98 protein-coding genes and 3 pseudogenes (1 of these 101 only partly in view) are annotated in these 113,736 nt (G+C 61.3%); 34 read left to right on the top strand and 67 right to left on the bottom strand.

The window, feature by feature from the left end:
* The 7 genes and pseudogenes from ACESMZ_RS08020 to ACESMZ_RS07990 form a co-directional block, all read right to left on the bottom strand.
* Window positions 1-18, bottom strand: a pseudogene (locus ACESMZ_RS08020) (3-hydroxyacyl-CoA dehydrogenase NAD-binding domain-containing protein) (its annotated part extends 1,290 nt beyond the left edge of the window); the annotation flags it as partial.
* Window positions 19-259: 241 nt separating this feature from the next.
* The gene (locus ACESMZ_RS08015; RefSeq protein ID WP_372972463.1) at window positions 260-2,059 is read right to left on the bottom strand and encodes an acyl-CoA dehydrogenase; all 1,800 of its coding nucleotides are present in this window, start codon (window positions 2,057-2,059) and stop codon (window positions 260-262) included.
* A 54-nt stretch (window positions 2,060-2,113) separates the two neighbouring features.
* Complete coding sequence (locus ACESMZ_RS08010) at window positions 2,114-2,812, bottom strand: ABC transporter ATP-binding protein (RefSeq protein ID WP_372957699.1); 699 nt, start codon at window positions 2,810-2,812, stop codon at window positions 2,114-2,116.
* Window positions 2,812-3,567 carry an ABC transporter ATP-binding protein gene (locus ACESMZ_RS08005; RefSeq protein ID WP_372957700.1) on the bottom strand — a complete coding sequence of 252 codons (756 nt, stop codon included), beginning with the start codon at window positions 3,565-3,567 and terminating at the stop codon, window positions 2,812-2,814. Before ACESMZ_RS08005 ends, ACESMZ_RS08010 begins: the two co-directional genes overlap by 1 nt.
* Window positions 3,564-4,835 (bottom strand): branched-chain amino acid ABC transporter permease, encoded by a 1,272-nt coding sequence (locus tag ACESMZ_RS08000; protein WP_372957701.1) that lies wholly within the window; start codon window positions 4,833-4,835, stop codon window positions 3,564-3,566. Before ACESMZ_RS08000 ends, ACESMZ_RS08005 begins: the two co-directional genes overlap by 4 nt.
* Window positions 4,836-4,870: 35 nt before the next feature.
* Entirely contained in the window at window positions 4,871-5,815 is a 945-nt protein-coding gene (locus ACESMZ_RS07995; protein WP_372972462.1) for a branched-chain amino acid ABC transporter permease, read from the bottom strand.
* 71 nt (window positions 5,816-5,886) lie between these two features.
* On the bottom strand, window positions 5,887-7,143 hold the full coding sequence (locus ACESMZ_RS07990) for a branched-chain amino acid ABC transporter substrate-binding protein (RefSeq protein WP_372957703.1): 1,257 nt from the start codon (window positions 7,141-7,143) through the stop codon (window positions 5,887-5,889).
* Between the two features lie 329 nt (window positions 7,144-7,472).
* Between ACESMZ_RS07990 and ACESMZ_RS07985 the strand changes: the two genes are divergently transcribed.
* Entirely contained in the window at window positions 7,473-9,455 is a 1,983-nt protein-coding gene (locus ACESMZ_RS07985; RefSeq protein WP_372957704.1) for an acetoacetate--CoA ligase, read from the top strand.
* 15 nt (window positions 9,456-9,470) lie between these two features.
* Here ACESMZ_RS07985 and ACESMZ_RS07980 read toward each other — a convergent pair whose 3' ends face one another.
* From ACESMZ_RS07980 to ACESMZ_RS07965, 4 genes are all read right to left on the bottom strand, one after another.
* Window positions 9,471-10,718, bottom strand: a complete 1,248-nt coding sequence (locus tag ACESMZ_RS07980; RefSeq protein ID WP_372957705.1) for an acyl-CoA dehydrogenase family protein — start codon at window positions 10,716-10,718, stop codon at window positions 9,471-9,473.
* A gap of 100 nt (window positions 10,719-10,818) precedes the next feature.
* Window positions 10,819-11,229: a YkvA family protein gene (locus ACESMZ_RS07975; RefSeq protein ID WP_372957732.1), complete on the bottom strand. Its 411-nt coding sequence runs from the start codon at window positions 11,227-11,229 to the stop codon at window positions 10,819-10,821.
* Between the two features lie 161 nt (window positions 11,230-11,390).
* The gene (locus tag ACESMZ_RS07970; protein WP_372957706.1) at window positions 11,391-11,726 is read right to left on the bottom strand and encodes a DUF5368 family protein; all 336 of its coding nucleotides are present in this window, start codon (window positions 11,724-11,726) and stop codon (window positions 11,391-11,393) included.
* A gap of 11 nt (window positions 11,727-11,737) precedes the next feature.
* Window positions 11,738-13,066, bottom strand: a complete 1,329-nt coding sequence (locus tag ACESMZ_RS07965) for an FAD-dependent oxidoreductase (protein ID WP_372957707.1) — start codon at window positions 13,064-13,066, stop codon at window positions 11,738-11,740.
* Between the two features lie 243 nt (window positions 13,067-13,309).
* Between ACESMZ_RS07965 and ACESMZ_RS07960 the strand changes: the two genes are divergently transcribed.
* Entirely contained in the window at window positions 13,310-13,765 is a 456-nt protein-coding gene (locus ACESMZ_RS07960; protein WP_372957708.1) for an META domain-containing protein, read from the top strand.
* Window positions 13,766-13,777: 12 nt separating this feature from the next.
* Here ACESMZ_RS07960 and ACESMZ_RS07955 read toward each other — a convergent pair whose 3' ends face one another.
* Entirely contained in the window at window positions 13,778-14,251 is a 474-nt protein-coding gene (locus tag ACESMZ_RS07955) for a DUF6231 family protein (RefSeq protein ID WP_372972461.1), read from the bottom strand.
* Between the two features lie 159 nt (window positions 14,252-14,410).
* Here ACESMZ_RS07955 and ACESMZ_RS07950 point away from each other — a divergent pair, with 159 nt between their 5' ends.
* The 5 genes from ACESMZ_RS07950 (at window position 14,411) to ACESMZ_RS07930 (ending at window position 19,902) form a co-directional block, all read left to right on the top strand.
* Window positions 14,411-15,061, top strand: a complete 651-nt coding sequence (locus tag ACESMZ_RS07950; RefSeq protein WP_372972460.1) for an ABC transporter ATP-binding protein — start codon at window positions 14,411-14,413, stop codon at window positions 15,059-15,061.
* 3 nt (window positions 15,062-15,064) lie between these two features.
* Window positions 15,065-17,293, top strand: coding sequence for an FtsX-like permease family protein (locus ACESMZ_RS07945; RefSeq protein WP_372957711.1), 2,229 nt, complete (start codon window positions 15,065-15,067; stop codon window positions 17,291-17,293).
* On the top strand, window positions 17,290-18,390 hold the full coding sequence (locus ACESMZ_RS07940; RefSeq protein WP_372957712.1) for a lipocalin-like domain-containing protein: 1,101 nt from the start codon (window positions 17,290-17,292) through the stop codon (window positions 18,388-18,390). Before ACESMZ_RS07945 ends, ACESMZ_RS07940 begins: the two co-directional genes overlap by 4 nt.
* A gap of 112 nt (window positions 18,391-18,502) precedes the next feature.
* Window positions 18,503-18,961, top strand: coding sequence for an ATPase (locus ACESMZ_RS07935; RefSeq protein WP_372957713.1), 459 nt, complete (start codon window positions 18,503-18,505; stop codon window positions 18,959-18,961).
* A 44-nt stretch (window positions 18,962-19,005) separates the two neighbouring features.
* Window positions 19,006-19,902, top strand: a complete 897-nt coding sequence (locus ACESMZ_RS07930) for an acyltransferase (protein WP_372972469.1) — start codon at window positions 19,006-19,008, stop codon at window positions 19,900-19,902.
* A gap of 10 nt (window positions 19,903-19,912) precedes the next feature.
* Here the strand turns inward: ACESMZ_RS07930 and ACESMZ_RS07925 are convergent, their stop codons facing one another.
* A complete protein-coding gene (locus ACESMZ_RS07925) occupies window positions 19,913-20,650 on the bottom strand; it encodes a sulfite exporter TauE/SafE family protein (protein WP_372972459.1) in 738 nt (245 codons plus the stop codon).
* Window positions 20,651-20,782: 132 nt separating this feature from the next.
* Here ACESMZ_RS07925 and ACESMZ_RS07920 point away from each other — a divergent pair, with 132 nt between their 5' ends.
* Both ACESMZ_RS07920 and ACESMZ_RS07915 read left to right on the top strand, forming a co-directional pair.
* The gene (locus ACESMZ_RS07920) at window positions 20,783-21,247 is read left to right on the top strand and encodes a YchJ family protein (protein WP_372972458.1); all 465 of its coding nucleotides are present in this window, start codon (window positions 20,783-20,785) and stop codon (window positions 21,245-21,247) included.
* A 24-nt stretch (window positions 21,248-21,271) separates the two neighbouring features.
* A complete protein-coding gene (locus tag ACESMZ_RS07915) occupies window positions 21,272-21,529 on the top strand; it encodes a DUF3565 domain-containing protein (RefSeq protein ID WP_372972457.1) in 258 nt (85 codons plus the stop codon).
* Here ACESMZ_RS07915 and ACESMZ_RS07910 read toward each other — a convergent pair whose 3' ends face one another.
* On the bottom strand, window positions 21,530-22,210 hold the full coding sequence (locus ACESMZ_RS07910) for a type 1 glutamine amidotransferase domain-containing protein (RefSeq protein WP_372972456.1): 681 nt from the start codon (window positions 22,208-22,210) through the stop codon (window positions 21,530-21,532).
* 104 nt (window positions 22,211-22,314) lie between these two features.
* Window positions 22,315-22,707 carry a thiol-disulfide oxidoreductase DCC family protein gene (locus ACESMZ_RS07905; protein WP_372972455.1) on the bottom strand — a complete coding sequence of 131 codons (393 nt, stop codon included), beginning with the start codon at window positions 22,705-22,707 and terminating at the stop codon, window positions 22,315-22,317.
* Between the two features lie 169 nt (window positions 22,708-22,876).
* On the opposite strand from ACESMZ_RS07905, the gene ACESMZ_RS07900 reads away from it, so the two are divergent.
* Window positions 22,877-23,074 carry a hypothetical protein gene (locus tag ACESMZ_RS07900; protein ID WP_372972454.1) on the top strand — a complete coding sequence of 66 codons (198 nt, stop codon included), beginning with the start codon at window positions 22,877-22,879 and terminating at the stop codon, window positions 23,072-23,074.
* A 16-nt stretch (window positions 23,075-23,090) separates the two neighbouring features.
* On the opposite strand, the gene ACESMZ_RS07895 is transcribed toward ACESMZ_RS07900, so the two are convergent.
* On the bottom strand, window positions 23,091-24,467 hold the full coding sequence (locus ACESMZ_RS07895) for a CHAD domain-containing protein (protein ID WP_372972453.1): 1,377 nt from the start codon (window positions 24,465-24,467) through the stop codon (window positions 23,091-23,093).
* Between the two features lie 132 nt (window positions 24,468-24,599).
* Here ACESMZ_RS07895 and ACESMZ_RS07890 point away from each other — a divergent pair, with 132 nt between their 5' ends.
* On the top strand, window positions 24,600-25,673 hold the full coding sequence (locus ACESMZ_RS07890; RefSeq protein ID WP_372957720.1) for a TRAP transporter substrate-binding protein: 1,074 nt from the start codon (window positions 24,600-24,602) through the stop codon (window positions 25,671-25,673).
* Between the two features lie 100 nt (window positions 25,674-25,773).
* On the opposite strand, the gene ACESMZ_RS07885 is transcribed toward ACESMZ_RS07890, so the two are convergent.
* Window positions 25,774-26,421, bottom strand: coding sequence for a PEP-CTERM sorting domain-containing protein (locus ACESMZ_RS07885; protein WP_372957721.1), 648 nt, complete (start codon window positions 26,419-26,421; stop codon window positions 25,774-25,776).
* Window positions 26,422-26,825: 404 nt separating this feature from the next.
* On the opposite strand from ACESMZ_RS07885, the gene ACESMZ_RS07880 reads away from it, so the two are divergent.
* Entirely contained in the window at window positions 26,826-27,629 is an 804-nt protein-coding gene (locus ACESMZ_RS07880) for an SDR family NAD(P)-dependent oxidoreductase (protein ID WP_372957722.1), read from the top strand.
* An 89-nt stretch (window positions 27,630-27,718) separates the two neighbouring features.
* Here ACESMZ_RS07880 and ACESMZ_RS07875 read toward each other — a convergent pair whose 3' ends face one another.
* The 10 genes from ACESMZ_RS07875 to ACESMZ_RS07830 all read right to left on the bottom strand — a co-directional run bounded on the left by ACESMZ_RS07875 (window position 27,719) and on the right by ACESMZ_RS07830 (window position 38,394).
* Window positions 27,719-28,183 carry a gamma-glutamylcyclotransferase family protein gene (locus ACESMZ_RS07875; RefSeq protein ID WP_372957723.1) on the bottom strand — a complete coding sequence of 155 codons (465 nt, stop codon included), beginning with the start codon at window positions 28,181-28,183 and terminating at the stop codon, window positions 27,719-27,721.
* 11 nt (window positions 28,184-28,194) lie between these two features.
* Window positions 28,195-29,130: a ketopantoate reductase family protein gene (locus ACESMZ_RS07870; protein WP_372957724.1), complete on the bottom strand. Its 936-nt coding sequence runs from the start codon at window positions 29,128-29,130 to the stop codon at window positions 28,195-28,197.
* 20 nt (window positions 29,131-29,150) lie between these two features.
* Complete coding sequence (locus ACESMZ_RS07865) at window positions 29,151-29,933, bottom strand: SDR family NAD(P)-dependent oxidoreductase (RefSeq protein WP_372972452.1); 783 nt, start codon at window positions 29,931-29,933, stop codon at window positions 29,151-29,153.
* Window positions 29,934-30,129: 196 nt separating this feature from the next.
* A complete protein-coding gene (locus ACESMZ_RS07860; RefSeq protein ID WP_372957726.1) occupies window positions 30,130-31,431 on the bottom strand; it encodes a TRAP transporter large permease subunit in 1,302 nt (433 codons plus the stop codon).
* Complete coding sequence (locus tag ACESMZ_RS07855; protein WP_372957727.1) at window positions 31,428-31,976, bottom strand: TRAP transporter small permease subunit; 549 nt, start codon at window positions 31,974-31,976, stop codon at window positions 31,428-31,430. The genes ACESMZ_RS07860 and ACESMZ_RS07855 overlap by 4 nt, the downstream gene beginning before the upstream one ends.
* Before the next feature lie 194 nt (window positions 31,977-32,170).
* The gene (locus ACESMZ_RS07850; RefSeq protein WP_372957728.1) at window positions 32,171-33,253 is read right to left on the bottom strand and encodes a TRAP transporter substrate-binding protein; all 1,083 of its coding nucleotides are present in this window, start codon (window positions 33,251-33,253) and stop codon (window positions 32,171-32,173) included.
* A 179-nt stretch (window positions 33,254-33,432) separates the two neighbouring features.
* A complete protein-coding gene (locus tag ACESMZ_RS07845; RefSeq protein WP_372972451.1) occupies window positions 33,433-34,410 on the bottom strand; it encodes an MBL fold metallo-hydrolase in 978 nt (325 codons plus the stop codon).
* Window positions 34,411-34,493: 83 nt separating this feature from the next.
* Window positions 34,494-36,047, bottom strand: coding sequence for a class I adenylate-forming enzyme family protein (locus ACESMZ_RS07840; RefSeq protein WP_372972450.1), 1,554 nt, complete (start codon window positions 36,045-36,047; stop codon window positions 34,494-34,496).
* Window positions 36,048-36,157: 110 nt separating this feature from the next.
* Window positions 36,158-37,597: a DHA2 family efflux MFS transporter permease subunit gene (locus ACESMZ_RS07835; RefSeq protein WP_372958451.1), complete on the bottom strand. Its 1,440-nt coding sequence runs from the start codon at window positions 37,595-37,597 to the stop codon at window positions 36,158-36,160.
* 8 nt (window positions 37,598-37,605) lie between these two features.
* Window positions 37,606-38,394, bottom strand: a complete 789-nt coding sequence (locus ACESMZ_RS07830; RefSeq protein WP_372958450.1) for an enoyl-CoA hydratase — start codon at window positions 38,392-38,394, stop codon at window positions 37,606-37,608.
* 265 nt (window positions 38,395-38,659) lie between these two features.
* Here ACESMZ_RS07830 and ACESMZ_RS07825 point away from each other — a divergent pair, with 265 nt between their 5' ends.
* Window positions 38,660-39,064, top strand: coding sequence for a PilZ domain-containing protein (locus tag ACESMZ_RS07825; protein WP_372958449.1), 405 nt, complete (start codon window positions 38,660-38,662; stop codon window positions 39,062-39,064).
* A gap of 36 nt (window positions 39,065-39,100) precedes the next feature.
* Here ACESMZ_RS07825 and ACESMZ_RS07820 read toward each other — a convergent pair whose 3' ends face one another.
* From ACESMZ_RS07820 to ACESMZ_RS07780, 9 genes are all read right to left on the bottom strand, one after another.
* Entirely contained in the window at window positions 39,101-40,513 is a 1,413-nt protein-coding gene (locus tag ACESMZ_RS07820) for an alanine/glycine:cation symporter family protein (RefSeq protein ID WP_372958448.1), read from the bottom strand.
* 141 nt (window positions 40,514-40,654) lie between these two features.
* The gene (locus ACESMZ_RS07815) at window positions 40,655-40,981 is read right to left on the bottom strand and encodes a high-potential iron-sulfur protein (RefSeq protein ID WP_372958447.1); all 327 of its coding nucleotides are present in this window, start codon (window positions 40,979-40,981) and stop codon (window positions 40,655-40,657) included.
* Between the two features lie 221 nt (window positions 40,982-41,202).
* Complete coding sequence (locus tag ACESMZ_RS07810; protein WP_372958446.1) at window positions 41,203-42,840, bottom strand: methyl-accepting chemotaxis protein; 1,638 nt, start codon at window positions 42,838-42,840, stop codon at window positions 41,203-41,205.
* Between the two features lie 112 nt (window positions 42,841-42,952).
* Window positions 42,953-43,258 (bottom strand): SelT/SelW/SelH family protein, encoded by a 306-nt coding sequence (locus ACESMZ_RS07805; RefSeq protein ID WP_372958445.1) that lies wholly within the window; start codon window positions 43,256-43,258, stop codon window positions 42,953-42,955.
* 4 nt (window positions 43,259-43,262) lie between these two features.
* Complete coding sequence (locus tag ACESMZ_RS07800) at window positions 43,263-43,904, bottom strand: MBL fold metallo-hydrolase (RefSeq protein ID WP_372958444.1); 642 nt, start codon at window positions 43,902-43,904, stop codon at window positions 43,263-43,265.
* 83 nt (window positions 43,905-43,987) lie between these two features.
* Window positions 43,988-44,926, bottom strand: a complete 939-nt coding sequence (locus ACESMZ_RS07795; RefSeq protein ID WP_372972449.1) for a GGDEF domain-containing protein — start codon at window positions 44,924-44,926, stop codon at window positions 43,988-43,990.
* A 118-nt stretch (window positions 44,927-45,044) separates the two neighbouring features.
* Complete coding sequence (locus ACESMZ_RS07790) at window positions 45,045-46,040, bottom strand: glycosyl transferase family 90 (protein ID WP_372958442.1); 996 nt, start codon at window positions 46,038-46,040, stop codon at window positions 45,045-45,047.
* Between the two features lie 100 nt (window positions 46,041-46,140).
* Window positions 46,141-47,046, bottom strand: a complete 906-nt coding sequence (locus tag ACESMZ_RS07785) for a chemotaxis protein (protein ID WP_372958441.1) — start codon at window positions 47,044-47,046, stop codon at window positions 46,141-46,143.
* Window positions 47,047-47,169: 123 nt separating this feature from the next.
* On the bottom strand, window positions 47,170-50,391 hold the full coding sequence (locus ACESMZ_RS07780; protein WP_372958440.1) for a bifunctional cytochrome P450/NADPH--P450 reductase: 3,222 nt from the start codon (window positions 50,389-50,391) through the stop codon (window positions 47,170-47,172).
* A 120-nt stretch (window positions 50,392-50,511) separates the two neighbouring features.
* On the opposite strand from ACESMZ_RS07780, the gene ACESMZ_RS07775 reads away from it, so the two are divergent.
* Window positions 50,512-51,129: a TetR/AcrR family transcriptional regulator gene (locus tag ACESMZ_RS07775; protein WP_372958439.1), complete on the top strand. Its 618-nt coding sequence runs from the start codon at window positions 50,512-50,514 to the stop codon at window positions 51,127-51,129.
* A 30-nt stretch (window positions 51,130-51,159) separates the two neighbouring features.
* On the opposite strand, the gene ACESMZ_RS07770 is transcribed toward ACESMZ_RS07775, so the two are convergent.
* From ACESMZ_RS07770 to recC, 6 genes are all read right to left on the bottom strand, one after another.
* The gene (locus ACESMZ_RS07770) at window positions 51,160-52,047 is read right to left on the bottom strand and encodes an SDR family NAD(P)-dependent oxidoreductase (RefSeq protein WP_372958438.1); all 888 of its coding nucleotides are present in this window, start codon (window positions 52,045-52,047) and stop codon (window positions 51,160-51,162) included.
* 137 nt (window positions 52,048-52,184) lie between these two features.
* A complete protein-coding gene (locus tag ACESMZ_RS07765) occupies window positions 52,185-53,486 on the bottom strand; it encodes a type II toxin-antitoxin system HipA family toxin (protein ID WP_372958437.1) in 1,302 nt (433 codons plus the stop codon).
* 3 nt (window positions 53,487-53,489) lie between these two features.
* Window positions 53,490-53,738 carry a helix-turn-helix domain-containing protein gene (locus ACESMZ_RS07760; RefSeq protein ID WP_372958436.1) on the bottom strand — a complete coding sequence of 83 codons (249 nt, stop codon included), beginning with the start codon at window positions 53,736-53,738 and terminating at the stop codon, window positions 53,490-53,492.
* A gap of 117 nt (window positions 53,739-53,855) precedes the next feature.
* Window positions 53,856-56,096, bottom strand: a complete 2,241-nt coding sequence (gene recD, locus ACESMZ_RS07755) for an exodeoxyribonuclease V subunit alpha (protein ID WP_372972448.1) — start codon at window positions 56,094-56,096, stop codon at window positions 53,856-53,858.
* On the bottom strand, window positions 56,093-59,791 hold the full coding sequence (gene recB / locus ACESMZ_RS07750) for an exodeoxyribonuclease V subunit beta (protein WP_372958434.1): 3,699 nt from the start codon (window positions 59,789-59,791) through the stop codon (window positions 56,093-56,095). Before recB ends, recD begins: the two co-directional genes overlap by 4 nt.
* Complete coding sequence (gene recC, locus ACESMZ_RS07745) at window positions 59,788-63,378, bottom strand: exodeoxyribonuclease V subunit gamma (RefSeq protein ID WP_372958433.1); 3,591 nt, start codon at window positions 63,376-63,378, stop codon at window positions 59,788-59,790. The genes recB and recC overlap by 4 nt, the downstream gene beginning before the upstream one ends.
* Before the next feature lie 214 nt (window positions 63,379-63,592).
* Between recC and ACESMZ_RS07740 the strand changes: the two genes are divergently transcribed.
* The 4 genes from ACESMZ_RS07740 to ACESMZ_RS07725 all read left to right on the top strand — a co-directional run bounded on the left by ACESMZ_RS07740 (window position 63,593) and on the right by ACESMZ_RS07725 (window position 68,928).
* The gene (locus tag ACESMZ_RS07740) at window positions 63,593-64,027 is read left to right on the top strand and encodes a DUF4864 domain-containing protein (protein WP_372958432.1); all 435 of its coding nucleotides are present in this window, start codon (window positions 63,593-63,595) and stop codon (window positions 64,025-64,027) included.
* Between the two features lie 94 nt (window positions 64,028-64,121).
* Window positions 64,122-65,840 (top strand): VRR-NUC domain-containing protein, encoded by a 1,719-nt coding sequence (locus ACESMZ_RS07735; protein ID WP_372972447.1) that lies wholly within the window; start codon window positions 64,122-64,124, stop codon window positions 65,838-65,840.
* The gene (locus ACESMZ_RS07730; protein WP_372972446.1) at window positions 65,837-68,089 is read left to right on the top strand and encodes a helicase C-terminal domain-containing protein; all 2,253 of its coding nucleotides are present in this window, start codon (window positions 65,837-65,839) and stop codon (window positions 68,087-68,089) included. The genes ACESMZ_RS07735 and ACESMZ_RS07730 overlap by 4 nt, the downstream gene beginning before the upstream one ends.
* A gap of 113 nt (window positions 68,090-68,202) precedes the next feature.
* On the top strand, window positions 68,203-68,928 hold the full coding sequence (locus ACESMZ_RS07725; protein WP_372972445.1) for an HNH endonuclease family protein: 726 nt from the start codon (window positions 68,203-68,205) through the stop codon (window positions 68,926-68,928).
* Window positions 68,929-68,947: 19 nt separating this feature from the next.
* Here the strand turns inward: ACESMZ_RS07725 and ACESMZ_RS07720 are convergent, their stop codons facing one another.
* Complete coding sequence (locus tag ACESMZ_RS07720) at window positions 68,948-69,913, bottom strand: SLAC1 anion channel family protein (protein WP_372972444.1); 966 nt, start codon at window positions 69,911-69,913, stop codon at window positions 68,948-68,950.
* Window positions 69,914-70,149: 236 nt separating this feature from the next.
* On the opposite strand from ACESMZ_RS07720, the gene ACESMZ_RS07715 reads away from it, so the two are divergent.
* Window positions 70,150-71,784, top strand: a complete 1,635-nt coding sequence (locus tag ACESMZ_RS07715) for a long-chain-fatty-acid--CoA ligase (protein ID WP_372972443.1) — start codon at window positions 70,150-70,152, stop codon at window positions 71,782-71,784.
* 99 nt (window positions 71,785-71,883) lie between these two features.
* Here ACESMZ_RS07715 and nfsA read toward each other — a convergent pair whose 3' ends face one another.
* The 6 genes from nfsA to ACESMZ_RS07685 all read right to left on the bottom strand — a co-directional run bounded on the left by nfsA (window position 71,884) and on the right by ACESMZ_RS07685 (window position 78,177).
* Entirely contained in the window at window positions 71,884-72,615 is a 732-nt protein-coding gene (gene nfsA / locus ACESMZ_RS07710; RefSeq protein ID WP_372972442.1) for an oxygen-insensitive NADPH nitroreductase, read from the bottom strand.
* 81 nt (window positions 72,616-72,696) lie between these two features.
* Window positions 72,697-74,277: a hypothetical protein gene (locus ACESMZ_RS07705; RefSeq protein ID WP_372972441.1), complete on the bottom strand. Its 1,581-nt coding sequence runs from the start codon at window positions 74,275-74,277 to the stop codon at window positions 72,697-72,699.
* A gap of 100 nt (window positions 74,278-74,377) precedes the next feature.
* Complete coding sequence (locus tag ACESMZ_RS07700) at window positions 74,378-75,202, bottom strand: ABC transporter ATP-binding protein (protein ID WP_372972440.1); 825 nt, start codon at window positions 75,200-75,202, stop codon at window positions 74,378-74,380.
* Window positions 75,199-76,200: a FecCD family ABC transporter permease gene (locus ACESMZ_RS07695; RefSeq protein WP_372972439.1), complete on the bottom strand. Its 1,002-nt coding sequence runs from the start codon at window positions 76,198-76,200 to the stop codon at window positions 75,199-75,201. The genes ACESMZ_RS07700 and ACESMZ_RS07695 overlap by 4 nt, the downstream gene beginning before the upstream one ends.
* A gap of 7 nt (window positions 76,201-76,207) precedes the next feature.
* A complete protein-coding gene (locus ACESMZ_RS07690; protein WP_372972438.1) occupies window positions 76,208-77,230 on the bottom strand; it encodes a FecCD family ABC transporter permease in 1,023 nt (340 codons plus the stop codon).
* On the bottom strand, window positions 77,230-78,177 hold the full coding sequence (locus tag ACESMZ_RS07685; protein WP_372972437.1) for an ABC transporter substrate-binding protein: 948 nt from the start codon (window positions 78,175-78,177) through the stop codon (window positions 77,230-77,232). Before ACESMZ_RS07685 ends, ACESMZ_RS07690 begins: the two co-directional genes overlap by 1 nt.
* Window positions 78,178-78,323: 146 nt before the next feature.
* On the opposite strand from ACESMZ_RS07685, the gene ACESMZ_RS07680 reads away from it, so the two are divergent.
* From ACESMZ_RS07680 to ACESMZ_RS07670, 3 genes are all read left to right on the top strand, one after another.
* Window positions 78,324-79,274, top strand: coding sequence for a LysR family transcriptional regulator (locus ACESMZ_RS07680; RefSeq protein WP_372958698.1), 951 nt, complete (start codon window positions 78,324-78,326; stop codon window positions 79,272-79,274).
* A gap of 95 nt (window positions 79,275-79,369) precedes the next feature.
* Window positions 79,370-81,415 carry a TonB-dependent receptor domain-containing protein gene (locus tag ACESMZ_RS07675; protein ID WP_372972436.1) on the top strand — a complete coding sequence of 682 codons (2,046 nt, stop codon included), beginning with the start codon at window positions 79,370-79,372 and terminating at the stop codon, window positions 81,413-81,415.
* 29 nt (window positions 81,416-81,444) lie between these two features.
* On the top strand, window positions 81,445-82,311 hold the full coding sequence (locus ACESMZ_RS07670) for an ABC transporter substrate-binding protein (protein WP_372958700.1): 867 nt from the start codon (window positions 81,445-81,447) through the stop codon (window positions 82,309-82,311).
* Between the two features lie 55 nt (window positions 82,312-82,366).
* On the opposite strand, the gene ACESMZ_RS07665 is transcribed toward ACESMZ_RS07670, so the two are convergent.
* On the bottom strand, window positions 82,367-83,113 hold the full coding sequence (locus ACESMZ_RS07665) for an SDR family oxidoreductase (RefSeq protein ID WP_372958701.1): 747 nt from the start codon (window positions 83,111-83,113) through the stop codon (window positions 82,367-82,369).
* A gap of 317 nt (window positions 83,114-83,430) precedes the next feature.
* Between ACESMZ_RS07665 and ACESMZ_RS07660 the strand changes: the two are divergent.
* Together ACESMZ_RS07660 and ACESMZ_RS07655 are read left to right on the top strand one after the other, a co-directional pair.
* Window positions 83,431-84,930, top strand: a pseudogene (locus ACESMZ_RS07660) (putative bifunctional diguanylate cyclase/phosphodiesterase); the annotation flags it as partial.
* 108 nt (window positions 84,931-85,038) lie between these two features.
* A complete protein-coding gene (locus ACESMZ_RS07655; protein ID WP_372958702.1) occupies window positions 85,039-86,046 on the top strand; it encodes an Ldh family oxidoreductase in 1,008 nt (335 codons plus the stop codon).
* Between the two features lie 18 nt (window positions 86,047-86,064).
* On the opposite strand, the gene ACESMZ_RS07650 is transcribed toward ACESMZ_RS07655, so the two are convergent.
* The 9 genes from ACESMZ_RS07650 to ACESMZ_RS07610 all read right to left on the bottom strand — a co-directional run bounded on the left by ACESMZ_RS07650 (window position 86,065) and on the right by ACESMZ_RS07610 (window position 93,801).
* A complete protein-coding gene (locus ACESMZ_RS07650) occupies window positions 86,065-87,009 on the bottom strand; it encodes a branched-chain amino acid ABC transporter permease (RefSeq protein WP_372958703.1) in 945 nt (314 codons plus the stop codon).
* 4 nt (window positions 87,010-87,013) lie between these two features.
* The gene (locus tag ACESMZ_RS07645) at window positions 87,014-87,904 is read right to left on the bottom strand and encodes a branched-chain amino acid ABC transporter permease (RefSeq protein WP_372958713.1); all 891 of its coding nucleotides are present in this window, start codon (window positions 87,902-87,904) and stop codon (window positions 87,014-87,016) included.
* Between the two features lie 50 nt (window positions 87,905-87,954).
* Window positions 87,955-89,175 (bottom strand): ABC transporter substrate-binding protein, encoded by a 1,221-nt coding sequence (locus ACESMZ_RS07640; RefSeq protein ID WP_372972435.1) that lies wholly within the window; start codon window positions 89,173-89,175, stop codon window positions 87,955-87,957.
* A gap of 68 nt (window positions 89,176-89,243) precedes the next feature.
* Entirely contained in the window at window positions 89,244-89,963 is a 720-nt protein-coding gene (locus tag ACESMZ_RS07635) for an ABC transporter ATP-binding protein (RefSeq protein WP_372958705.1), read from the bottom strand.
* Window positions 89,953-90,726, bottom strand: a complete 774-nt coding sequence (locus ACESMZ_RS07630; RefSeq protein ID WP_372958706.1) for an ABC transporter ATP-binding protein — start codon at window positions 90,724-90,726, stop codon at window positions 89,953-89,955. The genes ACESMZ_RS07635 and ACESMZ_RS07630 overlap by 11 nt, the downstream gene beginning before the upstream one ends.
* A 258-nt stretch (window positions 90,727-90,984) precedes the next feature.
* On the bottom strand, window positions 90,985-91,746 hold the full coding sequence (locus ACESMZ_RS07625) for an SDR family oxidoreductase (protein WP_372958707.1): 762 nt from the start codon (window positions 91,744-91,746) through the stop codon (window positions 90,985-90,987).
* Between the two features lie 189 nt (window positions 91,747-91,935).
* Window positions 91,936-92,610, bottom strand: coding sequence for a substrate-binding periplasmic protein (locus ACESMZ_RS07620; protein ID WP_372958708.1), 675 nt, complete (start codon window positions 92,608-92,610; stop codon window positions 91,936-91,938).
* Window positions 92,611-92,759: 149 nt separating this feature from the next.
* Window positions 92,760-93,152: a globin gene (locus tag ACESMZ_RS07615; RefSeq protein WP_372958709.1), complete on the bottom strand. Its 393-nt coding sequence runs from the start codon at window positions 93,150-93,152 to the stop codon at window positions 92,760-92,762.
* 205 nt (window positions 93,153-93,357) lie between these two features.
* The gene (locus tag ACESMZ_RS07610) at window positions 93,358-93,801 is read right to left on the bottom strand and encodes a hypothetical protein (RefSeq protein ID WP_372958710.1); all 444 of its coding nucleotides are present in this window, start codon (window positions 93,799-93,801) and stop codon (window positions 93,358-93,360) included.
* A gap of 113 nt (window positions 93,802-93,914) precedes the next feature.
* Between ACESMZ_RS07610 and ACESMZ_RS07605 the strand changes: the two genes are divergently transcribed.
* Window positions 93,915-94,256 carry a thioredoxin family protein gene (locus ACESMZ_RS07605; protein WP_372958711.1) on the top strand — a complete coding sequence of 114 codons (342 nt, stop codon included), beginning with the start codon at window positions 93,915-93,917 and terminating at the stop codon, window positions 94,254-94,256.
* Between the two features lie 103 nt (window positions 94,257-94,359).
* On the opposite strand, the gene mqo is transcribed toward ACESMZ_RS07605, so the two are convergent.
* Window positions 94,360-95,877, bottom strand: a complete 1,518-nt coding sequence (gene mqo / locus ACESMZ_RS07600) for a malate dehydrogenase (quinone) (protein WP_372972434.1) — start codon at window positions 95,875-95,877, stop codon at window positions 94,360-94,362.
* Between the two features lie 348 nt (window positions 95,878-96,225).
* Between mqo and ACESMZ_RS07595 the strand changes: the two genes are divergently transcribed.
* Both ACESMZ_RS07595 and ACESMZ_RS07590 read left to right on the top strand, forming a co-directional pair.
* Window positions 96,226-97,173: a substrate-binding domain-containing protein gene (locus tag ACESMZ_RS07595; protein WP_372957735.1), complete on the top strand. Its 948-nt coding sequence runs from the start codon at window positions 96,226-96,228 to the stop codon at window positions 97,171-97,173.
* The gene (locus ACESMZ_RS07590; RefSeq protein WP_372957736.1) at window positions 97,170-99,278 is read left to right on the top strand and encodes a diguanylate cyclase domain-containing protein; all 2,109 of its coding nucleotides are present in this window, start codon (window positions 97,170-97,172) and stop codon (window positions 99,276-99,278) included. The genes ACESMZ_RS07595 and ACESMZ_RS07590 overlap by 4 nt, the downstream gene beginning before the upstream one ends.
* Window positions 99,279-99,306: 28 nt before the next feature.
* Here ACESMZ_RS07590 and ACESMZ_RS07585 read toward each other — a convergent pair whose 3' ends face one another.
* The 3 genes from ACESMZ_RS07585 to ACESMZ_RS07575 all read right to left on the bottom strand — a co-directional run bounded on the left by ACESMZ_RS07585 (window position 99,307) and on the right by ACESMZ_RS07575 (window position 101,617).
* A complete protein-coding gene (locus ACESMZ_RS07585) occupies window positions 99,307-100,290 on the bottom strand; it encodes an L-threonylcarbamoyladenylate synthase (RefSeq protein ID WP_372957737.1) in 984 nt (327 codons plus the stop codon).
* Window positions 100,291-100,423: 133 nt separating this feature from the next.
* Window positions 100,424-101,113, bottom strand: a complete 690-nt coding sequence (locus tag ACESMZ_RS07580; protein WP_372957738.1) for a nitroreductase — start codon at window positions 101,111-101,113, stop codon at window positions 100,424-100,426.
* Window positions 101,114-101,230: 117 nt separating this feature from the next.
* A complete protein-coding gene (locus ACESMZ_RS07575; protein ID WP_372957739.1) occupies window positions 101,231-101,617 on the bottom strand; it encodes a PilZ domain-containing protein in 387 nt (128 codons plus the stop codon).
* 218 nt (window positions 101,618-101,835) lie between these two features.
* Between ACESMZ_RS07575 and ACESMZ_RS07570 the strand changes: the two genes are divergently transcribed.
* Both ACESMZ_RS07570 and ACESMZ_RS07565 read left to right on the top strand, forming a co-directional pair.
* Window positions 101,836-103,104 (top strand): MFS transporter, encoded by a 1,269-nt coding sequence (locus ACESMZ_RS07570; protein WP_372972433.1) that lies wholly within the window; start codon window positions 101,836-101,838, stop codon window positions 103,102-103,104.
* A 236-nt stretch (window positions 103,105-103,340) separates the two neighbouring features.
* Window positions 103,341-104,408 (top strand): BMP family ABC transporter substrate-binding protein, encoded by a 1,068-nt coding sequence (locus ACESMZ_RS07565; protein ID WP_372957741.1) that lies wholly within the window; start codon window positions 103,341-103,343, stop codon window positions 104,406-104,408.
* 55 nt (window positions 104,409-104,463) lie between these two features.
* Here ACESMZ_RS07565 and ACESMZ_RS07560 read toward each other — a convergent pair whose 3' ends face one another.
* Complete coding sequence (locus tag ACESMZ_RS07560; protein WP_372957742.1) at window positions 104,464-105,825, bottom strand: amidohydrolase family protein; 1,362 nt, start codon at window positions 105,823-105,825, stop codon at window positions 104,464-104,466.
* 529 nt (window positions 105,826-106,354) lie between these two features.
* Between ACESMZ_RS07560 and ACESMZ_RS07555 the strand changes: the two genes are divergently transcribed.
* Complete coding sequence (locus ACESMZ_RS07555) at window positions 106,355-107,386, top strand: isopenicillin N synthase family dioxygenase (RefSeq protein ID WP_372957743.1); 1,032 nt, start codon at window positions 106,355-106,357, stop codon at window positions 107,384-107,386.
* A gap of 59 nt (window positions 107,387-107,445) precedes the next feature.
* Here the strand turns inward: ACESMZ_RS07555 and ACESMZ_RS07550 are convergent, their stop codons facing one another.
* The 3 genes from ACESMZ_RS07550 to ACESMZ_RS07540 are packed head-to-tail and all read right to left on the bottom strand — an operon-like array spanning window position 107,446 to window position 110,106.
* Window positions 107,446-108,228 (bottom strand): ABC transporter permease, encoded by a 783-nt coding sequence (locus ACESMZ_RS07550; protein WP_372957744.1) that lies wholly within the window; start codon window positions 108,226-108,228, stop codon window positions 107,446-107,448.
* The gene (locus ACESMZ_RS07545; RefSeq protein ID WP_372957745.1) at window positions 108,225-109,010 is read right to left on the bottom strand and encodes an ABC transporter ATP-binding protein; all 786 of its coding nucleotides are present in this window, start codon (window positions 109,008-109,010) and stop codon (window positions 108,225-108,227) included. Before ACESMZ_RS07545 ends, ACESMZ_RS07550 begins: the two co-directional genes overlap by 4 nt.
* 52 nt (window positions 109,011-109,062) lie before the next feature.
* On the bottom strand, window positions 109,063-110,106 hold the full coding sequence (locus tag ACESMZ_RS07540) for an ABC transporter substrate-binding protein (RefSeq protein WP_372957746.1): 1,044 nt from the start codon (window positions 110,104-110,106) through the stop codon (window positions 109,063-109,065).
* Between the two features lie 345 nt (window positions 110,107-110,451).
* Here ACESMZ_RS07540 and ACESMZ_RS07535 point away from each other — a divergent pair, with 345 nt between their 5' ends.
* The 4 genes and pseudogenes from ACESMZ_RS07535 to ACESMZ_RS07520 form a co-directional block, all read left to right on the top strand.
* A complete protein-coding gene (locus ACESMZ_RS07535) occupies window positions 110,452-111,459 on the top strand; it encodes an Acg family FMN-binding oxidoreductase (RefSeq protein WP_372957747.1) in 1,008 nt (335 codons plus the stop codon).
* Complete coding sequence (locus ACESMZ_RS07530; protein WP_372957748.1) at window positions 111,456-112,292, top strand: DUF6544 family protein; 837 nt, start codon at window positions 111,456-111,458, stop codon at window positions 112,290-112,292. Before ACESMZ_RS07535 ends, ACESMZ_RS07530 begins: the two co-directional genes overlap by 4 nt.
* Window positions 112,293-112,467: 175 nt before the next feature.
* A complete protein-coding gene (locus tag ACESMZ_RS07525; RefSeq protein ID WP_372972432.1) occupies window positions 112,468-113,112 on the top strand; it encodes a type II CAAX prenyl endopeptidase Rce1 family protein in 645 nt (214 codons plus the stop codon).
* A gap of 15 nt (window positions 113,113-113,127) precedes the next feature.
* A pseudogene (locus ACESMZ_RS07520) lies at window positions 113,128-113,736 on the top strand (hypothetical protein); the annotation flags it as partial.

The raw sequence follows: 113,736 nt of genomic DNA, 5'->3' as shown, positions 1-113,736 counted from the left end.
GTCCAGGGCTTTTTGCTGTTCCGGGGTGTAGTGGTCTTGGGGGCTTGTCATGATGTTTTCCTTTGAATATCCGAGTAGGAGGCCTTACCGAAGATGAGGCTTGCAACAGGTCGAGAGGCAGGGGGGCCGGGCACTTTTTCCGGGACCGTCGAAAAGAGGGACCTTTTCGACGAGCCTACATGGACGTATTTACGGTGTGTCCCGGAAAAAGTGCCCGGCCCCCCTGACTCCGGAAGGCGAACTCAAAACCTGGCCAACGTCAGAACCAGTCGTTCTGCATAGCCAGGTTGTCGCGGTTGCCGTTGCTCAGCAGCCGGGCATAGCCTTCCAGCGGCGCCAGTTCCCAGTTCATGAAGTACCGGGCGGCGTGGACCTTGCCCTGGTAGAACTGCTCTTCCGAACCGGAAGCGCCGGCAGCCAGGGCCTTCTCGGCAGCCATGGCCTGCTTGAGCCAGATCCAACCCACCAATACCTTGCCGAACATGTCCAGGTACATGGTGGCGTTGGACAGACCGTGGTCCGGGTCCGTCGCCAGTTGCTTCTGAAGGTCAGAGGTTACCGACTTCAGGGTATCCAGGGCTTGCGTCAGCTGGCTGGCCAGCGGTCCGCAGGTTGCCATGCTGGCGGCCTTATCCAGTGTGACCTGGATACGGCGCTGGAATTCGGCGTAGCCATCACCGCCCTTGGGGCCGAGTTTGCGGCCCAGCAGGTCGATGCCCTGGATGCCTTCAGTACCTTCGTGAATCGGATTCAGGCGATTGTCCCGGTAAAGCTGTTCAAGGGGGTACTCCCGGGTGTAGCCGGCACCGCCGAGAACCTGGATGCCGAGATCCGAGGCGATGACGCCGTATTTGGACGGCCAGGTCTTCACCATGGGGGTGATCAGGTCGAGCAGTTCGGCGGCGGCCTTGCGTTCGCTGTCGTCCGCGGCGGTGTGGGCGTCTTCCACCAGGGTGCTGGCATAGAGGCACAGGGCCAGGCTGCCTTCGGCGTAGGCTTTCTGCATCAGCAGCATGCGGCGCACGTCGGCGTGCTCCACAATCTTTACCTGGGGCGCGTCCGGGTTCTTGTTGCCGGGCAGGCGACCCTGGGGGCGGTCGCGGGCGTAGTCCCGGGCTTCCAGATAGCTCTGGTATCCCATGGCGGCAGCGCCCAGGCCGACACCAATACGGGCCTCGTTCATCATCTGGAACATGTAGCCCAGGCCCTTGTGGGGCTCGCCCACCAGGTAGCCCACCGCACCGTCTTTTTCGCCAAAGTTCAATACGGTGGAGGTGGTGTTGCGGTATCCCATCTTGTGGAGCAGACCCGCCAGGGCGACGTCGTTGCGGTCACCCCGGCTGCCGTCGTCGTTGACGTGAAACTTGGGTACCAGGAACAGGGAAATGCCCCGTACACCGGCCGGGGCGCCCTCGATGCGGGCGAGTACCATGTGGACGATGTTGTCGGTCAGCTCGTGGTCGCCGCCAGAGATGTACATTTTGTTGCCGAACAGGCGATAGCTGCCATCGTCGGCCGGCTTCGCCATGGTGCGCAGGTCGCCAAGGGCAGAGCCCTGGCCCGGTTCGGTCAGCGCCATGGTGCCGCTGTACCGGCCATCGAGCATGGCGGGCAGGTATTTCTGTTTCAGCTCGTCGCTGCCAAAGCTCTTGAGCAGATTGGCGGCGCCGATGGTGAGAAACGAGTAGGCGGTGCTGGAGACGTTGGCGGCGTTGAAATAGGCCATGCTGGCCCGCAGCACCACTTCCGGCAACTGGGAGCCGCCGTCGTCGAAGTCGTGGTGGGATGCCAGGAAACCGGCTTTGGCGAAGGCATTCCAGGCCGGTTGGGTTTCCGGGATCAGGGTGACCTTTTCGCCATCGAACGTGGGCTCGTTGGCGTCGCCCTTCTGGTTATGGGGGGCGAAGTATTCGGCAGCGATATCCCGTGCGGTGTTGAGCGTGGCGTCGAAGATGGCACGGTCATGCTCCGCATAGCGGGGCCGTTGCAGCAGGGATTCGGTATCGAGGACTTCGTAGAGTTGGAATTCGAGATCGCGATCGTTAAGCAGTTTTGCCATTGACAGTTTCCGGGGCAGCCCACCCGGAGCGATGGGCTCCGGGTGGGCTGTGTCCTAGACCTCCAGCCATTCTTTGCGGATTTCGGGGTTGTTTTTCAGGTCATCCGGGGTGCCTTCGAAGACGATTTCCCCGTCGCCCATGATGTAGATGCGGTCGGCGATATCCAGGGCAATGGAGAGCTTCTGCTCCACCAGCAGCACCGCCAGGCCATCCTCCGCCATCTGCTTGAGGATGGCAGCCACGTCAGCCACGACCTTGGGGGCAAGGCCCTCCGTGGGCTCGTCCACCAGAATGCACTGGGGGTCGCCCATCAGGGCACGGAACATGCTGAGCATCTGCTGCTCACCGCCTGACAGCACTTCTGCCGGGGTATGCTCACGTTCCTTGAGGCGTGGGAACCACTCGTAGACCTTCTCGATGGTCCATTTTTCTCCGGTCTGGCCCTTTTTCTTCATGCCCAGTTCCAGGTTCTGCAGCACGGACAGTCCCGGGAAAATGGCCCGGTCCTCCGGAACATAACCGATACCGGCATGGGCTATCTCGTGGGGCTGCAGGCCGCTGAGGGTCTTGCCGTCGAACTCGACGTGTCCGACCGGCGCAACCAGCCCCATGGCAGCCTTACACAGGGTGGAGCGGCCCGAGCCGTTTCGGCCGAGCAGGCTGACGATTTCGCCACGATCAACCTGCATGTTTACGCCGCGCAGTACGTGGCTCTTGCCATAATAGGCGTGTAAATCCTGAATCTTGAGCATCAGTGGACCTCCGTACCGAGATAGGCTTCCTGAACGGCCGCGTTGTTGCGGATTTCTTCCGGGGTGCCGGTGGCGATGATCTCGCCATACACCAGTACGGAAATGCGGTCTGCCAGTTCGAAGACCACGCTCAGGTCGTGCTCAACTACCACCAGGGTGTTCTCGCCAGTCATACGACGGATCAACTCGATAACGTCGTTGGCTTCGGTACGGCTCATGCCAGCCGTGGGTTCATCCAGCAGGATAACCTGGGCGCCGGAAGCGACTGTACAGCCGATTTCCAGTGAACGCTGCTGGGCATAGGTGAGCAAAGAGGCCGGGATTCCTGCCTGCTCGGTCAGGTTCAGCCGTTCAGCCAGCTCGTAAGCCCGGTCGGTCACCGCCTGCTGCCCCATGACGCTCTTCCAGAACGCGTACTTGTGACCCTCGGACCAGAGCAGCGAGCAACGCAGATTCTGCATTACGGTCATGTTCTGGAACAGGTTGGTCACCTGGAAACTGCGGCTCAGGCCCATGCGATTGACCCTGTGGGCCGGCAGGTTGTGGATATCGTTACCGAACAGCTTGATGGAGCCGTCGGATACTTTCATGCGTCCACTGATCAGGTTGAACATCGTGGACTTGCCGGCCCCGTTGGGACCGATAATGACGTGGCGTTCGTGCTCATGAACCTCGAGGTTCAGGCCACGGATGATTTCGGCACGCCCGAAATTTTTCTTTACGCCTTTGAGTTCCAGTGCGTTGCGGGTAGTCATGCCTTACCTCCGTCAGACTTGTCGCCGAGTTTACGCTTGAGCATCGGGTTGCCGTGGAACAGCATCAGCCCGAAACCGACAATGGCGATCCCGAAAGAGACAAACCATGGCAGGAAGCTGGTGGCATCCACTGTGAAGCCCATCAGGACAAAGGGAGCACTCGGGTCCCAGCTACGGAAGTAGTGGTAGGACAGCTCGATCACGCAGACCAGACCGAACATACCCAACAGTCCGGCCAGCAGGATATAGATCCTGATACCGGTATTACCCTTCCAGGCGCCGGCCTTCCAGTTGAGGTACTGGGTGTGCACGATGCCCACCAGCCCCATCGGGGCGAACATCACGATGGCGATGAACAGCAGACCGAAATACAGTACCCAGGCTTCGGTGTACGAAGACAGCGAGCTTTCAAGTATGGTCACGAGCGACGCGCCCACCACGGGGCCGATAAAGTAACCAATGCCGCCGATATAGGTACCCAGGAGCACAATACCGGACTGGATCTGACCGACGGATTCATCGTTGACAATCTCGTCCGTGATGACGAACAGGCCGCCCGCCAGGCCAGCAAAGGCAGCAGACAGTGCAAACTGGATAAAGCGCACGATCGTGGGGTTGTAACCGACAAACTGGGCTCGCTCGGGGTTATCCCGTACCGCGTTGGCCATCCACCCCAGGGGTGTCTTCTTGAGCAGATAAATCAGAACGGCCGCAATCATTGTCCAGGCCACCACCAGGAAGTACACGTTCCGTCCGGGGCCGTAGTCGATTCCGAACAGAGACGGCGCCTCGTCGCGATAGCCAAACAGGCCGGCTTCACCGCCAAAGAAATCACTGAACATCAGTGAGCTGGAGTGGACCAGCGCGCCGACGCCCAGGGTGATCATGGCAAATACCACACCAGCCCGGCGGACAGAGAACGAACCGAAAATGATGCCGAAACCCAGCCCGGCTGCCGCACCAACCAGGGGCAGCAGTTCGATGGGAAGTCCTTCACCACCGGCATCATTGATGGTGCGTAGCAGGTGCATGGCGACGTAAGCGCCCAGCCCGTAGTAGACCGCGTGTCCAAAGGACAGCAAGCCGGTATTGCCCAGCAGCATGTTGTATGACAGGGCGAAGATGATCGCAACGCCCATATGGCTGAGCAGGTTAACGGCATGGCCGGACTGGAAAATGAATGGCAGCAAGACTGCCACCACGGGGACGACCACCCAGGGCCATAACTTCAGCAGGTTGGAGCCGCCTGCTGCGGTATTGGTAGCCATAGACTTGGTTTCCTGTTGCGTTGTTGTAGTGGTTGTCATGCTTCACGCTTCCCGAAAAGGCCGCGGGGTCTGAAGATCAGAGTCAGTACCAGCAGAAGGAACGGAATTACCGGGGCAATACGAGTGGCTTCCATATGCCAGAGCACGCCGAAGAATCCGGAGTCTTCGATACCGAGCGTTCCGATGGAATCCGCCAGCGAAAAGTCGATCGACAGGAAGAACGTCTGCAGGATACCGATGATCAGCGAAGCCACCAGAGCGCCGGGCACGGATCCCAGGCCGCCAAGTACCACCACCACAAACACGATCGGGCCCATCATGAACGCCATGCCCGGATCGGTAACGAAATGAATGCCGCCAACTACACCGCCCAGGGCGGCCAGGGTGCAACCAAAGGCGAACACCAGCATGAAAACACGGGGAACGTTGTGGCCCAGTGCGCCCACCATGTCAGGGCGAGACAAGGCACCCTGGATAACCAGTCCGGCGCGGGTTTTCTTCAGTAGCAGCCACAAACCCACGAACATGGCTACGGCCACCAGCAATACGAACACCTTGAACATGGAGTAGTTCAGGCCGAACAGGTTGAACGCGGTGAAATTTAGCGACTCCGGTTCCTTGTAGGGTACGGGCACGGTGCCCCAGAACAATGCCACGAGTTCCTCGACCACGTAGGCCAGACCAAAGGTAAACAGCAGTTCGGGAACGTGCCCGTACTGGTGCACGCGACGCAGGCCATACCGCTCCACTGCGGCGCCGACCGCGCCAACGAGTATCGGGGCCAGAAACAGGGCTACCCAGAAGCCGGTTCCGAGGCCAATGGTGTAGGCGAAATAGGCGCCGAGCATGTAGAAGCTGGCGTGTGCAAAATTCAAGACGCCCATCATCCCGAAGATCAGGGTCAGGCCGCTGGACATCATGAACAACAGCGTACCGTAGAGCACGCCATTCAGAATGGAATAAGCGATGGTTTCGAGCATGGTGAGACGAATCCTGGTTTATTTTTCTGGAAAGCTCCGGTGGCATTGCGCCACCGGAGTATGGCTGGGGCTTACGGACGTCTCATGTCGCAGGTGGTATCAACCGTAGCCTGTTCAACCGGGATGTTGGCAACGGTGCGGAAGCCTACGCCGGAGTTGTCAGCATCGTACTTGGCATCCGTGTCCATGACGGACATGTACATGGGCTGCAGGATCTGGTGATCATCAGCGCGCATGGTGACGGTGCCGGTCTGTGACTCAAACTCCATGCCTTCCAGGGCGTAGGCGATGGCGTCGATGTCCTCGGCGTTGCCCACTTCCTCGATGGCGGCTTTGAGCATGTGCATCTGGTTGTAGATACGATGATAGTACCAGTCGATTTCCGGGTAGCGCTCCTTGAACTCCTGGAACCACTTCTCGTACTCCGTATGGCCCTCGTCAACGTTAACGTCGGCATGCCATTCAGTGATCTGGTACAGGATGTCTTCACCGCGAGGACCAACGGAGGCAGGTGTGCCCAGGCCGCCGCCATAGTAGGTGTAGATATTCACGTCCAGGCCGGCACTGTCAATGGCCCGGACCAGCAGGGACAGGTCGTTGCCCCAGTTGCCGGAAATAACGGTGTCAGCACCTGAGTTCTTGATGCGGGACACGTAGGGGGAGAAGTCACGAACCTGGGCGATGGGGTGCAGAACGTCACCGACGATTTCCACATCCATACCTTTCTCTTCAACCAGCTCCTTCATGCGCTTGGAGATGAACTGCCCGTGGGAGTAGTCCTGGTTGATCATGAAGATCTTTTCGATATTGTCCTGATCTTTCATGTAGTTGGATAACGCTTCCAGCTTGATGTCGGAGGCGGCATCAAAGCGGAAGTGGTAGAAGCTGCAACGCTCATTGGTGAGCGCCGGGTCTACTGCGGCGTAGTTCAGGTACAGGACCTTGTTGTCTTCGTTGCGCCGATTGTTGCGGTCTACCGCTTCGACCATGGCACCGGCTACGTTGGAGCCGTTGCCCTGGGTAACAAACTTGATGCCTTCGTCGATCGAGCGCTGTACCAGCTGCACGGACTCTGAAGGGCTCTGCTTGTTGTCCATGGCGACGATTTCGATATCGCGACCAAGGATGCCGCCTTCTTCATTCATCTTTTCGGCGGCAAAGCGGAAGTGCTTCAGACCAGCGTCGCCAACGTTGGCGAAGGGGCCGGAAAGCGGCTCGATGTAGGAGATCCGGATAGGACCGTCCTGGGCGTAGGTGATGGATGAAATGGCCATGGAAAGACCAATCATGGTGCCGGTGAACAGTCCGGTCTTCTTGTTTCGTAGCATGATTTTCTCCTGATGTTCGCTGCCAACAGGGCAGCTGTCTTCTTGTATTTGTTCAACAGTGGTTCAGACTGTATAGCGAGCGCTTGTTCTATTCAATCTGGACTTTCATTGTTTTTTACTATGAAAATACCTCCTGGAATTGGTGGAAGATTCAGGCAGTTGCGTTTTGCCCCTCGAATCAAAGGTATAGTTGAATTACTCAACCAGTTCAACCGGTAAATTCACGTTTACCGGATTTTTACTGTAGCCGGCGGCGCCAGAAATGCACAACGGGATCACAACAACGGGCGCCCCCGGACGACGATAACCAACAACAAACGGAGATATCCATGACAGACCAGACCCCCGAATGCCTCTGGCAACCAGACCAGGCCCGTATCGAACGCAGCCGCATGCATGACTTCATGCAGTGGCTGGCGAACAACAAGGGCCTGACCTTCGATAACTATAATTCGCTCTGGCAGTGGTCAGTGGATCACCTGGAAGACTTCTGGGCCGCCTTCTGGGAGTATTTTGATATTCGTCACTCCACCCCCTACACCCAGGTGCTCGACGACTACCGGATGCCCGGGGCGACCTGGTTCGATGGCGCGCGTCTGAACATGATCGAGCAGGCGTTCCGTTTCCACGAGGATGAGCCAGAACGCCCTGCGATCATTTCCCGCTCGGAACTCCGGGAGCTGGAAGAGCTTTCCTGGGGTGACCTGAAGAATCAGGTGGCCTCCTTCGCCCATGCCCTGCGCCAGATGGGGGTGAAATCCGGCGATCGTGTTGTGGCTTACCTGCCCAATATCCCCGAAACCGTAGTTGCTTTCTACGCCTGTGCAAGCATCGGCGCCATCTGGTCCAGCTGTTCGCCGGATATGGGCACCCGCAGCGTGATTGACCGGTTCCGCCAGATTGATCCCAAGGTCATGATTGCCGTAGATGGCTATCGTTACGGCGGCAAGGACTTCAGCCGCATGGATGTGGTGAATCAGCTACGGGACGAGTTGCCTACCCTGGAACAGGTGGTGTTGCTGCCCTACCTGGACGCTGGCGCGGCCATGGAGAACAGCGTGCCCTGGTCGGACATGCTGGCCCATGAAGAGCCCATGAGCTTTGAGCAACTGCCCTTCGACCATCCCCTGTGGGTGGTCTACTCCTCCGGCACCACCGGCATGCCCAAGCCTATCGTGCACAGCCATGGCGGGGCCCTGCTGGAGGGACTGCAGGGCCAGGGCCTGCACATGGACCTGCAGCCGGACGACCGTTACCTGTGGTTTACCACCACCGGCTGGATCATGTGGAACGCCCAGATTGGCGGCTTGCTGCTGGGATCCACCATCTGTATCTATGACGGCAACCCGGGCTATCCGGACCTGGGCACCCTGTGGCGGTTCGCCGGAGAAGCCGGGGTCACCTTCTTCGGTGCCGGCGCTGCCTACTTCCTCAACTGCAAGAAGGCGGAGATTCACCCGCGGGACTACGCCGATCTCAGTGGTATTCACTCTGTCGGCTCCACCGGTTCACCGCTGCCGGACGAAGGCTACAAGTGGATCATGAACGAGATCGGCGACAACGTACTGGTGGCGCCCATCAGTGGCGGTACCGACGTTGCGGCATTCTACGTGGGCTGCAACCCCATCATGCCGGTGTACGCCGGCGAGATGCAGTGCCGTACCCTGGGCACGGCTGTCTATGCCTTCGATGAGGATGGCAACGCCCTGGAAGACGAGGTTGGCGAACTGGTAGTCACCAAACCCATGCCGTCTATGCCCTTGTATTTCTGGGGCGATGAAGGCGGCCACCGTTACCATGACAGCTACTTCGATACCTATCCGGGCATCTGGCGCCATGGTGACTGGATTCGCATTACACCCCGTGGCGGCGCCATCATCTATGGCCGTTCGGATACCACCATCAACCGGCAGGGTGTTCGTATGGGCACCGGTGAAATCTACCGGGTGGTGGAAGAGATTCCCGAGGTGATGGATTCGCTGATAGTGGACCTGGAATACCTGGGGAGGGAATCCTATATGCCGCTGTTTGTGGTGCTACGGGAAGGTGTGACCCTGGATGATGACCTGAAAGGAAAGATTCGTGCCGCTATCCGGGACAATCTGTCGGCCCGTCACGTGCCCAACGACATCATCCCGACGGCGGAGATTCCCTACACGCTGACCGGCAAGAAGATGGAGTTGCCCATCCGCAAGCTGCTGCTGGGCAAGCCCCTGTCCCAGGTGGCCAGCCCGGACGCCATGGCCAATCCGGGTAGCCTGGACTTCTACATCCGCTTTGCCGAAGAAAGGGGTACGGCGCCGGCTGAGTGAAACCATGCCGGCGGCTCAGCGGAGGTTGTAATAAGCCGCCGTTGAGCCCCGGTGCTCCTTCGCTTTCTCAATCTCTGCCCGGGCCACGGTGCGCAGGTGTACCTCGTCGGGGCCGTCCAGGAAGCGCAGGGCACGGCCCCAGGTCCACAGATAGGCCAGGGGAGTGTCCGGTGTCAGGCCCATGGCGCCGAATACCTGCATGGCCCGGTCCACCACACGGGTCTGCAACCGGGCCGCCACCAGTTTGATGGCGGACACGTCTACCCTGGCTGCCTGGTTGCCATACTGATCCATCTTCCAGGCCGCCTGTAACACCAGCAGGCGGGCCTGGTCGATTTCCAGCCGGGACTCGGCGATCCAGTCCCTCACGTTCTCGAACTCACTGAGAAACTTGCCGAAAGTGCGCCGTTCCAGGGAGCGCTCGGTCATCATCTCCAGGGCCAGTTCGCACTGGCCGATGGTGCGCATGCAGTGGTGCACCCGGCCCGGACCAAGGCGCGCCTGGGCCATGGCAAAGCCTTCGCCGGGCTTGCCAAGCAGGTTTGCTGCCGGCACCCGTACATTGCGGAAGGCGATCTCGCAATGCCCTTCCGGGGAATGGTGCTGCATGATGGGGATGTTGCGAACCACCTCCAGCCCGGGAGCGTCCATGGGCACAATCACCATGGAGTGCTCGTGGTGGCGGCTGTCACCGGGGCCGTCGTTGCAACGCCCCAGTACAATGGCAAACCGGCAGTTGGGGTGATTGGCGCCGGTTATAAACCATTTGCGGCCGTCCACAACATACTCGTCACCTTCGCGGCGAATGGTCGTGCTGATGTTGGTGGCGTCGGAGGAGGCAGTATCCGGTTCGCTCATGGCAAAGCAGGAGCGAATGGTGCCGTCCAGCTGGGGTTTCAGCCAGGTTTCGTACTGCTCATCGGTGGCGAACCGGTGCAGCAGTTCCATATTGCCGGTGTCCGGTGCGCTGCAGTTGAACAGCTCGGCGGCCCAGGGCAACCGGCCCATGATCTCCGCCAGTGGTGCGTAGTCCAGGTTGGACATGGGGGTGCCCGGTTCATGTTCCTGCAGCTCCGGCAGGAACAGGTTCCAGAGGCCGTCTTCCCGGGCCTGGGCCTTGATGGGTTCGATAATCTCCAGCGGATAGACGCCTTCCTCTGCGCTGCGCAACCAGTCGCTGTTGCGGGGCAGAACGTGCTTTTTCATGAACCGCCGCATCAGGTCCTGGACCTGGCGGGCGTCTTCCGAATAGTCGAAATCCATGGCGAACCCTGGTAGTTGTTGGACAGACTCCGGTAAACCGGCCTGCGGACACACTACGTTATCACTCCGCAGGGCACGTTGATGCACGTCAAGCCAGCTTTCAGGCGCTGGCAGCGTCCTCGGCGTCCAGTTCCTTCCATGCCGCGTAGCGGTGCAGGTCAGACTCCACCAGTTTCAGGCAGACTGCTACCACGCCTGCATCATCCAGCAGGCCAAAGCCGATCAGCATGTCCGGAATCAGGTCCAGCGGGTTGAGTACATAAAGCAGGGCGCCGGCAATGGCGGCGACACTTTTCCAGGGGATCTGCCGGTACCGGCCATTCCAGTAATCCCGCAGCAGCGAAAACATCAGGCGGATATCCGTGGAGAAACGCTCAAGCCGGCCCCCGGCCTGTACCTTGGCCTCGATTTTTTTCTGCCGTTCGAGCAGGGTCTCGATGTGCTCCTGCTGTACCTTGCTGCTTTCCCGGTCAAGTTCCTCCCGGGCACGCTTCTGGCTGATGGCTGCCATGGCATCCTCGTGTTCGCTGGGGTCCGGTAGCCTCAGGTCCGGCATGGTGCCAGACCAGTGGGCTGCTGACAGGCCCATGTTGAAATCCAGCGGGCCTCCCAGGCAATTCTAGCCCCGGAGGAATCCGGCAGCCACCCCAGGGGAGATCGGCGTGGTACCCGTCAGTGACGGGCACGCAGCAGATAGCTGAGGGGGTGGAACACCAGCAGGGCAAAAATGGCGAGACCGATGATGGCGGCGATCATCACCACCCAGTCAAAGGCGGTGGCAACGTAGGCCAGTTGCGAGTGGGTGAACGCCGGTATCCAGGCCAGTCCTGTCAGGCCGGCAACAAGGGCCAGCCCGTTGGCAACGACACTCTTGTGGCGAAGATAGCGATAGCCGCCCAGGCGGGCGATCAACTGGGCGCCCAGCAGGACAACCACGGCGACAACAATCAGCCACAGGTAGGGGGCAAGGGCGTACTGAAGAATGGTGAGAACGCTGGCAATGGTCATGGAGTCACTCCTCAGGCCTGGCCTTCCAGAACGGCGTAGTAAGCCGGCTGCAGCATTTTGTCCTTGAAGGTCCAGGTCACCCAGGACTCGTCCTTCGGATCAATGAAGGGAAACGACGGCAGGAATTCCAGGTCGTAGCCGAATTCCACCAGCATGGCCTTGCCGATACTGGTGATCAGCGGACAGGAGGTGTAGCCGTTGTGCTTGCGGGGCAGGGGTTTGTCCTGCATGGCCGCCAGCAGGTTTTCGGTCACGATGGGTGCCTGGGCCTTCACACTGGCGGCCGTCTTGTTGAGTGGGGCGCCGATAACATCGCCGATGCCGAACACCTCCGGATAACGATTGTGTTGCATCGTGTAGATGTCCACGTCGAGCCAGTTGCCGGTGAAGCTGCCCTCCTGGGCGATCAGGTTACTGTTGCGCACCGCGTCCGGTGCGCTCATGGGAGGCACCACATGGATGAAGTCGTAGTCCCGGGTGATGGTGCTGCCATCCTGCTGAGTGAAGGTGGCCTGCTGGTCCTGCGGGCTGATAGCGGTCAGGGTATGGAAGTGATGCCGCTGAACGCCCTGCTCATCAAAGCGCTGTTTGACGAAATCGTTGACCCACGGCTGGCTGAACAGGCCGCCACCGGGGGCAAAGAAGTCTACATCGAAGCTGTCCCGCTTACCGGAGGCTTCCAGTCGTGACAGGGTGGTGAAGGTCATTTTCAGCGGAGCACCGGCGCACTTCACCGGGGTCGGGGCGTGGGTGAAAATGCCTTGTCCCCCGCCGGTGTCGATCCACTGGTCGATCACATCGCGGGTGCGGGTGGCCCCCTCCAGGCTGGCATAGACACTGCCGATACCGTGTTGCCCCACCAGGTCGGCTGACATGCCCTCGATCTGTTCGTAGTTAAGCTGGATGCCGGTGGCCACCACGAGATAGTCGTAGCTTAGCCGGTCACCGTTGGCCAGGTCGACGGTCCGGTTATCCGGGTCGAAGGCGGCTGCGCTGGAACGTATCCAGTCAACGTTGGGTGGCATGAACTGGCTGTTGGGGCGGGTGGTCTTCTCCGGTTCCCATACCCCGGATGCCACCAGGGTCCAGCCGGGCTGGTAGTGGTGGATCTCGCGGGCTTCCACGACGGTAATCTTGCCACCACGCAAACGATCGGACAGCCGGTTGGCGACGGCCATGCCACCGGCACCGGCACCGATAATCACCACATGGGCGCGGGTATTGACGGTCTGGGCCTGAAGTCCTGTGGACGTCAGCAGGGCAGCAGTACCGGCACCGGCACTGAGTTGCAGGAAGCGTCGCCGGTTGAGGTCGAGGGATGAAGACTGGTTTTGGGACATGGCAAGTCCTCCGTCGGGGGTTCTCTTGTAATTTTTAGTTATATGCTTATAAGAACCATTTTAAGAGTGTGCCCCTATTGAGTACAGACTTATCGTGCCCTGTGCGACACTCTGCCGCAGACCGGACACGGTATCCGGTTTTCGGGATTGTCATGTGGGCCACGGACGGTTTCCTGCCGGCACTGGTATGATGGCGTTTTCCAATGGGCGGCCCGGGCCGCAGATTCAGGAGGGATACCAACCATGAAAGGAATGACCGTACTTGGCCGGACGATGGTGTTGGCTTGCCTGACGTTGCTGGCTGCCTGCGCTTCCGGCCCCGGATCGCAACAGGGCGGGCCGGTGCCTACCGCACCCCTGACCAATACCTACTGGAAGCTGACCGTATTGCAGGGTGAAGAGGTGGACGTCCCGCAGGGTGAGCAGGGGGAACCTCATATGATCTTCCGGGACGACGGCAAGGTTAACGGTTTCAGCGGCTGTAACCGGTTTGTGGGAGAGTACACGGTAACCGGTGCCAACCTGCTGTTTGACGCCATGGCAAGCACCCGCATGGCCTGTCCGGACGACAGCTATGAGTCTGTGCTCTACGACGTATTTGCCGATACAGCCGGCGTGTTCCTGGAAGGCAAGGTACTCAAGCTGCTGGACGAGCAGGGCCGTGAGCTGGCCCGATTCACGGCCGTGGCGCTGCCCTGAGATCTGTGCCCGTTACCAGCGGGCCTTGTCCCACATTTCCGGGTTGGCCCAGTATTTCGGGTTGTTCCAGTCCCGCTTGTGGTTGTAGGTGTCGATGTTATAGGTATACAGGCTGTGGCCGCCCTGCCCGTCGCCGCCGACCTGGCGGGTGAAGCCGAGGGCGACAAGGTCGGTCAGGGACCATTGGCTGGTGTCGTCCACCAGCACAGCGATTCGTCGGTTGCCCAGGTTGCGCAGCTGGCCCAGCAGCAGGGTCCCCGTGGTCCGGTCCATGGCCTCCAGCGTATCCGATACCAGGGCGAGGTCGTGGGGCTCTGCACTGTGCCCGGCCAGTTCTCCCCCGGCGTGTTCCAGGACATCTACCCGTATGTCAGCCGTTGATGATAGCTGCTCTGCGGCCGCCGCTTCGGCCGTACTGCCACCCACCAGTATGGATGACGGCCGGGCGTCCCGGATCACGGACTCGAAGATGGCTTGTGTGTTCATGGCACGGTCCTCCCCGATGGCTTGATTCTGTCATCATACGCTTCCGGGCCGGATTCGGCCTCCTGTGATCAGGCGTGGTGCCGGTCCCGGTCGTCAGCAACCTTAAGGCCAGGCGAGCTAAATCGTCGAAGGGCCGGCACCCGCGTGAAGGAGTCAGCTGTGACCGCCATCGAGGTAACCGATCTCCACAAGTCCTATCGCGCCGCTTCGGGCCGGGTACCGGTTTTTCAGGGGCTGTCTTTCGCGGTAGGTCAGGGGCATTCACTGGCCCTGACGGGGCCGTCCGGTTCAGGCAAGAGCACGCTGCTGAATATCCTGTGCGGGCTTGAGCCGGCTGACACCGGCGTGGTGAAGTTGCTGGGTGAGGATGCCTGCCTTCGCAGCCCGGATGACTGGGCTGACCTTCGCCGGGGCCGGATCGGGGTGGTGTTCCAGGACAGCAACCTGATGCCCGCCCTGACCCTGGAAGAGAATGTACGCCTGCGGGCGGACCTGGCCGGCCAACCCTTTGGCCCTGTCCTGGACTGGCTGGAGCGACTGGGGCTGGCAGGGCTGGAGCAGCGCTATCCGGACCAGGTATCTGGCGGCCAACGGCAGCGCGCGGCGCTGGCAATGGTGTTTGCCATGGCCCCGGACCTGATCCTCGCAGATGAGCCTACCGGTAGTCTCGACCGGCATACCGCGAGCGCGGTGGCGGACGAGCTGTTTCGCTGGCAGCGGCACCGTGGTTGTACGCTGGTGCTGGCCACCCATGACCTGTCTCTGGCTGACCGCTGCGACCAGCGCCTGGACCTGGCAACCGGGAGCTGAACCATGCTGCTGCGGGCCATTCTCAGCCATTACCGTCGTCACCCCCTGCAGTTACTGGCTCTGTGGGCAATTCTCACCCTCGCGACGGCGTTATGGTCCGGTGTGTGGACGCTGACCACCCAGGCCCGGGACAGCATGACGGTGGGGGACCGCCAGCTGGCCGGGCAGCAGTTGCTGGTGCGTCAGGATGGGGCCGCCGTCACGGTTGAAGACTTTTCCGAACTGCGTCGACAGGGGCTCTGTGTGGTGCCGTGGCTGGAGGTCAGTACCGGCGAGGGAGGCGCCCGGGTTATCGGTGTGGATCCCCTGGCGATGGGTTGTGCCGACAGCACCCGTTCCGGCCCCGTGCCGGTACTGGACGGTGAACCCTTTGTGGATATGGCCGAAGCGGCCCGGCTGGCCCGGCAGCAACCTTCCGTGCTGCGGCTCTACCTGGCACAGGATACCGACGGTCTGCCCGGGGGTTGGCAACGGCAGCCTGACCCGTCCGCACTGGATACCGGCGAACTGGCCGACAGTTTCCTGCTTAACCTGAACGCACTGGCGGTACTGGTCGTACTGGTGTCGGCGCTGCTGATCCGCAGCGTGTACACCCTGGGGCTGGCCCAGCGTCGCCATGGACTGAAACTGCTGGAGCGCTACGGTGTTCAGAGGCGCCGGCTGCGTCGTTACCTGCTGCTGGAGCTGGGCGCCCTGGCCCTGCTGGGGGCGGTGCCCGGTTTCGGCCTCGGGCTCGTGCTGGCCGAGGTTTTGGGTTCCGGCTTCGGGGTGGCCCTGGAGAGCCTGTTTGACGCCAGCCTGCTGGCAACCCCCCGCACGGGCACCGGTTTTCTGGTCACACTGGGCGTGATGATGCTGGTGGTGCTCTGGTGCGGTCTCGATCTCTTGAGGAACCAGGAAAATCGGGACGGGCACCGGTGGCAGGTGCCCGTGGCAGCTGGCTGCCTGATTGGGGGCGTCGCATTGGTGCTGGGGGCGGATTCGCTGCTTGCCGCGTTTGTGGCAACCGCATTGCTGCTGGCCGGCGCAGGGCTCGTCACCCCCTGGCTCCTGCAGCGCCTGGTGGCGCCCCACCGCGATGCGCCACCCCTGCGCCTGTGGCGCCGCCGGGAGCTGGGTGTGCTGGTGCGCCGGCTGGCCCTGCCGCTGGTTGCCCTGCAGTTGGCGGCGGGAACGGTGATTGCCGTCCATGCGCTGGTGCATACCTTCGAAGGCACCTTCAATCAGTGGCTCGACCAGCGTCTGGCTGGCGACCTTTTTATAGAGGTTCCCGATGGGAAGGCGGTTTCCGCAGTCGTGCCGGTACTCTCACAAAGCCACCTGGTGGCCGGCTGGCACCAGGTGCTGCGGGGGCAGGTTGGGCTGTCAGCAAATGGAACAACCCGCACGCTGGATCTGATGGCGACTGACACCCGCTCGCCCCTGGTTCGGGGATGGTCTCTGCTCGATGCTGTGAACTCGCCCTGGCAGGCCGTCAGTGAAGGTGCCGTGCTGGTGAACGAGCAACTGGCGAGGCGTCAGGGCCTGTCACCGGGCGGCGCATTGGCCATCGTCCTTGACGGTGAGCGCCGGAAGGTAACCGTGGCCGGCATTTACGCAGACTACGGGCGTCCGGCCGGAGAGGTGCTGATGGATATGGACTTCCTGCCGTCAGGCTACACGCCCGGCTTTCGTTCACTCACGATAACGCTGCCTGTTAACAACGGCAGTGGCCAGGGCCCGCTGGTGGCTGCACTGGAGCAGGCCTGGCAGGTGGACAGCCTGCAGGTTCGGGATAACGAAACCGTGCACAGGATTGCCAACCGGATATTTCGCCAGACCTTTGCCCTGACCCGGGCCATCAGCTACCTGACCCTCGGTCTGGCGGTGGCCGCGCTGCTGCTGACTGGCTGGGTGGTCCTGGGGGCCCGGCAGTGGTATTACCAGCTGCTGACGATATGGGGACTGACCGGAAGGGCCTGGTTCCGGGTCATTTTCATGCTGGCGACCGAACTGATGCTGGTGGTCTGGGCCGCGGCGGTGCCGGTGGGCATCGCGCTGACCTGGGTGCTGGTGCAGCGGATCAACCCACTGGCGTTTGGCTGGTCACTGCCCATGGCCGTCTACCCCGGTTTCTGGCTGGAACTGATGGCCCTGCTGGTCCTGGCGGCGCTGAGCGTTGCGGGAGCCTTCTATCTGAAAAGGCCGGCCACCGGAGTGGCGCCGGTTCTGGTAACGGGAGGCGAGCGATGACATCGATCCGGACGGTTGTGTTGGTTGTCATCCCGCTGATCCTTGCCAGTGTTGCCGGCTGTTCCGGCGAGCCGCCGGAACGTGGTTTCGCCGGGCTGGCCGAAGAGGGGCAGGACGAGGGCTTCCGGCAACCAGCGCAGGGAGATCGAATCCGCCTGCCAGCGGACTGGGGGGCTCATCCGGACTACCGGATCGAATGGTGGTACCTGACTGCCAACCTGACTACGGCCGATGGCCAGCCCCTGGGGCTACAGTGGACCCAGTTCCGGCAGGGCCTCGAGCCCCGGTCGCCGGAGACCCCGGCCCCGGATGCGACTCTCTGGCCGCTGCAGTCCGCCTGGATGGCCCACGGGGCGGTGTCCTTTGACGGCCAACACTGGTTCGACGAACGGTTCGCCCGTGGTGACATTGGCCAGGCCGGCGCGATGGCGGCCCCGCTCCGGGTCTGGCTGGACCACTGGCAGCTAACAGAGTCTGCGGATCGCACGTGGCAGCTGTCCGCATCGGGCAACGGCTGGTCCTATGATCTCAGGCTGACGCCGGGAGACGCGGTGGTGCGGCACGGAAACAAGGGCTTCAGCGCCAAGACGGCGGACGGGCAGGGCTCCATGTATTTCAGCCTGACGGATATTGCGATCGAGGGCGAGGTGGTCCTGGACGGGCAGAGCCATTCGGTCAGCGGCCCGGGCTGGCTGGACCGGGAGTGGAGCAGTCAGTTCCTGCGCTCCGATCAGCGGGGCTGGGACTGGTTCGCCCTGCGCCTGGACGACGGCGGCCGGCTGATGCTGTTTCAGGTGGGTGACGGGGACGACGCTTTCCGCTCCGGGACCTGGATCGACCCCCGGGGGCAGGTCCACAGTCTGGCCCCGGACCAGATCAGGCTGGAGCGAACCGGATATCGGAATACCGGGCGAGGGCGGGTGCCGGTGCGCTGGCGTGTGGAGGTGCCCTCCCGGTCACTGGCTCTGGAGATACAGGCGCCTTCGGGTGAGTACTGGAACGATGGTCTTTACCCCTACTGGGAAAGCCCGGTATCTGTTAGCGGAAGTGCCTCTGGCCATGGCTATATGGAACTGACCGGTTACGACAGGAACTGATTTCCCGCTTTTCATGGCATGGTGCAGGGAGTGCATCCATGGATGCGGCAGGGTTCCTGGGTTAGGATTCAGGTAATGCCAAGCGATAAACTCATACCGAGGAAGGATGGTTATGGAAATCAAGACCTATGAAGAGCTGATCGACTGGGTGAGGAATATGCACGCACTTCTGGCGAGAACCCTCGAAGAGGGCGCCGTCGGAAATCGCAATGAACAGGCGCGTGCGCTGCTGAACTACCTCGCCGGCCATGAGAAGGAACTGGAACGGATAACCCAGGAGTTCGAACGCCAGGCCGCCCCCAATACCCTTCATACCCGGCTCTATGATTATCTCACCCGAAGCCCCATGAGAGTCCCGGACCCGAGAGACAGCCATTTCTCCTCCCTCGGCTTTGAAGACATCTGCAAGGAAATTTTTGCCTTTCATGATCGCATCATCGAAATATACCGGAGTCTCGCGGAGCAGACCGGCATACCGGAAACCCATGAGCTGGTGAAGTCGCTGCTGGAGATGGAAGAGCACGAGGCTATGCGTCTGGCGCGGCAGGTGGCTAGCAGCCAGGACATGTGACGCAACAGCGGCAATCGTCGTAGCGGGGTCGTAGTACGGTGTTCATCCTGCATCTTGCCCGGGCAGTCGTCTTTTGCCTGCTGGTTCTGCTGATTACCCTGATCGGTATCGGTCCCATGCTGTTCATGGGGCTGGTAAAGGCCCTGGTGCCTTTCAGGCCGCTGCAGCGAGCCTGTTCAGTGGGGGTCATGTGGATCGCCGAGACCTGGGCGGAGGGCCTCAAATGGCTGTTCCGCCTGCTGACGCCCACAATCTGGGATATTCGCAGTGATGTAGACCTGGGCCGGGACCAGCCCTACCTGATCATCTGCAATCACCAGTCCTGGGTGGATATTCCGGCTTTGGTGGAAGCGTTCAATCGCCAGACACCGTTCTTCAAGTTTTTCCTCAAGAAGGAACTGATCTGGGTTCCGCTGATCGGACTGGCGTTCTGGGCCCTGGACTACCCGTTCATGAAGCGCTACAGCAAGGCGCATCTGGCAAAACACCCGGAAGACCGGGGCAAGGACCTGGAAATCACCCGCCAGGCCTGCGAGAAGTTCCATAACCTGCCGGTGACCGTAGTGAACTTCCTGGAAGGCACCCGGTTCACCCCGGCCAAGCACCGTCAGCAGGGCTCTCCCTACCGGCATCTGCTCAAACCCAAATCCGGTGGCGTCGCCTTTGTGATGGCCGCCCTGGGGGGTCAGATGCATGCCCTGCTGGATGTGACCATCGTGTATCCGGAGGGGCGTATCCCGGGGTTCTGGCATCTGATCAGCGGGCAGGTGTCCCGGGTGGTGGTGGATATCCGGCGGCGCACGGTACCCGCTGAACTGTTTGCCGGTGACTACGCCAACGATCCTGCCTTCCGGGAAGTCTTCCAGGCCTGGGTCAGCCGCCTCTGGGCCGAGAAAGATGAGCGTATCGAGCAGCTGCGCCGGGAAGAAGCCGCCCGCTGAACGGGGGACACTAGTTCAGGTTGATCAGGCCCCGTATAAGGGCCGCCAGTCCCGCAGCGGCCGCGACGCCCAGGATAATGGGCCGGAGGGCCTCGAAGGGCAATCGGTTGACCAGGCCGGCGGACAGCCAGAAACCAACGAATACCCCCGGCATGGTGGCGACGAACAGCCACAGCTCCGTCACCCCCAGATAACCGGAAGCGATCAGGGTGGCCAGCACAAAGACGTTGGCAAACAGGAAAAAGGCCGACAGGTTGGCCCGCACCATCGGGCCCTTCTCGTTCTGGTAGATCATCGCAATGGGAGGCCCGCCCACTGCGGTAATGGTGCCCATATAGGTGGAAGCCAGGCCGGCAATAATGCTGTTGCAGGGGTTAAGGCGGGGTTTCAGCCCGGCCACACCGAGAATGACGGCCAGCAGGATCAGGGTTCCGAAGATCAGTTCAAAGCCCTGGGCGGTGATCACCAGCAGGGTGCCACCAGCCAGGGCAGCGCCTGCCAGGCCGCCGCCAATGGCGTAGCGCACTTCCCGTACCTGCAGGGCGGTGCGGTTGCGCATGAGCATCAGGATAGTCAGTATTCCGGCATTGAGCGTCAGCGGCGCAGGTATGAATGCCGGCGAAATCAGGAACAGCAAGGGTGCCGCCAGGGTCCCGATCCCATAGCCGGCGACTCCCTGCAGGCAGGAGCCGGCCAGGATCACCAGGTTAGCCAGGAGGATGTGGTAAAGCGTGATATCGGTTGGCACGGCGGGCCTGTCCTTGCGACGGTTATCGTTAAGAAGCAGGCAGTTATAACACACGGCAAAATAGGTAGCTATTGGCCTGGCACGGTTACCATCAGTGGTCAGGCCCGCAACCGGCGAATGAGGAAACCCTTTATGTCCGAGATGCCAGGGTGCCCCTGTGGAAGCGGCTACCCCTATCAGGACTGTTGTCGTCGATACCACCAGGGCGTCGAAGTTGCGCCGACGCCGGAGGCGCTGATGCGCTCCCGGTACACCGCCTTCGTGCTGAAGCTCACGGGCTACCTGCTGAGCACCTGGCACCCGGATACCCGGCCGGCGTCTTTGCCGCTGGATGACTCGCCGGACTGGACAGCTCTCCAGGTCTTGTCTTCCGGCGAGCAAGGGAACAGGGGGCAGGTGCATTTCAGGGCGGTCTACCGGCTATCGGGTAGCTTTGGCTATCTCGAGGAAGCGTCAGACTTTGTTCGTGAGGATGGACGCTGGTTCTACGTCAGCGGCGAGACCCGTGAGGGTCATCTTGACCCCGGCCGCAATGACCGTTGCCCCTGTGGCAGTGGCCGCAAGTTCAAGGCCTGTTGCCTGAACCGACAGCGCTGAGACTCTCGAGGGTTTATCGTAGGAATGGCAGATGGTTCAAGCGGAAGGTCAGCGATGAAACAGTCCATTACCGGTTACCACCAGGATGAAGAGGGGTACTGGGTGGCCCAGTTGGCCTGCGGCCACAACCAGCACGTGCGTCACCAGCCGCCCTGGGTGAACCGACCCTGGGTGGTAACGGCGGAAGGCCGGCAGGGGATGCTGGGGTTTCGTCTGAACTGTGTGAAGTGCGAGGAGGGCGCGCCTCCGGACGATCGCCCTCCTGCTGGAACCCCGGGCTAGTCAGTCTTCCAGAGCCTGGAGTACGGCCTTGGCCGCACCCTCAGAGGAGGCCGGGTTCTGGCCGGTGACCAGGTTGCCATCCACTACGATATGGGGCGCCCAGTCATCTCCGCGGCTGTAGTTGCCACCCTTTTCCCTGAGCATGTCTTCCACCAGGAAGGGCACCACATTGGTCAGGCCAACGGCTTCCTCTTCGCTGTTACTGAAGCCGGTCACGCCCCGCCCGCGGACAAACCAGTCGCCGTTGGGGGACTCCGGGTGCCGGAAGATGGCTGGCGCATGGCAAACCGCGCCGATGACCTTGCCGGCCTTATTGGCCTCTTCCAGCAGGCGGATAGAGTCGCGATCTTCAGCCAGGTCCCACAGTGGACCGTGGCCACCCGGGTAGAAGACGGCGTCAAACTCATGCACGTTGACGTCGCAGAGCTTTTTGGTGCTCGCCAGGGCCTGGCGACCTTGCTCGTCCTCGCTGAACCGGCGAGTGCTGTCAGTGAGTGTGTCTTCTGCTTCACTGTTGGGGTCCACCGGAGGCTGTCCTCCCTTGGGTGAAGCGAGGGTGATGTCGGCCCCGGCATCGCGGAACACGTAGTAGGGCGCGGTGAATTCCTCAAGCCAGAAGCCGGTCTTGTGTCCGGTGTCTCCCATTGCGCTATGGGATGTCAGTACCATCAGAACCTTCATGTGTGCCTCCCGTTTGAGAGTGAAATGTGGCGACGTCGGTCAGCCGGGCGTCGCCGTAATCGCTTACCGCGTCTTACCCTGTGGATTGGTACGCCAGGCCCCGATTACAACCCGGATTGCTCAGTTTTAACCGTTTCGTTCACCTCGGTGATACAGCGGCCGCAGGCATATCGACGCTCATAGCGCCTATCCGCCCAGCCTTCATAAATGTGTCTGGAGAGGGGACGGATCAGTGGCCAGCTCAGCGGTCGGAAGAGCCAGCCCATGGAGGTGTGGGACCAGGCACGCACGGTGGCCTCCAGCCCTGTGAACCACTGGCCTTCACTGGTCACAAGGTGCAGGCGCCGAAGCAGGGCCTCTCGTCCGGGGGCCAGGGGACCGTCATCCGGTTGGTGGTGAATGTCGACGAAACCGAGGTTGCCTTGCTCCAGTCGCTTGAGGGTCTCGATCTCCTTCCGGCATAGCGGGCACTGGCCGTCGTAGAACAGGATGTCCATAGTGGGATGTCGCTCTGGTTCAGGGGTGCCGGGCACCGGACGTTGCATCCAGGGATTTACGATCGGCGTGGCGGTCAGATCACCCCCCTGTGCGCTGGTTCCGCGCGGGCCGTTGGTGCTTGCCGGCTCATCCCGGTAAGCTGTCGAACGAGTTTTCAGGGAGAGCCTTATGAAACACAAGGAAAAGGAATGCACCTGGGCGCCAGGGATGCAGGATACGGATGTCACCTTCGCCGGGGATCATACCTGGGCGACCATCATGCGGGCCCGCAGTGATGAAGGAAGCACCTCGGGCCGGGCCCGTTGGCTGGTGCTGGCGGCCGGGCTGGTGGCCCTCGGGGCCACATTCTGGTGGTGGCTGGCCTGAGTCGCGCCCCCGGCGTTCAGGCCAGCTTCAGTACTGGTGGGTGGGCCAGGATGGTTTTCCGGGCCCGCTGCTTGTCCATGTGCAGCTCGTCAGCCAGTGCTGCCAGCGTTGGAGGCAGTCGATGTTCCCTGCGATTTTCAGCCAGCGTGGCCAGCAGTGTCAGCTGGACATGGCGATCCTGGAACCGGCCGTAGCGTTTCTGCAGCTCCCTGAGTTCGTTCAACAGATCCGGATAGCCCCGGGCATCCAGCTCCGCCAGGTACCGAAGCCGTTTCAGGGCCTTGCGTACCTCATGAAAGGGCTCATCCGGTGAGTCTGGGGCCAGCTGGTGGAACAGCTGACGGCAGTGTCTGGCCCGGATCGTTACCGTGTCGTGGATCGCTTCCGGTGTCAGCTTGTTCAGTGGCCGTGACAGTGTCTTTCCTGTGACAACGCCCTCCCAGGCTGCAAGGGACTTACGCCAGCCTTTTCCCTGCAACTGTTGGCAAAGCTGCTGGTGGCATTCATCCTGCCACTGCCTGAAAAAGTCACCGCCACCGGAGGCTCTCAGGGACTGCCGTAACCGGCGGTCCTCCAGGGAGCGGGCTTCCAGCTCCGGCAGGAATACATCCAGGTCCCGCAAGGTGCTGGTCTCGCGAGCCATGCTCTTCAGGGGAGTCAGTGCTTTTTTCAGGTGTTCATCGCCGGTGATGATGGACACTGCCTCGGTAATCGCCCGGCTCCTTCGCAGGGCGATACGGAACTGATGCAGGAATTCCGGGTCGATGCCCGCCACCACACCCGGCTGGGTAGCCCGCAATCGCTCCAGCAGATGGTGCAGGGTTGCCGGGATCTGCCTGCGCAGATCCCGGCCCTGGTCCGGGGGTGACGGGGCCTTGCGCTGGAACAGCTCGTAGCTTGCCAGTTTCGGGGGCAGGTAGGTCACGACCTTGGCCTGCCCCTTGCGGGTCTTTGCCCAACTTTCTGTGGACAGCTCCAGGTGCAGCACGGACCCGGTGGCCATGTCCGGTGCCTCCTCTCCCGTCAACAGGCCTGCCAGGTCTGAAAGGGCGGGGTTGTGGCCGATGATGGTCAGGCAGTCAGGGTTGCCCGGCAGTCGCCGGATCCATCGCAGCAGCCGTTTATGACGAAAGGTGTAGAGGTCCGGTTCAAAGTGAACCCGGCCGACCAGCTGCCGCTCCGCCAGCAGGTCCAGCAGCCCCTCGATGGTCTGGCGGGCGCGGCAGGCCTGGCTGACATGCACTTCCCCGTCCAGCGCGCCCATTGCCCTGAGGGGGCGCGCCATGGCCTGTAGTTGCCGGTGGCCCCGTTTGTTCAGAGGGCGATCCAGGTCGCTGAGCGATGCATCGCTCCAGCTGGATTTGCCATGTCGGATCAGGAACAGCTGTTTCATCGACATCCCCAATGTGCATTGGCCGGCCCGGGAGGCTATTATTACCCGGTCATACCAGTCTGCCATGGCTTTCGGCCAGCGGGCTGGTAGTTCAATCAACCTATAATAAAATCACTGCTGGAAGTAACCATTATGACATTACGCTCCAAGCTGACGGCAGCAGCGCTGCTTCTGGGCCTTTCCTTTGCCGGAAGCCAGGCTGTCGCCGAAGAAACCTATACGCTCAAACTGGCAGAAACCTGGGGACCAAACTACCCGATTCTGGGGGACACCAACCGCAGCCTGAAGGCCATGGTTGAAAAGATGTCCGAGGGTCGCATCAAGATCCGCATCGACTCCTCCAACAAGCACAAGGCGCCTTTTGGTATCTTCGACATGGTCAAGGCCGGTCAGTATGACATCGGCCATACCGCGTCCTACTACTACAAGGGCAAGATTCCCAACAGCATGTTCTTTACCACCGTGCCCTTCGGCATGACCGCGCCGGAGCAGTACGCCTGGTTCTATTACGGTGAAGGTTTCGACCTGGCCCAGGAGGTCTACGGCGAACACAACATGCTGTCCTTCCCCGGTGGTAATACCGGTGTCCAGATGGGTGGCTGGTTCCGTGACGAGATCGAGTCCCTGGACGACCTGGAGGGCCTGAAAATGCGTACGCCAGGCTTTGCCGGTGAAGTGATGTCCGATATCGGCGTTGCTGTCACCAACATCCCTCCGGGTGAGCTGTTTACCGCCCTGGAGCGGGGTACCATTGACGCCCTCGAGTGGGTTGGTCCGGCGCTGGATCTGCCCATGGGCTTCCACCAGATTGCCGATTACTACTACGGTGGCTGGCAGGAGCCGTCTGCAGAACTGCAGTGGCTGATCAACAAGGACACCTGGAACAAGCTGCCGGAAGACCTGCAGGAAGTACTCCGCGTGGCCATGCGTACCGCTGCCTATGACATGTACATCCAGACCATGCACGAAAGTGGCAAGGCCTGGAACAGCATTCAGGAAGAGTATCCGAACGTGAAGTTCCGTACCTTCCCGGATGAGGTCATGGAAGCGCTGCGTGCCTCTACCAAGAAGCTGCTGGCCGAAATGGCCGAGGAAGACCCGCTCACCAAGAAGATCATTGATTCCCAGCGTGAGTACCTGGAGCAGATCCGTCCCTGGACCAACATCTCCGACCGGGCGTATCTGAACAACTCGGACGTCGAGTAAGTCTGAGTGTGCTTCGGGCACCGGCCAGCGGGCCGGTGCCTGGAAACAACAAACCCCGCCTTGAGCGGGGTTTGTTGTTTCTACAGGTTGCTAATGCGGGTCAGGCAGCCTTGCTGCGCCGACGGGCAAACCGCAGGCCGATCAGGCCAAGGCCAAGAAGGGCCAGAGAGCCGGGTTCAGGTACAGGTACCTCTGCCATTCTCACGAACAGTGAGAGGTGCGAAAGGTCCGGAGTCTGTCCGCCGTTGTTGGTAAAGTTGATATCAAATGTACCGCTGCCTGAAGTGTCAGTATCGGAGAAGGTGATCCCTTCAAAAAGATAGGACGCGTACCGGTCGGAACCTTTCAGGATAGCGACAAAGTCCAGTGCAATTGGCAGGCCCGGAGAGCCGACTTCGGTCCAGCTAAGGCCCCAGTCGCCTGACTCCGTATTGAGATCAGCGTCGAGCGTAAACTGAACGCCGCCTACGGTGCCTGTTGTGTTGCCCCCGTCTTTTACCAGGTAGTCAAACACTCCCCAGTCATTTGAGAACGTTGCGCCTGCGTTATAGTCAGGGTTTCCGGAGACGACGCCATAGCAATCGCTGGCGTTGCCGCTCTCCCAGGTCATATCGCTGGTGGACAGTCCGTCGGCGTGCGGGTCGCCGGCGGAACAATAAGTGGGCGCCGCGCTGACCGCTGCCGAAAAAGACATGCCTGCCAGTACCGCTGAGGCGAGAAACGATGTTGTTAACAGTTTTCTGTTCATTGAATTTACACTCCCTTGAGCATTAACACCGCTCAGCATGGGCCCGCCATACAACGAGTCGGGGCTGGGCGTTCAGAACCATTGTTGCGTAAAGCCACTACCAGATGGTGGTACAGCAAAGGTTCCTTTCTACAGTGATAGCAACTATCGGGCCACTACTGGGTGTTAAGGGTTTTGTTTTAAAAAACAGGGAGAAAGATGCCTGTGAAAATCTTGCGTTTCTGCCGCGTGTAAATATTTCCGACACTTTAGTCACCTCGCCGATCAACTGCGGTTGCACCGTGTCTCAGGCTCATTGTCGATGGTGCCGGCGATGCTGATATCCTCAGCGGCGCGGTGTTTTCAGAGTGGAGCGCGGGTTATTCTGTATCCGGCCAACAAACACAATGATCAGGAGAATAGGCATGAGCAAAAGACTGGACGGCAAAGTCGCCATCATCACCGGTGGCACCAGCGGTATCGGGGAGGCTACGGCCCGCCGTTTTGTGGAAGAGGGTGCCCGGGTTGTGATTGCGGGACGCAGCGTGGAGAAGGGCGAGAAGCTGGCTGAGGCGCTGGGTGGAAACGCTTTTTTTATGAAAGCGGACGTCATGAAAGAGGGCGATATCGAAGCGTTGGTAGACCGTACCGTTGAGCAATTCGGTCGGCTGGACTGCCTGTTCAACAATGCCGGCGCCGGCGACCGCACAACGCTGGACTCGGTCACTGAGGACGAGTTCAGCCACATCATGCGGCTGCTCACCGGAAGCGTGGTCTTCGGTATCAAGCACGCCGCCCGGGTCATGCGGGGACAGGGATCCGGCTGCATCATCAACAACTCCAGTATTGCAGCCCATCGCCTGGGGCAGGGGGGCTACCTGTACTCCGGTGCCAAGGCGGCGGTCAGCCACCTGACGCGGCTGGCCGGCGTAGAGCTGGGGCCTGAAGGCATCCGGGTGAACGCGATTTCACCGGGGGCGGTGGCAACGCCCATCTTCTGGGGCGGCTCGGAGAGGGCCAACACGCTGAGCGACGAGGAAAACCAGGCCAAGATGGAAAAGCTTGAGAAGAACCTGGCGAAGGCAACGCCGCTCCCCCGGGCAGGGCTGGCACTGGATATTGCCAACGCCGCGGTGTTTCTGGCCAGTGATGAGGGTTCATTTATCAACAGCCACGACCTGGTGGTAGATGGTGGCCGGATATCCATGTTCAATGAAAAAACAGGCTGATCTGTCACGGCAAGGCAGGGGAGGCGCAAAGCCTCCTGAAAGGTATGTAAAGAAAACCGACAGTCGGTCCCGGGGCTGCCGGGACCGGCTCAGCCGGGCTCCGGCGGCAGTAGTCGGTATACCCAGGCCAGTGTGCCGTCTGCCAGCACCATCCTTACCCGCTCATAGCGAATCCCGAGCCTTTCATATCGATCGAGGCGGGCCAGTTCATCCGGGCTGACCCGGATCAGCTGTCCCTGTACCGTGGCCCCCGGTTCAGGCCGTATGTCCAGGGCTTCTTTCCGGTAGCCCCTGAGAGTGGCCGGCTCTGATTCCCCTGCACGGCCCATCACGATATAACGGATCCAGGGTTGCTGCAGGGTGCCAAAAACGAAGACCTTGTGGTCCTGAGATCCGTCTATCGGCAACAGGGAGTCCGGTGGTTTATATCCGTACGGGCTGAGCATGGCGAACCACAGGTAAAAGAGCAGCGCCAGGAAGCTGACAAGAAATGTCGACAGCATGACCAGCAAGACAAGTTTTATCCGCTGGTATGCCGTGCGTTGCCTGGCCATCCGGTCTCCGATCAGTCCCGGTTTTCGAGGTTGGCCCGCATTCTGAGCGTCACCAGCACCGTATTCAGGTGAGGTACCGGAATGCCGTGGCGCTCGGCAATGGCCACCACGTTGCCCAGCACCGCGTCCCGTTCGATGGGGCGGCCGTTGAGGTAGTCCAGGGCCATGCTGTTCTTGTAGGGGGGCATCTTGCGGGTGCCTTCGATGTTCTGCTCGATCACATCGTCATCCATGGGGTAGCCTTCGGCTTCGGCCACGGTCATCACTTCACGGATCATGTTGCGGATCAGCTGTTCGCCGCCCTCGGTGTCCAGGATGGTGCGGGTGTCAGCGCCGTTGGCGATCACGGAGAGCGGGTTGAAGGGGGTGTTCCACAGGCACTTGCGCCAGCGTTCGCCCACCACCTGTTCCGTGAGGTCAATGTTAATGCCGCCGTCAATAAACAGCTGTGACAGCTCCCGGCAGCTGTCGTCGATACCTTCCGGATAGCGGCCCATGACCAGCTTGCCATAGGCCTTGTGTTCGACCACCCCGGGCTCGGTGCGGCTGGCGGCGATAAACGCCAGGCAGCTGATAATTGGGTTGTCCGGGTATGCGTCCGCCAGTTCCCGCTCGATATCCAGGCCGTTTTCGATCAGTACCAGGCGGGTGTTGGCGCCCATCCAGGGACGGACCAGCGCCGCGCGATCCACACCGGGGAGCACCTTCACACAAAGGATCAGGTAGTCCGGGGTCTCTTCCGGCTTGTCGCCGTCACGGTAGACGTGGTCCGGCTGGTATGACAGGTCTCCAAGGGGGCTGGAGATGCGGATGCCATTGGCCTTCACCGCGTCGTATTCCGACCGCAATACTGTGCTGACCTTGCAGCCGGCCTTCTTGAGGATGGCGCCGTAAAAACTGCCGATGGCGCCGGCGCCAACGATCAGGATGCTGGGTTTGTCACTCATGGAATGGGTTGCTCCTTGTTCTAACGGCGGACCGGGGCTGCACCCAGGTGTGCGCCGCCGTCGATCAGAATGGTTTCGCCTGTGGTCAGGTCGCCGCCGATGATCAGTCCCAGGCAGACGTCTGCCACGCTTTCCGGTGAGGCCGTGTCATGCAGGGGGGCGGCGCCTTTGGTTTTCTCCAGCAGGGCGCTGTACTTGTCCTCTCCAAGGCCCTTCTTCAGCCACTCGCCCTGGACAAAGCCGGGGCATACGGCGTTGACCCTGACTTCCGGCCCCATCACCCGGGCCAGGGAGCGGGTCATGGTGACCAGTGCGCCCTTGGAGGCGGCGTAGGCAATGGAGCTGCCGATGCCTGCCAGGCCGGCGATGGAGGCCATATTGATGATGTGGCCGGAGCCGTTGGCCCGCAGGGCCTTCTCTGCAGCACGGGTCATCTGGTAGGGGCCGACGGCGTTAACGGCGTAGAGGTCCAGGAAGTCCTGCTTGTCCAGGCCGTCCAGGTTGTTGTGATCGCAGAACTTGGTGTTACCGGCGTTGTTGATGAGAATATCAACCCGGCCGAATTTCTCCAGGGTGGCATCCACCAGCGCCCTGCAATCGGTATCTTCGGCCACATTGGCCTTGCAGACGAGGGTTTGTACCCCATGCTTTTCGCAGTCGGAGGCGACAGCGCGGGCGCCATCCTCGTTGTTGCTGTAGTTGATCACCACATGGCAGCCGTGCTCTGCAAACAGGCGGGCGATGGCGGCACCGATACCGGACGATGAGCCGGTTACGATGGCGACGGAGTCTTTGAGTTTCATGGCATGTCCCTTCTTGTGGTTGTTGGTTTGAATAGAGGGGGCAGCAGGGTTCATCCGTGAATGCTGAAAACGGTATCTTCTCTCGTTCTGCGGAACACATCAATCGCTGTATGTGCGTTGTGGCGTTGTCCGGCAGTATCAGGACCGCCCTGAAACGACAAGAGCCGGTAAATACCGGCTCTTGTCGGCGGGGTGGTCAGTACCCTGCGGAGGCGCTCAGGCCAAACCATTCCGGCATGAGCAGCAGGGCAACAACCACTGCGATCTGGATCAGGATGAAAGGCACCACACCCCGATAGATCTGGGTGGTTGCCACACCCGGTGGTGCCACCCCTTTCAGATAGAACAGACTGAACCCGAAGGGAGGGGTCAGGAAGCTGGTCTGCAGGTTCATGGCGATCAGGATGGCGAACCACAGCATGTTGATGCCGAGCAATTCGGCAATGGGTGCCAGGATGGGCACCACGATAAACGAGATCTCCACGAAGTCGATGAAAAAACCGAGGAACAGGATGATCAGCATCGCGAGGATCAGGAAACCCCACTTTTCGCCCGGCAGGGCCAGCATCCACTCTTCCAGCAGGTAGTCACCGCCGGTGTAGCTGAACACCATGGAGAAGGCCGTCGCGCCCACCAGGATGGCGAACACCATGGCGGTGACCTTGACGGTATCCTTCGCGGAGTCCCAGATGATCTGCCAGGAAAACTGGCGATACAGCAGGGCAAGGATGACCGCGCCCACGCCACCCAGCGCTGAGGATTCCGTTGGTGTGGCGACGCCGGCGAAGATGGAACCCAGCACCACGACAATCAGCGCCAGGGGCGGGATTACCGCCAGCAGCGCCTTGCGTACTTCCTGGGCCCGGGACTGGCTTTCATCCCGGGGCATGGCTGGCGCAATTTCCGGCTTGAGGAAGGCCATGATCAGGATGTAGGCCACATAAAGCCCGATCAGAATCAGCCCGGGCACAACGGCGGCCTTGAACAGGTCACCCACCGGCAGGCCCATCACATCCCCGAGGATGATCAGGATAATGGAAGGTGGAATGATCTGCCCCAGGGTGCCGGAGGCGCAGATAGTCCCTGTGGCCAGTTCGGTCTTGTAGCCGTGATGGAGCATGACCGGCAGGGAGATGAGGCCCATGGCAACCACACTGGCACCCACCACACCGGTGGAAGCGGCGAGCAGGGCACCTACCAGGATGGTGGAAATGGCCAGGCCGCCACGCACGCCGCCGAACAGCTTGCCCATGGACTCCAGCAACTGTTCCGCCAGCTTGGTGCGCTGCAGTACCAGGCCCATAAAGATAAACAGTGGTACCGCCATGAGCGTGGTGTTTTCCATAATGCTCATGATGCGGTAAGGCATGAAGGCGAACAGGCTGGGCCCTTCAGCAATCAGCCCGAAAAGTAGTGCCACGCCGCCAAAGGTAAACGCTACCGGGAAGCCCCACAGCAGCATCAGCAGGCACACGCCGAACATAATAATACCGATCATGCGAGGCCTCCGGCGCTGTGTTCGCTGTTGGTGTAATGGGCGTCATGTTTCAGCACGCGAATGGCGTAGGTCACCATATTGATGCCGGCGATGGCCGTGAAAAAGGATGAGAAGGAGATCAGGCTTTTGATGATCCATCGGAAGGGCAGCCCGCCCGGGTCACCACTGCTTTCGCCCAGTCGGTAGGACTCGACAGCGAAGTCGATGCCCAGCCAGGCGATAAAGGCGGCAAACGGAATCACCAGCAGCAGGGCCCCGATCAGGTTGACCCAGGCCTTGAAGGTCTCGCTCCAGCGAGCGTACAGAACGTCAACACGGACATGTCCGTCAGTACGCAGGGCGTAGGGGATGCCCATCAGGAACACCACCGAATAAAGGTGCCATTCCATCTCCTGCATGCCGATGGACACGTCTCTGAACACGTACCGTGCCACCACATCGTAGAATACGTTGAGCGTCAGCAGTATGAACGCCACACTGGCAATCCAGCCACAGATATATGCTATGCGTCCTAGCCCGTTATCGATCAGTCTGAGCCATCGCATGATGAGTCCTCGTGCTCCGGGAATACGGCCACCCGGTGTGCGGTTCGGGGCAGGCCTGTGGAAAAAACGCCGGTAGTTTACGCGAACGCGGTGTCTTTTTCACAAACTTCCCCCCCAAAGATGAGAACGCCGGAGCCTCTCGGGGAGACTCCGGCGCCAGGCATGACAACCCCGTGTCTGCCTTGTCTCGTTGCCTAGTCCACCTCGGCCATGTTGTTGAGGTAGGCACGGTCGGCAATGTCGATGTAGGCGCGGGCGTCCTTCAGGTATTTCTCCTGGGACTCGATGATCTTGGCGGCCAGTTCGTCGCCCTCGGCAGCTTCCTTGAGCAACTTCTCGTTGGCTTCCACCATGGCCTGGAACACCTCATCCGGGAAGTTTTTCACCTTCACGTTCGGGTACTCTTCAGTGATGGAGGCCCAGGCCTTGGCATTTTCATGCACGGACTGGATCATCATGTCATAGGCTGCGGTACGCATGGCCACACGGAGAATCTGCTGGAGGTCCTTGGGCAGCTTCTCCCAGACATCCTTGTTGATCAGGAACTGCAGCTCGGTGGCCGGTTCATGCCAGCCGGTGTAGTAGTAATCGGCAATCTGCTGGAAGCCCAGACGCAGGTCCAGGGCCGGACCAACCCACTCCACCGCATCGATGGTGCCGCGCTCAAGAGCGGTGTACAGCTCCCCCGGCGGGATGTTGGTGGGGTTGACACCCACTTCCGCGAAGACTTCGCCGGCAAAGCCCGGAATGCGCATCTTCAGGCCTTCCAGATCTTCCAGGGAATTGATCTCATCACGGAACCAGCCGCCCATCTGGATGCCGGTGTTACCGCCAGGGAAGGACAGCATGTTGTGGGGCTCATAGACTTCCTGCATCAGGTCCATGCCGTCGCCGTAATAGAACCAGGCGTACTGCTCCTGGGCAGTCATGCCGAAGGGCATGCTGGTGAAGAACAGGGTGTTGGGTACCTTGCCTTTCCAGTAGTAGGAAGCGGAGTGCCCCATATCGTACTGGCCGGCCTTGACCATGTCGAAGACACCCAGCGGCGACTTGTGCTTGTTGGCCGAATCGATACGGATACGCAGGCGGCCATCGGACATTTCTTCGGCCATCTTGGCCATGCCCTTGGTGGCTTCACCAAAGATCGGGAAATTCGGGCCCCAGGTTTCTGCCAGGCGCAGGGTGAACTTCTCCTGGGCGGTGGCGAGTGGGGAGGCAATCAGGGCAGACAGCGCTACCGCCGCAGCGGCGCTTTTGAATAACGAACGACGTTTCATGATGCGCGTTCCTCTGTTTGTTGTTTTTCAGGATGGCGAACGTTTGATCCCCACCGCGGGAAGGGACCTGCATTCTTACGCGGTAAACGTAGCATGGATTAGGTGAAGGGTGAATTAATTCAAGGCCCTACCTAGACTTTGGTCGTACACCGGGTGTCCGGTCCCTTCGCTCCGGCGACCTATTGCGTCACGGTGGACTGCCTGAACTGCTTTGCCGACCACACCGCAATGCCCTGGGTATTGAGGTTGATGTCCATGCCCAGGGCCTGCTCCAACGCCTCATCATCCAGTTGGCAGCCATGCTGTTGCAGCCTGCGGGCAAACAGCGCCTTGAGGTCAGCGCGGATACCCCGGGTGTCCGGCTTCTCGGCCTGGTACCTGCGACCAATAGCCGCATAGGTGTCCAGATCGCCATGGAGCTGGGTCGCCAGGTCGTCAATGGCAGTAACCTCACTGAAGTGGGTGAGGTAAATGGCGCGGGGCCTGAGGGAGCAGAGCCGGTCCACGGATTCGTGGGCTTTATCAGGGTCGAACTGCACGGGGGTGGCGGCGGGAAAGATAAAAGCACCGTTGTCGGTATCCAGCGACCGATAGGAGATGCCGAAGGTATCACCGGAAAAGACCACGCCGGCGGTTCCGTCATGGATACAGTAGTGATGCAGGGCATGTCCTGGCGTATCCAGGAAGGTCAGGGTGCGTTTGCCCAGGGATAGGGTGTCGCCATCGTGAACTTCCAGGATGCGCTCCGCAGGAACCGGTATCAGTTCTCCGTAGTGCCGTTTCATGGTCTCGGTCCCGTAGACCTGGCGAGCCCCTTCGTACAGGGCGGCGGGGTCGATCATGTGCCGGGCGCCCCGGGGGTGTACCACCAGGGTGGCCCGGGGCAGTTCCTGCATGATCTTCCCGGCCCCACCGGCATGGTCCAGGTGGACATGGGTAATACAGATGTAGCGCACCTGGTCCCGGTCGATCTTCAGTTTGTCGAGGGCGGCCAGCAGTATGGGGATGGAGAAGTTGCTGCCCACGTCCACAAACGCGGCCTCGCCGCTGTCAACGATCAGGTGGCTGGCGTCCATCATCTGGCTGCCGGCGAACTCGGTATCAATGGCATAGATGCCATGGTCAAACGGGATGATTGTGGGGGCTTCAGCGCTCATGGGCCTTCCGTTTCTTGTTCTTTGTCACTGGTTTCCTGGGCACAAACCCCGGCCGGTTCAGGCCGGGTTTGCAGGTTTACGGTTTACTCAATCTCCACCTGTTCTGCAACCTGCTCCCGCAGCGACTTCTTCAGGATCTTGCCAACACCATTGCGGGGCATGGCATCCATGAAGACCACCTTGCGGGGCGTTTTGTACTTCGCCAGGCGCTCCTGGCAAAAGGCGAGGAGCTCCTCCTCGGTGATATCGGTGTCCGGATTGCGCACTACGACAGCGACCACTTCCTCGCCCATGCGCTCCGACGGAACACCCACGACGGCGACTTCGGCCACGGCGGGGTGACGTGAAATCAGCTCCTCCAGATCCCGGGGGTAGATGTTGAAGCCGCCACGAAGAATCAGGTCCTTCTTGCGATCGACAATGTAAAGGTAGCCTTCCTCGTCCAGTCGGGCCACGTCGCCGGTATGCAGCCAGCCATCTTTCAGGGCCGTCCGAGTGGCTTCCTCGTTGTTGTAGTAGCCGGGGGTAATGTTCTCGCCCCGCACCAGCAGTTCACCTACTTCGCCCACCGCCAGCGGGTTGCCCCGTTCGTCGGCAATTCGCAGTTCCACACCGGGGAAGGCGCGGCCGACCGATCCGGCCTTGACGGGCTCGCCCTTGCGGTGGGCGGAGACCGTGGGTGCCGCCTCGGACAGGCCGTAACCTTCGTAGATCTCGGCATTGAATCGCTTGCGGAAGGCTTCGATCAGCGAGACCGGTAGGGGAGCGGACCCGGAACCCACCGATTCCAGTGAGGAGACGTCGTACTCCTCGACCTCCGGGGCGGTGGTCAGGGCATAGATCATGGCCGGTACCGCACTGAATGCCGTCACCTTGTATTTCTGGATGGCCTCGCACACTTCCCGCACATCAAACTTGGGCAGAATAACCACGCTGCTACCACGCAGGAACAGGGTGTTGGCCATGGTAAAACCGTAGATGTGCGCCAGGGGCAGTACGCCTATGGTGGTGCCGGGTTCGTCGCCGGCTTCCTCGGCCAGTTGTACGGCGGAGGCTGCGTTGCTGTACAGGTTGCGGTGGGTGAGCATCACCCCCTTGGGCTGACCGGTGGTGCCGGAGGTGAACAGGATAACGGCAACGTCGTCTTCCTTGATGGGCGGTATCTCGATTTCGGGGCCGGCAGCGGCCATCAGTGAGCACAGGCTATTACAGGGTATGCCGGCGTTGGGGCTGGGCTGGTTCTGGGCGATGCCCGCCACCACCAGTTTCGGTGGTGTCTCCATGCCGGAGGTTGCCTGCTCGATAGACGGCAGTATGGCCTGGCTGGTGATGACGGCACTGGCGCCGGAGGCCTGCAGGATAAAGCCGATCTCCCGCGGGTGAAGCACAAACATTACCGGCAGAACAATGGCGCCGGCGCGGAGGACGGCCTGATAGGCGATGAAAACCTCCGGGCTGTTGGGCATGCACACCACCACCCGGTCGCCGGGTTTGACCCCCAGGTTATGCAGGCCGTTGGCCAGGCGGTTGGCGCTGTCCTGAAGTTCCAGGTTGGTGACTTCCCGCTCGCCGGCGTACAGCATGGTGTATTCGCCAAAGCGTTCGAGGCTCTGTTCCGGCAAATCAGTGAGGATCATTGTTATTGTTCCTTCGTTATTGATGAGACGAATTGTCGAGGCGTTTCTCTCGGAGCGTAGGGTCACCTTACAACAAAGTCTCGCGGGGACGGAACCTTTCCTGACACCTGTCAGGCAGGTTGCGGCCGTTTGCGTTCCTCTGCCGGTGGTGATTGCATCCGGGCCATGGGGTATAGCCCGATCAGATAGAGCAGGGCCATGAGGGCGAAGGCATCCTGGTAGCCGGGGAAGGCCTCGGGAACGCCGAGCGAAGCCGTCCACAGGGTATTCTCTTGCAATAGAATGGCGGACAGGCTGACCCCGAGGGAACCACCGAACTGCCGGGCAAAACTGATCAGCCCGGTGGCCTGGTTGATCATCTCCTGGGGTACGATGCTCACCGCGCCGATCACCACCGGGGGCATGGTCATCGCCAGCCCCACGCGGCCGAGCGCGGCCATCATGGCAATCAGTACCAGTGACATATCGGCCCGGGCTTCGCTCAGCACAATGCTGGATACGGCAAACAGCACCAGGCCGACGGCCACCAGCAGCTTGGGCAGTACCCGGTCGGTCAGCCGGCCAATGATCGGAAACGAGAAAGCCATGGCCAGTCCGGCGGGCATCAGCAGCATGCCGGCGGCAGAAGCGGATTCCCCCATGGCGGTCTGTACCAGCATGGGCAGCAGGTACACCGAGCCAAACAGTCCGGCCCCGGTCAGAATGGCGACCAGAAACGCGGGCGTGAAACCGGTATGGCGGAAGATGCGCAGGGCCAGCAGGGGCGACTGGCTGCGCAGCTGGTGCAGGGTGAACCCTGTAAACAGGGCAGCGGCAGCGAACAGTCCCAGAATGACCGGCAGGCTGCCCCAGCCCAGGTGGGGACCTTCCGACAGGCCCCACAACAGCGCTACCATCCAGCCGGAGAGCAATAGCAGCCCGACGCCGTCAAGGCGACGGTGCACCGGGGGGGTGCTGGACGGCCGCGACAGAAAGGTGCTGCCGAGCCAGAACGCGGCAATACAAAAGGGCAGTACCACCAGGAATACCGAACGCCAGGACCACCAGTCTACCAGCACGCCACCCACCACCGGGCCGACCGTGGGCCCGAGTACCACGCCCATGGCGTACAGACCCATGGCCTGGCCCCGCTGGTGCACGGGGAATACCGCATAGAGCATCAGCATGGCGAGGGGCTGCACCATGCCGGCAATGAGCCCCTGCAGCACCCTCACCACGATCAACATGCCGAAATTCATTGCCAGGCCGCCAGCCACGGCCGCCACTACGAACACCACCAGTGCGCCCATATAGGTGGTACGGGGACCAAAACGGTCCACCATCCACACATTGAGCAGCATGCCAATGGCCATGCTGGCGAGGAAAGCGGTGACCAGCCATTGCCCCATGGTATGGCTGACCGAGAAGGTTGCCATGATGTCGGGCAGGGCCACGTTCACGATGGTGGAGGACAATGACATGGTCATGGTGCCGATCATGACCGTGATCATCACCCACCATTTATAGCGCTGTCCGTAGCGCTCCTGAAGCTGTTCCATGGAGGTCGGCATGGGCCTCGTTACCCCTTGCGGGCGCGGCCACGTTCCATCACGGCCTGGCGGCGACGTTCGATGTCATCCGGTGTGACCTTGTCGTTCTCTATGGAGGAAAACAGGGTTTCGTAGTTCAGTGCGTCGTCCATGGACAGGTTGGCGCCATGTTCAATCAGGTGGCGATATTTTGCCAGGAAGGGTGGCTCCACCACGGTCATGTCATCTGCAAGTGCCAGTGCCTCATCCATCAGCTTGTCTGCGGGCACTACCCGGTTGACCAGGCCCCACTGGCAGGCGGTTTCTGCATTCAGGAATCGCCCGGTGAACGACAGTTCCTTGGCCCGGGACTGGCCGATGATGCGCTGCAGTTTCTGGGACAGTCCCCAGCCCGGCATGATGCCGACCAGGGCGTGGGTATCGGCAAAGCGGGCATTTTCAGAAGCAATCAGGACATCGCAGGCCAGGGCAACCTCGAAGCCCCCGGTAATGGCAACACCATTGATGGCGCCGACCACCGGCTTGCCGCAGCTGCGAATGGCGGTCACCGGGTTGGACCGGGGGTCCTGGTCAGTGGCGGCGTTCATGCCGCTGGTATCGGAGCCGAGTTCCTTCAGGTCCAGACCGGCGGTAAAGGCCTTCTGCCCGGCGCCGGTGAACACGACAACCCGGATGCTGTTGTCGCCCCGGACTTCCTGCATGACATCGTACAGACGCTTGCGCAGTTCACCGGAAAGGGCGTTCATGGCATCTGGACGGTTGAGGGTCACTACGGCGACGCCGTTATCGTGTTTTTCCAGAAGCACGGAATTACTCATCGTTTCGTTCCTTGTGGGGTTTGTTATTGGATTGTTGCGTATTCGTTATGATGCTAAGCGGATCAGTTTGCCACTTGTGCGACCGTTCGCAAAGTCGGGAATGCGTTTGGGGAACGGATTACGGGTTTATGGCGTTAGTGGAATCAATGTCGTAATTCGTGACCTGTATCCGTGATTGCCGGGTTTAACCCGCCCGGGACTCTGATAAATTGAGACACCCAGTGAAAAGGTCCCGAAATAACGACAAATGCAGTAAGGGGGCAGTATGCAGGAACGTCGGAGCCGGCAGCGTTTACCATCGATCCGGGTCAGTGCCCGGGTGGGAATCAGGCGGGGGTTATTTGGCCGGGACTGGTTGACGGTGCGGGTGCTGGATTTCAGCGAACGGGGCGTGGCTTTTACCGGTGATGTGCCCCTGACCCAGGGGGACAACTTCCAGATGAGCCTGCGACTGACCACCGAAACCGGGGATTTTGTCGTGGAAAAGGCCTCGGCCGCTGTGGCCAATGTCCGCGATCTGTCCGAACGAAGGATCTATGGCGCCCACTTCAGCGAAGACAACCCGGATGCTACCCGTCGAAGTATCGACCAGATTGAAGGCATCGTAAAACGCTACAAGGAGCTGAGCACCCGCATCTTTCGCCACCGTGAGGATCGCAAGGCAGTGTGACGGGCGCAGGCTTTTACCGCACCCGTCAGCCACCGGTCAGTGCCAGATATTACTGTCGATTTTCTCGTGCAGTTCCGGGTAATCCTTTGACTTGAAATGTGGGACTTCGCCGGCCTTGCGCTGGGCGAGGTAATCCTTTGTCAGCTTGACCACCGTTCCCGACAGCAACACGATGGCAATCAGGTTGATGGTGGCCATTAGCCCCATGGAGGCATCGGCGGTGTTGAACACCGTCACCACTGCCTCGTAACCGCCCCAGACCACCATGCCCAGGGCTGCAACCCTGAGCAGGCCGATACCCAGGTTGTTACCTCCGCCCAGGAAAACCACCGCATTTTCGGCGTAGGTGTAGTTGGCCACAATCGACGTGAAAGCGAAGAACAGGATGGCGATGGCAATGAAGTAACCCCCGGCTTCGCCAATGTGAGCCTCCATGGCGGCCTGGGTAAGGCGGGTTCCGGTCAGTTCGGAGTCCGGCCCCATGACCCCGGAAAGCAGGATCATCACCGCCGTGGCGGTACAGATGATAATGGTATCGATGAATACGCCAAATGCCTGTACCAGTCCCTGGGAAGACGGGTGGTGGGGGGCGGGCGTGGCGGTGGCGGCGATGTTGGGAGCACTGCCCATCCCTGCCTCGTTGGAGAAAAGTCCCCGCTTGATACCGTTGAGCATGGCTGCGGTGATGGAGCCGGTGGCGCCACCCACGGCCTCTTCAAGGCCCAGGGCGCTTTTCACGATGGCCAGCAGAACGCCTGGCACTTCGGTGATATTCCAGGCCATGATGCCCAGGGCAACCAGTACATAGGCCCCAGCCATGAAGGGCACCACAAACTCCGCAAAGCGCACGATCGAACGCAGCCCGCCAAAAATGACAATGCCCGCAAAAATGGCCACCGCAATGCCCATCCACAACTTGGGCACTCCGAAAGCGCCTTCCATGGCATCTGCGATGGAGTTGGCCTGCACGGCGTTGAACACCAGTCCGAAGGACAGAATCAGGCAGATGGCAAATATCACTGCTGCCCAGGGGGCGTTCAGGCCCTTACTGATATACACGGACGGGCCGCCACGGTATTGCCCCTTGCCATCGCGGACCTTGTAGAGCTGGGCCAGGGTGCTTTCCGCATAACCGGTGGCCATACCCACCAGGGCCACCATCCACATCCAGAAAATAGCGCCGGCGCCCCCCAGATAGAGGGCTACCGCAACGCCAGCGAGGTTACCGGTGCCCACCCGGGAGGCCAGACTGGTGCACAGCGCCTGAAACGGCGAAATGCCGTGCACGTCACTTTCCCGCGATCCCCGGATCGCCCGGATCATCTCATTGAAGTTGATGAACTGCAGAAAGCCCAGGCGAATGGTGTAGAAAATGCCCACGGCCAGCAGGCCGTAGACTAGAACGTAGCCCCACAGGATGTTGTTCAGGAAGTCCACAATGGCAGTCATAGGGAGGTTGCTCCGGCAGACAGGTTCGAAGAAAGCGGTTTGGAGAGAAAGTGTAGCAGGCACGGCGGGGATGTCCGCCACAAAGGAAAACGCCCATCCGTGGTGGATGGGCGTGCCGTTTTATGGACAGGTCAGGAGGTTTTATCCCCTGGGTGCATAGGTATTACACCAGCCCTCGGCATTGACCAGCACGTCGGTGAACTCCGGGTGGCGGCACTTGCCCCAGCCGTCAGCCTCTTCCCCTGCCCAGAAGGCGCAGGATTCGCACTTCTGGCCGGACTGGTATTTCTCATGGTCTGCCTCAGAAGCGTCGTTGACGTAGTCCAGGGCATGGCCATCCTCTGCCTTTGGCAGATCCTGGGCCTGGGCGTTACCGCTGTATGTGGCAAAGCGTGCCAGGGGGACGGCAGCGATACCCAGAGCGGCCGTTCTCAGGAAAACGCGGCGACTCGGATTGTGGTCGTTCATAACTCAACTCCTCTCATCACTGTTTTCTTTCGATGGTGCCTGTATAAAAGGCCTTTCACGGCGGCCTGGCTTGCGCGTTTTTATTATTGCCAGTAATACCAGCCTACAATGTGATTCGTTGAGTGTGCATGAACAGATGACAATGTTTTGACTCAGGTCATCGAGGTGTGTGCATGGCGGAAGTTGTCTTCAAGCGGGCTTCTGCCATGCACACGTGGTGATCAGACCCGGAAGCGGCCGACCTGGTCGGTGAGTTGCCGGGCATAGCCGGCCATGGATTCACTAAGTGAGTTAAGGTCCGCCGAGCGGGTATCACTCTCGTTGGCCAGGTCGTTGATGTCGGTAATGTTGCGGTTGATCTCGTCAATCACCTGGGTCTGCTCCTCGGTAGCCGAGGCCACGCTGGAGTTGACGTCGGTAATGTCGCTCATGGCCTGGAGAATGGACGACAGCTCGGTTTCCGCGTCGGCGGCCAGTGTCTCTGTGGCCCCGGCCTGCTCGCTGCCGGTTTCCATGACTGAAACAATGTCGGCCACTCCTGACTGAAGGGCCGTGATCATGCCCTGGATGTTTTCGGTGGACTGTTGGGTGCGCTGGGCCAGGGTGCGCACTTCATCGGCAACCACCGCAAAACCACGCCCCTGCTCGCCGGCCCTGGCGGCTTCGATGGCAGCATTCAGGGCCAGCAGATTGGTCTGCTCGGCAATACCGCGGATCACGTCCAGTACCGACGTTATGTTGTCGGAATCCGCCGACAGCTTGCGGATGACCTCCACGGCCCTGTTGATCTGCTGGGCCAGGCGGCGGACCTGCTCGGCGGACTTTTCAACGATTTCGCCACCCTTGCTGGCATTGCCCTGGGCTGTGCGGGTCACTTCCGCTGCCCGGGAGGCGTTGCCGGCCACTTCTTCAACGGCGCTCTGCATCTCGTTGATGGCAGTGGCTACCATATTGATGGACTCGGTCTGCCGGGAGACGCCGTCGCGGTTGTCAGCCGCGGACTGCTCCAGCTGGTTGGCGCCACTGGAGAGTTGCTCCGATAACTCCTGGATATTGCGGATCATGCCCTGCAGGTTGGCCAGCACGGCATTGAAGGATTCCGCCAGTTGGCCCAGGTCATCGTTGTTTTCCACCGGCACGCGCTGGGTCAGGTCCCCTTCGCCCTGGGCTATGTTGTCCAGCTGTTGCCGCAAGGTGCGGATGGAGGCGATGATCAGCTTGAGTATCGCCAGGAACACCACTACCGCGATGATCAGTGCGGCGAGCGTGACCACGATGGTGATGATCACCGCCTGGTTCGCTTCTGCCGAGGCCTCTCCTGCCCGGCTCTTGGCCAGTTCGTCTGCCATCTGGCCGGTGCGGTCGAAGTAGTCACGAACCGCCTCGAACAACGCATCGGTTTCGGCACTGATGAGTTCCCTGGCACCGTAGGTATCCCCGATCTCTGCCCGTTCCAGGGCGGTTTCGGCCGATGTGCGCCATTGCTCGAAGGTGCTTTCAAAGCCCTCCATCTGCGCGCCAAAGCCGGTGCCGGTCAGGCGCTGCTGGGCGTCGAGGATACGGTCCCGGGCCTGGTCGGCATTTTCATGGAAATCGGCCAGCAGGTCCTCGGCGGCCTGGTTGCTCTCCCGGGCGCGGATATAGCCATTCTGGGCCACCAGGGCCTGGTACAGGTCCCGGTCGCCGTTAAGTATCTCGCTGGACGCCGGCAACAGATTTTCCGCGAGGAAATCCGTACCCGATACCAGGTTGCGGGCGGTGATGACACTGAGGGTGCCGAGGACAATCACAGCGATGGCAGTGATGACAAAGGGGAGGGCGATCTTGGTACGAAAACCCAGTGCGTTACCGATAGCCATTGGCTTACTCCGGTTCTGTATATTTTTTAATAATTGTTTGAGAAGTATAACCGGAAGCGTTGTTTTGGAAACTGTTCAGAGGTTGATCTATGTCTGTTTTTGTATCGGAAGGTTAAGGGACGTTGCCGGAAGGTTTCCGATCACTGTGCCCAAGGGAGCGTTCCGGAGACACCTGGTCCCGCACCAGCTGTTTGAGTCGGGTGATTTCGGGAAAGCCGCCCATCTCTTTCCGTGACCAGATGCGGGTGTCGTCCACCCAGACCTCGAAGATGCCCCCGGAGCCCGGGTGAAGGGTGAGTTCGCTGATCTCATCCTCGAAGGTGGTCAGCAGTTCCTGGGCCATCCACGCGGAGCGCAGCAGCCAGCGGCAGCCGGTGCAGTAGTGGATATGGACGTGATGACGGGCTTCTTCTGACATGGCTTCAGCCCCGGTGGTCAGAAACGAACGGGTTGGTCTCGCGCTCGTGGCCAAAGGTGGACATGGGGCCGTGCCCGGGGACAAATTTCACCTCATCCCCGAGGGGGAACAGCTTGTCCCGGATCGAATGGATCAACTGCTTGTAATCCCCTTTCGGGAAGTCGGTGCGGCCGATGGAGCCGTTGAACAGCACATCGCCTACCTGGGCAAAGCCGGTCGGACGGTGGAAGAAAACGACGTGGCCGGGTGTGTGCCCAGGACAGTGCAGCACTTGGAGCTCCTGGTCGCCAAAGGTGACCCGGTCGCCGTCCTCCAGCCAGCGGTCAGGGGTGAAGCGGTCGGCGTGGGCGAAGCCAAAGCGCTGACTCTGCATGGGCAGGCCTTCAATCCAGAACTCGTCATCCCTGTGGGGGCCTTCCACCGGCAGTCCAGTCTGCTTCATCAAAGCCGCAACGCCGCCGGCGTGGTCGATATGGCCATGGGTGACCAGGATCTTCTCCAGCTCGATGCCTTCTTCGTTAACCACTGCCATGATCTGGTCCATATCGCCACCCGGATCAATGACCACACCCTTGCCGGAATTCTCACACCAGAGCAGGGTGCAGTTTTGCTGGAAAGGAGTAACGGGAATAACGCGGACTTTCATGGAGTGACCCCGAGTCAGGTTGGGCGAGAGTTGCCTGGCTGACGGGAGTATATCGGCTTGTGGAAGGACCTAAAAGCCGGTGCTCAGCTGATGCTGTCGACCCGGTCCCTGCCGGCTGCCTTGGCGCGGAAGAGGGCCTTGTCTGCCTGGCGGAGCAGATCATCCAGGGTGATCTGCTGACCGAAGGAAGCTGCAATGCCGAAACTCGCAGTGCAGCGGATCTTGTCATTAGCCACCGGGAAGATCTGGCGGCTGAACGCCTGCTGCAGGCGCTGGGCAAGATAACGTGCCTTGGGGAGGTCCGTGGCGGGTAGCAAAATGGCAAATTCTTCGCCACCAAGCCTGGCCAGAATGTCCGAGTCCCGCACCGTCCGGCGAGCGGTGGCTGCCAGGCCCCGGAGGACAGCATCACCGGCGGCATGACCCCAGTGATCATTCACCTGTTTGAAGCGGTCCAGATCGAACATGATGACAGCTACCGGTTCACCCGTGCGAAGCGCCTGGCTGATGACCTGGTTGCTCAGGTTGAAAAACGCCCGTCGATTATTCAGGCCAGTCAGCTCGTCGGTATCAGCGAGTTTCTCTGCCTCGGCCTTGGCCGCCTTCAGGGCCTGCTCCATCTCCTTGCGCTCGGTGATGTCGGTGGCAATTTCCATGCGTACCAGCCGCCCGTCGATCCAGCGGATTGCCTGGTCCCGGCACTGGTACCACCGGTGATTGGCGGTGTTCTGAAATTCCCAGACCACCGGCCCGGTTGAGTTGCCTTCCTCGTCAACCAGCTGCGGGTTGGTACAAAAAGCACAAGGCCCGTCCTGGTCCTTCTGTAATACTTGCCAACACTTCTTTTGCCCGACCTTGCCCCAGAACTGTTTGCCATAGTCGTTAAAGAAGATCAGATCGTGGGTTTCCATATCCGCCACATAGACGAGGGCATCCAGGCTGTTGAGTACGGTGGCGATAGCCTGGTAGTTGAGGTCGTCAGAATGTGAAGCGACCGGAATGCTGGGTGAGGACGGCGTCATGGCAAAGATTTCATCGGTATTATTGATGTTCGTCGATGAAGTGTACCATTTCTGATCAGTTCAGCGCGTCACTTTTATCGGTATATAACGGCCTCTTTCGGGTTGGTGGATTTGATAATCAGGCCGCCACAGGCAGGGGTGAATGCCTGCCCTGGCCCGATAGCTGGAACAGCCGCTCAATCACCAGTAATCCGATCAGGTCCTCCTTCCTCCGGTCCGTGAAACGGGCCACATGTCGTTGGGCGTTGGCAATGATGGCTTCCGCTTCCTCGGGGTGGCGGCAATAGTATTCGATCTTCTCCGGCAGGTCGGAATGGTCGTCCCTTAGCTCGACATAGTGATAGCCGGGGACCAGGGTGCCCTCCATGAACCAGGTTTCGTAGCGTGGCCGGCGCATCAGACACAGGGAGTTGGATGCCATGATCCACTTGAGGTTGGTGGCCACATCGATGCCCTCCAAGCTGACAATATACCGATAGTTCAGTTGCTGCTGTACCGACATGAAAGGCTTGTGCCAGGGTTGGGGGTCGGGCTCCTTGTGTTGCGTGCAGCCGATGTTGCAACGGGGGGTATCCATGAACTGTCGGGCAAACTCGATGCGATGGTCCCGATTGGACTTGCCACGCCAGACTGCCAGGGGTTTCTTGGCCCGGAACGGCTGCGTATCCCGGTAAAAGCGATAGTGGCGCACCGAGTTGAGCTTCAGCAGCAGGCTGTTTTCATTGAGGCTGGTTGAGGTGATCGGTCGGCTTTTGAGCAGGGTGGGTTCCGGCTGGAACTCGGTAATGTCGCCAAACCGATAGTTGACCAGAAGGTGCCCGGGGAAGTGGCGGATGAGGTGCTCAAAGTCAGCGCAGTAAGCACGGCTTTTGCCCCTCGAGCTGAAGTCGCTGATCGCTTCCCATTGCCCGGAGGGGGAAACCGGATGGGCAAGACGATTGTAATAGCTGACCCGGGCATCAATCTCGGCCCGCATCTGCGGTTCCATCCGGCTGTACCACCCCAATAGTGCGCGACGCCGGGCCTGCCAGATTTCCCGTGGCACAAGCGTGCGAAGCTGGTTGCGGGTATAGAAGCCGGCCTTGTGGAGCGGCTTTGACAGTTGGCTGAACATCGTCGTTTCCCCAGGGATTGCCCCGATAGGTGCTCATTGCACACGACGAACGTTACAAACCTGTGTCTCAGCAAACTGTCATGAAAATATCAGGAAACTGTCAAACCTGTTCACTGGCTGTTGTTGAATGGCTGGCACCCCTGAGCATGGCGTGCAGCAGCTCTTCCGCATCGAACTTGGTGAGGGCTTCGTTGGCCCCGACCTGCTGGGCGTAGCTGACACTCATCTCGCTGTTGAGCGACGTGTGCAGTATCACATAGGGCTGGTGCATGGACCGGTCGTCCCGCAGATGGAAGGTGAGCTCATAGCCGTCCATACCCGGCATCTCGATATCACTGACCAGGATGGTGACCGGGTTCTGGTCCCGGTTGCCCTGAACCATCTTGTCCAGGGCGGTCTGGCCGTTGCCGGTGACTTCGTAGGGAATGTTTTCCCGGTCCAGGGCGTCGGCGAGCTGGCGCCGTGCCACCTGGGAATCGTCCACCACCAGGATGCGCTGCTCCCGCAGGGTTTCCCGCTCCAGGTCGGTGAGCTGGGTGGGGTTGGCGCGCATGGATTCCGGGTACACCCGGGCCAGCAGAAGCTCCACATCCATCAGCTGCACCAGGTCATTGTCGATCTGCAGTAGCCCGGTGATAAACGCCTGGTCGCCCAGGGCCCGGGGTGGCGCCTGTACCTGTTTCCAGTTGGCCTCGACAATGCGGTCCACGCTGCGCACCAGGAAGCCGATTTCCTGGCGCTGGATATCGGTGACGATGATCGAGGCGGTCTTGCGGGCCTCGGCATCCAGGGCCGGATAACCGACAGCCGCGGCCATATCGATCACCGGTACTGCGGAGCCACGGAAATTCATGGTGCCCATTACCGCCGGATGGCTGTGGGGAATCTGGGTGAGTCTCTGGATGGGCATGATCTCCCTGATTTTCAGGGTGCCAAGGGCCGACAGCCGGTTGCCGGCCAGTCGGAAAAGCAGGAGTTTCTGGGGTACGGCGCTGGCTTCAGTCATGGGGCTTCCGGTGGTTACGCAGATCAATGGCTGCTATAGCGTAGCCCATAGCGTTGTAACACTGCAGGCTACGTTTGTTTCCGTTTGTACTCCTTCAGGTTTTCGGGTCTGTTCCGGGAATCTTTAGCCGGTACCAAAAATATCCTGCTGATAGCGGCCAGCCTGCATCAGCTCCTGCAACCATCGGGACGCTTCTTCCCGTGAGCGGTTTCCGCAGGTCTCGGCGATACGGATCAGGCAGTCCCGCACGGCTGGCGCCATACGGGCGCCATCGCCGCAGACATAGACCGGGGCGCCGCCTTCCAGTAACTGCCAGACTTCCTCCCGTTGCGCCCAGAGCGCGTCCTGCACATGACGGTGGGGGTAGTCCGCGAGGGCGGAGTAGGCCGGGTAGATGGTAGCCACACCCTGTTGCTGCCAGTGTTCCATCTCGCCCGGATACAGCCGGTCGTGGCCCGGGTGGCGACAGCCGGGGAACAGTATGTTGCAGGCGGTGGCCCGACCGTGTTCACGCTGCAGGCTGCGCTCCTCCAGGAAGGCCCGGAAAGGCGCGATCCCGGTACCGGCACCAACCAGGATCATGGGCTGCCCCAGGTCGGCTGGCGGGGCAAACGGTGGTGATGGGGTGCGGACCTCGGCCAGTATCTCATCGCCGGCTCGCAGGTCCTTCAGCAGGCTGGTGGCCACGCCCCGATATTCTCCCCGGCCGGACCAGGCCGGCGCCGCCACGGTACCTACTGTCATTCGAACCTGCCCTGGATGCGCCAGGGCACTGGAGGAAATGGAATAGAACCTTGGTCGCAGCGGTGGGCACAGGGCGGCGAAGACTTCAAACGGCAGGTCCACTGCCGGGAACTGCTCCAGCAGGTCCAGCACCGACTGACGCCGCTCCTGGATGTCGTGGTGATAGCGCTCGCTGTTTTCTGCCAGTTGGGTCAGTGACTCACGGCTATGGGGACAGGGGCTGTGGGCCGCCAGCACCCGAAGATCACGGCGGCTCGCCGGCTCCTGCAGTTCCAGGAACTGCGCCAGCAGCTGGCCGACACTCAGGGTTGCGCCGGCGGGCAGGTGGGCGGGGCAACGCTGCTGGTCCGTATGGACCAGATCAGACGGGGCCACTTCCAGGCGCTGGCAGGCCCGGGTGACCAGCGCCTCCCGGTTGGTGGGGTACACCGCCAGGTGGTCTCCGGTCTGGTAGGTCATGCCGTCCGGCAACTCCAGCAGGAGGTCCCGGGTTGAAGCCCGGGGCCGGTCACCGGTGAAGTCCGTGAGTGTGTCGGCGTCGGTGACCAGTTCGCGGTTGTGAAGCACGGTCAGCCATTGTGCCCGGGCAGGGAGTACCTGCGCCCGGGTGTGCCGGCTGTCCACCAGGGACAGGGGCAGGGCTATGCTGTCTGGGTTGCTTTGGGACGATTCTCCCAGGGTCTGCCAGAAGTCGTCAAACCATGCCTCGACGGCGCCATCGAAGTCACCGTTGCCATCAGCTGCGCCCCGCTCAAGTAACCGGGTGGCGCCGGTGGTCTGCAATGCCTCGTCCACCCGCCGGGGGAACGCCTGGTAGTTGACCCACTGGGTGTTACCACAGCCCAGGACTGCAAAGCGCAGCCCCGGGCGCTTTACCCCGGAAAGGCCCTCTTCATCCAGCAGGGCCTCGAAGGCCCTGGCACTGTCCGGTGCATAGCCGTTGTAGGTAGCGGTGACCACCACCAGTATTCCGCTTTCCGGTAGCTGCTCAGTCAGGTCATCCAGGGGCACACTGCGGGCATCAAAGTCCAGGTCAGCAGCCCGGTTGGCCAGCTCCTCGGCAATGTCCCGGGCGGTGCCCAGGGCGGATCCCCATGCAACGGTAAAGGGCTCGCCTTCGCCACTGACCCCGTGGTGTTCCGGCGAGCTGGCCTCACTGATCGAGGCTTGCTCGGTCCGGGTCACCAGCCGGTCTTGTTCCTTGCGGCGACGAACCCGCAAATAGAAATGATCGGGCTTGAGGGTCAGGGTTTCCTTGATATCCAGCCGGTAATCGTGGGGGTCATCCAGGGCAAAGCGCTGCAGGATCATGGCCAGGGCCAGCTTGGCCTCCGTCAGGGCAAACTGCCGGCCGATGCAGGCCCGCTGGCCATTGCCGAAGGGCTTGTAGCCGTGGGGGTGAATCTTCGCCTCGTTCTCAGGCAGGAAGCGGTCGATATCGAACACGTCCGGGTTATCCCAGACCTTCGGGTCCCGGTGCAGGGATGGCAGGTGAATGGAGATGCCCTGGTTACGGGGCAGCCGGTACCGGCCACCGATCACTTCATCCTCGTAGGGCGCCACCATGAAGGCCGGAGCGGTGGGCCACATGCGCAGGGACTCTTTCAGGACACGTTCGATGACATCCAGCTGTGCCAGGTGCCGGTACTCCGGAATCGTATCACCAGGTAGCACCCGGTCTACCTCGGCATAGGCCCGGGCCAGGACATGGGGGTTGCGCATCAGGAAGTAGAGGGTAAACGTCAGCAGGCCACTGGTGGTTTCGTGGCCGGCCACCAGGAAGGTGAGTACCTGGTGGCGAATGTTCAGGTCGTCCAGCGGCTCGCCGGTCTCCGGATCTTCCGCCGTCAGCATCAGGTTGAGCAGGTCATTGCTGGCGGTGGGGTTTTCCCGGCGCTGGCGGATCACCTCATCCACCAGTTCGTTCATGGTGTTGATATCGGCCAGGTACTCCGGCGGATCCTTGCGGAAGCGCTCCAGCATGGGCAACCGGGTCAGCTTGGCCATGTTGGCGGCCAGTACCCGCACCATGGATCCCAGAAACGGATGCAGGTCCCTGGACCGGAAGGAGTCGAAACGGTAGTTGAAGCCTGCGAGGGAGATGGTGTCCAGGGTCAGCCGGGTCATGTCATCGGCCACCAGCAGGTCTTCGCCCTCATGGGCCTGCCAGTGATCGCACAGCTGCCCGGCCACTTCCCGCATGGCCTCGAAATAGCCCTTCATGGCTCGCTGGCTGAAGGCCGGCATCAGGATGCGGTGGGCCTTGCCCCAGGCGGCTTCATCGCTCTTGGCGGTGAACAGGCCATCGCCCACAATATCCCGCAGCAGGGACAGCGGTGGCCGGATCACCTTGCGGAAGCGAGTCTCGTCGCAGAGTTCCGCCACCAGGTCCGCCGAGAAGGCAAAGGGGATCCTGGTACCGGCAAAGTCCATCTCGAAAATGCCATCGAAATCCCGGGAGACCTCCAGGAAGTACTGGGCCATGTGGTCCTTGGGGATCTGCAGCAGGTTACCCAGCAACGGCAGTCGTGGCGGGTGCGGGAACGGCTGCAGTTGCTCTGCTGGCTGTGTCTGGCTGGGGGCGCCCGGGTTATGGCTCATGGTCGTTATTGTTGCCTTACACTGTAGGGTTGATAAAAATCTACCTTACGGTGTAAGGCTGGTCAATGACTCTTGATCCGGGCATCATTGATCAGATTCATGTGTATGAAGGAAGCCATAATGCCAAGGCCCAGCAGCCGGCAACGACGCCAACCCCTGAACCCGGAGCGGATCTATCGGGCCGCTCTTGCGCTGATCGAAGAGAACGGCGCGGACGATCTGAGTATGCGTAAGCTGGCCGGCGCGCTGGGCGTGGATGCCATGTCTCTCTATCACCACGTGGAGAACAAGCAGGCGCTGTTGCAGGGGGTATTCCAGATCGTGCAGGAAGAACTGGACCTGCCGGAGCCGATGCCGGCGGACTGGAAGGAAGCCTTGCGGCAGTTGGGGCAGGGATTTCACCAACTGGCCCAGCGCTATCCACGGGTGTTTCCACCCATGATTACCAGCCCCTGGGGTACCGAGCGGGAGCAGGAGATCTTCCACTACATCCAGCGGGCGCTGCAGAGGGCTGGCGTGGCGGAACAGGACATGCCACGGGCTACCAGTGCGCTCTATACGTTCGGTATTGGTATGGCCAATGTGGCGGCCAATGGCCTGCGGTTCCGCCCCCTGTACGGTGAACCGGAACCCGTAAACGAAGCGTCGGCCCATGGCACCAGTGACGCGGATGCGCAGTTCAGCATAGAGTTGATGCTGGCGGGAATTGAAAGCCTGGTTTCGGAAGGACGTCACTGACCAGGAGTCCCTGATCAGTGACGTGTGCGGTCAGCCTTTCTGCTGGCTGGCAATCAGGTTGCTGATCTCCTGCTGGCCCTGGGCGCTGCCCATTCCCGGCACCTGATCGCCGGTGCGGTCAGAGATTTGCGCGAAGTGGGCCGCGATCTGATCGGCGGCATCCTCGTCGTCACCAATGTAGACACCCTTGGTCAGGGTGATATGGGCGGTCTCGAAGGAGCCGGCGCCAGCGGCCAGGATAGTGCGGCTGGGGGCGTCCTCGGAGCACAGGAACACCACGCCCGGAGAGACGGTCTCCGGCTTCAGCTTTTCCAGCACTTCTGGAGGCATCAGGCCTTCGGTCATTTGGGTGGCAGCGGTGGGCGCCAGGGAGTTCACCCGAATGTTGTACTTGTGGCCTTCCAGGCTCAGGGTCTGCATCAGGCCCACCAGCGCGAGCTTGGCGGCGCCGTAGTTGGACTGGCCGAAGTTGCCGAACAGTCCGGAAGACGACGTGGTCATTACAATACGGCCGTATTGCTGGTTACGCATGATTTCCCACACCGCCTTGGTGCAGTTCACTGACCCCATCAGGTGCACGTCCAGCACCGTTTTGAAATCGTCCAGTTCCATCTTGGCGAAGGTCTTGTCCCGCAGGATACCGGCGTTGTTGACCAGGATATCCACCCGGCCCCACTGGTCCATGACCTTGCTGACCATGGCTTCCACCGCATCGTAATCGGACACGGAACAGGCGTGGCTGATGGCTTCGCCCCCGGCCGCCCGGATTTCCTCGGCAACCGCCTCGGCCGGCTCGGCACCGAGGTCGTTAACAACAACCTTCGCACCACGGGCCGCCAGCGCCAGCGCATGGCAACGGCCCAGCCCGCCGCCGGCACCGGTAACAATGGCAACCTGGTCGTTCAGTCGGATGGTCATGGTTGGTTCTCCTGAATTGTCTGTTTATCGATTGGTCACATTGTTGAAAGTGGTCGAGTATAAATCGATCGGACGCCGAATGTCGCTGTGATCGTATTGCCGTCAAACGGGAGAGTCTCCATCAAGGTGGAGGGCAATCAGAGGCTCTGTGCGAGCACAGTCACCTGATCTCTTACGCCGCCGAGGATGCTTTCGCTGATCGCAGAGGGAAAGTCCGCTGGTATGTTGGCCTCCACCGCCTGGATAGCATGTTCTGCCTGCCCGACCACCTCGTGGATCAGTGACTTTACCCGTTCCGTCGAAAAACCGACATGATCAGCGGTACTCAGGAAATGCCGCGGCTGGATACGGACCCAATGGTAATGGCGGCTCTTGCCCTTGAGTGACATAGCCATTTTGGCCCGGTTAGCCGGCAGGCTTCCCTGTGCCATCAGTGGATAGGCGGAAATGACATCGTAAAGCGGGGTCATACGATAAGCAGAGCCAGGCTCGATATACAGACTGAAGTTTTTGGCATGACCATCAATGGCTGCCAGCAGCCAGAATAGGATCTGGGTTTTGAAGAACATGGCCCGGTCTTCATTGGCCTGTTGCGAACCCAGCAGTAGTTCCATGCTATCGTGGATGCCAGGTCCACCTTCGTTCTCGTACTTGAGCGCTGGTGAGATACCAAGAGCCTGGCAGAAGTCCTCCTGTGGGAGACGCACCAGCCATGACCTGTCCGCAGACCACCGCCGGTCAAAGCGCTCCACGATCAGGACAGTATGCTGTCCGAACTGTGCCAGGTTTGCATTGGCTGTCGGTACTCCAAATGCAGCCAGCAGCTGAAGACATAACCATTCATTTTCGCTGCTTTCGCGCAGGTCGATGTGGCTGTGTTCCAGGTAGCCTATGGGTAATTTGAATATATGGGTGGTTGGTGTACTGCCGCGAGGGCGCTGCCATTGATTGTTGTGCCAGAGTAACGCAGTTTTTTCCTGGGCACCGGCCAGGGAAATGCGGAAATCGTGTTCCTTTCCCATACCGAGAGGTGCGCCCTGGTAGCTACTCAGGAGGCGATCAATCTCCATATCATGTAGCGGCTCTGCACTTATCGTTCTGACGTCGGGTATTGCCTGATTTTCCGGGTAGAGCTGGATGGCGCCAATACAGTCGCGACCAACGCTGGCCAGCAGGTCGAATGGATGATTGGTTGGCGTCTGGAACCTGGCCTGCATACGGGCCCGGATACCGTCGGAATCCGGCAGCAGGTTGTCAAAAAAGTTATATACCACTTCGCCCTTATAAGGCCGGAACGATAGTGGTAATGAGAGAGAGATGGGGCGCGCCCCGGGCTGATCGATCCAGTCACGGTGGTACTGGAAGGTCATGGCACCGGATTTTTCCAGTGCCAGAAGGCCGACCTCCAAGCCATTCATGGCAACGGTGAGTTTCGGCATTTGTTACCACTCCTGTTTCCAGCCTGTATCTTCTGGTGGCTGGTTACGTTCCCGGATACTTAGCTCGAGATTGAGGGCAGATAGCAGTCGGAACAGGGTCTCGACCCGGCTGCTCTCCGGATGATTTTCGAAGCTGGACACAGTGTTCTGTTTGATGCCCACCAGTTCGGCTACTGACTGCTGACTGAGGTGATGGTCAATGCGAGCATTGCGCAAGGCCTGCGCCAGCATTTCCGGCGATGTGATTCTCATCTTTACCCCCTGTAGCGGATAGAGGTCAGGTTATCCCCTGCAGGGGGTAAAGTAAAGTTTATCCCCTGCCGGGGATAAAGTGGCGTTTACCCCCTGTAGAGGGTAAGGGCGTCCTGTTCAGCGCCAAAGTCGCTCCGCCAGCCCCGAAGCCCGCACCACCCGCTGGGCCACGCTTTCCAACAGCACCGTTTCGTCGCCGGCGATCAGGCTGAACCAGTTGCGGGCACGGGTGATGCCGGTGTAGACCAGCTCCCGGGTCATTACCGGGCTGAGCCGGTCCGGCAGTATCAGGCAGGTGTGGTTGAACTCCGAGCCCTGGGACTTGTGGACGGTCATGGCGTAGACGGTTTCCAGGTGCTGCAGGCGGCTGGGGGATATCCAGCGGATGTCGTTGCTACCATCGCTGGCGGGGAAGGCGACCCGGAGGGTGTCGCAGGGCTGACCGTTTTCGTCCTGGCCCCAGGGCAGGCTGAAGGTGATGCCGATGTCGCCATTCATCAGGCCCAGGTTGTAGTCGTTGCCGGTTACCAGCACGGGCCGTCCCCGGTACCAGCCCTCGGCTTTCGGAATCAGGCCGCGTGCGGTCAGTTCGCGGGCAATCAGGTCATTCAGGCCTTCCACGCCCCAGGGGCCCTGACGCAGGGCACAGAGCACCTGGAAGTCGCCGAATGCCGCCAGTACCTGTTGGGCAAGGTGGTCCCAGTCTTCCCGGGGGCTGTCTGCATCCAGGTCGTGATTCTGCATAAGCTTGAGATAGTGCTGGTAGCCCACTGGCGGTGGCAGTGCCTCGCCATTCACGATGCGACCGAGGCCTTGGTTGCTGAAGGCTGCGGAGCTGCCGGTGAGGGCGTGCCGGCAAATCAGTGCCCGGGTATCATTCGGGGTCGGGCCGCAGGGAAGCATTGTGACATCATCAAAGTGTCCCCGGCGGAGGTTTGTCAGTGTGGTGCTGTCCAGTGTGTTGGTGTTGACTGCCTGGGCCAGCTGGCGGATGCCGCTGTCTTCGGTGAAGCGGTAGCTCTTGCGGAGCATGGCCACCGCCTGGTCCATGGGCTGGCCGACATTGTCCATTAACGTCTCCGGCACACGGTCGCCGGTCATGGCAGCCAGCCATTCCCTCGTCTCAGGGGTGTAGTGAGCGGCCTGCGCGCGCTGGCAGAGCTCGCCCAGAACCGCACCGGCATCCACGGACGCCAGCTGGTCCTTGTCCCCCAGCAGAATCAGGTGGGCGCTGGCCGGCAGCGCATCCATCACCGAGGCCATCAGGTCGACGTCCACCATGGAGGCCTCGTCGATCACCAGGATATCCACCAGCAGCGGGTTGTCCCGGTGGTGGCGGAACTGGCGGGAGTCCGGGCGGCTGCCCAGCAGCCGGTGCAGGGTGGTCACCCGGGTGGGGATATCGGCCTGTTGCACATTGCCCGGTAACTCCGCCAGCGGCAGGCGACTGACCGCACCGCCGATAGATTCGTTGAGTCGTGCGGCCGCCTTGCCGGTGGGGGCGGCGAGGCGGATACGGTATTTTCGGCCCTGACGCTGCGGGCTGGTGCCGGCGACGGCTTGCAATGCCGCCAGCAGGTTCACCACGGTGGTGGTCTTGCCTGTGCCCGGTCCGCCGGTGATGACCGCAAAGCGGTTGCGGGCGGCCAGGGCGCAGGCGAGCTTCTGGTAGTCCACTTCCGGCTGGGGCCGGAACAGGGTGCCCAGAGCCTGGCGAAGCGTCTCGCCCTGGGGTGAGGCGGGGTCGTCCAGGTCTGACGGCTGCTCCAGGCGTTGGCGGATGCTTTCGGCAATACGTTGTTCATAGCGCCAGAACCGACGCAGGTAGAGGCGGCCGCTGTCCAGCACCAGCGGCGTGGACTGGCCGCCGTCGCTGACGGCAAGGGAATTCTCCAGTACCTGGTAACAACCCTCTGGGGTAAAACGGGCCATCAGGTCCGCGGGGGTGGGCAAGGGCGTCGGCTCTGGCCCGGTGCCGGCGGCCTTTTCCGGGGGCAGGGCCAGGGTGCGGGCCGGCGCTTCCAGCAGGGTGTTCAGATGCACACATACATGGCCGCGGCCCACCTGATGGGACGTAAGGGCCGCCAGCAGGATCAGCAAGGGTTCCGGCTGTTCCCCCTGCTCCTGGCAAAGGGTGCGAATCAGCCTGGCGAATTCCCGGTCCAGGGGGCGGATCCAGCCGGTTTCCTGCCACTGGGTCAGCAGCTCTTCCATCTGAGCGAGCCCCGAGAAGGGCGTTGCCTCATCCACTGGTGCCGGCGACACATCAGCGGCTCGCGAAGCCTGTTGTACTTCGCTGGCAGGCGCTTCGTCCAGGTCCAGGGAGAACTGCTGGTCGTGATTCTGTTTGCGGCTCATGCTGCTACCTCCCGGCTGAGGTCGCCGTCGAACAGGGCGTCCAGGGTCTCGATCAGCTCTTTCGGTGGCTTGTCGGCAAAGGCACCGCTGGCGGGGCCGTCAATGCCCCGCAGGAACAGGTAGACTGCGCCGCCCATATGGGTTTCATAGTTGTAGTCCGGCAGCCGGGCCTTCAGCAGACGGTGCAGGGCCAGCAGGTAGAGCACATACTGCAGGTCGTACCGCTTCTCCAGAATGGCTTCCCCCATGGCCTGGCGGGTGTAGGCCAGGTCGTCGTCACCCAGGGTGTTGGACTTGTAGTCCAACACGTAATAGCGCCCCTGATGCTCGAACACCAGGTCGATAAAGCCCTTGATCATGCCATTGAACTGTTGCTTTTCGACCCGGGGTCGATCAGCGCCGTTCAGGGTCTGGTTGGTGACCAGGTCGTCCAGTCGGCCGGTCGGGACGTTGCGGCTCTCGAACCAGAATTCCAGCTCCGGGCGCGGGTTTGTCAGTTCAGCGAGGCTGGCGGTCTGCTCGCCATCACGGTCCAGGGGGAGGGGCGTCGTCAGCACCTTCACCAACCAGTCGGTGAGCGGTTCCACCCAGTCACCCCAGCCCCGAACCCGGCAGCGGCGGGCAAGCTGGTCCCTTAGCCGGTCGGGGTTGGCGGCAATGGTGGCCATATCCTGGGCGGTGCACCACTCCAGAACCTCGTGAAGGAAGGTGCCGGGCCCGGCACCCCTGGGGAACTGGTGGGGCCCGGTGGCGGCCGGGCGATAGATGTCTTCGTCTTCCTGCTGGCGACTTTCTTCCATCAGGTTCTGGGCCTCGGCGTCCTCCGCCTCGTCCACAAATGCGATACCCGTGCCGGAGAGCGCGGTGTACTCGATGGAGGAGTAACTGGCGATCCACCAGTCCTCCCGGGCTTGCCGGAGGGAAATCAGTGCCGGGCCCAGGCTTTCCGGTGCCGGTTCCTGGTATTCCATGGCCTCGGCTTCCGGGAGTGGAGTAACGGTGATGGCGGTTTCGTCCCCGGCCAGCGTCTGCAGGCAGCGGGTCAGTTCGCCGTCGGCTTCGCCGACACCGTCAAGCAGGTATCCCAGTCCGCTCTTGTGCCAGTCCGGAATAGCCGCAGCACCCACCCAGGTGGCGTGGCGGGCCCGGGTCAGGGCCACGTAAAGCTTGCGGATATCCTCTCCCAGCCGTTCCTGGTCGGCCTGGGCAACGTCTTCCGGTTCCGGGTCGAAGACGGTGATCAGGCGCCCCTGGTTATCGTGGTAGCGGACAAAGGCCTGCTTCTCGTTTTCCGCCCGAAAGGCGGTGCCGAAGGGCAGGAATACCAGCGGATACTCCAGGCCCTTGGACTTGTGCACGGTAATGACCTTCACCAGCCCGGCGTCACTTTCCAGCCGCAGGGTGCGGTGTTCGTCTTCGTCATCGGCGGCCCGCAGGATCTGGGTGTAGTGGTGCACCAGGGCGTGCTCACCATCCAGTTGCAGGCTGTCCTGCTGCAGCAGCTCGGCAATGTGCAGGATGTCGGTGAGGCGCCGCTCCCCGTCGGGCCGTTGCAGCAGCCGGCCCGGCACCTGGAAATCCATCAGGAAGCGGCGCAGGGTAGGCAGTATGCCCTGGCTTTGCCACTGCTGGTGGTAGCCGATAAAGCGGTCAATTTCCCGCTCAAGGGCAATCTCGTCGGTCAGCAGCTGGTCCAGGTAGTGCCAGGGCAGGGCCAGGGTCGGCGTCGCCAGGGCGGTGCGGGCCAGGGACAGCTGTCGGGGTTCGGCAAAGGCCTTCAGCCAGCACAGGATTTCCGCCGCTTCCGGCGAAGTGAGTACCGAGTCCCGGTCAGAGAGATACACACTGCGGATTCGGCGCTGGCGCAGCGCGTCCCGTACGGCGGCCGCCTCGTTGCGATTGTTCACCAGGATGGCGATATCCCCCGGCTGCACTGGCTGCAGGTCCGCCGGGTCTTCCACGTTGGCAAACCCGGCCTGGCCCTGCTGACCGGCTGTCAGCAGTTTTGCCACCTCGCTGGCGCAGGTGTCGGCCACCTGTTCAGTGGCACGCCCCTTGGCGAGGGTGATCGCCTCACCCTGTTTGTTTTCCTCACCACTTTCCAGGGTCCACAGGGTGAGGCTGGGCTGTGCCACCTCGTCAACCGTCCACTGCCGTTTGGTGCCGTTGGCCGCCACCGGCTGGAAGGGCAGTGGTGTGTTGTCGCCCTTGCCAAACAGGAAGGCTCCGTCCCGGGCCTGCTGGTCGCCGTGCTGGAACACCCGGTTCACCGCTGCCACCATGGCATCGGAGGAGCGGAAGTTACGGCCCAGGGTCCAGGTGCGGTCCTGCACGCCCTGGCGCGCCTCCAGGTAGGTGTAAATATCCGCGCCCCGGAAGCCATAGATGGCCTGCTTGGGGTCGCCGATCATCAGCAGGCAGGTGGCCGGGTCATTGTCGGCGACCCGGTAGATACGGTCGAAGATGCGGTACTGCACCGGGTCTGTGTCCTGGAATTCGTCGATCAGCGCGGCCGGGAACTGGCGACGGATGGTGGCGGCCAGCTGCGGGCCACGGGGGCCGTTGAGCGCTTCATCCAGGCGGGTGAGCAGATCATCGAAGCCCATCTCCGCCCGCTGCTGTTTTTCCGCTTCCAGGCGGGTGCTGATCCAGCCGCTGGCGTGGCGCAGGATATCCGCCCGGGCATTGGGCAGGTTGGTGCTGAAGTCCATCAGTTCGGCAATGGCGTCAAAGGCCGGGTGGTGGGGCACCGGACCATCGCCCTTGAGCTTGGTGGGCAGCACGTCCGGCGTCTGATTCTTCAGGCCGGCCTTATCCAGCCCCTCCGGGAGCAGGTCGTCGGATTCCACCCAGGCCAGCAGGTTGTCCCAGGCCGTGACCATGGATTTGCGGCTACTGCCGTGCAGGCGTTTGCCGAGGCCTTCGAGCAGGTCGATCACCTCGTCTTTCCACTGGGTCCAGGGCATTGCCTTCAGGGCGTCCGCCTGATCCTTCCGCTGGCGGACAGCGGCTTTGATAGCGTTGTGGATGTCGCCGCAGGGTGCCGCCGGCTTTTCAGCCAGCAGGTTCCGAACCGCCTTGCGAAGGTCTGACGGGGTTTTCCAGTGGTCCAGCAGCTCTTCCATCAGCTCCGCGGGCAGGGGGTAGGCGAAGGTGCGCCAGTAGTCCCGTACCACCTCGTCCAGCAGCTCGCTCTGGTCGGTCTCCAGGCTGATCCGGAACAGGCTGCCGCTGTCAAAGGCATGCTCGCTGAGCATGCGGTTGCACCAGCCGTGGATGGTGGACACGGCGGCCTCGTCCATCCACTCCGCCGCCAGCAACAGTCGCTTGCGGCATTCAGGCCAGGTGGCCGGATCCGGGTAATCCTGGTCCCGCAGCTGGTAGATCAGGGCGGTCTCGGCGGGCGGATCCGGATCATCCGGGTTGTCGGAAAACACCTCTGCCGCCTGGGTCAGCCGCGCACGAATACGGTCCCGAAGCTCCTTGGTGGCAGCCTCGGTGAACGTCACCACCAGCAGGTTGGGGGGATCAACCCCCTTGCCCAGGGGGCTACCCTCCGGCTGGCCATGGCCCAGCACCAGGCGCACATAGAGAATGGCAATGGTAAAGGTCTTGCCGGTGCCGGCGCTGGCCTCGATCAGGGTGCTCCCGTTCAGGGGCAGGGAAAGGGGGTTGAGGGTGGCACTACGGTTCATGACTGGCCCTCGATCTGTTCACGGGCGGACTTGCCCTGCTCGGATTCCCACAGGGGCAGGTAGAGCTGGTGCAGCAGGCCTTCAAAGGCTTCGTTGACCAGATCTGCCGGGGCGTCAAAGGCCCGGCGAAGATAACCCGGGTCCCGCCCGAGGGCGGTTTCGAAAGCGGCGCAGGCATCTTCAATGGCCTTGTCGTGGTCGCCCCGGTACTTCTTGCTCTGGTAGAAGCTGTAGATCCAGGCGAAGGCCGCCTCGCAGTGCAGCGGCAGGGCGCGGGTGGTGGCCTGCATCCAGGCAGCGAGGATAGCATCCAGGTGCAGGCGGGCCTGGTCCGGGGGCAGGGGGGCGAAGGTAAAGCCACGACCTTCCTCCTTGCCGAGTATCCGGGTCTGGAAGGGCTGGCCCGCGAGCTGGCCGGCCAGGTGGATCACCCAGTCCGCCATCAGGTTGGCGTAGCGCACTTTCTTCTGGTGGCCCGAGCCGGACAGCAGGCTGGAGCGGGAGACCACCAGCCGGCATAGCTGGCCCTCCGGGTTTCGGCGCAAGCCGTCAATCAGATCGAGCACTTCCACCGACCCCGTGGCATTGCTGAAACCGTGCTGGAAGGTGACCGGCTCCGGCAAGGCTTCCGGCCATTCTGCCAGCGCTTGCCGATAGCGTTGATAGAGGTCCGGCAGGCGCTCCGCCAGGGTTTCCCGAAGGCGGTGTTCGGTGAGCCCCATGCCCAGGTCGCCCCGGCGGGCCATCCGGTCCAGGGTGGTTTGGGTATGCTGCTGCAGTTCCTGTTCATCCCCTGACTTGAGCACCGCCTCGGTGATCAGTTCCTGGTCCAGGCGCCAGCGGTCCAGGCCATCCAGGTCGAAATTCTCGTTGTCGGTATCATCGTCTTCCACGCCTTCAAACCGGACCTGTAACCGGCGCTGGAAGAAGGTTTCCACCGGCCGTTTGAGGAAGTTGGCCAGTTCCCCAAAGGTCAGGGGTTCCTCCGGTGGTTGCCAGGGCAGGGCGCTGTCATCCGGCTGGTCAGCGGTTTCGGTGCCATGGGCACTGCGCCACTCCTGTTCGTAGGTGAACAGGTTGCGCTCCCGCAGGATCTCCGCCAGGGGCCGGGGCGGGCTGTCCGGCGCCGGTTGCTGGCCGTTGGCCTGTGGAAAATAGGCCCGGCTGAAGGGTTGCAGCGGGTGGCAGGTAGTAAGGCCCGCTGTGACGGACTGGTCCGGCTTGCCGTCCACCTGCCAGAGACTGTCCAGGTGGTCCTGCAGCTGGCTTACCAGTACCGAGGGCGGCCGCTCGGAGTCGTCCCGGATACTGCGCCCTACCCAGCTGATGTAGAGTTGCTCCCGGGCGGACAGCAGGGCTTCCAGGAACAGGTAGCGGTCGTCTTCCCGCCGGGAGCGGTCCCCCGGGCGGTAGTCGTTGGCCATCAGATCAAAGTCCACCGGCGGCCGGGATCGGGGGTAGTCGCCGTCATTCATGCCCAGCAGGCACACCACCCGAAAGGGAATGGCCCGCATGGGCATCAGGGTCGCAAAGTTAACCTTGCCGGCCAGGAAGCGCTGGTTCAGGCCGCTTTCGTCGAGGCCTTCCAAAAGCACATCCTTGACGATATTGAGAGGTAGCGAGGTTTCCCCCAGACCCGCCGCCAGGGCATCGTCCAGCCACTGTTCCAGGTGGCGGCGGAAGCGGTTGATCAACCGCAGATCGTTACCCTCCAGGTCCTGGAAGAATTGCCCCAGCATTTGCGAGAACAGGGCTTCCCACTGTTCCGGGGTGCGGGGCGTCAGCAGTTCTTGCCAGAGGTTCTCCAGTTGACCCACAAAATCCGACAGCCTCCCGGCCAGGTCTGCCTGCAGGCCGCCGACCTCGGCGTAGGGTTCCACGCCGGACCAGGGCTCATCGTCTCCCATGCCGTAACCCAGCAGCATGGCGCGAAGCCCTGACTGCCAGGTGTTGCGGGCCAGGTCGCCGGGCAGCTCCAGGCTTTCCCGCTGCTGGCGATGCAGGCCCCAGCGAATATTCGCGCCCTCCACCCAGCGCCGGGCCAGGGGGATGTCCTCTTCGGTGATGCCGAAGCGCTGGCGGATGCCCGGCACTTCCAGCAGGCTGAGGATCTCGCTCACGGCAAAGCGGCTGCGGGGCAGGCCCATCAGCGTCTCCAGGGCAATCAGCACCGGTTCATGGTGACGCTGGCCCTGGTCGGAGATGGTGAAGGGAATATGCCGGGTGTTGCCGGGGCCGTGGCGGCCAAACACGGCCTGGATGTGGGGTGCATAGACGTTGATGTCCGGCACCATCACGATCACGTCCCGGGGCCGCAGGGTGGCGTCGTCATTGAAGGCGGCCAGCAGCTGGTCGTGGAGAATCTCCACTTCCCGTTGGGGGCTGTGGGCATCGTGGAAGGCCAGGGAACGATCACTGGCCGGGTCCAGCGTCCGGTGCTGTTCGCGGATTTCCCGCAGCGGGGTCAGGTTGTAGATGTCGTTCTGCAGCTGGTGCAGCAGCTGCTGTGCCTCCGGGTTGCCGTGTTCGGAGAAGACGTCGATCCGGTTATCCGGGGTGCGGAATTGTTCGCCGTATTCCTCCGGGTTGTCGAACTCGTCCAGCAACCGGATATAGTCCCGCCCCTGCTTGCCCCAGGCGGCCAGCAGCGGGTTGGCGTGCTGGTGCAGCTGGTCCGGGTCGGCGGCGGACAGGGTGGGGTGCTGGCGGCCCCGGCGACGCCGGGCGTTGAGCAGGTCCCGGTCGCTGATAATGTCCGCCCAGTAGAACTGGCTGGGGTTGTGGACACACAGCACCACCTGGCTGAAGCGGCTGAGCACATGGAGGGCTTCCAGGGCCTGTCGGGGCAGGGACGACACCCCGAACACCACGATACGCTTCGGTAGACGATGCGGATTCGCCAGCTCGGAGGACTGCTGGCCCAGCGCCATAAAGCGGGTGTGAATACGGGAGCGACTGGTGTGGGAAAGCTCGTCCACATCCCGGACCAGGGCTTGCCACAGTCTGGGCTGCCAGAGGGTTTCCGCCTGCAGTGGCTTTTCCTCACCCCTCGCGGTAATCATGATTTCCCGGCCCTGTTCCCAGGCACTGAGCCAGTCGGCCCGGAACACCTGGTACTGGTCGAACAGGTCTGCCACCTTCTCTGCCAGCTGGAAGGCCCGCAGGTCCGGGTCGCTGCCCTCCAGAAACCGGCCCAGGGGCAGGAAGGCTCCGTCGTCGCTGACCAGTTCCGGCAGCAGCCGGTAGAGACGCCACACCAGCCGGCGCTTGTCGAAGGGGGAGGTTTCCGGCACTTCGCCCTCCGGCAACACGGCCCGGTAGGCCTGCCAGATAAACCGGGCCGGGAACAGGAAGTCCATGCCGGCGGCAATGCCCAGGCCGCCTTCAGTGCCGTCGTCGGAGGCCTTTTCCGCCAGTGCCAGTTTCAGCCACTGGGCGATGCCGTTGCTCTGGACCAGGAAGGTCTCATTCTCCAGCGGCGGCATTGGCGTCTGCCGGCACAGGTACACCACGGCCCGGCGCAGATCCTCCAGGTGGTTGGCGTGGATGGCATGGAAGCCGGGCTGGATGCTGGTGTGATCGGTCATGGTGCTCCGGGTCGGGTCGTTCGTAATGCTGCCACAAAGGTTACCGTAACTGGCAGCGGATTGCCGATGTGATTGTCCATGTTCCGCGCGACAATGCCGGTCGCACAGGATGGGAAATCCTGGCCTATAATTGGTCAAAAAGCGTTCACATTTGCCATCCGCTCAGGGGCGCTGCGCGTACATCCGTAAACGATCCAAAGCGGAGGGGCACCTGATGGATAAACGACAGCGCACGCGGGTTGGCCTGCCAGTCCTGTTGGTGTTAACCGGGCTTGTGGCCATGATCTCCGTGTCACCCCTGGCTGATGAAACGGACGATGCCATTCAGGATGTGATCCTCACCCAGATTGAAGCCTTTGCCAATGACGACGAGCTTGCCGCCTGGGAGCAGGCTTCCGCTGGTATCCAGCGACGTTTCCGTTCGCCGGAAACCTTCCTACAGATGGTTCGGTTGGTCTATCCCCCGGTCCACCGGGCCACGGCCATCCGCTTTCGGCAGCGGGTACCCCACGACCACTTCGACATCCAGGTAGTACGCCTGCAGGGCCCCGAGGGCCGCCTTTGGGATGCCTATTACCGGATGGTGCCGGCGGAGAACGGTTGGAAAGTGGGCGGTGTACGGCTGATGCCGGTGGATATGGGTATCTGAAGTATTAAAGGCGTGAGTTGTGCCTTGAGACGGATTCAAGTCCATCGTAGAGTTGGTGGTTGATGCCATTCCCGACAGGTTATTCCCTTCATCGATGAAATCCTCTGAATCTCCCGGTCAGCGCCTGCGAGCGGCGGACCTGGATAACCCGCTGTACTATCTGGAAAACATGGAAGCCGTGGTGAACTGGGTGGGTCATTACCACGGCGATCTGCTGACTGACGACGAACGCGAGCGCCTGGACGGGTTTGGTCGTCTGTCTGTTTCCGCCCGGGCGTTGCTGACCCGCATGGTGATGCGCACCGGTGAGCTTTTCCGGGTGGGCAAGCTGCGTTATCCCGAGCTGCCGGAACCCGAGCCGGTGGCCATGGACGAGCTGACAGAAACGGGCTGGGTGGAGCCGGTAGAGCGGGTCACCATCGACGAACTGTTTCGCCTGTTCACCCTGGCGGAGTTGCGCCCGGCCCTTGCTGGCCAGCTGGCTGACCTGGGCCATTCCCCTGCCATGCCCAAAGGGCGCATGAAGTCGGTACTGGTGGACTACCTGCGTGAGATTGACCTCACCCACTGGCTGCCGCATCTGGGCAACGATCTGGTACGTCTGGGGCATATGCCCCTGTTTGATCGGGTTCGTCTGATGTTCTTCGGCAATTTGCGCCAGAGCTGGTCGGATTTTGTGCTGGTGGAGCTGGGCTACCAGCAGTACGAAGAGGTGCCTTTCACTCCGGAATCCCGGGCCTTCCAGCGCAGGGAAGATGTGGATTGCTACCTCACCATGCACCAGTGCCGTGAGTCGCTGGATGAGGGCCGGTCGGTTGAGGATGTGTGGCCGCAGGTGCCGGCCGCCATGGATAATGCCTGGCTCACCAGCCGCCGGGACCGGCTTCTGCTGGAGCTTGGCCGCCAGGCGGAGCGCCAGGGTAACCGGGAGCTCGCCCTGGCGGCGCTGGCGGAAAGCCGTCATCGGGAAGCCCGGCTCAAGCAGTTGCGTCTGCTGGAACGAATGAAGCGTTTTGACGAGGCCTGGGCCATTGCCAGCCAGTGGCAAACCAGGGAACTCGGTGATGCCGAAGCCCAGGGCCTGACGCGAATCCTGAAGCGGCTGGCCCGCAAGGTGGGAGAGCCCTTACCCACCTTGCCGGAAGCGCCGTCGCCAGACGAATTCCTTATCACAGCACCCTTCACCGGCGCCCCGGTGGAGCTGGCGGTTCAGCAGTACCTCTGGCGGGATCACCAGCCGGTTTTCTATGTGGAGAACACCCTGATCAACGGCCTGTTCGGTTTGTTGTGCTGGGATGTCATCTTTGCGCCGGTGCCAGGAGCCTTCTTCCACCCGTTCCATGTGGGGCCGGCGGACCTGACCCGGGAGGATTTCGTGCCCCGGCGTCGGGAATTGCTCGATGCGGCCCTGGCAAACCTGGAGAGAGACGCCTACAGGCAGATTATTATCGAGACCTGCCAGCGCAAACAGGGCCTGGCCAACCCCTTCGTGAACTGGCAGGTAATGACCGATAACCTGCTTCGACTGGCCCTGAACTGCATACCGGCAGGTCACCTGAAGGTGTTGTTCCATCGCCTGCTCAGTAACCTGAAGGAGCACCGCAGTGGTTTCCCGGACCTGATCCGCTTTATGCCGGATGCGGCGAACCCGGACCAGCGCTACGAAATGATCGAGGTGAAAGGCCCCGGTGATCGGCTGCAGGATCACCAGCGCCGGTGGTTGGCATTCTTCGCCCAGCAGGGCATTGCTGCCCGGGTTTGCTACGTGCGCTGGCAGGACGCCTCTGAGCCTGTCCCCGATTCCTCGCTATGAAAGTCGCCGTGCGAACCCTCTGTGAATTTGCTGCCCGCAGGGGCGACCTCGACTTCCGATATACCCCGGCCCCCACGGCGGGGGAGGGTATCGCCGGTCATCAGTCAGTACAGGCCCGGCGCGGGTATGGCTACGAGAGTGAGTACCTGATCACCGGTAACTGCCAGGGGCTTCAGCTTTCTGGTCGCGCAGACCTCTATAACCCACACAAGGGGTTGCTGGAGGAGATCAAGACCCACCGGGGCGACCTGTCCCGCATCCGGGAACACCAGCGTGCCCTCCACCGGTCGCAGTTGCGGGCCTACGGGGCGCTGCTGTGCCGCCAGGAAGACCGCAAGAAGCTCAGGCTTTCACTGGTCTACTACGATACCGGCAGGGACAAGGAGTCGGCGGTGACGGAAACCGCCACGGCGGAGGAGCTCTGGCAGGAGCTGGAGGCTTTGTGCAGCGCCTACAGGGACTGGGCCGAACAGGAGGAGCGTCACCGCGAGCAGCGGGATGACCGTCTTGCCACCTTGCGCTTCCCGTTCGCCGAGTTTCGTGCCGGGCAGCGGCAGCTGGCGGAGACCGTTTACCGCAATGCGGTTCAGTCACGGAGCCTGCTGCTGGAAGCGCCAACGGGCCTTGGCAAGACCCTGGGCACCCTGTTTCCATCGCTGATGGCCCTGCCGGCGGGCCGGCAGGACCGGCTGTTCTATCTCACCTGTCGCAATACCGCCCGACAGCTGGCGGTTTCGGCGGTGGAAGCCATGCGGGCTGCCCAGCCGGAACCCGGGCACTGGCCCCTGCGCACCCTGGAACTTGTCTCGAAAGACGACGCCTGCGAGCATCCGGACAAGGCCTGCCACGGCGATTCCTGCCCCCTGGCCAAGGGTTTTTTTGACCGTCTGCCGGAGGCCCGAGCCGAGGCGGTGCAGGTGCGCGAACCCCTGACCCGGGAACGGCTGGCCACCATCGCAGTGGGCCATGATATCTGCCCCTATTTCCTGGCCCAGGAAATGGCCCGCTGGTGCGATGTGGTTGTTGCCGACGTCAACCGCATGTTCGACCAGTCGGCGCTGCTCCATGCCCTGGTCCAGCAGAACCAGTGGCGGGCAGGCCTGCTGGTGGACGAAGCCCACAATCTGGTGGACCGGGCCCGGGGCATGTATTCCGTGCGGCTGGACCAGCAGCGTTTGTTACGGGTAAAGCGTCTGGCCCCGAAGATCCTGAAAGGCCCGCTGAACCGGGTTGCCCGGGCCTGGCAGGAGCTGGTGCGGGAGCAGGAGGGAGCCGGCAACCGGCCGGTCTTCCTGGATCAGCTGCCGGTGCGGCTGCTCCCGGCGCTGCAGGGGCTGATATCGGCGTTGACCGACTACCTGGCAGACAATCCACCGGACCTGGCGCTGCAAGAGCTGTTGTTCGAGAGCGTGGCCTTCCTGAAACTGGCGGACCAGTTTGGCGACCATTCCCTGTGTGAATTTCACCGCACTGGCCGGGGGCGGGCCAGCGTCACCATCCAGAACCTGGTGCCGGCAGATTTTCTCGCCCCGCGATTTGCCAGCCTGGATTCGGTGCTGATGTTCTCCGCCACCCTTACCCCGGGGGTCTATCACCGGGATCTGCTGGGGCTGCCGGAGGACACGCGGTTTACCTCGCTCCCCAGCCCTTTCCGGGCGGACCAGCTGCAGGTGCAGTTCACGCCCCGCATCAGTACCCGAAAACCGGACCGGCAGGCGTCCCTGTCTCCCATTGCGGCGCTGATTGCCCGGCAGTTCCGGGAACGTCCGGGGCACTACCTGGCCTTTTTCAGCAGTTTTGACTACCTGAAGCAGGTGGCCGATGCCCTGGCCACCGAAGCGCCAGACGTTCCCCAGCGCCGGCAGTTGTCCGGAATGGACCAGCATGCGCGGCAGGACTTCCTGGCGGGGTTCCAGTCGCCCCGGCCAGCGGTCGCCTTCGCGGTATTGGGTGGCGTGTTCAGCGAGGGCATCGACCTGCCCGGGGACCAGCTGATCGGCGCTTTCGTGGCCACCCTGGGGTTGCCGCCCTTTGACCCCTGGCACGAGATCCTGAAGGATCGGCTGGAGCAGCGATTCGGCGCCGGGTACGACTACACCTACCGCATCCCGGGCTTGCAGAAAGTGGCCCAGGCCGCAGGGCGGGTGATACGCACACCAGAGGACCAGGGGGTGATCTGGCTGATCGATGACCGCTTCCTGCAGCCGGCCAACCGGGCCATGCTCCCCGGGTGGTGGTTTGAAAACTGATACAGAATTTCTTCCGTAAGGTGACGGTCTGCGAACACGTCCGTAGAATGCCCGCCAGGATGAGGGTCAACCTCCGTTAGCCCTCCGAATTACCTGTTGTCTCTGGAAAATCCATGGTTTCAGTTCGTTGTCGAAGCCTGGTGGCCGTACTCCTGCTGGGGCTGATCCCGGCAGCAGATGCAGTTGCCACAATCAAGCAGTCCTCCTCGGGCCTGTGTCATCCGCCACACAGTCCCTGGTATGAACGTACAAAGAACTTTACCCCTTACCAGGATATCGATGCCTGCCTGGCTGCGGGTGGTCGTTTGCCCGATGGTATCGGCCGCTCCGGTAACGAACCGGACAGCAAGGGCTACCAGCGCAGCGAATTCGGCCATGGCTGGGACGACCGGGATGGTGACTGTCAGGACAGCCGCGCCGAGGCGTTGATTGCCACCTCCACCACCCAGGTGCGGTTCGCCGACGAGCGCCGTTGCCGGGTGGTTACCGGCCGCTGGATCTCACTGTTTACCGGTAATGTGTTGCAGAACGCGGGTGATGTGGATATCGACCATGTGGTGCCCCTGGCCTGGGCCTGGGAACGGGGTGCCAGCGACTGGTCCCGGGATCGCCGTGAGGACTTTGCCAATGATCCGGTCAACCTGATGCCGGTGGAGTCCAGCCTCAATCGCAGCAAGGGCGCCCGGGGCCCGGATCAGTGGCTGCCACCCGCGGGCCGGTGCCAGTACGTGGCCAGGTTCCTGCGGATCGTAAAGGTCTACAGCCTGGAGCCGTCCAGCCGCGAAATGAATAACCTGCGTCGTCAGGTTGAACAATGTGGGGTCCGGGTCTCACGTTGAGGTCCGGCCCCAAAGAATCCTACCCTTCCTCGATACAGATCTCCCGCCGTGCCACCGCCTTGCCGGTGCGATACAACAGCACGCCAATCAGCAGTGTCAGCAGCCCCAGCAATACCATGGCCAGGCCCCGGAAGAACGGCAGTTGCAGCTGCGCATACATCAGCAGTGTGGCGATGGTGATGGCGGCCATGGGGAACGAATAGGCCCACCAGGACAGGAAGAATTCCAGTTTCAGGAACCGCCGCCCCTGGGTCAGCAGCATCAGGGTCAGGAACGCAGCAGCGTAGTAAAGAATGCGGGCAAAGCTGTCCAGCGACCCGGTCAGCTGTACCCAGGAAATGAATCCCACCGCCGGTGGTGCAATCAGGATAAACAGCGTTGGAAGCAGCTTGCCAGGCAACGGGTTATGGAAAAACATCCGGTAGAAGATGATGGTCAGCAGCACCAGCCAGAACACCAGGCCGATACTGAAGAAGAACCAGGAGATCTCCGGCGATGCGTGGTGCACTCCGGCAATAGGCACCAGGATATTGCCCACAATGGGTATGAACCACGCCGGGTTCATATGGTTGATTTCAAAATGGGTGTGGTGAATCCAGGCCGACAACACATAGAGGGTGAATGCCAGGTGCAGCACGGTGCCCAAGGCCCAGACCACCAGCGATACCCCCTCACTGTAGGGCAGTAGCGCGATACTGATCAGGATCAGCCCTATGGAAATGGTGGGAAAAAAGTTCAGCTTGATAGGATGGCCGAACTCGCCTTTGACCTGTGGCCAGTAGCGCACAGCCTTGGCCAGGTAGCAAAGACCCAGCAGGGCGAAAATGCCGATGGTGACGACCAGCAGCACAGGGCTGACTCCCCAGGGCAGTTCCAGTATGGTTTCGGCCCGGTGCCAGGCAATGGTGAAACCGCTGAGCCCCATCACCATGGCAAACCACGAGATGGGAAAGTTCTGTAACCTGGATGGGTGCACCTGTTCCATACGACGTCTACCTCTGTTCGGAATGTTTACCTTCCTCAAAGATAGCCGCTCTGGTAAAGGCACACAGTGACAAAGTCACCTTGCCAACCGGGATATTGGCCAAAAGTTCAACAATGGCTGAGAAAATCAATCATCCGGGTTGCCTCCATCCAATCCACCGCTATATCGTATCCGTACCGATAACAACAACCGGAATAACATTCACCTTCAGAGCACAAGAATAAAGGAGAAAAGCCATGCACGGCTTGATGATGAATCGCCCCCTGCTCATTTCCCAGATTCTGGAATTCGCGGCCGGTAACTACCCGGACCAGGAGATTGTTTCCCGTACCACCGAGGGAGGCATCCATCGCTACACCTATCCGGAAATGGCCCAGCGTACCCGCCAGCTGGCCAATGCCCTGAAAAAGCTGGGTGCCAGCGAGGAAGATCGTATCGGCACCATCGCCTGGAACAACTACCGGCACCTGGAAGTTTATTACGCCAGCTCCGGTATGGGCGCCATTTGCCACACCATGAACCCGCGCCTGCCGGCAGATCAGCTGATCTACATCGTCAACCACGCGAAAGACAAGTTCATCTTCGTGGACCTGACCTTCCTGCCACTGCTGGAGAAGCTCTACGAGCACTTCCCGGATGTGGAGGGCTTTGTGGTGATGACCGACGAAGCCAACATGCCAGAGACCAGCCTGCCGCGGGTATACTGCTACGAGACCCTCATCAAGGGTGAATCCGATCAGTTCGAGTGGCCGGAATTTGACGAGAACACCGCCTCGTCCCTGTGCTACACCTCCGGTACCACCGGCAACCCGAAAGGCGTGCTCTACAGCCATCGCTCCAACGTGCTCCACGCCCTGTTCGTGCTGAGCATTTCCGGTGTTCCCATCGATGAGAACTCCACCATCCTGCCGGTGGTGCCCATGTTCCACGTTAACGCCTGGGGTACGCCCTACTTTGGCCTGATTGCCGGCGTGAAACTGGTGTTCCCGGGGCCGGCCCTGGACGGAGAGAGCCTGTCCAACCTGATCGAGGACGAAAAGGTTTCCGATGCCTGGGGCGTACCCACCGTGTGGCTGGGGCTGCTGGCCCACAAGCGCCAGAAGGGCGAGACCTTCAGCACCCTCAAGCGCACCCTGATCGGTGGTTCGGCCCTGCCCAAGGCGATGATCCAGGAGTTCAAGGAGAAGCATAACGTCGAAGCCATCCAGGGCTGGGGCATGACCGAGATGAGCCCGCTGGGCACCGTAGCCACACCGCGGCCGAGTCAGCGTGGTGGTGACTGGGAGAAGGAGCTGAAACTCCGTGGTACCCAGGGTCGTCTGATGTTCGGTGTGGAAATGAAGATTGTCGACGCCGAGGGCAACGACCTGCCCCACGACGGCGAGTCCCAGGGAGAGCTGCTGGTTCGTGGCAACGCCGTGATCAGTGGCTACTACGAAAACGAGGAAGCCACGAAGAAGGCCATCGACAAGGATGGCTGGTTCCACACCGGCGACGTGTCGGTGATCTCGCCGGATGGCTTTATGGAAATCGTGGACCGGGTGAAGGACGTGATCAAGTCCGGTGGCGAATGGATCAGCTCCATCGACCTGGAGAACGAAGCCATCGCCCATCCCAAGCTGGCGGAAGCGGCTGTGATAGGTATCCGTCACGAGAAGTGGCAGGAGCGACCGCTGTTGGTGGCGGTGAAAGAGCCAGACGCGGAAGTGACCAAAGAGGAAGTGCTCCAGTTCCTGGAGGAACGGGTGGCCAAGTGGTGGTTGCCGGATGACGTGGTGTTCGTGGACGAACTGCCCCACGGTGCCACCGGCAAGCTGCAGAAGGCCAAGCTGCGGGAGAACTTCAAGGACTATAAACTGCCCACCGAGTGAGGCGGGATGGCGGGACCTGAGGTTTCGCCAGGGCCTCGAATACAAAAAGAGCCGTCGGGTCACCCCGGCGGCTCTTTTTTGTTGGCGGTGAACGCCGGCTTACTTCAGTTCAAAGCCCCGCTTGAGCAGGAACTCCCGCATGTGGGGGCGCAGCTTGGCATTGAACAACGGGCTTAGCTGCTCGGACCAGTTGGTGTCCTTGGTGCCGCCAACGCGCTCGCCATAGTAGGTGCGCATCACATCATCGAAACCGTCCACTGAGCCGGTGTCTTCCCGGTATTCATCTTCCATCAGGATGCTCTCTACCGGCAGCCGGGGTTTCACGTCCGGATCCTGGTCCGGGTAGCCCAGACACAGACCGAACACCGGGTAGACGTGCTCAGGCAGTTTCAGCAGATCGCTGATTTCGGTGGGGTTGTTACGGATGCCGCCAATGTAGCAGATACCCAGGCCCTCGGACTCGGCAGCCACCACCACGTTCTGGGCCATCAGCGCAGTGTCCACGCTGGCCACCAGGAATTGCTCGGTCATGCCGCGGATCACCTCGGCCCCGGCCCGCTCGGCGGAGTCGGTGGGGCGCTTCATATCGGCGCAGAACACCAGGAAATGGGAGCAGGTTTCCACGTACTTCTGGCCACCGGCCAGCTCGGCGATTTGCGCCCGCTTCTCCGGACTGGTCACGTGGATGATGGAGTAGGCCTGCACGTGGTTGGACGTGGCCGCACTCTGACCGGCGCGGATCAGCTCCAGGAAGGTCTCTCTGGGAATCTTCTGCTCTTTGAATTTGCGGATCGAGCGGTGTGATTTCAGTAAATCGATAACCTCGTTCATGGCGTCTCTCTGGTTTCAGATCGTGAGTGTACGGGTGTACGTCCTGTCACCGAAAAGAGAGCATTCTACACAATTTCCCCCTCAGGATTCCGGAAAGGCGGTCCAGCCTTCCAGCCAGCTGCCAGGATTCTTCGGATTGATGGCACCGGAGAAGGTGGCCGACTCATCAAAGAACTCGCTCTTGGGCGGAGTCGTGGCCGGCATGTCACGGCTGGCAATGCGAGGCCGGAAGTCCGGTGCGGTCAGGTGGCGTGCGGCCGGGTGCAGGGCGCTGCTGATGCTGAAGTGGTTGCGACTCTCCGGGCTCCTGAGCCAGACATCTTCATCAAAGCCATAGTCATCGTCATCGGCACCCTGTTCCTGCCGGCCACTGCCTGCTGTGCCAGTGGCAGCTATGATGTTATGACTGAAGGCAAGCTGTCCGCCAGCTGCCAGGGAGCGGACTTCGTCCCGGGTGTCCATGGCCTCGATGGCGTAGCTGTCTATGATCACATTGTGGAAGTGGCCGCCGGTCCCCTCCCGCAGCACCATGCCGCGATGGGCCCTGGTGCCATGGCCACTGCCGGCCAGGGTCACGTTGTAGAATACCGGTTCCGAGCGTGGGGTGGCCTCGTGCTGGTTGCCATTATTGTCCCCCTCGAAGGCATTGTCGCCCACATCGGCGTGCTGCTGGATAACCGCAAACTGCACCCGGCCGCGCCAGCCCCAATCCCAGTCAATACTGTCATCCGCAGCACCGGTTACCAGGATGTGCTTGAGGTCCACGGTGCCGCCGAACATCTCGATGCCGTCATCCAGAGCCCGGTGGACCTGCACATGGCGGATGATGGTATTGCTGCCGCAACCGCCCAGGGTCAGGCCATTGAGTTCATTGTTCTGGTAAACCTCGAAACCGGCAAACTCGATGCGGGTGTATTCCACAACGCCGCAGCTATCGGTGATGTCCTGGCCACCAAAACTGCCCCTCTGATCGTGTTCCGGGACGCCTTCAATCTGTGCGGAGGGCTGGTTCACCGGGGCACTGCCCAGCAGGACCACGCCGCCCCAGTCGCCCCGGTTACGCTCCCCTTGCGGACGGGCGCTGGTGAAAACCACGGGCTGGTCCGGCCGGCCCCGGGAAAACAGCTGGCTGTCACGGGTCACGATCAGCGCGGAGCCGTTCTCTCCGAGAACGGTGGCGCCGGCCTCGATGGTCAGGGTGGCGTTGTCCACGAACACAATGTCTTCAAGGACGTAGGTCTTGCCGCCTTCCCAGGTGGTGGGTGTGGTGATGTTATTGCTGATCCTGACGGTTTGTGGTTCCAGTGCGGTAAACCCGACGGTCACTGCGGCGACTGCCGCAAACAGGGGCGCCAGCCAGATCAGGTGGCGGCGCCTGCGGGGGGCTGTTTCGGCATTATCAGGTACCACCTCCGGAGTGCGCTGCGGACCGCTATCGGCCATCAGGGGCGTGCCAGGATCTTCGTCGCGGATGGCGCGGACCAGCTTGCGGACCTTTTCGGAGCCAGAAGCCTCCGCCCGACGCAACACGTCGGCGCGGTAGTTGGGTTCCCGCAGCAGGTTGTTCAGGTGAACAAACTGAATGTCGGCGCATTCGCCCCGGTCAACGAGACGCTTGAGTTGCCAGAGCTGTTCAACAAGCAGGGAAGCATTGGCGGACATTACTGCATCTCCGGAGAAATAAATGTGGCGGTAGTTATAACTCCGGGCGATGACAGGTTAGTGACAGGTGCGGGTTCCAGATTTCGGGAATTATTCGCTTTTATAACGACTTGCGAAGATTCACCAGTACCGGTGTGTCATCCGCCGGGTCCTGCAGGATGTCGCAGTGCACGCCGTACAGCCGGTGGATCAGGGCCGGGTCGAGGATGTCAGAAGGCGCACCCCGGGCCAGGATTTGACCATCGGCCATGGCCACCAGGTGATCGGCATAGCGGCAGGCGCTCACCAGGTCGTGCACTACCATCGCCACGGTCTTGCCCTGGCCGGCGAGCTGGCGGATCAGCTCGAACACCTCGATCTGGTGCCCCAGGTCCAGCGCCGAGGTGGGCTCGTCCAGCAAAAGCAAAGGCGTTTGCTGGGCGATGCTCATGGCAATCCAGGCGCGCTGGCGCTGGCCGCCGGAGAGCGTATCCAGCGGCCGGTCGGCCAGAGCGCCCAGGTCAGCCGCCGCCAGTGCCTGTTCCAGGATGGCCTGGTCCTGTTCTGTCCAGCGCCTGAGGAAACCCTGGTGGGGCTGGCGGCCGAACCGGATCAGGTCGGTGACGGTGAGCCCCTCCGGTGCGGTATTGTCCTGGGGCAGCAGCGCCAGCTGGCGCGCCACCTCCCGGCTGGGCAGGGTGTGGATATCTTTGCCATCCAGCAGTACCGCACCCCCGGCGGGAGCGTGCACCCGGGCGAGGCCGTTGAGCAGGGTGGACTTGCCGCAACCGTTAGGGCCGACAATGGCAGTGACCTTTCCCGGTGGCAGCTCCAGGTCGAGGGTATTGATGACCGGGTGGCGTCCGTGGGCAAGGGATAGCGAGTGTGCTGCCAGGCCGGGCTGACCGGTTGTGTTGTGCGCCGGAAAGGCAGGGGACTGGGTCATGACAGGCTCCGTGAGGACGGTTTTACAAGTATCCAGATCAGGTAGGGGGCGCCCACGATCGCGGTGATCAGACCGACCGGCAATTCCAGGGGCTCCAGCAGCAAGCGACCCGCCAGGTCGGCGGTCACCATGAAACCGGCACCGGCCAGGGCGGAAGCGGTCAGGGGTACCTTGCCAGGGCGGGACAGGGCCCGGGCCAGCTCCGGAGCCAGCAGGGCCACCATGCCCACCGGGCCGGCGACGGCTACAGCCAGGCCGGTGAGCAGCACCGCGCAGGCCAGGCTCAGGGCACGGACCCGCTTCAATCGCGTGCCCAGGTTAATGGCGACCGGGTCAGAGAACTGCAGGGTATTCAGCGACGGGCCCAACAAAAGCGCTGCAATCCAGCCCACTACCAGACCAGCAGCGAGCACCGACACCGCTGTCGCCGAACGGGCATTCAGGCTGCCCACGGTCCAGGGAAAGGCGGCGTTGGCCGCATCAATGGCCACCCGGCTGAGCATTACCTGGGTCACAGCACCCGCAATGGCGCCAATACCCAGACCGGCGATGATGAACCGGTACCCCCTGGTGCCGTTGGCCCCCGCCAGGCCAAAGGCCAGTGCGGTAGCGGTTGCTGCACCACCAAGGGCCATGGCGGAAGGCGCCAGGCTGATACCGGTGCCCACCACGGATGCCACGGCAAAGGCGGTGGCGGCGTTGTCAATGCCAATAATGCCGGGGGTGGCCAGGCGGTTGCGGGCCACGGTCTGCATCAGGCAGCCGGCCAGGGCAAAGGCGGCGCCGGTCAGGGCGCCGGCAAGCACCCGTGGCAGGCGCAGCTCCTGCACCACGAACCGGTGCATGGCGTTGCCTTGTCCGGTCAATGCATCCCACAGACCGTCCAGCGGCACACTGAGCGTTCCCAGTGCCAGGGACATGGCCATGGCCAGTGAGAGAACGGCGGCCAGTGCCAGGCTGGCGGCAATGTTCCGGTGCTGTATCAGCAGTTCTTTCATGTCAGGCTCACAAGGACGGCATGCGCCCGGAGCGCACGATGATGAGCAGTACCGGGGCGCCCAGCAGCGCAGTAATGACCCCGAGGGGCAGCTCCGCCGGGGCACCGATCACCCGGGCCAGGGTATCGGCCACCAGAATCAGGCCGGGGCCAATAGGCAGGCACAACCACAGGGTCCTGCGAATATCCGGTCCGGCCACGGCGCGGGCTATGAAAGGCACCACCAGCCCGGCAAAGACCAGAGGTCCAGCCAGGGCAGTGGCCCCTCCCACCAGCAATGCCACGGCCACGACCACCAGGGCGCGGATTCGCCCAGGGCGGTGCCCCAGTCCCAGGGCGGCACGTTCGCCCAGTGACAGTGCGGCCAGCGGCGATGCCACGATCACCACGAGAACACCCGCTACCGCCATGGAGGGCAGCACGGCAGCCAGGTCCGATAACGAGGTGCCGGCAATACTGCCGGTAATCCAGAAGCGGATTTCGTCCGCGGCCCGCTGGTCGGCCAGCATCATCACCGAGGTCAGTGATAGCAGCAGGCCCGTTACCGTGGCCCCGGCCAGCACCAGCCGGACCGGGTCCGCCGCCAGCCCGCGGGACCGGGTTGCCAGCATCACCAGGGAGCACCCGGCCAGCGCGCCGGCCTGGGCAACAAGGGTAGTCATGGTGGCGGAGCTGGCGCCCAGCAGAATCGCCAGGGTGACCGCAAAGGCGCTTCCGCCACTCACCCCAAGAAGCCCCGGCTCGGCCAGCGGGTTCCGGGTCAGGGCCTGCAGCAGGGCGCCGGCCACTGCCAGGGCCAGACCGGTTGCCATCGCCGTGGCCATCCTGGGCAGCCGGAGTTCCATGACTACGAAGCGGGCTTCGTCACTGCCGCTCCCCGTGAGTAGCTGCCAGGTGTCCGCCGGCCCAACCGGGCCGGCGCCCCACAGCAGGCTGGCCACGGCCGCGGCAAGAACGAAAAAAACCGCCACAGGCAGTGGCGGCACAAAGGCACGAGATGCAAGCGTGCGCTGACAGGCGTAATCGGTCATCAGGGTTGCTGCGTTAGGGCGTTCTCAATGTCATCAAGAATGGCGAGGGCCGCCAGCGGGCCGGACGCGCTGGTCCACAGGTGGCCGTCCACCGGTATCACCTGGTCATCACTGTTGGCGTTCAGGCGCTGGAAGGAGGGTGACTGCCGCGCGGCGTCCAGGGCTTCTCGACCGTCATCGTTGATGGTCGCCAGGAAAATCCAGGGCTGGTCCATGAGGGACAGGTTTTCCTGGCTCAGGGGCTGGCTGTGGGGGCGACCTTCCTGAACGATATCACCATCTTCGACCTCGAACCCCGCTGAGGCCAGCACGGTGGCGGCGAAGAGATTTTCTGACATCACCAGCGGACCCTGGGGCATCCAGCGGACCAGGGCAGCATCACGCTGTTGCTCTGGTATGGCGCCGGTCACCTGTTCGCGAACTTCTTTCGCACGTTGCTCAACCCGGGCAATGACGTCGTTAGCCTGGCCCTCCCGGCCAAGGGCCCGGGCGAAGCCGGCCAATTCCTGCTTCCAGGTGTCCTGCCGGAACATGGGCACGTCCAGCACGATGGTGGGCGCCATCTGCGACAGCAGCTCGTACTGGTCCCTGCTGGTCTGACGGGTGGCCAGAATCAGGTCCGGCTGCAGGGCCAACACCGCTTCCAGGTTGGTCTCGCCCGGAGCCCCAACGATCCCGATATCTCCGGCGGCTTCCCGGATATAGCCGGCCACATGCTGGCCGCCCCGGGTAATGATCGCACCCACGGGCTGCACGCCAACGGCGATGGCCGAGTCCAGCGCGCCTTCGTAGAGGGTTACGACTCGCTCCGGCTGGCCTTCCACCGTGACGTCACCGTAGAGGGTTTGGATAGTGCGAGTCTCGGCCAGGGCGTTCTGGCTGATCGCCAGCATGGCCAGGCCAGCCACCAGCCCCTGACGGAAGCGATGAATAAGGGATGTCTGCATGGTTTCTCCGTTGTGGCCTCGGCAGGGGGCCGGCGATGCGATCGAAAGTGTATAGCAAGCAACTCTTTTAATGATAATGATTCACATTAAATATTGAAAGGTGCTAGATTGGCACGACCTGTTGCACGAAATGGAACGATTGTGAAATGTACGATCTCAAGGAACTGCAAGCCTTTGCCTCCGTAGTTCGCACGGGCAGCCTGACCGCCAGTTGTCGGGAACTGGACCTGCCCAAGTCCACCCTGAGCCGCCGAATTCGCCAGCTGGAGGAAGCCGTTGGGCAACCACTGCTGTCGCGGCAATCCCGGCAGATCTATCCGAATGATGCCGGACGACTGTTCTATCGCTACAGCCACGAGATCCTGGCCCTGGTTTCCCAGGGGCATGAAGCCCTGGACGAGCTGAGGGAAGGAGTGACCGGCGTGCTTGAGCTGCGGTGCCACGAAGCCTTTGTACGTGGATGGTTCGCCGGTATCGTGGACAGTTTCATGGAGGAGCATGAGGGGCTGGAAGTCAGCATCCGGACCCAGCAGCAATCACCGGAGGCCATGACGGAAGCGGTGTGTATCTGGCTGGGGGCGGTACCGGAGGGCAACTTTCGCTGCGAGGTGCTCGGACGCCTGACCCAGGGGATCTACGGCAGCCCGTCGTATTTCGTTCGCCGGGGCTGCCCGCAGTCGCCTTCGGAGCTGGATCAGCACCCCTGGATCGACATGCTGGGTGGTGATGAACAGGGGGTAGAGCTGAGCCATCCGGTGCATGGTCCCTGGCCGATCCGACCACGGGCAGGGCGGTTCAGCGTAGACCAGTACTGTGTTCAGGGAGACGCCATTGCAGCAGGGCGCGGCGTCGGGCTGATGCCTCACTGGCTGGCGGATCGCCGGCTGGAGGCCCACCCCGGCCAGTTCCAGTTGTGCATGCCGGGTTGGCATGGTCCGGTGTTGCCGGTGTCGCTCCTGTATCCCCACGGTATCCTGCCCCGTCGTAGCCGGATGTTCGTCCAGCACTTGCGGGCATCGGTTCCCCCCGAGTGGCGGCTGGCAAACGACCGACCCCGTTCCGTTCCGGAATCCGGAACATATCATCCCGCCCAATGAAGATTGCCTTTGTGTTAATGTTCCACGCAAATGATATTTATTCGCATTAAATGCGAGTTGTTTTTGCTGCACTCTTGAACACAAAGGAGAACTACATGCGTCGTCCCGTGACCCTCCTGGCGTCCTCAGTTGCCCTGGCAACCTGGGGTTCGCCGTTGCTGGCCCAGTCCTCACCCCTGGAACTTGGGGAAATCGTTGTTACTGCTTCTGGCTTTGAGCAGAACATTTCCGATGCGCCGGCCAGTATTTCGGTGATTCCCGGAGAGGAGCTGCGTAAGCGGTCCTATTCGGATATCACCGATGCGGTAAAGAACATTCCTGGCGTGTTCGTGAATGGTGGCGGCAATGCGCAGGATATAACCATCCGGGGCATGACCGAGGGCTACACACTCTACCTGGTTGACGGTCGCCCGGTTTCTGCTGGCCGCAACATCAATACCAACGGCCAGGACGGGGGCAAGCAGATCGCGTTGCCACCAGTATCCGCGATCGAGCGCATAGAGGTGATTCGCGGTCCCATGTCCTCCCTGTACGGGTCGGAAGCCATGGGCGGCGTTATTAACATCATCACCAAAAAGGCGACGGACGAGTGGAGTGGTTCCATCACCACCGAATACACCAAGTCCCTCAACGATGTAAATGAGGACGCCCAGCTGGTCAGTCTGTACAGCAGCGGCGGACTGATTCCGGGGTTGCTCGGGCTCCAGGTGAATGGCTCCTGGCAGGGAACCGACGAAAGTCACTACATCGGTGGTGACGACAACGCAGAAAGTACGCCGGACAGTGACCGGCGCCAGGGCGGCGCCACGCTGATTTTCACGCCGGATGACAACAACGAGATCGAGCTGGGCTATAACCGGGCGGAACTGGAGTTCACCCATAATCCGGGAGTAAGCATCGCGGAGACGGATAGCCGCGGTAACCCCAACGCGGCCAGTACCTATGAGTACCAGAAAGATGTCTATGTGCTGGGCCATCGTGGAACCTACGGTAACCTGACCCTGGACAGTTATCTGCAGCGGGATGAATCCGAGCGGGTGCAGGATCTGAAAAAAAAGGAGGAAATCACCACGCTTAACAGCCAGGGTACCTGGCTGATGGGCCGCCACATCGTCACGTTTGGCGGCCAGTACAAATACGAAGACCTGACCGATGAAACCAACGGTCTGCTGGGAACGGGTATTCCAACCGCCACCCGCAGCGTTGACCGCTGGATTGCTGCGCTGTTTGCCGAAGTGGAGTGGGGTGTGCTGGATGACCTGAGCATTACCACCGGTATCCGCTATAACGACGACGAGCTCTTTGGTGGGCAGTGGACGCCCCGTGTCTACGCGAACTATCGGCTGACACCGGAGTGGACCTTCAAGGGCGGCGTTTCCACAGGCTACAAGCAGCCCAGCCTGCCGGAGGCTACGGAAGGCTTTGGGCGGGGCACCGGGGGCGGTGGTTCACCTGCACCGCACCCCCGGGCACTGATTATTGGCAACGACGACCTGGAGCCGGAAACCAGCGTCAGCTATGAAGCCGGCTTTGTGTTTAACAGCCTGGCGACTGACCTTGATGCCAGCGCGATGGTGTTCTACACCGAGTTCGACGACAAGATTGCAGAGGACCGTTTCTGTAATCCCGGCGGGGACCGCGATGACCCATCCTCCTGGCAGTGCGCCTACGAGGGCAACAACTATCTTTTCCTGAGCACCCGGGACAATATCGACGAAGCGTCCATGCAGGGGGTCGAACTGTCCCTTGACTACGGCATTACGCCAATCTTGACGTTCAGTTCCAGCTATACCTACACAGACTCAGAGCAGAAGTCGGGTGACTTCGAGGGTGAGCCCCTTAACAAGATTCCCAAACATATGGCGAACGCCGGACTGGACTGGCAGACGACTGAGCGCCTGAACCTCTGGCTGGACGGGAACTACCGGGGTGAAACCACGGATTACCTGAGTCGGACCAGTATGGCCGACGGCACTCCCGACTACACCTTCGTCGACGTGGGCATGGTCTACGCCCTGAACGACAGTGCCCGCGTGAAGGCTGGCCTCTATAACGTGGCGGACAAGGAAGTGACCAATGACACCTACGGCGTCGTGCTGGACGGCCGCCGTCTTAATCTCGGCCTGACGGTCGATTTCTGACTGGAAAATATGGATTGGAGAGCATGGATATGACCATCAAATCATTGGTTGCGGCTGCCCTGGGCACCGCCATTCTCACGGGCTGCGCCTCTTTGAGCCAGGAACCCACCGGGCCGGATGTGATCAGCTTTGACCACGGCGCCACCGATACCCTGGTGGCCCTGGGGCTCGACGAAAAAATCGTGGCGATTCCGCAAACCGGGTTGCCCGAGTACCTGGGCGACCTTTCGGCCGGTCGACCGGATGCGGGTAACCTCAAAACCCCGAACCTGGCTGTGGTACGTGAGTTGGCCCCGGATATGGTGCTGGTCACCGGCCGTCAGGCGGAGAGCCTGGAGGAGTTGCAGGCCATCACCCAGGTACAGGATGTTTCCCTGCTGGGGGATGACTTCCGCGAAGCGGTGCAGATCCGGGTACTGGGGCTGGCGACCCTCTATGGCCAACTGGATGAAGCCGGTGAGCAACTGGGTCAGTTGTGGCGGTTCGTCGAAGAACAGCGGGATGGGCTGGCCGGTAGTAACCCCGTGGCTGTTGTAACCCACAACCAGGGCAAGTTCTCCCTGCGGGACGAGCCGGTGGTGTTCCAGTTGTTGAACCTGGAAGCGCCCCGGGTTCCCGAAGGCGTGGAGAGCGTGACCCGGGGTACGCGGGTGTTCACACCACTTACCCCGGCAAACCTTACAGCCATGGCGCCGTCTCATCTGTTCGTGGTCGACCGCAGTGCGGCTATTGGGGACGAGCCGCTGGACGTCGACCAGCTGCGCCGTGACCTGGACGCTGCTGGTGCCGGGACGATCGACGTGACCGTGCTGTCACCGGAGCTGTGGTACCTCTCCGGTGGCGGGCTGCAGAGTGTGCGATTGCAGGTGGAGGAAGTCGTCGACGCGCTCCGATAGCCGCTGTGACTGGCCGGGACTGTAACGCCCGGTCAGTCAGTTTGTTCTCCCGGTATTACATGGTCCTGGCAAACAGCCGGAACGGCATGGCCTTCAGCAGGTAGCTCAACAGTGTCCACGGCCACCAGGGCACATACGCCCGGCGCTTCTCGCTGTCGATAGCTTTTACCAGCGCCCGGACACCGGTCTCCAGGTCGACCCGGAAAGGCGCGTTCTTCACGTCCCGGTTGATGTCGGTAAGGATGTAACCGGGCAAGATGCTGGTGACATTGATGGGTGTACCCAGGGTGTCCAGTTGCAGACCCTCCGCCAGGGAGGCCACGGCGGCCTTGGTGGCCGCATAGACATTGAACGGCCCACGGAAACCCCGCACGCCACTGACCGACGACATCAGCACCAGATGCCCGGTATTCTGTTCACGGAAGATTTCCATGGCCGCTTCACACTGGGCGATGGCGGCGACAAAGTTGGTCTCCGCCGCCTGCCGGTTGGAGGCAAAGTCACCATGGCCGATGGCGGACTTGCTGCCCATGCCAGCGTTCACGATCACCCGGTCCAGGGAGCCCAGCTCGGCCCGGAATTCCCGGAATACCTCAAACACTCGGTCGTAGTCGCACACATCCAGTGAACGCACGGCCACCTCGATGCCTGGGTGCTTTTGCCGCAATTCACCCTGCAACTGTTCCAGTCTGTCCGTGCGCCGCGCGCACAGGGCCAGGTTGCAGCCCTGTGCCGCCCAGGCCCGGGCCATGCCTTCACCCAGGCCGGTGCTGGCGCCGGTGATCAGAATGTTCTTGCGCATCGAAATTTTCCTTCCTGGTGAACCTGTCACTTGAATGACATGTAGCTTGCGTAGTCTTGCGGCTCGGCGTCAATGTTTGAGCGCCGGAAGGGGATTATGGCCATTGGAGGGCAAGACGTGTTTTCTCCAACCCGGTTTCCAGTGAGACAAGAAGCATGGCCCCTATCCAGCCGCCGCCTACGAACCATGTTCGCTACGCTACCATTCTTCTGGGTGTCCTGATTGTCAGCTTTATCTGGTCGTCATTCCTATACCAGGTGCTCAGTCTGCGGCAGGACCCTGCCTACATTGAGCTGACCACCCGTGATATGCCGGGAATCGTTGCACCCCTGCAGGCGTTGCAGTTCCGTCAGCTGATTCTCAACCTGCTTATGACGCTGCTGGTGACCGCCATTAGCATCTGGTTGAAACGCTCCCTGACCAGCCAGCAGGCGGCGTTCCAGGCCCTGCAGGCCTCCCAGAACGCCAATGCTGAACTGATTGAGCGGTTGGAAACCGAGCACGCCCGCAGCAGCCGCGCAGCGGCTATTGATCACCTCAGCGGCCTGCTGAACCGGCGCCAGTTTATCGACCTTGCCAATGGCTTGCTGACAGAACAGCGGCGTCAGCGGCGGCTGAGTGCACTGATCTTTATCGACCTGGACCGGTTCAAGGCGATTAACGACTCGCTGGGCCACCAGGTGGGGGATCAGTTGTTGCAGGCTGTTGCCGGCAGGATACAGCGATCACTTGGCAAGGAGGACCTGGCAGCGCGCTTTGGCGGTGACGAGTTTGTGGTCATGCTGGCGGGGGAGCAGAGCGAGGGCTCCATAGAGCAATGGGTCATTGGCCTCAGCCAGAAGTTATCGTCCACCTACGAGCTTGATGGCGTGGAGATCAACAACAGCCCCAGTATTGGTATTGCGATCTGTCCGAGGGATGGCCAGTCCCTGGAGGACCTGATCCAGGGCGCTGACGCCGCCATGTACTCGGCGAAGCAGGCCGGACGCGGCCAGTACCGTTTTTTTGACCAGTCCCTGAACCGCAAGGATGTGGAAAGCTTCCTGCTGGAACAGTCGTTTGCAGAAGGCCTCAGCAACCGGGAATTCGTTCTTCACTATCAGCCACAGGTGGACCTGGAAACCATGCGTGTAACCAGCGTGGAAGCCCTGGTGCGCTGGCAACACCCGGAGTTCGGGCTGTTGTATCCGGACCGGTTTATTGGCCTGGCGGAGAATAGCGGGTTTGTCCTGCCGCTGGGTCTGGAGGTCATTCGCCTTGCCTGCGAACAGGTAGCCGAGTGGCGGGATGCCGGCCTGGATCCGGTGCCGGTGGCTGTGAACGTATCGCCCCACCAGCTGGCACGCGGTGAGTTCCTGGGGCAGGTACTGGCTATCCTGGAGGCTTACCAGGTTGCACCGGCGATGCTGGAAATCGAGATCACCGAAACAGCCATGCTGGACAAGCAGGCGGTGACTCAGCTCCATGAGCTCAGGAAAGCCGGTATCCGGCTCGCCCTTGACGATTTCGGTACCGGTTACGCCGGCTTTGCCCACCTGGAAGCCGTGCCGGTGGACAAGCTGAAGATCGACCGCAGCCTGATCTCAACCATCTGTAACAGCCACGACGACAGTCCGATCGTGTCATCCACCATTATCCTGGCCAAGCGCATGGCGCTGAAAGTGGTGGCAGAGGGGGTGGAAACCCGCGAGCAGGTGGTACACCTGAAGGTAGCAGGGTGTGATGTGGTGCAGGGTTATCATCTGGGTCGGCCAATGCCGGCAGCGGACCTTCCCGGGTTCCTGGAACAGTTTCATCGGCTGGAGTCGGTGGCCTGAGCAATGCTGACAGTCACCTGAAAAGGCTGTTGCACCGGGCTTTTTGACAGGGGGCGGCAATCAACGCATGGTTAACAGATTCCCCCTAAACCTGTCAGGAGTCAGGCCATGCCCCAGGTGCGCATTCCCTTTAACGAGCTGGTGTCCTTGCTGGCCGAGGTCTTTCGCAGGCATGGCACCTCGGAAACCGTCGCCAATGCGCTGGCCCGCAATTGTGCCAGCGCCCAGCGGGATGGCTCTGACAGCCATGGAGTGTTCCGGATACCGGGCTACCTGTCGACGCTGGCCAGCGGCTGGGTGGATGGCCATGCCGAGCCGGTTGTCGAGGATCGTGCTCCGGGCTTTGTCGCCGTGGATGCCGGCAACGGCTTTGCCCAGCCGGCCCTCGAGGCAGGCAGCCAGCTGTTGCTGGACAAGGTGGGCGACAACGGCATCGCGCTGATGGCGATCCGTAACTCCCACCATTTTGCGGCGCTCTGGCCGGATGTGGAGCCTTTCGCCCGTCAGGGTCTGGTGGCGCTGGCACTGGTCAACAGTATGGCCTGTGTGGTGCCTGCCGGTGGCCGCAAGCCGCTATTCGGCACCAATCCCATCAGCTTCGCCGCACCCCGCACCGGCCATGATCCGCTGGTGTTCGACCTGGCCACCAGTGCCATTGCCCATGGTGATGTGCAGATTGCGGCGAAGGAGGGCAAGGCCCTGCCTGAAGGCTACGGTGTGGACGCGCAGGGCCAGCCCACCTGTGACCCGCAAAGGATTCTGGATGGCGGTGCCCTGCTGCCCTTTGGTGGCTACAAGGGCTCAGCCCTGTCCATGATGGTGGAACTGATGGCCGCAGCGCTCACCGGGGGCAACTTTTCCTTTGAATTTGACTGGTCTGGCCACCCGGGGGCCAAAACTCCCTGGACCGGGGAGCTGTTGATTGTCATTGATCCGGCCCGCGGTGCAGGCAGCAATTTTGCCGACCGGACGGAAACCCTGGTACAGGCCATGGTGGGTGCCGGTCAGGCGCGACAGCCCGGAGACCGGCGTTACCGGCAGCGGGCCGAGTCAGAGCGACTGGGTGTGGCCATAGCCAGTGCTGATCTTGCTTATCTGGAGGGGCTGGTTGACTGAAAGGGCTGTGGGCCCTGCTCAGTCATTGTCAGCCGAGGCCCGGGCCGCCTTGCGTTGCTCCAGGTAGTGCTGGATCTCACCGATAATGCCCCGACGGAACACCAGTACCACCACCACGAAAATGGTCCCCAGAATCACCTGGACCCAGGAGCCGAATGAACCCAGCTCATGGGTGAGGGTGGCGACGGTGATGGCGCCAAGCACCGGGCCGAACACCGTGCCCATGCCGCCTACCAGGGTCATCAGAACCACCTCGCCGGAGGTCTGCCAGTGGGCTGACGTCAGCGAGGCAAACTGGAACACCAGCGCCTTGGTGGACCCCGCCAGGCCGGCCATGGTTGCCGACAGTACGAAGGCCAGGAGCTTGAAACGGTCCACGTCATACCCGAGGGAAAGCGCCCTGGACTCGTTTTCCCGGATCGCCTGCAGCACCTCACCAAAGGGCGAGTGAATGGCCCGATAGATAATGCCGAAACCGATCAGGAAGATAGCGAAGACCAGGTAGTACATGCTCTTTTCATTGCGAAGGTCGATAAACCCGAGCAGCTCGCCCCGTGGAATGCCCTGCAGTCCGTTTTCCCCGCCGGTGAAAGGCAGTTGCAGGCACAGGAAGTAGATGATCTGGGCCAGGGCCAGGGTGACCATGGCGAAATAGATGCCCTGTCGGCGAATGGCCAGGAAACCGAAAAACGCTCCGATAACAAAGGCAAAACCGGTGCCGGCGAGAATGCCAAGCAGGGGTGGGAACCCCCACTCTTTCAGGGCAAAGCCGGCAACGTACGCAGCACCCCCAAAAAAGGCGGCATGGCCGAAGGACAGCAGCCCGGCATAGCCCAGCAGCAGGTTGAAGGCGCAGGCGAACAGCGCAAAGCACAGCAGGTCCATGACGAACACCGGGTAGGCCAGGAAGGGCGCAACCAGGCCCAGAACCAGCATGATGGCAAACAGGACTTTATTCATCATGGGGTTACTTCTCCTTGCCAAACAGACCGGCCGGGCGGAACAGCAGCACCAGCACCATCAGGAAGAAAATCACGGTATTGGCTGCTGGCGGGTAGAACACCTTGGTCAGGCCTTCCACCAGCCCGAGGGCCAGGCCGGAGAGGATGGCCCCCATAATCGAGCCCATCCCGCCGATCACCACCACCGCGAACACCACGATGATCAGGTCGGCGCCCATCAGCGGGCTGACCGAGTAGATGGGCGCTGCCAGTACCCCGGCCAGCCCCGCCAGGGCGGCGCCAAAGCCAAACGTCAGCGTAACCATCAGTGGCACATTGAGGCCGAAGGCCTGGGTCAGTTGCGGATTTTCCACACCGGCCCTCAGCCTCGACCCCAGGCGGGTATGTTCAATCACGTACCAGGTGGCAAAACACACCACCAGGGAAAAGACGATGGCGAACATGCGGTAGGTGGGGAAGAACATGAACCCCAGGTTCAGCACGCCCCCCAGCACTTCCGGCTGACCCGGGTAAGGGGTGCCGGAAACATTGAAGTAGTTAGCAAAAAGACCTTGCAGAATCAGGGTGATACCGAAGGTCAGCAGCAGCCCGTAGATATGGTCCAGGTCTGCCAGCCGTTTGAGCATGGTCCGCTCGATGATAATGCCCAGTAGGCCGACCACGAGGGGTGCCACGATCAGCGATCCCCAGAAACCGATCTGCAGGCTGATACCGAACCATTGTTCCAGGTAGGAATAACCGATCAGTGCGATGAACGCCCCCAGCATGTACATGGCGCCATGGGCGAAGTTGATGATATTCAGCAGCCCGAATATCACCGCCAGGCCAAGACTCAGCATGGCGTAGAACACACCTACGTTCAGCCCAAGCAATGCCTGGGACAGGATGACCTGCATCGACACGTCGGTTATCCCCCTGTTGTTATTATTGGTGAATCCGGTTCTGGTTACTTGTTAACCAGGGTGCACTTGGTCTCTTCCATGGTGATATAGGCCTGGTCCGCAGGAATCCGTGAGACCACCTCAAGCAGGTCCCACTCGCCCTCGGACTCGTCCGGTGATTTCACCTCCACCAGGAACATGTCGTGCAGCATGGAGCCGTTCGGGGCAATCTTGCCGCCCTTTACGAAGAAGTCGTTGAGCTCCATTTTGCCGAGTTGTTCACGAACGGCATCGCTGTCATCGGTGCCGACTTCGTCCACCGCTTTCAGGTAATTCGTGACAGCGGAGTAAACACCGGCCTGTACCATGGTAGGCATGGCCCCGTGGCGCTCGTAGAAACGCTCGGACCATTCACGGGCCTCGTCATCCTGGTTCCACACAAACGCTGTAGTGAACTGCAGCCCCTGGGCGATATCCAGCCCCATGCTGTGTACATCGGTGATGAATACCAGCATACCGGCGAGTTTCTGCCCGCCCTGTACGATCTGGAACTGGTTGGCCTGTTTGATGGCGTTGACCGTGTCCTGGCCCGCGTTGGCCAGACCAATCACCTGGGCCCCGGAAGACTGGGCCTGCAACAGGTAGGATGAGAAGTCATTGGTGGACAGGGGGTGCTCGATATCACCAACAACCGAGCCCCCGAGGTCTTCCACGACCGCTGCGGTGTTGTCCCGCAGGGAATGACCAAAGGCATAGTCGGCCGTTACAAAGAACCATTTTTCACCGCCATTCTTGACCATGGCTGTGGCGGTGCCTACGGGCAGGGCGTGGGTATCGTAGACGTAGTGGATGCCGTAGGGTGTGCACTGTTCCTCGGTGAGGGCCGTGGTGCCTGCGCCGGTGTTCAGGGTGATCACCTTGCGCTCGGAGGCCAGCCCCTGTACGGCCAGCGCAACGGACGAGTTGTCCAGCGCCGTCAGCATGTCGACCTCGTCATCGTCGATCCATTCCCGGGCCGTGCTGGCAGCGATATCGGCCTTGTTCTGGTGGTCGGCGGAGACAATCTCGATGGGTTTGTCCATGATGGACCCCCCGAAATCCTCGACGGCCATCTCGGCTGCGATGACCGCGCCGGGACCTTCCAGTGATTTGTAAACGCCGGACATGTCACTGAGCACCCCGATTTTCAGAACGTCATCGGACAGCTCCGCGCTGGCGGCCATGGGTAGTGAAACCGCAGCGGCAGCCGCCACGGTAGTGATACCTGTCTTCCAGTTCTTGAGCATGTTGTTTCCCCTTCTTGTTGTATTTGGTGGGGAGGTGTCCCGGGTGGAACACCGGTCCTCACCCTTGATCAGACACTCAGGTGCCTGTTCAACTGGTCCTGTTTGGCTTCAAGCTCATCGGCGGCGATCTGCTCCACGACCTGGCCATGTTCGATCACGTAGTGCCGGTCGGCCAGGGGCGCCGCGAAACGGAAGTTCTGCTCCACCAGGATGATGGTAAAACCCTTCGCCCGCAGCTTGCGGATCACATCATCCAGGGCCTTCAGAATGACCGGCGCCAGCCCCTCGGTGATCTCGTCCAGCAGCAGCAGGGTGGCGCCGGTTCGCAGGATGCGGGCGATGGCGAGCATCTGTTGCTCTCCCCCGGACAGCTTGGACCCCTGGCTTTTGCGGCGTTCCTTCAGGTTCGGGAACATCCTGTAAATCTCATCGACGGGCAGCCCGCCCTCGGCGATCACCGGCGGCAGAACGAGGTTCTCGTCCACATTGAGGGAGGCGTAGATGCCCCGCTCCTCCGGGCAGTAACCGAGCTTGCCCACACGGGCAATCTGATGGGTGGGCAGGTTGATCAGCTCGGTGCCATTGACCCGGATAGAGCCCGTGCGCCTGCCCACCAGTCCGAGAATGGCCTTGAGGGTGGTGGTGCGGCCGGAACCGTTGCGCCCAAGCAGTGTGATCACTTCACCCTCGTGCACGGTGAGGTCCAGGCCGTGGAGTATGTGGGACTCGCCATACCAGGCGTGGAGGTTCTCGATCTTCAGCAGTTCGCGGGCATTCTCAGGCGGCATCGGTGGTCCCCATGTAGGCTTCCATCACGGCAGGGTTGGTAGAGACGGTGTCGTAGTCTCCTTCGGCAAGCACATGGCCCCGGTTGAGTACGGTGATGCGGTCCGCCAGGGTGGATACCACGTTGAGGTTGTGTTCCACCATGACGATGGTGCGGTCCTTGACCACCTCGCGGATCAAATCGGTAACCGTGTGCACGTCTTCCGCGCTCATGCCCTGGGTGGGCTCGTCCAGTAGCATCAGCCGGGGTTTCAGTGCGATGGTGGTGGCAATCTCCAGCGCCCGCTTGCGCCCGTATGCCAGCTCGACCGCCCTGGTATCACCAAACGCACCCAGGCCAACCTGTTCCAGCAGGTGCTGGGCTTCCTCGTTGAGCTGGTCAAGAACTTTCATGGAGCGCCAGAACTGGTAGGAAATGCCCAGTTTGCGCTGGAGCGCGATGCGCACATTTTCCCGGGCTGGCAGGTGTGGAAAGACCGCAGAAATCTGGAACGAGCGGATCAGGCCATGCTGGGCAATGTCCGCCGGGCGGTGGCTGGTAATATCATTGCCATCGTAGAGAATCTTGCCCGAAGTGGGCTTGAGGAACTTGGTCAGCAGATTGAAGAACGTCGTCTTGCCCGCCCCATTGGGACCGATCAGGGCATGGATGTGCCCGGTCTGCACCTTGACGTTGACGTCCTCGATCGCCTTGAAGCCCCGAAAGTCCTTGGTCAGGCCCCGGGTCTCCAGAATCACGGATTCACTGGACTGGTTTTCGCTCACGGATCGTCACCCTGTCTCGCCCACCGATGTGACGGCGGGTTCTTGTTATTATCTGGCCACTGCGTTGAATCACCGCAGTTTGTGACGGCCGGTTCTGAACCTGTTCTAGTAAAGATGGAACCTGACTGGGTTGTCAAGTTGATAACCTGAAGTTTTCATGCGGCGGAAAACTGTCTTCTCGGGTGATGGGCGGCCGGGCGGCCAGCAGGCAGGTGTCCGTCGCCGGGGGTGGCCCCGGCGACGAAAAAAGCAGGGAACTTACTTGTAAGCGCGGTTGAGCTTCTTCATGCCGCCGATCCAGCGGTCATAGTTCTCCGCCTTGTTGCGGAAGTAGTTCAGTACCTGCGGGTGTGGCAATACCAGGAAAGTCTCTTCCTCGATGGCCTTGAGGCAGGCTTCAGCCACCGGCTCCGGCTCCAGCATGCCATCAATACTGGCAACCCCTTCCTCGTGCCCCTTGGTCATGGCCGAACGGACCGCCTGGGGGCAGAGCACCGATACCTTGATGCCGTCATCGCCGTAAGTGAACGCCAGCCATTCGGCCAGTGCCACAGCTGCGTGCTTGGTCACCGCATAGGGCGCGGACCCCACCTGCGAGAGCAGGCCCGCGGCGGAGGCAGTGTTCAGGAAGTAACCGAAACCTCGCTCTTTCATCCGCGGTGCCAGGTGGCGGGCGGCAAAGACGTGGGACATGACGTTCACATCCCAGATCTTCTGCCAGTCGTCGTTGGAGGCTTCCGGGCCGCCCGGCACCATGATGCCGGCGTTGGAGCAGAACAGGTCAATGGGGCCGAGTTCTTGTTCCACCTCATCGATCAGAGCCTTGATTTCCTCTTCAGAGGCAACGTTGACCTTGCGGGCCACGCCGTTGATTTCTGCCGCTGTGGCTTCCGCGCCCTGCTGATCCAGGTCTGCGCAGATTACGGTCTTTGCTCCGGCCTTTGCGAAACGAAGGGCCAGGGCCCTGCCAATGCCGCCGGCCGCGCCAGTAACGACAACGATGCGATTCCGGATATCCATAGTGCTCTCCTTTTATTGTGGTCTGGGGTCTTGTCCAGGAGGCGTCCTGTATCTCTGAAGTGCACGCCGTTCAGGAACAGCGGTCGATGTTACCACCTGGCTGCTGGCGCCGTCCTGCTCGCTGTTTGCCTGCAGGTAAAGTCCGGGAAATCGGCCCTCGTCACCACCTGTGGTTCAGGCCTGGTAGCGTCAGGGGGCACTGAAGGGTAAATAGTAGTCGCCGGCGATCGCTTCATAGCGACCCTGTTCATGCAGCTGTCGCAGCTTTTCTGAAATGGTGCGGATGGCAGCGCGGTTATCCTCGGAGTTATGACAGTTCAGCCGGTCGAAGTCCTCCATAAGTGGCTGGTCCGCGGCGTAAACAAGTTGATCAGTAAAGGGATGCATATCCGGAAGGGCGGCGATGATGGCGTCCAGGCGGCCAAGCCTGAGCATCTCCACGGCTTGTGATTCCGTGCGCACCCAATCGGGGGCCATGCCCTGCTCCATGAACGGGGCCAGGTAAACGTCATGACCCGAAATGCCGCCGATTGACTTGCCGGCGGTGTCGGCGACCGAGGTCAGTGTGGCCTCGCCTGGCCGCGTAAAAAGATGAAAACGGAACATGCCAAGAGGGTAGGTGTAGACCAGGTTGTCCGGGCCAAGCCGGGTCTCCAGCACGCGGGTGAATGAATAAATGCAGTCCACCTCCCCCAGTTCAAACTCGTGTAGTGCCCTTTTGTACGGCAGAAAACGCTGATCCAGGGAAATACCGGAATCCTGTAGCGCCATCGTCATGAGTTGCTGGTAGACACCGGAATCATCGACGGTCAGCAAGTGCTGGATTCTGGGCACAGCGACGCTCAGGGTCTGGGCAAGGGACACAGCGGGTGCTGCTGTCCAGACAAGTATTACTAACCAGACTCTTAATTTCAGCAACGGTGCAGACTCCCGGAATAAAACACGCTATAGCTTAGGGTGGTTGGCGTTTTGTTGCCACCAAGTCTGCAGGGTGTTTACCTCGTCCGCGCGGTTCAGTAAGCCCCACGAATGAGCTCAATGCCGGGATGAAGGACCTCCCGCCACTGGGCATCGAGGGCGCGGGAATATTCCGGATCATGCCGGCCGACCGCTTTCATCAGGGCATCCAGCCACAAGGTGTACCAGGCCGGATCGATATTGAAATTGTGCCGGTTGTGGCTCTCGCCAAGGGCCCGTAACTTGCGGTCGGACATGCCGCGGGCGACCAGGATCAGCTGCATGATACCGTTGCGAAGCAGGTGGCGCTGGGCCGCCATGTCGGTGGTGACGAAGCGTTGACGAATCTCGTCAGAGCTGGCCATGAAGAAGTCGTAAAAATCTTTGAAAAACTCTTCGTTACGGCAACATCGGCCATAACTTTGGAATACCGAATCTGTAGCGTTCATGGAAAGTTCCGCGGGTTATAAGTAAGGGCGCACATTATAACCATGCAAAGCATTGGTCCGTGTACGTGAGAACCGAATTGCAGGGACTGACGGGCAGGGAAGTGTGAACAGGGTCTCAGTACATGTGCCAAGGGCTGCTGACCGCTATCCCCACGAACGCAGCCAGGCCCGCTGTTGATGCGGGCCTGGCCGGGTTACAGCTGGATCAGAAGGTAAAGGTGCGCATGTCCGGATCAAGCATCTGGTCGGCCATTTCCGGGGGCATGGCAACGCCTACACCATCAATCAGATCATCTTTGGTGTATTCGCTGTTCGGCAGGTAGAGTGCACAGACCTTGGCGGTCCCGCCCTGCTTGAGCAGTCCACGCAGCATCTGCCCCGGGGTGACGTCCCTGGGCTTCAGAGTCTCATCTTCGTAGGTCTTCAGTGCCAGGTCTCCTGCCTCATCACACAGCAGGACGTTCACCCTGGCGCCTTTTTCAGCCATGGTATTGGACAGAACCATGGCCATGCCCTGGGTTTGCAGGGAGTCACTGGAGAGAATGACCAGCACCTCCTCAACGGCATTCTTGTGGCTGTCCGCGTGGGCGCCAAAGGCAGTCCCGGCGATCAGTGCGGCAGCGATCAGGGTTTTCAGTATCTTCGGCATGACATTTTCCTCGTCAGTTGGTGTGGGTACGCATGTCCGACTATAGAGGGCCAGCGTCTGCGGCTCTGTGATAAAGTCACGCTTGAGTCGTCTTTGCTCACGGAGCCTGCCCCATGCACCAGATTGTCACCCATGCCGAACTTGATGCCCTGATTACCGGTCATGGTGCGGTGATGGTGCTTTTCGGTGGAAAGCATTGCGGAGTCTGCCAGGCCATCAAGCCCCGGCTGGCCCGATTGGCAGAGACGGAGTTCCCGCGCCTGGTCGCCGCCTGGGTGGACTGCCAGCAGGGCGGCGAAGCCCTGTGCGCCTCGCAGGGCGTCTTCTCGTTACCCGTACTGCAACTCTGGTTTGAGGGCCGGCCCTTTGACCGCCTGGTCCGCGCCTTCTCGCTGGACGACGTGCGGCGAGCTATTGAGCGCCCGTATGGGCTGGTGTTTCAGGGGCAAGGCTGAACGACGGTCGGTCGTGTGCGATAACTCCTGGTGGCGTTGTGTGCCTGTGAAACCCGTCCCTGGCTGTGGGGGAGGCGGGGTCATTCCCGGGGGATACCGATCATCATGCGGAGAGACTCCGTTCGGCGTCCGTGTGTTGTGGCTTCGGGGCCAGCCCGAGGGTAGTCAGCGTGTGGCGACGCACATCCGCCAGCAGACGGTGGTCATGCTGCAGCGAGCGACCATAGCTGGGTATCAGCTCCTGGAGGGTCTGCAGGCGCTTGCCGGTGACCAGCTCGGGAAGGCATTTCTCGATCACTTCCAGCATGGCTGAAACGCAGGTAGACGCTCCCGGAGAAGCGCCCAGCAGGGCCGCCAGGGACTTGTCCGCCGTGGTCAGCACCTCGGTGCCGAACTCCAGGGTGCCCCGTCCCTTCGGGCCGGGCTTGATGATCTGCACCCGCTGGCCGGCGCGGACCAGCTGCCACTGGTCCGGGTCGAATTCCGGCATGAACTGCTTCAGCTGGCTCAATCGCGCCTCCCGGGAACTGGCAGCCTCTGCCATCAGGTAACGGGTCAGCGGCCAGTTGCCGGCGGCGACATCCAGCAGGGGACGCAGATTGTGGGGCCGGACAGAAGCCGGTAGGTCGAGCCGGCTGCCATGCTTGAGGAATCGGGTGGTGAAGCCGGCGAAGGGTCCGAACAGCAGTGCCGCCTTGCCATCGATGAACCGGGTGTCAAGATGGGGCACCGACATGGGCGGAGCGCCTACCGGAGCCTGGCTGTAGACCTTGGCGTTGTGCTCGCTGGCCAGCTGATCGTCATTGCAGGCCAGCCAGAGGCCCGAGACCGGGAAGCCGCCATAGCCACGGGCTTCACGGACACCGGCCCGCTGCAGTAATGGTAATGAAGCACCGCCGGCGCCAACGAACAGGAAGCTGCAGGTTAATACCTGGGTGGCCGAGGTGGCGGTGTCGCGCAGGGTGAGCTCCCAGCCAGCCTTGTCCCGCCGGATGTCACACACCTGGGTGCCCAGATGCACACGGCACTGGTCCTGACGGGCCAGCGAGCGGCCCAGCAGACGGGTGAGTGCGCCGAAATTGACGTCACTGCCGTGGGCCACCCGGGTGGCCGCAGCCGGCTCGAATACCGACCGGTTACGGCTGATCAGCGGCAGCCAGTCAGCCAGCGTGGCGGCCTGTTCGGAAAACTCCATGGCCCCGAACAGCGGGTGATCCTGCAGGGCAACATGGCGGTGCCGGAGGTACCGGCAGTGGTCAGCGCCCTGTACCCAGCTGAAGTGGGGCACATTGCGAATAAAGCGCGCCGGCTCGGGCAGCAGCCCTTTCTCCACCAGCGAACACCAGAACTGGAGTGACACCTCGAAGCGCTCGTTGATGGCCAGGGCCCGGTCAATGCTGACGGTGCCATCCGCGTTTGTGGGGGTGTAGTTGAGCTCGCAGTAGCCGGCGTGGCCGGTACCGGCATTGTTCCACGCGTCAGAGCTTTCGGTGGCCAGCTGGCTGGCCTGCTCCACCAGGGTGATGGTGCGGGAAGGATCAAGCCGGGAAATAAGCGAGGCGAGGGTGACGCTCATCACGCCGCCGCCAATGAGCAGAACATCGGTATGTTCCTTCGCCATGTTGTCGCCTCCAGGGACTGCCGGGTAAGGGGGGCGGATTCTAGGCAGGCTACTGGTACAAAAAGAAGCGAGTTTTCTGAGAGATATGGTTCGAAAAAACCGAAGTCAAACGTCAGTGGTCCCACAGGAAAGAGGCGGAGGTTGCCGGCTGGGCAGGGCAGGGGGCGCTGGTTGACCGGCACCGGACATGACGTGAATCAAAATGACTGGGCCTTGCGTAGGATTGCGACTCTTTTCTTGTTGAATTCAGGGCATGGTCTGTATCAATATGTAACAAATATATACATATTGTATTTAGGCAGAAACGGAGACAGCTGGATGACAGGCAGGACAAAAGTCCTACTGATTATGACATGGACCCTTGTTATCCAGGTAACGACAGCTTCTGACGCCATGGCTGCTGAAAAGCGGCTGGCCTACCTGGTATCCGATGTCGACATACCTTTCTGGAGTATTCTGGCGGAAGGAATAAGGCACAGGTCGGAAGATCTGGGCTACACAATAACGGTGCACAGTGCCGGGAATCAGGCCAGGGAAGAGCTTCGTCTCACTGTCGAGGCGATCCGGGCCGGGGTGGAGGGCATCATACTGTCCCCCACAAATTCATCGGCGGCGGTGACCGTACTTGATCTGGCCGGTGAGGCTGGTGTGCCAGTGGTTATCGCTGACATTGGTGCCGGGGCAGACAGCTACGTCAGTTACATCGAATCGGACAATGATCAGGGAGCCTATGATCTGGGTCATATGCTCGCTGATGCCATGGCGGAACGGGGCTGGAGCAGTGGCACCGTGGGTATTGTGGCCATTCCCCAGAAGCGTGCCAACGGCAAGGCCCGTACTGAAGGCTTCCTGCGGGCACTGGGTGAACGTGGTGTCCGCGCCGCCGGTATCTACCAGCAGTCCGACTTTTCCTACCGTGAAACTTACGACTACGCCCGTGCCCTGATCGATCAGCACCCGGAGCTGCGGGCCATCTGGTTGCAGGGATCCAGCCGTTACCGGGGGGCGCTGGACGCTATTGCCGACGCCGGCAGGAAGGGCGAGATTCTGCTGATCAGTTTTGATGCGGAACCGGAGTTCATCGAAATGATTGCCTCGGGCCAGCTGGTCGGGGCTGGTATGCAGCAGCCTTTTCTGATGGGAGAAAAGGCTGTTGAAACTATGGACCTTCATCTGCGGGGGGCTGAGGTTGGAAAGGTCCAACGCCTGTCGGTGTTGGCCGTGTCCCGCGACAATCTGGACCACCTGATGCCGGTTATCCAGCGCAATGTGCTCGGACAGGAGAGCGCCCGTTGACCGATCGCCCGGTTTCCCGAGACCCCGGGGCTCCGTCCCTGCTGCTGCGTATCACACTGGCAATGATCGCCGTGATTCTGGTGGTGTTTGCGTTCCACGCGCTGTATGTCTACTCCACCCAGCGTGCCGAGATCATCGACGCCATTCAGCGCGATGTTAATGAGAGCCTGGACCGCCTTAGCAGCAACATTGCCCCGTTCATTGAAGCCTATGCGGTCAATGAGTACGAACAGCTGGTGGCTACGGAAACCGAGCTCACACAACACTTCGCGGTGGTGGTGGAAGACTATGAAATGGCCGAAATCATCGGAACCCACTATTCTTCCGGTCGCATCCGTGAGGCACAGGGCGGTTACGTTGCCTACCGGGAACAAGACCCTGACCTGAATGAGCGGCTCCGGCAGGCGTTCTACTCGGATACGCGGCCCATCGTGGCGTCTGACGGGGAGGTTATGGGGCGGGTCTCAGTATATGCCTCCGACGAGAGGCTGGTCCGCAAGCTTGACCAGGTGTTGCTGGAAGAGTTGTTGACCATCCTGGTACTGGGGCTGGCCCTGTCAATCTCCCTGACAGTGGTGCTGCGCCGCTACCTGCTGCACTCCATCAATCACATTGACCGGGCCATCCGCAACCGTGACACCGATGGTATTCCCCGCGAGCCCATGCCGGAAATCCGGTACCGGGAGATCGCCATGCTCAGCGATACCATCAATACCATGCTGGTTGCGATCCGGGAGTCGAAGGAAAGACGCAAGATCGAACGGCTACGGCTTGAGAATGCCATCACCGGCACCCTGGCGGGCACCTGGGAATGGAATGTCCAAAGCGGCGAAACCGTCTTTAACGAACGCTGGGCGAACATTATCGGCTATTCCCTGAGTGAACTGGAACCGGTCTCTATCGAGACCTGGATGAGGTTTACCCATGCGGATGACCTGCAGCGCAGCTCTGAACTGCTTGAAAAACATTTCCGTGGTGAACTGCCTTACTATGAATGTGAAGCCCGTATGCAGCACAAGGCGGGCCATTGGGTCTGGGTACTCGACCGGGGCCGGGTGGCCTCGTGGACAGATGACGGGCAGCCTTTGATGATGTATGGCACGCATCAGGACATCACTGCCCGCAAGGACGCCGAAGACAACCTGTCCATGGCTGCCGGAGTCTTCCGCTACGCTCGTGAAGGTATTGTGCTGACCGGCGCTGACGGAACCATTCTGGATGTGAACGCTGCGTTTACCACGCTCACCGGATATCCCCACTGCGAAGCAGTCGACCGGCGTTACACCTCACTCACCTTTGACCAGGGGGGTGAGCGTTTCTGGAAGGATGTTACCCAAGCCCTGCAGACTGAGGATGTCTGGAGCGGGGAATGGTGGGTACCCCGCAGGGACGGGACCAGGTTCCCGGCACTGATGACCATTGCGGCGGTTCGCGGCGAATCCGGTGTCGTGACCCATTTCGTGACACTGCTGGCCGATATCTCCCACCTCAAACAGAACGAGGACAAACTGCGACAGATCGCCCATTACGACGGGCTGACCAGGCTGCCCAACCGTGTCCTGCTGACGGACAGGCTACGCCAGGCTGTCACTCAGGCGCGGCGGCGCAACGAGGTTCTGGCGGTGGTTTTTCTGGACCTCGATGGCTTCAAGCTGATCAACGATACCCTGGGCCATGCCGCCGGTGATGAGCTTCTGGTGGCACTGGCTGACCGTATGAGGACGACCCTGAGGGAATGTGACACCGTGGCCCGCCTGGGCGGCGACGAGTTCGTGGCACTGCTGCCGGGCCTGGCTCATGGGCTGGAGGAAGTCGTCCCTGTTCTGGACCGGCTGCTGGCTACACTGTCTGCTGGCGTTCGCCTGGGCCGGGAATGGGTTCATGTTTCTGCCAGTATGGGCGTCGCTCTCTATCCCCAGGACCCGGACGTGGATGCGGATATCCTGCTCCGCCAGGCGGACATGGCCATGTATCAGGCCAAGCAGCAGGGCAAGAACCAATATCACTTTTATAGTGAGACCCACGGCGGGTTGGTGGAGGCAAGCCGCGCCCGGGCGATGTCTGAAAATGATGCTGATGCTGACGACCACCGGCGTGAGGGCTGAGGTGCAATCTGTGACATGCTTGCCGACACTAGCCCACGAGTTCAGTGCAAGCGCGGTTTAGCCTGTCGTGAATGGCCAGCCAGGCATCAGTCTCAGGTGGCAGCTCCACGATGATGCGGGTGAGGTTGGCCTGGTCCATCGTGTGCAGCGCGGTGTAGAGCATGCGGGCGTAGGTTTCCGGGGTATCTCCCAGCTGGATGGCCTCGGCGGTTCGATCCTCAGGCGGAGGTGTCTGCCACCAGATCACACCGGTGCGCCCGGGCTGGCGGGTCAGTTCAGGCAGGGCCTGGGCTGATCGCGGCGCGGCCACGCCAATGGTTGGCGTTACCGGCTGATAGTGGTGCTTCACATTGCCAGGCACAGCGATGCTGGCAGGCGCATGATCCGCCAGGCCCATGCCCAGGAAGTCTTCCAGCTCCTGCCGGCTGACGAGGCCCGGGCGGGCGATAGCGGGTACATCACCGGTCAGGTCCAGTATGGTGGACTCGATACCAACGGTACACTCGCCACCGTCAAGGACAGCGCTGATCCGGCCCGCCATACCACGGATCACATGGGACGCCGACGTCGGGCTGATACGACTGTAGGGGTTGGCCGAGGGCGCCACCACGTCCCGACCGAGCCGCTTTATGACCTCCCGGGCGACCCGATGGGACGGCATTCTCACCGCAATCCCGGGCTGGCCGCCGGTAATGAAGTCGCTGACCCCCTCGGCTTTGGGCAAGAGCAGGGTGAGCGGGCCGGGCCAGTACTTTTCCACAAGACGCCAGGCAATATCGGGAACGGCCTTCGCCCAGCGGCGGATATGGTCCGGCTCCGATACATGCACGATCAGCGGATGGCCGATGGGGCGCTGCTTGGCCTCGAAAACCTTCCGTATCGCCGGAAGGTTGGTGGCATCCGCTGCCAGCCCGTAAACGGTTTCGGTGGGTATGGCAATGATGTCACCGCCGGCCAGCAGTTCAGCGGCCCGGGCGAGGTCTTCCGGTTTTCCGGCATCCAGTGTGATCATGCTGGTTTCACGGCTTGCAACGTATTCAGGGGGGCATATTCTATCTATGTTTCTGCACAGAGTCCTGAGCCAGCCTGAAAACTTCGGAAATCCCTGGTGTCCTGTCTGGTCAATGAATTAACCAGACGGGACACTAGGCGCTTTCCTGCTCACCAAACCCCAGGAACCGCGCCGTATTGGGCACAGGGCGTCGTCGGGAGACCACCGAGTTGGCAACAAAGTCGTCATCGGGCCACCCCAGGGCGACACAGGTCAGTATTACCTGGTCCTCCGGAATGTCGGCCACTTCCCGCACGACCGGGCTCTGCATGATGCCCTGACCATTGATCACCGCCCCGAGCCCCCGGCTCCAGGCTGCCAGTACCAGGCCGTAGGTCATGGCCCCGGTATCGAAGTGTGCAATGGTGTTGTCCAGCAGGTCCCGGTCGAAACAGACCACGATGGATACCGGCGCATCGAACTGGCGAAATCCTCTCATCACCCAGTCCTGCCGGCGTTCCTTGTCATCCCGTTCTATTCCCATCGCTTCAAACAGCTGAACGGCGATCTCGATCTGGCGCTGTCGGTGCACGCCCTCGTAGGCCCCGTGGTCATGGATCTCCCGGCTCGGTGGTATGCCGGCCAGCATCCGCTCCGTATTACCCTGACGGACCCGCTCCAGGGTTTCCCCGGTCAGTACGTGGAGGTGCCAGGGCTGGGTGTTCATGGACGACGGCGCCCGGTTTGCCAGTTCGATGATTTCCTCAAGAAGCTCCCTGGGTACGGGCTTGTCCCTGAAGCCCCGGATGGATCGCCGTTCCCGGATTGCCTGATCGAGTTTCATGGATGACCTTTATTGTTGGATTGGATAAATGCCCGGGGTTTTGCACCATCGAAACGCACCCCGCCGGCAAGCGGAGGGGTTCCGTTTAACAGATTGTGGTGCAGAGCCCGGCTGAAATTACCGCCCAAGAATGGCTTGGAACAGGGGATGAGTAAAGTGCTGGTGATCGAACTCGATGGCAAGGCGGGTAAAGCGGTGGCCTGGTTCAGTACGAACCACGGCTCCGGTAAGGTTGTTCATCCGGTTGCTGCCATGGGACAGATTCAGTCTGACCCGGTCCCCAGGGGCAATCCTGTGATTATCGCAAAGTACCGCAATACCGTGGGGGCTAAGGTTCAGGCAGTGACATTCGCGGGACAGGGACCCTCCTTTCTGGCTGGAAGGCCCGGCGGGAGCAAGTTCTGCAGCGATATTGCCCGGCACCACACGAACAGACCGCCGAAGATCGGGGCGTTCCTCAACCTTGATAAGGTCCGGGCGGAGATAATGTTTGCGTTGGGGCATCGATCAAGTCCTTTTGGATGCTTAGGAGTATAATGAGAAGCATGTCACATTGATGGACGGATGCAATGCGGCAACCCGGCTCAATGGTAAAAGAATGTTAAATAGACGCTGCCACTGAGGGTGGTGGCGGTAGTGTTGCACTTGCATGCCGCTGAACATTCGTGAATTATTCCTCTTTCGAACCCGCACCCTGCCTGTAGACCAAGTGAGATCCTGTTGTGGCGCACGCCTCTTCCGGTACCTATGACCGACTGATCAACCCGGTGCTGATTGCCGGTTGCATCATCATTCTGGTGAGCTTTGCCGTTCGGGCCTCCTTTGGGTTGTTTCAGTTACCGATCGCCGCGGAGTTCGCGTGGCCGAGGGAGTCCTTTTCCCTGGCCATTGCCATCCAGAACCTGGCGTGGGGCATCGGGCAGCCCATTTTCGGCGCCTTCGCCGAACGTTTTGGTGACCGGAAAGCCATTCTTGGTGGTGGTGCCTTCTATGTGACCGGCCTGGTACTCTTGGCCTGGGCGATCACCCCCGGGCAGCACCAGTTACTGGAGATGCTGGTGGGTTTCGGTATCGCCGGTACCGGTTTTGGTGTGATCCTGGCCGTGGTGGGCCGGGCCGCGCCAGACAAGCATCGGTCCATGGCCCTGGGGATCGCCACAGCGGCCGGTTCCGCGGGTCAGATCGTGGGTCCGCCGGTAGCCCAGTCGCTGCTGAGCCAGATGCCCTGGCAGTCTGTATTTATCGTATTCGCCGGGTTCATCATGGTGTCCATGCTGGCGCTGTTGCTGATGCGTGCCCCGAAACCGCAGAAGTCGGTGGCCAACGAGGAACCCATGGGGATCGTTATCCGGAGAGCGGTGAAAGACCCGTCGTTCATCCTTATCTTTATTGGCTTCTTCTCCTGTGGTTACCAGCTGGCCTTCATCACCGCCCACTTTCCCGCCTTTATCACCGAAATGTGCGGTCCGGTGGATCCTGGTAGTCTGCTCTACACCCTGGGAGTGACCTCCGCGGCGGGACTGGGAGCTATCTCCATCGCGCTGATCGGACTGTTCAATATCGGCGGCACGCTGCTGGCAGGCTGGCTGGGGAACCACTATTCCCGGAAATACCTGCTGGCCAGCATCTACCTGCTGCGCACCCTGGTGGCCGGGGCATTCATCATGGCCCCCATCACGCCTGAGAGCGTGGTGCTGTTTTCCGTCGCCATGGGCTCGCTGTGGCTGGCCACGGTACCGCTGACCTCCGGCCTGGTGGCCCATATCTATGGCCTCAAGTACATGGGGACGCTCTATGGCCTGGTGTTCTTCTCGCACCAGCTGGGCGGTTTCCTCGGGGTATGGCTCGGCGGGGCGCTGTACGACATCTACAACAACTACACCCTGGTGTGGTGGGTCGGTGTGGGTGTGGGAGCGCTATCGGCCATTGTCCACCTTCCTGTGAAGGAATACCCCTGGTCGCAACGTGGCAGGGTCAGTCTGGCTACCTGAAATCGTTCCACCCACGCGACCCCACACCTGAAACCCTGCCGATTGAGTGCTTCCGCCGGACGCAATGCGCCTTATTGGTGCTTTCTGTACCTGCTTTCGGGTTTCCTGATCGATAAAATTCTGCAATAACAATGTGTTGAAATTCCTGAACACTTGGCCAGTTTTTTGCTGCTGTTGATAGGTGATCCGTCACGACGGAACCAACATAACGACCAAACCGTTCAGGAGAAGTATTCATGAGCCTTAAACGCAGCCTGGAACTTGCTGCCGCACTTACTTTGCCCGTGCTTGCCGTGGCAGAAGACCCGATGAAAGTTGGCTTCGTGTACGTCGGGCCGATAGGGGACCACGGCTGGAGCTACCAGCACGACCTGGGGCGCCTGGCCCTTGAGGAACACTTTGGCGACAAGGTGACCACCACCTATGTTGAGAATGTCAGCGAGGGTGCCGACGCCGAGCGCACCATCCGCCGGTTGGCCCAGGCGGGAAATGACGTGATCTTTACCACTTCCTTTGGCTTCATGAACCCCACCGCACGGGTGGCCGAGCAGTTCCCGGATACCACCTTCCTCCATGCGACCGGCTACAAGCGTGCGGACAATCTGGGCACCTACCTGTCGGTTACCTATGAAGGTCGTTACGTAACCGGCGTTGCTGCGGGCCTTGTGTCCGAGACTGACACCCTGGGCTACATCGCCTCCTTCCCGATTCCGGAAGTGATCCGGGACATCAACGCCGTATACCTGGGTGCCAGATCCGTTAATCCTGACATCGAGCTCAAGGTGGTGTGGGCCAACACCTGGTTTGATCCTGCGAAAGAGGCAGACGCCGCCAATGCCCTGATGGACCAGGGTGCTGATGTCATCGTTCAGCACACGGACAGCCCGGCTCCGTTGATGGCTGCCGGGAAACGGGGTAACTGGGGCGTGGGCCAGGCCTCGGACATGCGGAAGTTCGGGGGCGACGCGCACCTGCTGTCCGTGGTCAATGACTGGGCCCCATACTACATCGACACCGTACAGGCGGTGATGGATGGTGACTGGGAGTCAAAGGACTACTGGGGTGGAATTACCGAGGATGTCATCCAGGTTGTTGGCATCAGTGACCGCCTGACCGAGGAGCAGCGGGCGAAGGTGGACGAGGTGATCGCCTCCATCGACAGCGGCGAATTCCACCCCTTTACCGGGCCCCTGAAGGACCAGGACGGTGAGCTGCGGGTGCCGGAAGGCGAGACCATGACCAACGAGCAGCTGGCGGGGATGGACTGGTACGTGGAGGGCATGACCGCAAATCTGCCGAAATAATCGGTCAGGACATCGTTGAAAGCCGGCGGGGAACTCACCCTCCGGCTTTTTTGGTTCAGGCATCAGCCAGCATCCGGGCGACGCCTTCCTGCACCTTGCGGGTCAGCTCCCGTTCATCCAGGCCGGTAACGCGGCCATCTTCCAGAATGCGACGGCCCTGCACGAAGCTGTCCTTCACGTTTACGGGCTCACCGCACATCAGCGGCGCCATCAGCGGCGAATGGACACCGGCGAAGCGGGGCTGGTCGATATCGTAGAGCACCAGGTCGGCCTGCCTGCCAACGGCCAGGCTGCCGGTGGCCGGCAGGCCAAGCAGGTCGGCACCGCCGCGAGTGCCCCAGTCCAGCACCTGTTCCAGGGTGGTGACATCCGGCCCGTGGGCGGCCCGGTGGATTAGCCAGGCAAGGTTCAGTTCCTGCAGCATGGAGCCGGATTCGGCGGAGGCGGAGCCGTCTACTGCCAGGGAAATCGGCACGCCGGCCTTTTCCATGTCGACCACCGGTGCGATACCGCTGCCCAGTCGACAGTTGGAGGTAGGGCAATGGGCGATGCCGGTGCCGGTGGCGGCCAGCCTTTCGATGGCATGGGGGTCACTGTGGACCAGGTGGGCATACCACACGTCCGGCCCCAGCCAGTCGCAGGCTTCGGCATAGTCGATGGCGCTCTGGTGATATTTTTCCCGGGCCTGGATCTCGTCAAACTCCACCTCCAGCAGGTGGGAGTGCATCTTCAGGCCATGGTCCCGGGCCCAGCGGGCCTGGGCCCTCAGTCCGTCCGGTGTGCTGGAATGGATCAGGCTGGTGGGGGCCACCACCAGTTTTTTCATGGCACCCGGGCCGTCCTGGTGGTGCTTCCTGCGGGTGGCCTCCAGGCGGTCGATCACCTGGTCGATGGTCTCCGGCTCAATGCGGTGTTCAATCATGCCTTCATGGGAGCCGGTTTCTGTGGCGCTGCCCCGGCACAGCACCAGGCGGACCCCCAGCTCCTCCGCTGCCTGCCAGACCGCCTCCTCCAGCTCCGGGCTGGTGGTGGCATGGTACAGATAATGGTGGTCGGCACAGGTGGTGGCGCCGGACCGGATAAGCTCGTACAGGCCCAGCCGGGCAGCGTGGTACATCAGCTCCGGGGTGACCTTTGGCCAGAAGCGGTAGGGCACACTGCTGAGCCATTCGCCCAAGCCCTGGTTCAGCCCTGCCGGCACCCCCTTCATGATGGACTGGGCCAGGTGATGGTGGGTGTTCACCAGTCCCGGCCAGATCACACAGCCGCTGGCGTCGATAAGGGTTTCCGGCTGCTCCGCCGTGGGCACCAGGCCCCGGCCCAGTTCGGTGATAACTCCATCCCGGATGCGGATGTCGCGGGCAGTGGGGTTGTCCTCAGCGTGGATGGCGACAGCGTTTCGGATCAGATAGTTCAATGGTTGCTCCTTTACGGACGAAACGAGCAATGTCCCGAAGCTCCGCCGCGGTCCGGCAGGCTTCTGACCGCTTCTGCTCTTGCGTTGAATGACACTGGTAAAGAGCGTGATGCAATATCCTGTCCATTTGCTGACCATATGGTCAGATCCGGAATTTGTCCCGCTTATGGCTATCAACGTAGCACCTTGGCGGTGCATGTGTGGCAGGCGTTGCACCGTCCTGGTTCCCGGGATGAAAACCTGTCTGAAGGAGTCGCCGCCAAGTGACTGATTAAAGGCAGGCCTCGACGGCGGGATGAATGGCATGGATGCTGCTTTCCACTGAGCTGCCGGTCAGCATTTATGGCTGACCGGCCCAAGTCTGAGTAGAAGCAGTCAGGTGCTGGCAGCTAGCTGGTGTCGGGTCATTGCTCAGTCGTCGGCCGGCGTGGGTACGCGGTTGGCGGCGACAGCAGGACCCCCTGCGTTTGCCCCTCCGCTGATCCCCGCCGGCCGTTGATCCCATCAGACGATAGCCCCGGAGGTACCAATGACTAACACTGCAGAAAAGTATGCCCTCAAGGAACTGAACCTGGAAACCACCTTCGGTGGCATGGGCAAGGAGATCGACCGGGACGTGCCCGTTATCGACCTCACCAACTTTGACCAGCGGCGGGATGAGATTACCGACCAGCTCTGGCAGGCCGCCACCGAGGTGGGCTTCTTCCAGTTGTCCAACCATGGCCTGGAGCTGGGCCTGGTCCGCGATGCCTTCGGCCTTTCAGAGAAATTCTTTGCCCTGCCCGAGGCCGAGAAGCAGTGTTTCCCGCTCAAGAAGGGCCTGAACGCTGGCTGGGAGTTCCGGTCCCAGGTGCGCCCGTCCACCGGCACCGCCGACGACAAGGAATCCTTCCAGATCACCCTCCCGCATATGGATAACCTGTGGCCCAACCAGACCCAGGTGCCGGAATTTCACCGGGTGATGCTGGATTTTGAACACCGGACCTGGCAGCTGGGCATGAAGGTGCTGTCGTGTTTCGCCGACCGCCTGGGCTTCGAGCGGGACTTCTTCACCCGGGCCCACGACCGGGCGCAGCCGGACTACCAGAGTACCCTGAGGCTGCTGCACTACCTGCCGCTGCCGGAAGGTCACCAGCCCGACGAGTCAATCTGGCGGGCTGGCGCCCACACTGATTTCGACTGCCTGACCATGGTATTCCAGCAGGAAGGTCAGGGCGGCCTGCAGGTCAGCCCCGGCAAGGACGCCGAAGGCAAGGGGGACGAACGGGAGTGGTTCACGGTGACGCCCAGGGAGGATCGCATCACCTGCAACATCGGCGACATGCTGATGCGCTGGAGCGACGACCGCCTCAAGTCCACTCTGCACCGGGTACGCATGCCCAGGCCGGGTGAGTACAGCGGTCCCCGCTACAGCCTGGCGTTCTTCTGCCAGGCCAACAAGGATGTGATCATCCAGGGGCCGGCGCAGAAATACCCACCGATTTCGGCACGGGACTACCTGCTGCAACGCATACAGGCCAACTTCGATGCGGCCGAGAAAGCGACGGCGGCCAGAGAATAAAGCTCATCCAGAAAGGGCCTCCCGTGGGAGGCCCTTTTATGAGTTGGGGCACGGCCGGGTCAGAACGCCGGGTCGGATCCCCGGGTGGCCCAGCCGGTCATGCGCCGCTCGACGAAGGCAAACATCTCGTACATCACCACCCCCATGATGGCGATGACCACCAGACCGGCAAACACCAGTCCCATGTCCATGGTGGAACTGGCCGAGATCATCAGATAGCCGATGCCCACGTTGGAGGCGACGGTCTCCGAGATCACCGAACCCACAAAGGCCAGGGTAATGGCCACCTTCAGGGAGGCAAAGAAGTAGGGCATGGATCGGGGCAGGGCCACCTTTTTGAGGATATCCAGCTTGCTGGCGCCCAGGGAACGCAGAACGTCCTGCAGCTCCGGCTCCAGGGTGGCCAGGCCGGTGGCCATATTGACTACCACCGGGAAGAACGAGATCAGGAACGCGGTAAGGATGGCCGGCACGGTGCCAATGCCGAACCACACCACCAGCACCGGCACAAAGGCCACCTTGGGAATGCTGTTGAAGCCCACCATCAACGGGTAGACCGCCTTGTAGATCAGTGGGGAGGAGCCCACCAGGACTCCGAGAACCACCCCAAAGATCACCGCAATGGCAAACCCAGTGACGGTGGTAAACAGAGTATGGGTGGCGTGCTTCATGATCTGGCCCTGGTACTCCTGCCAGGACGTCCAGATGTCTGTCGGCGCGGGGAACAGATAGGTGGGTATGCTGAATGCGAAGCACACAAACTCCCACAGCAGTGTCAGAGACACCAGCAGAATCCAGGGGGAAGCCTTGATCAGCATGCGTTTGCGCTGTAGCAAAGTCATGACGCCTCCTCCCGGATACGGCCGATATGGTCCCGTAGCTCGAACACCAGCTCGGCAAACTCGTCGGTATAGGTGACGGCCAGGTCCCGGGGCCGGGGCAGATCCACCGGTTTGCGAACCAGGATGCGGCCGGGGCCCTTGCTCATCACGTACACCGTGTCTGCCAGGAACACCGCCTCCCGCAGGTCGTGGGTGACCAGCACCACGGTGAAGGGTTCGTCCTGCCACAGGTCCCGGACCATGCACCACAGTTCTTCCCGGGTGAAGGCATCCAGGGCGGCGAATGGCTCGTCCAGCATCAGCAGTGATGGCCGGTGGATCAGTGCCCGGCAGATGGACGCCCGCTGCTGCATGCCACCGGACAGCTCCCAGGGGAACTTGTCCTCACAGCCGGCCAGGCCCACCCGGGCCAGCAGTGCCCGGCCCTGCTCCTGGAACTTTGCCTTCTCGGCACGGAAGCGGTGCCGGTAGTCCTGCACGATTTCCATGGGCAGCAGGATGTTGTCCAGGGTGGTCCGCCAGGGCAGCAGGTTGGAGGCCTGGAAGGCCATGCCCACCCCCTTCTGTGGTCCGGACACCTGTTTGCCACCGAGATAGACATAGCCGTCGCTGGGAGGTGCCAGCCCGGTAACCAGCTTCATCAGGGTGGACTTCCCGCAGCCGGACGGACCAACCACGGCAACAAATTCATTTTCGCGCACGCCAAGGGTGACGTTCTCGATGGCCATGGGACCTTCTTCCCCATAACGCATGCTGACATTCTCGAATTCAACCAGATCCATCAGGAACTCCGGCAGTCATTGGCAGCCCGGGCAAGTGCCCGGGCCTGACCAGTTAGTCAATCATCCGCGATTCGCGGGGCGGCAGGTAGCTGCTGTCAAACAGCGCTTCCAGTTCCGGGGAAGGCTCCAGCCCGTAGGAGGCGACCATGTCCTCCAGAGCCCGGGCCATGCGATCTTCCGTAACGGCACCCAGGCCTTCGGCACGGGTTTCGTCGGTGATTACGTTGGTCTCCAGGGCCAGCTTCAGTCGGCGCAGCTCCAGGTCTTCCTTGATCAGGCCATCCCGTTGTTTGACGTATTTGATGGCGGCTTCCGGATCATCGATGGTTTCCTGCAGTGCCTTGTTGAACGCCTTCAGAAAGCCCCGGACCGCTTCCGGATTCTCTTCCAGCAATTCGTTGCGGGCGATAATGGTGTTGCCGTAGAACTCCACCCCGTAGTCCGGGTATTTCAGGGCCACGATGTTGTCCGGGTCCACGCCTCGGGCTTCCAGGTTCAGCAGGCTGGTGAAGTAAAAGCCGGTAATGCCGTCCAGTTCACCCCGGGCCAGCAGGGTTTCGCGGATAGCCGGCTCCACCGACTGCCATTCCACGTCATCCACCGCCAGGCCATTGTGGCGGGCAAACGACGGCCAGGCCTTGCGGCCACCATCAAAAACTGGCGCACCGAGGGTCTTGCCCTTGAGGTCTTCCGGCTTCTCGATGCCTGACTCTTTGAGGGCAAATACCGCAGCCGGCATGGCGTTGTAGACCATGTAGACCCCGGTGACTTCGGTGTCCGGGTTCTTTGAGGTGGTTTCAGTGAGCGCGCTGTAATCGGCAAAGCCCATGTCATAACTGTCGGTGGCCACCCGGGTCACGGCGCCGGCAGAGCCATTCCCGGAATCGATGGTGACGTCCAGGCCCTCCTCTTCAAAGTAGCCCTTCTCAAGCGCCATCAGGAACGGTGCCGAAGGCCCCTCGAAGCGCCAGTCCAGGGTAAAGCGGATCTGGGTTTCGGCCTGGGCGCCCGACGTCATGGCGGCCAGGACGCTGCCCACCAGGAGTGCGGAACCAAGCCGTTTGATCAGGCCCGGCTTGCGGTGGTTGTCATTCATGGTACTTCCTCGCTTTGTCGTTGAATCCTGTATTCTGGTGTTGTGCCAACAGGACCTGAGCAATTGGCATACCAGTGTGACCGCCATGGCGACAGAACACTGAAAATCCTGACCATATGGTCTGTTTGTGGTTTTCGTTGCGGCAGGAGCTGCTGGCCGGGTGCACGGAATTGAGGCCGGGGCTTTGATTCCTGGGCTATTTCGGTGCGGGTGGTGGTAAGAAGCGCAATTTGGTGGGATGACAATGGCCAGGGCGCCGCAGTTTTGATGGAATTCAGGAAAAGCGGTCCGATCAGAACGATACTAACGGAGAGGGCAATACCTTAAGGCGGTGTGGGGGCGCAGATGAACTACTCGGACCATGTAACGACGACCTGGCGCCATGTTGCGCTGGACAACGCCGCAGACGATTATTCAGTGCTTGTTCATTATGCGAGGCTGGCGGCCTCCAGCCATAACACCCAACCGTGGATTTTCAGTCTTGAACCGGGCCGGATACGGATTCTGCCGGACCTGTCCAGGCGTTGCCCCGCCGTCGACCCGGACGATCACCACCTGTATGCGAGTCTCGGGTGTGCCACCGAGAATCTTGTGTTGGCTGCGCAAGCGGCCGGATTGGGCGGACGGGCCAGTTTCGACGCAGCGGCATCAGGCATGCAGATTGATCTCGTACCCTCACCGGCGTCCAGGTCAACGCTTTTCGACGCGATTCCCCTGCGCCAGTGCAGTCGGACAGAGTATGATGGCCGGCCGCTTGCCGATGATGCCTTGAAACAACTGAAAGCAGCCGGTGCTGGCGAGGGCGTGTCTGTGCTTCTGATGACGGACACCGGGCAGAAAGACCTGATCACTCAGTACGTCACCCAGGGCAACGATGCCCAGTTCAGCGACCCAGCCTGGGCTCGTGAACTGAAATCCTGGATCCGTTTCAGCACCAGGGAAGCGGTACGTTCGGGCGACGGGCTATACGGGCCAGTTATGGGCAGTCCCGACGTGCCGCGTTGGCTCGGGTTACTGGCAATGAAGGCCGGGTTCTCGGCGAAAAACCAGAACCGGAAAGACCGAGAGTATATCCGCAGCTCATCCGCCATTGCCGTAATCTACTCAGAGGCGGATGACATACCCCACTGGATTGAGGCTGGCCGCTGTTACCAGCGCCTTGCGCTCACGGCTACCGCGCTGGGGTTACGAACGGCGTTTATCAACCAGCCCGTGGAGGTGACTGAACTGCGCCCCGAGTTTGCCCGCGCCCTCGGCATTGGTGAATATCGCCCGGACCTGGTCGTGCGGATTGGTCATGGCCCGGAAATGCCACGCTCCCCCAGGCGGCCGGTTGAAGACGTTATTGAATGATGGTGATGACCGCGATACCTGGCTTCTTTGTTCTGGCGACGCTGGTGCTGTATCTCTGGCGTGTAATGGACCACCGGGCTGACCAGGCCGCCATGCAGGCGTTGACCGCCGGCCAGCCCCCAGAACCCCGGTCCTTTGACGCCGGGTTGGTTGCCGGCCTGCCGGAACCGGCGCGACGCTATTTTCTTTACACCATCGCTCCGGGAACCCCGCTGTTTACGGTCGCCCGAATCCACATGGCGGGCCGTTTCGGTATGGGCACCAAAGAGAAACCCGGTTATCTGGATTTTACGGCGACCCAGCTACTGGCCTTGCCGGCCGGGTTCGTCTGGAAAATGCAGGCGCGGCGTGGCCTGATGAGACTGTCCGGGTCCGACAGCCAGCGCTGGACCCGGTTCTGGCTGCTGGGGCTGTTGCCGGCCGCCCGTATGGGCGGAGACCCGGATCACACCCGTTCAGCGTTTGGCCGCTATGTGGCCGAAGCCATATTCTGGACGCCGGCGGCTATGCTGCCCGGACCGGGTGTTGTCTGGGAGGAACTGGATGCCGACCGTGCCCGCGTCACCGTCGAGTACCAGGGGGTATCTCAAGCCGTTGAGTTGACGGTGGCGGCGGACGGCCAGCCGACGGAAGTCCGGTTCCAGCGGTGGAGCAACGCCAATCCCGGGAAGCAGTACCAGTGGCAGACCTTTGGTGGGTACCTCTCCGAATTCCGGTGGTTCGATGGTTTTCAGTTGCCTACCCATGTGGAAGCAGGGAATCACTTCGCCACCGATCGGTACTTTCCCTTTTTCGTGGCGGATGTCACTGCTGTCGGGTTTCCCCATGAGTAGCAGCACGGGCGGACGCATCCATCTGCGTCAATGGGTGATTTCGCACCCGGTACTGGCCTTTCCGCTGTTTTATCTGGGCTGGGCCTGGCTGTTCTGGACACCGGTCCTGTAGTCAGAAGAATCCGTATGGGCCTTCCCGAACCTGCTGTGGTTCCTGCTTGGCGGAGCGAGCCCGTTGCTGGCCGGGGTAGGGCTGGCGGCGCTGACTGGTGGCAAGGCCCGGATACTGGACCTGATGCGCCGGTTGGTCGACTGGCGGCAAATTCCGGGCCGGTGGTGGGCGGTGATCCTGCTGTTCTGGCTATGCATGGATGTGGCCATGGCGGGCATGGCGCTTTTGCTGGGCATTACCGATACGCCGCTGAATGTGAACACCACCCTGTTTTTCAACCCTGGCATGCTTCTGTTTCTTCTGCTGTTGTCGTTCGTGTTCCCGGCTATTGAAGAAGTGGGCCTGCGGGGATATTACCTGGAAACCCTGCAACAGGACCTGGGGCCCACCACAGCAGGTCTGGTCAACGGCACGGTATGTGCAGCCTGGCACGCGCCGTTTGTGTGGTTTCCCGGCTACTACGCCAATACGACGTTCAACCCGGAGCTATACTGGTGGCTGCCAATGATCATCTGCCAGACCCTGTTGATGGTACAGGTCTATAACCAGACCCGACGGAGCATTCTCGCGGTGCTGATCTTCAACGGCATGATGAACTTTACCGGTGAGTGGCTGCGCATCTCACCCGATATGTATCCTTTCATGCTCGCCGGCAACGTCCTGGCTGCCGCACTGCTGTTGCTCTGGTGGCATAGAAGTAAGGTCTGACGAATAATGTCCGGGATGGTGATAATTAGCCAGGTTGTTTTGCCGCTGGTGCTGCTGATCTGGATGGCGCTCTGGCCAGCGAGGGGCTGGCTTGCCTGGGGGCTGCAGCTTGGCTCTGTGACGGCTGTTCTGCTGGGGCTTCGTCTCGCCGCCTTGTGGACAATGCCGCCATTCTGGGTGCCCCATGTCTACGGCCTGGTCCTGGCTCTTGTCGTATTGGCTCATCTGGTCCGTAAAGGTATCCCTGGCCCGGGGCTCTGGCGAGTGTCCGCTGGCGGTTCTGTCATTCTGCTGGTTGTGTCTGGGCTGGGCGGCTTTGGTGGTTACCTGGCCTGGCAGGCGGCTAAGGGCCGGGTGCCCCCTCAAGGCGATATTGTGAATATTGCTCCGCCTTTTCCGCCGGGCCATTACCTGGTTGCCCATGGCGGGAGCACGTCGATGGTCAATGTACACCTCAAAACCCTGAACGAATCGGTGGAAAGGTTTCGCCCCTGGCGTGGCCAGAGCAAGGCTCTGGATATTTTCCGTAGTGCGCCAGGCATGGCGCGTAGCGCCTTGACGGCGCTGTTCCGGTCCAGGTGGTGCTGGCCGGATGACTTGGGGGTGCAAGTCCCCTGTGGGCCC

The organism is Marinobacter sp. (genome assembly GCF_041690615.1).
Taxonomy (GTDB): Bacteria; Pseudomonadota; Gammaproteobacteria; order Pseudomonadales; family Oleiphilaceae; genus Marinobacter.
Note: the sequence above shows the minus strand (reverse complement) of the source record. Positions and strands in the feature narration are given on the sequence as shown.

What these genes read in the sequence shown, in the direction of transcription:
- ACESMZ_RS07870 (WP_372957724.1), bottom strand. Translation starts at nt 29,130, where the DNA reads ATGAGTGACAAACCCAGCATCCTGATCGTTGGCGCCGGCGCCATCGGC.
- ACESMZ_RS07730 (WP_372972446.1), top strand. Translation starts at nt 65,837, where the DNA reads ATGAAAGTCGCCGTGCGAACCCTCTGTGAATTTGCTGCCCGCAGGGGC.
- ACESMZ_RS07805 (WP_372958445.1), bottom strand. Translation starts at nt 43,258, where the DNA reads ATGTCAGAAGAAGCCCGTCATCACGTCCATATCCACTACTGCACCGGC.
- ACESMZ_RS07825 (WP_372958449.1), top strand. Translation starts at nt 38,660, where the DNA reads ATGCAGGAACGTCGGAGCCGGCAGCGTTTACCATCGATCCGGGTCAGT.
- ACESMZ_RS07970 (WP_372957706.1), bottom strand. Translation starts at nt 11,726, where the DNA reads ATGACCATTGCCAGCGTTCTCACCATTCTTCAGTACGCCCTTGCCCCC.
- ACESMZ_RS07645 (WP_372958713.1), bottom strand. Translation starts at nt 87,904, where the DNA reads ATGCAGGTCATCCTGTCCCAGGCATTGCTTGGGCTGAACGTAGGTGTG.
- ACESMZ_RS07885 (WP_372957721.1), bottom strand. Translation starts at nt 26,421, where the DNA reads ATGAACAGAAAACTGTTAACAACATCGTTTCTCGCCTCAGCGGTACTG.
- ACESMZ_RS08010 (WP_372957699.1), bottom strand. Translation starts at nt 2,812, where the DNA reads ATGCTCAAGATTCAGGATTTACACGCCTATTATGGCAAGAGCCACGTA.
- ACESMZ_RS07850 (WP_372957728.1), bottom strand. Translation starts at nt 33,253, where the DNA reads ATGAAACGTCGTTCGTTATTCAAAAGCGCCGCTGCGGCGGTAGCGCTG.
- ACESMZ_RS07845 (WP_372972451.1), bottom strand. Translation starts at nt 34,410, where the DNA reads ATGAGCGCTGAAGCCCCCACAATCATCCCGTTTGACCATGGCATCTAT.
- ACESMZ_RS07680 (WP_372958698.1), top strand. Translation starts at nt 78,324, where the DNA reads ATGTACGATCTCAAGGAACTGCAAGCCTTTGCCTCCGTAGTTCGCACG.
- ACESMZ_RS07905 (WP_372972455.1), bottom strand. Translation starts at nt 22,707, where the DNA reads ATGGACATCCTGTTCTACGACGGCCAGTGCCCGCTATGCCGGAAGGAG.
- ACESMZ_RS07810 (WP_372958446.1), bottom strand. Translation starts at nt 42,840, where the DNA reads ATGGCTATCGGTAACGCACTGGGTTTTCGTACCAAGATCGCCCTCCCC.
- ACESMZ_RS07815 (WP_372958447.1), bottom strand. Translation starts at nt 40,981, where the DNA reads ATGAACGACCACAATCCGAGTCGCCGCGTTTTCCTGAGAACGGCCGCT.
- nfsA (WP_372972442.1), bottom strand. Translation starts at nt 72,615, where the DNA reads ATGAACGAGGTTATCGATTTACTGAAATCACACCGCTCGATCCGCAAA.
- ACESMZ_RS07790 (WP_372958442.1), bottom strand. Translation starts at nt 46,040, where the DNA reads ATGTTCAGCCAACTGTCAAAGCCGCTCCACAAGGCCGGCTTCTATACC.
- ACESMZ_RS07880 (WP_372957722.1), top strand. Translation starts at nt 26,826, where the DNA reads ATGAGCAAAAGACTGGACGGCAAAGTCGCCATCATCACCGGTGGCACC.
- ACESMZ_RS07780 (WP_372958440.1), bottom strand. Translation starts at nt 50,391, where the DNA reads ATGAGCCATAACCCGGGCGCCCCCAGCCAGACACAGCCAGCAGAGCAA.
- ACESMZ_RS07860 (WP_372957726.1), bottom strand. Translation starts at nt 31,431, where the DNA reads ATGATCGGTATTATTATGTTCGGCGTGTGCCTGCTGATGCTGCTGTGG.
- ACESMZ_RS07605 (WP_372958711.1), top strand. Translation starts at nt 93,915, where the DNA reads ATGCACCAGATTGTCACCCATGCCGAACTTGATGCCCTGATTACCGGT.
- ACESMZ_RS07650 (WP_372958703.1), bottom strand. Translation starts at nt 87,009, where the DNA reads ATGATGAATAAAGTCCTGTTTGCCATCATGCTGGTTCTGGGCCTGGTT.
- ACESMZ_RS08000 (WP_372957701.1), bottom strand. Translation starts at nt 4,835, where the DNA reads ATGGCTACCAATACCGCAGCAGGCGGCTCCAACCTGCTGAAGTTATGG.
- ACESMZ_RS07935 (WP_372957713.1), top strand. Translation starts at nt 18,503, where the DNA reads ATGGAAATCAAGACCTATGAAGAGCTGATCGACTGGGTGAGGAATATG.
- ACESMZ_RS07610 (WP_372958710.1), bottom strand. Translation starts at nt 93,801, where the DNA reads ATGCCGAAGATACTGAAAACCCTGATCGCTGCCGCACTGATCGCCGGG.
- ACESMZ_RS07910 (WP_372972456.1), bottom strand. Translation starts at nt 22,210, where the DNA reads ATGAAGGTTCTGATGGTACTGACATCCCATAGCGCAATGGGAGACACC.
- ACESMZ_RS07915 (WP_372972457.1), top strand. Translation starts at nt 21,272, where the DNA reads ATGGCAGATGGTTCAAGCGGAAGGTCAGCGATGAAACAGTCCATTACC.
- ACESMZ_RS07685 (WP_372972437.1), bottom strand. Translation starts at nt 78,177, where the DNA reads ATGCAGACATCCCTTATTCATCGCTTCCGTCAGGGGCTGGTGGCTGGC.
- ACESMZ_RS07595 (WP_372957735.1), top strand. Translation starts at nt 96,226, where the DNA reads ATGACATGGACCCTTGTTATCCAGGTAACGACAGCTTCTGACGCCATG.
- ACESMZ_RS07855 (WP_372957727.1), bottom strand. Translation starts at nt 31,976, where the DNA reads ATGCGATGGCTCAGACTGATCGATAACGGGCTAGGACGCATAGCATAT.
- ACESMZ_RS07980 (WP_372957705.1), bottom strand. Translation starts at nt 10,718, where the DNA reads ATGGATTTCGACTATTCGGAAGACGCCCGCCAGGTCCAGGACCTGATG.
- ACESMZ_RS07895 (WP_372972453.1), bottom strand. Translation starts at nt 24,467, where the DNA reads ATGAAACAGCTGTTCCTGATCCGACATGGCAAATCCAGCTGGAGCGAT.
- ACESMZ_RS07770 (WP_372958438.1), bottom strand. Translation starts at nt 52,047, where the DNA reads ATGACCATCCGACTGAACGACCAGGTTGCCATTGTTACCGGTGCCGGC.
- ACESMZ_RS07585 (WP_372957737.1), bottom strand. Translation starts at nt 100,290, where the DNA reads ATGATCACACTGGATGCCGGAAAACCGGAAGACCTCGCCCGGGCCGCT.
- ACESMZ_RS07580 (WP_372957738.1), bottom strand. Translation starts at nt 101,113, where the DNA reads ATGAAACTCGATCAGGCAATCCGGGAACGGCGATCCATCCGGGGCTTC.
- ACESMZ_RS07995 (WP_372972462.1), bottom strand. Translation starts at nt 5,815, where the DNA reads ATGCTCGAAACCATCGCTTATTCCATTCTGAATGGCGTGCTCTACGGT.
- ACESMZ_RS07540 (WP_372957746.1), bottom strand. Translation starts at nt 110,106, where the DNA reads ATGAATGACAACCACCGCAAGCCGGGCCTGATCAAACGGCTTGGTTCC.
- ACESMZ_RS07675 (WP_372972436.1), top strand. Translation starts at nt 79,370, where the DNA reads ATGCGTCGTCCCGTGACCCTCCTGGCGTCCTCAGTTGCCCTGGCAACC.
- ACESMZ_RS07530 (WP_372957748.1), top strand. Translation starts at nt 111,456, where the DNA reads ATGATGGTGATGACCGCGATACCTGGCTTCTTTGTTCTGGCGACGCTG.
- ACESMZ_RS07640 (WP_372972435.1), bottom strand. Translation starts at nt 89,175, where the DNA reads ATGCTCAAGAACTGGAAGACAGGTATCACTACCGTGGCGGCTGCCGCT.
- ACESMZ_RS07890 (WP_372957720.1), top strand. Translation starts at nt 24,600, where the DNA reads ATGACATTACGCTCCAAGCTGACGGCAGCAGCGCTGCTTCTGGGCCTT.
- ACESMZ_RS07665 (WP_372958701.1), bottom strand. Translation starts at nt 83,113, where the DNA reads ATGCGCAAGAACATTCTGATCACCGGCGCCAGCACCGGCCTGGGTGAA.
- ACESMZ_RS07740 (WP_372958432.1), top strand. Translation starts at nt 63,593, where the DNA reads ATGGATAAACGACAGCGCACGCGGGTTGGCCTGCCAGTCCTGTTGGTG.
- ACESMZ_RS07655 (WP_372958702.1), top strand. Translation starts at nt 85,039, where the DNA reads ATGCCCCAGGTGCGCATTCCCTTTAACGAGCTGGTGTCCTTGCTGGCC.
- ACESMZ_RS07615 (WP_372958709.1), bottom strand. Translation starts at nt 93,152, where the DNA reads ATGAACGCTACAGATTCGGTATTCCAAAGTTATGGCCGATGTTGCCGT.
- ACESMZ_RS07735 (WP_372972447.1), top strand. Translation starts at nt 64,122, where the DNA reads ATGAAATCCTCTGAATCTCCCGGTCAGCGCCTGCGAGCGGCGGACCTG.
- ACESMZ_RS07945 (WP_372957711.1), top strand. Translation starts at nt 15,065, where the DNA reads ATGCTGCTGCGGGCCATTCTCAGCCATTACCGTCGTCACCCCCTGCAG.
- ACESMZ_RS07875 (WP_372957723.1), bottom strand. Translation starts at nt 28,183, where the DNA reads ATGGCCAGGCAACGCACGGCATACCAGCGGATAAAACTTGTCTTGCTG.
- ACESMZ_RS07900 (WP_372972454.1), top strand. Translation starts at nt 22,877, where the DNA reads ATGAAACACAAGGAAAAGGAATGCACCTGGGCGCCAGGGATGCAGGAT.
- ACESMZ_RS07830 (WP_372958450.1), bottom strand. Translation starts at nt 38,394, where the DNA reads ATGAGTAATTCCGTGCTTCTGGAAAAACACGATAACGGCGTCGCCGTA.
- ACESMZ_RS07985 (WP_372957704.1), top strand. Translation starts at nt 7,473, where the DNA reads ATGACAGACCAGACCCCCGAATGCCTCTGGCAACCAGACCAGGCCCGT.
- ACESMZ_RS08015 (WP_372972463.1), bottom strand. Translation starts at nt 2,059, where the DNA reads ATGGCAAAACTGCTTAACGATCGCGATCTCGAATTCCAACTCTACGAA.
- ACESMZ_RS07775 (WP_372958439.1), top strand. Translation starts at nt 50,512, where the DNA reads ATGCCAAGGCCCAGCAGCCGGCAACGACGCCAACCCCTGAACCCGGAG.
- ACESMZ_RS07690 (WP_372972438.1), bottom strand. Translation starts at nt 77,230, where the DNA reads ATGACCGATTACGCCTGTCAGCGCACGCTTGCATCTCGTGCCTTTGTG.
- ACESMZ_RS07960 (WP_372957708.1), top strand. Translation starts at nt 13,310, where the DNA reads ATGAAAGGAATGACCGTACTTGGCCGGACGATGGTGTTGGCTTGCCTG.
- ACESMZ_RS07760 (WP_372958436.1), bottom strand. Translation starts at nt 53,738, where the DNA reads ATGAGAATCACATCGCCGGAAATGCTGGCGCAGGCCTTGCGCAATGCT.
- ACESMZ_RS07795 (WP_372972449.1), bottom strand. Translation starts at nt 44,926, where the DNA reads ATGACGCCGTCCTCACCCAGCATTCCGGTCGCTTCACATTCTGACGAC.
- ACESMZ_RS07800 (WP_372958444.1), bottom strand. Translation starts at nt 43,904, where the DNA reads ATGAAAGTCCGCGTTATTCCCGTTACTCCTTTCCAGCAAAACTGCACC.
- ACESMZ_RS07535 (WP_372957747.1), top strand. Translation starts at nt 110,452, where the DNA reads ATGAACTACTCGGACCATGTAACGACGACCTGGCGCCATGTTGCGCTG.
- ACESMZ_RS07545 (WP_372957745.1), bottom strand. Translation starts at nt 109,010, where the DNA reads ATGGATCTGGTTGAATTCGAGAATGTCAGCATGCGTTATGGGGAAGAA.
- ACESMZ_RS07625 (WP_372958707.1), bottom strand. Translation starts at nt 91,746, where the DNA reads ATGGATATCCGGAATCGCATCGTTGTCGTTACTGGCGCGGCCGGCGGC.
- recD (WP_372972448.1), bottom strand. Translation starts at nt 56,096, where the DNA reads ATGAGCCGCAAACAGAATCACGACCAGCAGTTCTCCCTGGACCTGGAC.
- mqo (WP_372972434.1), bottom strand. Translation starts at nt 95,877, where the DNA reads ATGGCGAAGGAACATACCGATGTTCTGCTCATTGGCGGCGGCGTGATG.
- ACESMZ_RS07565 (WP_372957741.1), top strand. Translation starts at nt 103,341, where the DNA reads ATGAGCCTTAAACGCAGCCTGGAACTTGCTGCCGCACTTACTTTGCCC.
- ACESMZ_RS07990 (WP_372957703.1), bottom strand. Translation starts at nt 7,143, where the DNA reads ATGCTACGAAACAAGAAGACCGGACTGTTCACCGGCACCATGATTGGT.
- ACESMZ_RS07785 (WP_372958441.1), bottom strand. Translation starts at nt 47,046, where the DNA reads ATGACTGAAGCCAGCGCCGTACCCCAGAAACTCCTGCTTTTCCGACTG.
- ACESMZ_RS07550 (WP_372957744.1), bottom strand. Translation starts at nt 108,228, where the DNA reads ATGACTTTGCTACAGCGCAAACGCATGCTGATCAAGGCTTCCCCCTGG.
- ACESMZ_RS08005 (WP_372957700.1), bottom strand. Translation starts at nt 3,567, where the DNA reads ATGACTACCCGCAACGCACTGGAACTCAAAGGCGTAAAGAAAAATTTC.
- ACESMZ_RS07920 (WP_372972458.1), top strand. Translation starts at nt 20,783, where the DNA reads ATGTCCGAGATGCCAGGGTGCCCCTGTGGAAGCGGCTACCCCTATCAG.
- ACESMZ_RS07955 (WP_372972461.1), bottom strand. Translation starts at nt 14,251, where the DNA reads ATGAACACACAAGCCATCTTCGAGTCCGTGATCCGGGACGCCCGGCCG.
- recC (WP_372958433.1), bottom strand. Translation starts at nt 63,378, where the DNA reads ATGACCGATCACACCAGCATCCAGCCCGGCTTCCATGCCATCCACGCC.
- ACESMZ_RS07700 (WP_372972440.1), bottom strand. Translation starts at nt 75,202, where the DNA reads ATGACCCAGTCCCCTGCCTTTCCGGCGCACAACACAACCGGTCAGCCC.
- ACESMZ_RS07940 (WP_372957712.1), top strand. Translation starts at nt 17,290, where the DNA reads ATGACATCGATCCGGACGGTTGTGTTGGTTGTCATCCCGCTGATCCTT.
- ACESMZ_RS07720 (WP_372972444.1), bottom strand. Translation starts at nt 69,913, where the DNA reads ATGGAACAGGTGCACCCATCCAGGTTACAGAACTTTCCCATCTCGTGG.
- ACESMZ_RS07695 (WP_372972439.1), bottom strand. Translation starts at nt 76,200, where the DNA reads ATGAAAGAACTGCTGATACAGCACCGGAACATTGCCGCCAGCCTGGCA.
- ACESMZ_RS07835 (WP_372958451.1), bottom strand. Translation starts at nt 37,597, where the DNA reads ATGCCGACCTCCATGGAACAGCTTCAGGAGCGCTACGGACAGCGCTAT.
- ACESMZ_RS07575 (WP_372957739.1), bottom strand. Translation starts at nt 101,617, where the DNA reads ATGCCCCAACGCAAACATTATCTCCGCCCGGACCTTATCAAGGTTGAG.
- recB (WP_372958434.1), bottom strand. Translation starts at nt 59,791, where the DNA reads ATGAACCGTAGTGCCACCCTCAACCCCCTTTCCCTGCCCCTGAACGGG.
- ACESMZ_RS07865 (WP_372972452.1), bottom strand. Translation starts at nt 29,933, where the DNA reads ATGAAACTCAAAGACTCCGTCGCCATCGTAACCGGCTCATCGTCCGGT.
- ACESMZ_RS07965 (WP_372957707.1), bottom strand. Translation starts at nt 13,066, where the DNA reads ATGTCCCAAAACCAGTCTTCATCCCTCGACCTCAACCGGCGACGCTTC.
- ACESMZ_RS07555 (WP_372957743.1), top strand. Translation starts at nt 106,355, where the DNA reads ATGACTAACACTGCAGAAAAGTATGCCCTCAAGGAACTGAACCTGGAA.
- ACESMZ_RS07765 (WP_372958437.1), bottom strand. Translation starts at nt 53,486, where the DNA reads ATGCCGAAACTCACCGTTGCCATGAATGGCTTGGAGGTCGGCCTTCTG.
- ACESMZ_RS07635 (WP_372958705.1), bottom strand. Translation starts at nt 89,963, where the DNA reads ATGCCGCCTGAGAATGCCCGCGAACTGCTGAAGATCGAGAACCTCCAC.
- ACESMZ_RS07725 (WP_372972445.1), top strand. Translation starts at nt 68,203, where the DNA reads ATGGTTTCAGTTCGTTGTCGAAGCCTGGTGGCCGTACTCCTGCTGGGG.
- ACESMZ_RS07705 (WP_372972441.1), bottom strand. Translation starts at nt 74,277, where the DNA reads ATGTCCGCCAATGCTTCCCTGCTTGTTGAACAGCTCTGGCAACTCAAG.
- ACESMZ_RS07975 (WP_372957732.1), bottom strand. Translation starts at nt 11,229, where the DNA reads ATGGCAGCCATCAGCCAGAAGCGTGCCCGGGAGGAACTTGACCGGGAA.
- ACESMZ_RS07820 (WP_372958448.1), bottom strand. Translation starts at nt 40,513, where the DNA reads ATGACTGCCATTGTGGACTTCCTGAACAACATCCTGTGGGGCTACGTT.
- ACESMZ_RS07715 (WP_372972443.1), top strand. Translation starts at nt 70,150, where the DNA reads ATGCACGGCTTGATGATGAATCGCCCCCTGCTCATTTCCCAGATTCTG.
- ACESMZ_RS07670 (WP_372958700.1), top strand. Translation starts at nt 81,445, where the DNA reads ATGACCATCAAATCATTGGTTGCGGCTGCCCTGGGCACCGCCATTCTC.
- ACESMZ_RS07840 (WP_372972450.1), bottom strand. Translation starts at nt 36,047, where the DNA reads ATGATCCTCACTGATTTGCCGGAACAGAGCCTCGAACGCTTTGGCGAA.